Origin of the sequence: Corallococcus sp. EGB, from assembly GCF_019968905.1 — a bacterium.
GTDB lineage: Bacteria > Myxococcota > Myxococcia > Myxococcales > Myxococcaceae > Corallococcus.
This window is the reverse complement of the sequence record NZ_CP079946.1, coordinates 6,750,130-6,865,472: the sequence shown is the minus strand read 5'-3', so window position 1 is coordinate 6,865,472 and position 115,343 is coordinate 6,750,130. Positions and strand designations below refer to the sequence as shown.

Here is a 115,343-nt window from a genome sequence, read left to right as displayed (position 1 = left end):
CTCATGGACACGTGGCTGTCTGCTTCCGACCCGGGCATCTACCTCACGCACTTCAACGCGCGCGCCCTGCTGCCGCTGGCGGTGCTGGGCCTGCCCCGGACGTGGCGCGAGCGGCCCGTGTGGGCGGTGGCCGCCGTCGTGGGGCTGGTGTTCCTGCTGCTGTGGAACACCAAGTGGCCGCAGTACCTGCTGCTCGTCCTGCCCGCGCTGTGCGTCTGCGCGGGCGGGGGCGTGCGGACCGTGGCGGGTGGAGCCATGGGGCTGTTGCGCAGGGTCCAGGGCTCGCGCGTCAGCGCAGGTGCGTGAAGACGCACGGGGCGGCGGGCAGGTCCAGGTCGCACGTGGGCATCAGGCACGCGAGCCTCGCGCGCCGGGGCAGGGGCACCCAGCCCGAGCGCAACAGCAGACAGCCGGACAGGGCGGGCCCTCGCAGCATGCCCGCGCACGCCACGCCGCGGTGCTCCATGTCCTGCATCGCCACCTGGAGCAGCCGCTGCCGGTCCTCATCCGACACGGAGGCGTCGAAGGCCATCAGGTCCACGACCTCCGTGGTGAGCTCCCCCATGCCGGTCATCAACAGGCTGTGAGAGCTCACCAGGCCGCGCACCTCGCCGTCCTGTTCCAGCACGAAGGTCCGGGGCACGTCCCGGTACTGGAGCTGCGCGGCCAGCTGCTCCGCCGTGTATGTGTAGCCCAGCGTCACCGGGCGCAGCATGTCGTGGACCAGCGTCATGCAGCGGCCCAGGTCCGTGGGCTGATAGAGGCGGATGCCCTCCCGGTCCGCATCGCGGAAGCGGTGCCGCAGGAAGGGACGCGCCAGCGAGAACAGCCTCCGCTCGCTGTCCGTGAACGACCAGCGGGAGAGCGCGCGCGCGTCAAACGCATACATCCACAGCGCCAGGCCTCCGAAGAGGCGCGTGTTCCACGCCCGCCGCCAGAAGCCCTGGGGGCGGGGCGCCGCCGTGGTGAAGCCCAGCGCGAGCTGAGCGGCGCGGTCCTGGTGCCGCCGCAGCAGCTCCTGCGCGAGCTTCGCGCCAATGCCCTGCCCCCGGTGGGAGTTCGTGACGGTGGCCCGCGGTCCATAGCTGCCGTCCACTTCCACGCGTCCCAGGCGCAGCCTCGCGGGCTCCGCGAAGAGGGTGCCCACCAGCTGCCTTCCCGCATAGGCCGCCAGCAGGTAGTCGCGCGGCGCCTGGCCGTTCCGGAACAGCCGCCAGTCGCAGAGGCGCTTGTCCCAGACAGGGAGCGGGGCGGTCTTCCCGTACGTGGCCTGCCAGACGCGGTTGAGGAACCAGGACGCCTCGGAGGCGTCACCCTCGAAGGTGCGCACCTCGATCATGGCCTGCCCTCGGGGACGGGGTGCCGGAACGCTCGGGAATGGCGTGCCGCGGGCTTGCGCCATGAACGTGTCTTCATGGCGAGCAAGTTAGGGCGGGCGGCCAGGCCGGAAAGCCGTCGCCTGGGAAAGTCCCGACTTGTCTGTCATTGCCCTGTCAATGAAATCCTTTTCGCGTGGGGTGGTCCACAGGCAGCGGGCTGACAGGGCAGGAGAGTGTGCACGGCTCGCCGCCCCGGTGGCTCAGGGCGCGCCGAGCGCGAAGTCCGCGTACACCGCGCCGTGGTCGGAGCCGCCGTAGCCGGTGCCGTCGCGGACCACGCGGAAGGAGCCCGGCACATACGTGCCGCCACCGCCGGGCGCCATGTAGAGGTGGTCGATGGCCTGGCCCCTGCCGGAATAGAAATACGACCAGGTCTCGTTCTCCGGCCGGTCCCTGCTCACGCGCAGCAGGGCTTCGTCCAGGGCGTTGATGGGATCCGAGCCGGGGACATCGTTGAGGTCTCCGCCGAGCACCACCAGCGCGTCCGGGAACTCCTTCGCTGATTCGAGGACGATCCGCCTCGCGCCAGTGGCCTCCGCCATGCGGCGGTCCGGATCGTCGGACACCTTGGAGCGGAAGTGCGCCGCGAAGACGATGACCCGCGTGCCCTTCACGTCCAGGTGGACCTCGAGCAGGTCGCGCGCGAATCGGGTGTAGGAGCCATCCGGCTTGTAGAGGGTGTCGTTGCGGTGGCTGCGCACCGTGAGGATGGGGTGGAGCGAGAGGACGGCCACGTCCACCGATGCGTTGGCGTAGGTCTCCCCGAGATGTGACCGCTCCTTGGGGAACTGCGGGACCTTCTGCAACAGCCCATCCAGCGACTTCTGTGTTTCAACCTCTTCCAGCAGCACGATGTCCGCGTCGAGCGCGGTGATGGCCCGTCCGAGCCGGTCCACCTGCGCCTCGAACTCCGCCTCGGTGGGGAGCGCCTCGTAGTTGGAGCCGCCGCAGGAGCCCGAGTCGCAGACGGTGTCGAAGAGGCGGTGCACGTTGAACGCCGCGATGCGCACGCGGGTGCTGGACGGGTCCTCCGTTCCACTGTCGGGCTGCGGGCAGTTGCCCTGGACGCAGGGGCCGGCGTCCGGAACCGCCAGGGTTTGAGGAGACCGCCCGTCACAGCCCGCGAACGCGAGCACCAGGCCCCACAGGGCAAGGGTCGAGCGGGGACGGAAGCGGAGGGGGCGCCACGGCAGGAGTGACATCGGGGCGGCAACCTACCACCCGGCCTCCCTGCGTGCCGCTCGGACAGACCTGAAGCGTCCGCCGACGCGGTGCGACTCGTCCCTGCGTCCCATTCGCGGACTCCAGGTGGCGGTGATGCGGACGCGGCGTGGAGCCCGGGGCGCGCTCGGGGCGAAGGGGCGCGGACTCCGCGTCCGAGCGACCGCTGGAGCGTCTCGCGCGACCGCTCATCACGAGGCGCCGCTTCGGGCTCCAGCCGCGCCGACCGGCCACGCGAAGGGTGGCGCCGCTCAGCGCGGCTGTGCGACCGCTCGCACCCGAGGTCCGCAGCCGGGCCACCGGGCGTGTGCATCCTGGCGTCATCCCGGGTGCCGAAACGCCCGCGAGGTGACGACGCCATGAATCCGTCCGTTCCCATCTCCCCGCTGCCTCCTTCTTCCACTGCTCCCGTCGCGGCCCCCGCCCGGGCCTTGCTCCCATGGGTGCGCGCCCCGCGCCGGACGCTGGCGGCGTCGCTGGCCCTGGGGGTGATGGCGGAGGTCCTGCTCGAAAGGGCGCGGTGGGGCCTGGGCTTTCCCCTGGTGGTGGCGGCTCTGGTCGGCGCGCTCGCGTGGCTGGGCGGCCGTGAAGGCTGGCAGCGCGCGCGGCCCAATGCGTGGCTGCTGTTGCCCCTGGGGCTGATCAGCGCCTTCGTCGCGGTGCGGGACAGCGCTTGGCTCCTGATGCTCAACGTGCTGACGTCGGCCGTGCTCTTGATGCTGCTGTCGCACTTCTGGGCCGCGGGCCGCGTGGAGCGGCTGGGCTTCAAGGACTACGTCGCCGTCTTCTTCGGCTCCGCCGTGCAGACGCTGCTCTACCCTCCGGCCCTCGTCCGCGACAGCGTGGACATGCGCGGCATGAGGACGCACTCGCGCCTCATGGGGGCGCTGTCGCGGGGGCTGCTGCTGGCGCTGCCGGTGCTCTTCGTGTTCGGGGTGCTGCTCGAATCCGCGGACGGCGTCTTCTCCTCCACCATGCGGCGGCTGTTGTCGTTCGACCTGGACCTGGGGCGGCTGATGGTCCGCGGCGTGGGCGTGGCGTTCAGCGCGTGCGTCGCGGCGGGCGTGCTGGGCCACGCGCTGCGCCGCCGCGCCATCAAGGAGCGGGGCGACGCGGAGCTGGCCCCCGCCACGCCGCGCCTGGGCTTCGTCGAGGCGCTCACGCTCATCTTCGCCGTGAACGCGCTGTTCTTCGTCTTCGCGGCCTTCCAGGTGGCGTACCTCTTCATCAACGACGCGTCGTCGCCCGCGTCCGGATATTCCTTCGCGGAGTACGCGCGGCGCGGGTTCTTCGAACTGGTGGTCGTCTCCACGCTGACGCTGGTGCTGGTGCTGGCCCTGGAGCGCTGGACGCGGCGCGCGACGCGCGCGGCGCAGACCGTCTTCCGGGCGAGCACGTCGCTGATGGTGGTGCTGACGCTGGTCATCCTCGCGTCCGCGATGCGGCGCCTGTCGCTGTACGAGGACGCGTTCGGCTACACGCTGCTGCGCGTGCACACGCATGTCTTCATGGTGGCGCTGGCCGCGGCGCTGGCCTGGCGCGCGGTGACGCTGTGGTGGAAGCCGGAGCGCTTCGCGGTGGGCGCCTTCGCCACGGCGGTGGGCGCGGTCCTCGCGCTCAACTTCCTCAACCCGGAGGCCTTCATCGTCCGACAGAACCTGGACCGGTATGTGCGCACCGGTTCGTTGGACACCGAAATGTTCTACGACCTGTCCGCGGACGCGGCGTTCGGACTGTCCGTGGCGGACGGCACCGTCGAGGAGGAATACCGGGGGCGTCTGGCGCCCGTCCTGAAGGACCTCCGGGAGCGGCTGAAGCAGCAGGACTCGGTCCCGGAGTGGAATGTCTCCCGGTTCATCGCTCGCCGCGTGCTGCGGACCGGGGCCTCGAGTGCGCCCGTGAATCCGTGAGCCACCCTGGTTAGATTCCGGCGCCATGAGCGAAGTCGCCGGACGCCGTGTCGCAGCGCTGCCCCCCATTCCCGCGGTCCTCATCGCCGTGGTGAGCGTGCAGGGGGGCGCCGCGCTCGCGAAGGGGCTCTTCCCCGCGATAGGCGCGGCGGGGGCCGCGGGCCTGCGGCTGGTGCTGGCGTCGGCGATGCTGATGGCGTTCTTCCGTCCGCCGCTGTCGCGCTACACGCGGGCGCAGTGGACGGCCATCGTGCCGTATGGCGTGGCGCTGGGCGTGATGAACCTCACGTACTACCTGGCCATCGCGCGCATCCCGCTGGGGCTCGCGGTGACGCTGGAGTTCGTGGGGCCCTTCGTGCTCGCGGTGGTGGGCTCCCGCAAGGCGTTGGACTTCCTCTGGGTGCTCTTCGCGGCGACGGGCATCGTGTTGATCACGCCCTGGACGGCGAAGCCCGGCGGGTTGGATCCGCTGGGCGTGGTGCTGGCGCTGACGGCGGGCGGGTGCTGGGCCCTCTACATCCTGATGGGCGGAAGGCTGTCGCGCCGCGTGCCGGAAGGGCAGGGCGTGGCGGCGGGCATGGTGGTGGCCATGCTGACGGTGCTGCCCTTCATGCTTCGCGAGGGCCACCTGGAGCGGCTGACGCCGGGCCTCTTTGGCGCGGGCCTGGGCGTGGCGCTCCTGTCCAGCGCGCTGCCGTACACGCTGGAGATGATGGCGCTGGGCCAGCTCTCCAGCCGCACCTTCGGCATCCTGATGAGCCTGGAGCCCGGCGTGGCCACGGTGGCGGGCTGGGTGTTCCTGCGTGAGCAGCTCACGCCCCTGCAATGGCTGGCGGTCGCGTTGGTGAGCGTGGCGTCGGCGGGGGCGACGCTGACGGCGCAGCGGCCCCCTCCGCCCGTGGAGGCGTGAGGTGCGAGGGTTTCGCGGATGCGATCGCGCCCCCCGTGTTGAAACCAGGTCTCTCCTGGATGTTCGGCGCGGCCCGCGCGTTGAAGTCGACCCGCGGCGGGAGTCCGCGATGGACGATGACCCCCGACATCAGGGAAGCGAATCCAACGCCGCGAGCAGCCGCCCCACGTCCTCCGCGGTGTTGTAGTGCAGCAGCGAGGCGCGCACCGCGCCGTCGGGCATGAGCCCCAGCGCCTGGGCCGCCATCGTCGCGTAGTAGTGCCCCGCCGCGACGCCCACGCCCTGCTCCGCCAGGTGCTCGGCCACGGCGCGCGGTGCCAGGCCCGTGACGTTGAAGCAGAAGGTGGCCACGCGCCCGGCGGAGGTCCTGGGGCCGTAGAGTCGCACGCGCGGGTGCCGGGACAGCTGCTCCAGCGCGGTCTCCAGCAGCGGCTGCTCCAGCTGCGCGATGCGCTGGAAGGCCCGCGCCAATCCCTCGCGCCCCGGCTGGCCACCGCCCAGCACGTCACGCAGGTAGCGCAGCGAGCCCAGCCACCCGGCCCAGCCCTCGTGGTTCGCCGTGCCGGGTTCGAACTTCTGCGGACCGTCGTCCGGCATGAACCACAGCTTGTCCGCGGGGAGCCCCGCGAGCAGCTCGCGCCGCACGTACAGACAGCCCAGGTGCGGACCAAAGACCTTGTACGGAGAGAAGACCGCGAAGTCCGCGCCCCACGCCCGCACGTCCGGCAGGTGGTGCGGGCTGGAGTGCACCGCGTCCACGAACAGCCACGCGCCCACGCCGCGCGCCACCTCCGCCGCCGAGGCCAGGTCCGGCGTTGCGCCCACGGAGTTCGCCGCCGCGGACACCGCCACCAGCCGCGTGCGCGGCGTGACGAGCTTCCGCAGCTCCGCGATATCCAGCCGGCCCTCTGGCCAGCTCGCGCGCCAGGTCGTCACCTTCACGCCCTGCGCCTCCAGCGCGCGCCACGGGGCCGCGTTGGATTCGTGCTCCAATTCGGAGAGGACCACCTCGTCGCCTGCCTGGAAGAGGCGCGAGAACGCCCGGCCCACCTGGAAGGTGAGCGCGGTGGCGCTGGGCCCGAGCATCACCTCGTCGGGCCGGCAATGGAGGAACTCCGCCGTCTCTTCGCGCGCGCGGGCCTTGAGCGCGGTGGCCACGCGAGAGGCAGGATAGGGCTGGCCCACGTTGCAGCTTCCACCCGTGAGGAATTGATGGATGGCGTCGATGCAGTGCGTGGGCACCTGCGCCCCCGCGGCGTTGTCCAGGTAGCTGAAGCCGGACCGCAGCGCGGGGAAGTGCTCGGCGAAGGGGGAGGGCATGGTGCGTGAAGCATAGCCCTCCACCCCATGGCGGGGACTACGGCGTGCCGAAGTCCTGTGTCCAGTAGGCGCGGTACGTGCTGGACGGCGCGTTGTAATAGCCGATGCCCGTCTCTTTCAGCGCGCCGTTCATGATGTTGTTGCAGTGTCCCGTGCTGGCCATCCAGCCATCCACCACCGCCTGGGCGGAGCCATAGCCCGCGGCGATGTTCTCCGCCGCCGTCCGGTAGCTGTAGCCCGCGGACGTCATGCGCTGCCACGGCGTGGAGCCATTGGAGCCCGTGTGGTCGAAGAAGTTGTTCGTGCCCATGTCCTTGGAGTGCTTGCGCGCCGCGCAGCGAAGCTTGGCGTTGTTCGTGAGCGCGCCCACCGCCGGCTTCACCACCTCGCCACAGGTGGCGCCCGCGGCGCGGCGCTGGTTGATGAGCGTGAGCACGTCATCCTCGAACTTCACCCACGCCGGGTCCCACGTCGTCACGTCATCGCAATACGCGGCGCTCGCGCTCAACCCGTTGCCAGCGGACTCCGTCTGGACCGGCGGCACGACAACGCCTCCTCCCTCCTGCGTGAGCGCCTCCTCGCCTCCACAGCCGCCCAGCAGGGCGGCGGCGCTCAGCAACGTCAGACACAGCGAACGGGACGAGGGCTTCATGGACAGACCTTTCGCCGGCGGGGGCCAGCACGGAGGGGGTTTGGCGAGATGCATCTTTGTCCATGATTGCTGGTTTTGGCCAAGGACCCTCCGTGCATTGGGATTGACGCGTGAAACGGCAGGGTTGTGTCTGCGGTGTTGGTGACGGAAAGTTCCTTCATCGTGAAGATGCCTTCCGCTGTGCCTGCCATTCGTTCCGTGGTGCTGGACACCAATGTGGTGCTGGATGTGTTCGTCTTTGATGACGTCTTCACCCAGCCGCTGAAGCAGGCACTGCATTCGGGAGCGCTGACGGCATGGGCGGACCGGCACACGCTCAAGGAGCTGGCGCTGGTGCTCGCCTATCCGTCCTTCAAGCTGGCGTCGGAGGCGCAGCAGGCCGTGCGTGATGCATATGGCGCGCTCGTGCGGGTCGCTGAAGGGGAGGGCGCTCCGGTGGAGTTGCCGCCGTGCCGGGACCGGGATGATCAGAAGTTCCTGGAGCTGGCGGCTCGCGCCGGGGCTTCGTGGCTGGTGAGCAAGGACCAGCGCGTGCTGTCGATGGGCGGCGGGCGGCGGCTTCCTTTCGACGTGCTCTCGCCGCGCCGGGCCGCGCAGGTGCTGGAGGCGGAAGGCTTCACGCACAGCGCCTGAGGCAGGGGTGGAGCAGGCAGGCAGGGGTGCGTACGCGCAGTCAAAATCGCGCTCCGCGCTTGGTCGCGAGGGCTTCTCGGGTCATCCTCGCCCCCGGTGCGTTCCTCACTCCTGATCCTCTTGCTCTGCGCCGGCTGCGCCGCGCGTGTCGTCACCCCCGTCCCGGCCTCCACGCCGGCTCCGGTTCCGGCCCAGGCCGCCCCCGCGACGTCGCCGGAGGCCCCCGCCGCGCAGCCGGGAGACCAGGCTCCGGCGTCCGCGGAGGCGCAGGGCCCGGCAGCGGCGCAGGGCCCGGCTGCGGCGCAGGTCCCCGCGAACGTGGCCGCCGCTCCCGCCTCGATGCCGTCCCCCGCGGAAGTCGCCGCGGTCGTCACCGACGCCGCCGCGCGGGACAACCCCTGCCCCGTGGAAGCGGAGGAAGAGGACGACGAGGCCACCGCCGCCACCGACGACGAAGGCGTGAGCGAGGAGGGCGAGATGCAGGCGCCGCTCGCGCCCGCCGCGCCCGCGGGGCCGCTGTACACCGCAGACCTGTCCGACGAGGCGCTCACCGAGGCGTGGAAGAAGGACCCGGCCTCGCTGGGCTCCATGTCCATTGGCTTCGTGGAGAGCGGACGGCAGCTCAACAGCGTGCGTGTGCCGGATGACAAGGATTGGCTCGTGGTGTCGCCGGAGATCGCCTACGGCACCCAGGAGACGGTGGACTCCGTGGTCGCCGCCATCCACGCTGTGCGTGCGCAGTACCCGAACGTGCCCCCGCTGCGCGTCAACCGCCTGTCCACCAAGGACGGCGGCTACCTGCGCCCGCACAAGAGCCACCAGAACGGCCGCGACGTGGACCTGGGCTTCTACTACCCGACCGCGGAGCCGGTGCGCGAGCGCGAGCGGGAGCGCTACATCGACGTGGCCATGAACTGGGCGCTGATCCGCTCGCTGGTGGTGAACACCGACGTGCAGATGATCCTCGTGGACAAGCGTGTGCAGAAGGTCCTGTACGACTACGCGTTGTCCATTGGCGAGGACAAGGCGTGGCTGGATTCGCTGTTCAACGCGGGCTTCAACTCCCTCATCAAGCACGCGCGCCGCCACCGCGACCACTTCCACGTGCGCTTCTTCAACGGCCGCGCGCAGGAGCTGGGCCGCCGGGTGGCCCCGCTGCTGGCGCTGCAGCCGGACCAGAACCTCATGATGTACAAGGTGCGCAGCGGGGACACGCTGGGCGCCATCGCGATGCGCCACAACTCCAGCGTGGTGGCCATCAAGAAGGCCAACCGGATGCGCAACACGTTCCTGAGCATTGGCCAGCGGCTGGTGATTCCGCTGAAGGGCCCGTGCACGCACTGCCCCATCCCCCCGCCGGTGCAGCTGCCGCCGCGCCGGCTGCCGCCGGAGACGAAGACCCCCGCTTTGGTGAACACGGCGCCCGCGGCTTCGGGCAAGCTGCCCAACCCGTGCACTCCCGCCGCGCCGGCACCGACGCCGGTGGCCGTTCCCACGGGTGTTCCGTCCGGTCTGTCGACCGGCCGCTGAAAGGCTTCAGGTTCCATGGCAACTCCGCACATCTCCGCGTCCCCCGGTGACTTCGCTGAAGTGGTCCTCATGCCGGGAGACCCGCTCCGGGCGCGCTACATCTCCGAGCGCTTCCTGGAGAACGCGCGCGCCGTCACGTCGGTGCGCAACATGCTGGGCTACACCGGCACCTTCCGCGGCAAGCGGCTGTCCGTGATGGGACACGGCATGGGCGTGCCCTCCATCTCCATCTACGCGACGGAGCTGGTGCGCAACTACGGCGCGAAGGTGCTCATCCGCGTGGGCAGCTGCGGCGCGCTGCGCACGGACGTGAAGCTGCGCGACGTCATCGTGGCGATGGGCGCGGGCACGGACTCCAACGTGAACCGCATGCGCGTGATGGGGCACGACTTCCCGGCCGTGGCGGACTTCACGCTGGCCCGGCGCGCGGTGGATGCGGCGGAGAAGCGCGGCAAGCCCGTGCGCGTGGGCAACGTCTTCACCTCCGACCTCTTCTACCACCCGCAGGAGGCGCTCAACGCGACGCTGGAGCGGATGGGCATCCTGGCGGTGGAGATGGAGATCGCCGGCCTGTACGGCGTGGCCGCGGAGTTCGGCGCCCGGGCGCTGGCGCTGCTCACGGTGTCGGACCACATCCGCACCGGAGAGCACCTGTCGCCGGAGGACCGCCAGACGACGTTCGACGAGATGATCGAACTGGCGTTCGACGTGGCCGCCTCCGAGGCGTGAGGACCTGAGCGCATGGCCTTGCCTCCCCGCAGGGGCCCGGGTTCCCCGCTGGCGCGCAAGGCCGCGCAGCGCACGCCGGGCCACCACTACAACGCGAGCTTCCTGAACTCGGCGGACCGCGCGGAGATATTGGCGTGGCTGGGCACGCTGCACCCCCTGTGGGAGGAGCGCTATTCGAAGCACTTCCCCCCGCCGGAGGGGCAGCAGCAGCGCCGGTTGCTGCGGCCGGTGTACTGGCTGGGCAACTGGCAGTTCGCGTGTCTGGACTACTACCGCCCGCCCAAGGGCGTGAACAACCGCTGCGTGAAGGCGGAGCCGTTCCCGGCGGTGCTGGAGCGGCAGATTGAAAAGGTGGAGGCGCTGGCGCGGCGGATGTTCCGGGGGCCGGACATGCCGCAGGGCTGGCACCTCAACACGTGCCTGGTGAACTTCTACGGCAGCCGGTTGGAGGACGGGCGCTGGGTGGACACCGCGCGGGTGGGCGAGCACAAGGACTTCGAGCCCGGCCCGGTGGCGTCGCTGTCCCTGGGCGAGCGCGCGCTCATCCAGTTCGTCACGTCCACGCGGCCCGGCGAGCGGGACGCGGTGGTGCTGGAGCAGTGGCTGGACGACGGGGCGCTGCAGCTCTTCGGTGGGGCGCAGTGGAAGGAGCAGACGTTCCACCGGGTGCAGCGGGTGGACACGCGAGCAGGCCACGTGATGCCGCCGGAGCTGCCGGACTTCCGCACCCGGCGCATCAACCTGACGTTCCGCTACGTGCCGGACGTGCACGTGACGCCGTTCGCGAAGCTGAGCCCGGAGGCCCGCGAGGACGTGCGCCCGTACATGGAGACGCTCGCGAAGGGCAGCCGCTTCTTCCGTGACGAACTTGCGCGCGAGCAGCCGGTGAAGGCGGAGTAAAGCGCAGCGCACTCCCGGCCGGCGCGGTTCGAACCTGTCGGACAGTCGGACAGGTTTTGGCCACTCGACTTGAACGGGAGCCCCGCCCACGGTGGGGGGCGGGGGCCGGCGGCGGGCGGGCACGTCGCCCCGGGCAGCGCGGGTTTCAAACCTGTCCGACAGTCGGACAGGTTTTCGCCGGGCGCGTCCCGGACCGGGGCTCGGCACCCGGGCCGCGTAAGACCGCGGCCCTGTCCGGCGGCTCAGGAGGAGCCGGTCTCGCTGTTCGAGGACGGAGCAGAGGCTGGCCGGGCCACGTAGCTCACCTGGGGGGCGGGGCTCCGGGGCGGACGTCCCCCGCCGCGCTCCGAGCCTTGACGAGGCATCCGGGGGCCGTTGTTGGGCAGGTTGCCGCGCGCCTCGCGGGGACCCCGGTTGTTCTGGCGAGGCTCCGCGTTCTGCTGGGGACCGCCGTCCTGAACGGAGTCGTTGTTGCGCGGAGGCCGGCCGTTCATGCGTGCCTGCGACCCCGGGCCATCCTGGCGAGGGCCGCCGTTCTGCTGCGAACGCCCATTCGCGCGCCACTCGTTGCGCGGCGGCCGGCCGTTCTGCTGCGCCTGGCCATTCACTCCCGTTTCGCCACCGTGCGGTGGGCCGCTGGGGCCTTGCTCGCCGCCATACGGTCGACCGTTCTGGCGCGACTGCCCGTTCACGCCCGATTCGCCAGTGTATGGCTGGCCATTCTGGCGCGGCTGTCCGTTCTGACGCGGCGGCCGACCGTTCTGCTGCGGAGCCTGGCCATCGACACCGGATTGCTGCCCATTCTGGCGCGGCTGGCCGTTCATCCGCGGCGGCCGGTTGTTCTGCTGCGGGGCCTGGCCGTTGTCGCCGTGCGGCTGGCCGTTCAGGCTCGCTTCGCCATGGGGCTGACGCGGCGGGCGACCCTCTCGGCGCTGCTCGTTGCGTGGGCCCCCCTGCTGCGGACGGCCGCTCATGCGCGCATCGCCCTGCGCTGGAGCACCGTTGCGCGGGCCCCCCTGCTGCGGACGGCCGTTCATGCGCGCATCGCCCTGCGCGTTCGCACCCTGCGCTGGAGCACCGTTGCGCGGGCCGCCCTGCTGCGGACGGCCGTTGTTGCCGTTGGGCCGGTTGTTGCCACCGCCCTGCGGCGGACGCGCTCCCGCGTTCTGCTGCGGCCCCGCGTTCCCGGGCCGGGATGCATTGCCGTTGCGCGGCGGCGGCTTGCCTCCGAAGCCTCCGCGCCGACGCGGGTCCCTCGGGCTCGCAGTGACGATGGGCCGCCCGCGCTCGCCTCCGCCCTGGCGCAGCACCAGTGCCTCCAGCGCGCGCAGCTCCGCCTCCTCCGCGCTGATGCCTTCCTCCACCTCCACCGCCGCCACGGGCGCCGGAGCCGGACGGAACTCGTTGCGCCGGGCCTCCTCCTGCTGGAGGAACCGCTCCTGTCGGAACGCCTGCCGGCCCGCGCCTCCCTGCCGGCGCGGCGCCTCGCGGAACGTTCCCGACGGCACGTAGTCCGGCGTCAACTCGCGCCGCACGTACGCGTTCCAGATTTCACCCGTGTCGCCCGAACGGCCCGCCAGCCGGGTCGAGAAACCCGCCAGGTACTGACGCACGTTGTCCAGGTCGCGGCGGAAATAGAACTCCGCCTGGCTGTTGCGCGCCGCCGCCACCGTCTGCGGAAAGTCGATGATGGTCGGGCCGTTCCCGCTCATCAGGATGTTGTAGGGCGACAGGTCCCCGTGAATGAGGTCCGCGCACAGGGTGCGAATCACCTGCGAGCGCAGGTCCAGGTAGAGGGCCTCGGCCTCCTCGGGCGTCTGGGGCGGGGCCTCCACGAGCCGGGGCGCGGGCTGGCCTTCCGCGTCCAGCACCAGCTCCATCAGGAGGATGCCCTCGTAGAACATCACCGGCGTGGGCACACGTACGCCTTGCGCGTGCAGCTTGTAGAGCGAGTCCGCCTCCGCGTTCTTCCACGCCTCTTCCGCGGCGGCCTGCCCGAAGCGGCTGCCCTTCTCCATGGCGCGGCGGGTGCGCGAATTGCGGACCTCGCGGCCTTCCTTGTAGCCGGCGTTGTTGCGGAAGTTGCGCTCGTGGCGCTCCTTGTACAGCTTTGCTGCGACCACCTGGCCGGCGTGCTGGACGAGCCACACCTCCGCCTCCTTCCCCGTCTTCAGCTGGCCGATGACGGCGTCGATGATGCCGTCGGCGAGGAGGGTCTCGAGGGAGTCATTCATTCTTAGGCAAAAGGCCGGAACGGCACGGGGCGGGGAGCTTCACTGGTGGCGCGCACCGGCGGCCCCTGCTCGCCATGATGCACGGTGGAGATGAGAACACCGGGCCGCCCCGGGTTTCCATCGCCGTCACGCTGAACGTCATCCAGAAGGCCCACGGACCGCTTGCTAGCAGCTTGGGGAGCAGGGGGCCAGGGGTGCTCCCGTGCCGATATCCTGTTCTCCGCCCACCCCTGCCCGGGGACCGGATTGACGTCCGCCAGCGTCCAACCTGTTTTACCCCGAGGTGCATTCCGCCCATGAAGCTCCTGCTCGCCTGGGGTGTCCTGTTGGCCTCGCTGTGCGCGCACGCCGAGGACCGGGTCGCGGACGCCCGGAAGCGCCAGACGGCCGGCCTCGTCCGGACGTTCAAGGAGGCGGGGCTGACCTGGCCCCCGGAGGAGCTCTACCTGCGGGCCTTCAAGGTCGAGCGGGAGCTGGAGGTCTGGGCGGGCCGGCCGGGCCAGCCGCTGGTGAAGGTGCGCAGCTACCCCATCTGCGCGGCCTCGGGCGACGTGGGGCCCAAGCGGGCCGAGGGTGACTTCCAGGTCCCGGAGGGCTTCTACACGGTGGACCTCTTCAACCCGAGGAGCGCGTACCACCTGTCCCTGCGGGTGAGCTACCCGAACGCGCTCGACCGCAAGCTGGGCGCCGCGAGGCCCGGGGGCGACATCTACATCCACGGCGACTGCGTCAGCATCGGCTGCCTGGCCATCGGGGACGGCCCCATCGAGGCGCTGTACGTGATGGTGTCCGAGGCCCGCGCGCGCATGGGCCGGGACGTGCCGGTGCACCTCTTCCCGCGCCGGCTGGACGTGGCGGGGCTGGCGGCGCTGGAGTCCGCGTCCGGCGTCACCGCCGCGCAGAAGGCCTTCTGGCGCGGCCTGGAGCCGGGCTACCGGCTCTTCGAGGAGACCCGGCGCCCGCCCCGGGTGAAGGTGGATGCGGCCGCGGCGGCGTACGTGGTGACGCCGGCGCCCCAGGCCCGGGCGCGCTGAGGAGTTGGTAGAACCGTGGGGGCGGGGGCCGCGGCCATTGCCGGCCCCCGGATGAGGGCACGCACATGAAATCATCGGTCTCGCAACAGGGGGCCTCGGGCTCCGGGCGCGCGCGAGCGCTCGTGTCCCTCACGGCGACCGAGCTGGCCGCGGCCCTTCGCGAGCGTCAGGTCACCTCCGTGGAGGTGCTGGACGCCTTCCTCACGCGCGCGCGCCAGCACAACCCCGCGCTCAACGCGGTGGTGACGTGGGACGAGGCGCGGGCCCGGCAGAGGGCCGAGGCGGCGGACGCGGCGCTCGCGCGGGGGGAGTCGTGGGGCCCGCTGCACGGCGTGCCCTTCACGGTGAAGGACGCGTTCAGCACCGAGGGGCTGCGCACGACGTCCGCCCATCCGCTCTTCGCCGAGCACGTGCCCGCGCGCGACGCGGCGGCGGTGGCCCGGCTCAAGGCGGCGGGGGCCATCGTGTTCGGCAAGACGAACCTGCCGCCGTTCGCCGGGGACTTCCAGACGGCTGGGCCGCTCCTGGGCCGGGCGAACAACCCGCATGACCTGGCGCGCACGCCGGGCGGCTCCAGCGGTGGCGCGGCGGCGGCGGTGGCGGCGGGGCTCACCCCGTTCGAGCTGGGCAGCGACATCGGCGGCTCCATCCGGCAGCCCGCGCATTACTGCGGCGTCGTGGGCATCAAGCCCACTGAGAGCCGCGTCTCCACGCGGGGCCACATCCCGGACATGCCGGGCGGACCGCGCCACGTGCGCCACATGGCGTGCGCGGGGCCGCTGGCGCGCTCGGTGGCGGACGTGCGGCTCATCCTGTCCCTCATCGAGGGCGCGGATCCGCTCGCCCCGGAGGTGCCGCCCGTCGCGCCGCTGGGGGCCGCGAAGCCCCGGGCGCTGAAGGGGCTGCGGCTGGCGTGGACGGACGCGCTGGGGCCCTTCCAGTCCGACCGCGAGACGCGGGAGCTGTTCCAGCGCTTCATCGCTGCCGCGCGCGCGGAGGGCGTTGGGGTGGAGCAGGCCGTGCCGTCGGGGCAGGACTTCGCGGACCTCGTGGAGGTGTGGGGCCTGATGGAGGGCGCCGAGGTGGGCGCGCCCCTGCCTCCGCCCGCGCGCGAGGGCTACCAGCAGCAGTTCCTTCCCTACGAAAGCGACCGGCTGGCGAGGGCCATCCTCCAGGGCACGCGCCTGGACATGGCGGGCTACGGCGCGGCGCAGACCCGGCGGGACGCGCACATCGCGCTGCTGGAGGACTTCCTGTCCGGCTGGGACGCGTGGCTCGTGCCGGTGGCCATGACGGCCGCGCCGGTGCACCGGCCGTTCGGCGCGGCGGTGGAGGTGGATGGGACGCCTCGCGGCTATCTGGAGGCGCTGGGTGGGTTCACCTGCGTGTTCAACGCGACGGGGAGCCCCGTCGTGGTGTTCCCGCTGGGGCGCACGTCGTCGGGCCTGCCGGTGGGGGCCCAGCTCGTGGGGCGGCGATGGGCGGATGGGGCTTTGCTCGACGTGGCGGAGGCGCTGATGCCCCTGGGCGGCGGCGTGCGGTGGCCGGAGGCGTTCACGCCCTGAGTCAGTAGACGCGCAGGAGGTGCGAGCGGCATTCGAAGTGCGGGTTGCGCACGTCCACGACGTAGACCTCGCCGGTGGTCTCATCGAAGTTGCCGGCGAGGAGTCCCGCGGCGGCCAGGGCGGCGAGGTAGACGTTGTCCGTGCCCTTCTTCATGTCACTCATCTTGCGCACGTAGACGACGCGGCCCTCCACGGCCCACACGCTGCGGATGCCGTCGGTGTGCACGCCCATCGCGTCCGACGGCGGCGCGGGGACCTTCCCCAGCGCGGGCGGGACGGCCTGGAGCACGTAGTCGTCGTAGGCGCGGTTGCCGCTGCGGCTGATGAGCTTGACCTCGCGCAGGACGCCGTCCGGGCCCTGGGTCAGCTCCAGCGTGACCGTGAGCTTCATCGTGCTGACGCCGTGGGCGAAGTCCTGGAGCTCCTCGCCCGCCTGGGTCCGGCTGCGCAGGCGGTTGTAGGCGGGCTCGTCGCGGGCGCGCCGCGCGAGCATCTCGCCCGGCGTGGGGGCCTGGCGTCCGGGCATGCTGCCGGGGGAACCGGTGGCGCCGAACTGCCTGGCCTTCTCCGCGTACGCGTACATCAGCTGCTTGGGGAAGCTGGGCATGTCGAAGAGGGGCGGGGCGTCCATCTGCTTCTCCAACTGCGCGCGCAGCGTGCCGAAGTAGGGATGGATGCGGCCGGTGTCCACGCGGTCGCGCGCGCGGCGTTCGTCGACGATGCCCTGCACTCGCTCCGACACGCGCGCGTGCTCCTCGGCGGCGAGCGCTTCGGCGGACAGGCTGGGGTCACCGGGCCGCAGCGTGCGGCCCCCGCCGCGCGAGTTCTCCGGGGTCGTGATGATGACGCCGGAGCTCGAGCCGGGAGCGGGGAGCAGGTTCGGGGAGAGGACGCCCGGAGTCTGTGCGCGCGGAGCGTCCGCGGTGGGCCGGTCCCCATCCGGAACGCGCGTCGCGATGTCCAGACGTGGGACCTCCTCCCGCGCGCGCGGAGTGTCTTCGGAGGGAGCGGGCTCACGCGTCGCGGCGGGAGGCGAAGGCGGCTTCGAGGGTTCACGCGTCGCGGCGGGAGGCGGCTTCGACGGTTCGCGCGTCGCGATGGGCGGCGGTGGCGCGGGGCCGTTCTTCAGCGGCTCACGTGTCACGCCGCCAGACGGGGGCGGCTGGCCCACCGGTGTGGCCGGGGGGACGGAAGGGGAGGTGACGATCTCCACCTCCAACGCCTTCGCGCGCGGCGGCGCCTTGCGTCCGGTGGACGGCGTGGGACCCCACGCCCACAACAGCGCGAAGACGAGGGCGTGCAGCGCCAGGGAGAACAGCCCGGCCCATCCGAGACGTCGCAAGCGCCGCATGCTCGCACCCTACAGAATACCTCCCCTCTCTCAATACAGAGGGGCGCGTGCGTTCTCGAACCGACGTCCCACTTACCGAGCAGGCGACCCGTCAACGCTTGAAACGTCCCGGAGGTGACTCGACGCCCGACGTGACTCCTGCTGTGCTGTTGCCGCCTTCCGCGTGCCCCCATGCCCCTCGCCTGTCTGGACGAATCCACGTTCATGCACCTCCTGCTCGGGACGCTGCCTCCCGACAGGGCCGCGCTCGTCGACGAGCACCTGGACACGTGTCCCTCCTGCCGGCGCATGGTGTCCGAGGCGCTGAAGGTTCAGCCCCCGGTCTCCGACGCGCGCGTGCCGGAGGAGGAGGTGCTGGACAGCCAGCTGGCGACGCTGGCGGTGGACCCCTGGCGTGGGAAGAAGCCGCGCCTGCGCCTGCCCACGCCGCCCCTGGCGCGCGGCACGGCGGTGGGCCGCTACCTCATCCTGGAGATGCTGGGCGTGGGCGGGATGAGCGTGGTGTACGCCGCCTATGACCCGGAGCTGGACCGCCGCGTGGCGCTCAAGCTCCTCCAGGTGGAGGCGCTGGGGCTGGGCGCGGAGGCCGGCCGCACGCAGGTGCTGCGCGAGGCGCAGGCCATGGCCCGCGTCTCCCACCCGCACGTCGTCTCCGTCTTCGACGTGGGCACCTTCGGCCGGCAGGTCTTCCTGGCCATGGAGCTGGTGGACGCGCACACGCTGCGCAAGTGGGAGCACGACGGCCCGCACCCGTGGCGCCAGGTGGTGGAGGTGTTCCTCGCCGTGGCCCGGGGGCTCGCCGCCGCGCACGCGGTGGGCGTGGTGCACGGCGACGTGAAGCCGGAGAACATCCTCGTGGGCCAGGACGGCCGCGTGCGCGTCACGGACTTCGGCCTGTCGCGCATCATGTCCGGCGCCGTGGCCCCGCCGGTGCTGCCCGGAAGCCCCGCGCACCCGCGCGCCATGGAGGGCGGCACGCCCGCGTACATGGCCCCGGAGCAGTTCCCGCCCGAGGAGCGCACCGACGCGCGCAGCGACCAGTTCGGCTTCTGCGCCGCGCTCTACGAGGGCCTCTACGGCGAGCGCCCCTTCGCGGGCAACACGGTGGAGGAGCTGTCCCAGGCGGTGCACGCGGGGCGCGTGAAGAGCGTGCCCCGGCACTCCGGCGTGCCGCAGTGGCTGCGCAAGGTGGTGGTGAAGGGCCTGTCCGTGAAGCCCGAGGACCGCCACGCCTCCATGGAGGCGCTCATCGCCGCGCTGGAGTCGGACCCCGCGGCGCGCCGGACGCGGCGGCTGCGCGTGGCGGGCGCGTCCCTGTTGATGCTGTCCGCGGTGGGCCTCACGCACGTGCTCCACGGCCGGGACGCCACGGGCTGCGAGGGCGCCATGCGCGCCATGGACGGCGTGTGGGACGCGTCCCGTCAGCAGGCGGTGGAGGCGGCCTTCGTCGGCACCGGGCGCCGCTTCGCGCACGACGCCTTCCGGCACGTGCGCCGGGGCCTGGACGCGTACACCGCCGCGTGGGTGACGACGCGCACGGCGGCGTGCGAGGCCACCCGCGTGCGCCACGAGCAGAGCGAAGCGGTGATGGCGCTGCGCATGCGCTGCCTGGACGCGCGGCTCGCGGACGTGGCCGCGCTCACGCAGCTCTTCACCCAGGCGGATCCGGACCTGGTGGAGCGGGCGCCCCGCGCGGTGGAGGGGCTGTCCCCGCTGGCGGTCTGCTCGGACGTGGAGGCGCTGACGTCGCGAGGCCACTCCGCGCCGGATGACGCCGCCGTCCGGGAGCGCACCGTCGCGCTGCTCCAGGCGCTGGTGGACGCCCGGGCCCTGCGCGCCGCCGGCCGCTATTCGCAGGGCGTGGCGCGCGTGGAGCCGGTGGCCCAGGCCGCGCGCGCCGCGGGGGACTGGTCCGGCGCCGCGGACGCGCTGCTGCTGCTCGCGGAGCTGAAGGACGGCGCCGGGGACTACCGGGGCGCGGAGGCCGCGGTGCTCCAGGCCGCATGGGCCGCGGAGGCCGGCCGCAACGACGACGCCGCCGCGCGGGCGTGGACGCTGGCGGTGCGCGTGACGGGCGAGCGGCTGGACCACTACGCGCAAGGACAGCAGGCCGCGGAGCGCGCCAGCGCCGCGGTGGAGCGGCTGGGGAGCAGCAGGGAGCTGGCGGGCGCGCTCGCGATGAACCTGGGCCGGCTCTTGTCGCGCCAGGGCCGCTACCCGGAGGCCCACGAGCAGCTCACCCGCGCGCTGTCCATGATGGAGAAGCGCTTCGGCCCGGAGGCCCTGGAGGTCGCGGACGTGCGCGTGGAGCTGGGCACCGTGCGCCGCTCGCAGGGGCGCGCGGAGGAGGCCCTGGCCCTGTACGAGCGCGCCCTGGGCACCGTGCGCGGAGCGCTGGGGCCCGAGCACCCGGACGTGGCGCGCATCCGCCTGGAGCAGGCCAGCGTGCGCTGGCAGCAGGGGGACTTCGCGCAGTCGGAGCGGCTGGCCCGGGGCGCGCTGGCGCTCCTGGAGCGCTCGCTGGGCATGGACCACCCGCAGGTGGCGGACGCGCTCAACAGCCTGGCGCTGGCGCTGCAGTACCAGGGCAAGCGCGAGGAGGCGCTGCCCCTGTACGAACGCGCGCTGCACATCGCGGAGACGACGGAGGGGCGCGACAGCTCCACGGTGGCCATCATCGTCAACAACATCGGCACGCTGCTGGTGCACATGGGCCGGCTGGAGGAGGCCACCCAGCGCTTCGCCACGGCGCTCGAGCAGGTGGAGAAGAGCCTGGGCCCGGACCACCCCACGCTGGCGCTGGTGCTCCGGGGCATGGGCCAGACGCTCAGCTACCGCAACCAGCCGGACCAGGCGCTGCCGTACTTCCAGCGCGCCGCCGCGCTCCAGACGTCCCTGCCGGACGACGTGAACGGAGGCTGGACGGGGGCCCTGGTGGACCTGGGGCGCACGTACATGGTGCTCGGCCGTCCGCGCGAGGCGCTGGCCCCGCTGGAGAAGGCCGTCGCGGGCTGGGAGCGCGCCCGGCCCCGTCCCGCGGAGCGCCCCGCCGCGCGCTACATGCTGGCCCGCGCGCTGTGGGACGCGAAGCAGAACCCGTCCCGCGCCCTTCAACTCGCCGCCGAGGCCCGCCAGGAGGCCGCCGCGCTCCCGGACGAGGAGTCCTCCGTGCCGGAGCTGCGCCAGGCGATGGACCGCTGGATTGGCAAGCTGCCCCCCGCCGCGCGCAGGGACATCAAGGCCGCCATGGCCACGCCCAAGCCCGCGGACCCCGCGAGGGACGCGCTCGTCCGGTGAGCGCCCCCGGGCAGGCGCGAGGGGCCCGCGTTATACGGAGGCTGGAATGACGCTCCGCATGGACTCCCCTGTCGCCGCCCTCCCGCCCGAAGCGGGCGTGGACGCCCTGGCCTCGCTCTTGCGTGGACGCCGCGTCGTGGTGCTCACCGGCGCCGGATGCAGCACCGAGTCCGGCATCCCCGACTATCGCGGCCCGGAGACGCGCCACAAGGTGCGCAACCCCATCCAGCACCGCGAGTTCCTGCACCAGCCGGAGGTGCGGCAGCGCTACTGGGCGCGCAGCCTGCTGGGCTGGCCGCGCTTCACCTCCGCCCGCCCCAATGCCGCGCACTTCGCGCTGGCCGCGCTGGAGAAGGCGGGCGTGGTGCCGGGGCTCATCACCCAGAACGTGGACGGCCTGCACCCCGCGGCCGGCAGCGAGCGCGTGCTGGAGCTGCACGGCGCGCTGTCTCGCGTCCGGTGCCTCGCGTGCGGCGCGCAGGAGCCACGCGCGTCGCTCCAGGCGCGGATGCTGGGCCTCAACCCGGACTTCGCGCACACCGTCGTGGAGCTGCGTCCGGACGGCGACGCGGAGCTGTCGCAGGAGGCGGTGGAGGGCTTCCGCGTCCCCGCGTGCACGCGCTGTGGCGGGACGCTGAAGCCGGACGTGGTGTTCTTCGGGGACAACGTCGCGGCGCCGCTGGTGCAGGACGCGTTCGCGCTGGTGGAGGAGGGGGACGCGCTGCTCGTGGTGGGCTCGTCGCTGACGGTCTACTCGGGCTACCGCTTCGTCATCCGCGCCTCGGAGCGGCACATCCCCATCGGCATCCTCAACATCGGGGAGAGCCGGGGCGACGCGCTCGCGGATGTGCGAGTGGAGGCGCGGGCGGGAGACGTCCTGCCCCAGCTCGCCCATGCGCTGACCCGCACCTGACGTTCCTCCTCCCACACCCGCCGTGCAGCCGTGCGGCCGGGCCTCGGGGGGCGGCGCTGAATGGGCACGCCGGGAGAGGGGCCAAGTGTGCCATCATCCCCGGCTTCGCGAGGCACGCGCGCCAGGCCGTGCCCGGGACGGAGACACAGGGCCGATGGACACCGGGCGCCCGCTGGGCGGCAGGTACGCGCTGGAGCGCAGGATTGGCGGCGGTGGCATGGGCGCCATCTGGCGGGCCGTCGACCTGCAGCTGCAGCGGCACGTGGCCCTCAAGCTCATCGCGTCCGACGTGGTGGCCCGCACGCCGGAGGCCCACCGCCAGTTCGAACAGGAGGCGCAGGCCGTGGCCCGGCTGCGCCACCCGCACGTGGTGCAGGTGCACGACTCGGGCGTGGACGGCGGCGTGCCGTACATCGTCATGGAGCTCCTGGAGGGCGAGGACCTGGAGACGCGCTTCACCCAGCAGGGGCGCCTGTCCCCGGCCCGGGTGGCCGCGCTCGTCACGCCGGTGGCCCGCGCCCTGGCGGCGGCGCACGCGGCGGGGCTCGTCCACCGCGACCTGAAGCCCGCCAACCTCTTCCTCGCCCACGTGGACGGGGAGGAGGTGGTGAAGGTGCTCGACTTCGGGCTCGCGCGCTCGCTCATCCCCACGGGCGCGCCCGCGCAGGCGGAAGGCCTCACCGGCACGCTGCGCTACATGAGCCCGGAGCAGCTGCGCGCGGATCCGGACCTGGACGCGAGGGCGGACCTCTGGTCGCTCGCGGTGGTGCTCTACCGCGCCCTCACCGGCCAGTTCCCCTACGGCCCCGAGTCCGTGGGCGCGCTCCTGCGTGGCGCCTTCCATCCGCCCGCGGTGCCCGTGTCGCAGCTCGTGCCGGAGCTGGGCGCCGCCGGTGACGCCTTCTTCCAGCGCGCGCTGCACCCGAAGCTGGAGCAGCGCTTCACCTCCGCGCGCGAGCTGGCGGCCGCCTTCGTCGCGCTGGTGGAGGCGGGCCGCGCGGGTCAGGCCGCCACGGTGCTGGTGGTGGACGACGAGCCGGACGTGGAGCTGCTCATGCGCCAGCGCTTCCGCCGGCACGTGCGCGAGGGCGTCTACCGCTTCGTCTTCGCGCGCGACGGCGAGGAGGCCCTGGAGGCGCTGCGCCAGCACCCGGACACGCACGCCGTCCTGTGCGACCTGAACATGCCGCGCATGGACGGGCTCACCTTCCTGTCGCGCGTGGGGGAGGTGGATCCGCTGGTGAAGGTGGTCATCGTCTCCGCGTACGGCGACATGCCCAACCTGCGCACGGCGATGAACCGGGGCGCGTTCGACTTCCTCGTGAAGCCGGTGGACCTGGACGACCTGGAGTCCACGCTGGCCAAGACGGTGCGCCACGTGGCGGAGCTGCGCCGCGCGGTGCGCTCCACGGAGGAGAACGCGCTGCTGCGCATGTTCGTCAACGGCGGCATCGTGGACCGGGTGCTGCCGCTGGTGCGCGGCCCCGGCGGGCTCGCGGGCGAGCAGGTGGACGCCACGGTGGCCTTCCTCGACGTCGCGGGCTTCACCGCCGTCACCCGCCAGCACCCGCCGGAGTCCGCGCTGCGCCGGCTCAACGCCAACTTCGAGGTCATCCTCCCGGAGCTGGAGTCGCGCGGCGGCGTGGTGGACAAGTTCCTGGGCGACGCGGTGATGGCCGTCTTCCAGGGCGAGGGCCACGTGTCGAGGGCCCTGGACGCCTGCCTCGCGGTGAAGCAGCGGCTGCAGGGCCTGGCGTGGAGCGGCGGGGATGCGTCCCCCTACGCCCACGGCGTCTGCATGGGCGTGGACACCGGCCCGGTGCTGTCCGGCAACGTGGGCGCCGCCGGGCGAGGACGCCTGGACCACACGGTGCTGGGCGACGTGGTGAACACGGCGGCGCGGCTGGCCACCGTGGCCGCGCGCGACCAGGTGCTGGTGAGCGAGGCGCTGGCCGCCCGGCTCGAGAGCACCTTCGACTGCCGGCTCGCCGGCGAGCGGCACCTGCCGGGGCCCGGGGGGCAGACGCTCACCGTGCGCGAGGTGGTGGCCCGCCACGGCAGCCAGTCCATCTCCTCCGAGGACCGCACCTCCGAACAGGTGGCCCCCGCCGTCCTGGAGGCGCCCGCCTCTCCGCCCCGGCCCGGGGCCTTCACGGCCAAGGGGCCCACCTGAAGCCCGTCCTCCCCACGCGGTCCTGACGCATGCGCCTCATCCTCAACCCAGGCCAGGTGGATGAACGGGTGGTGATGCTGCCGGAGGGCACCACCACCATCGGCCGCACCGAGGAGAACGGCATCCGGGTGCCGCACCCCAGCCTGTCGCGGCGCCACGCGCGGCTGGAGCGCGCGGGCGGGCGCGTGGTGCTGGTGGACCTGGACAGCAAGAACGGCAGCTTCGTGGGGCCGCACCGCGTGTCGCGCCAGGAGCTGGGCCACGGCCAGTCCTTCCGCTGCGGCGAGGTGTGGTTCCAGCTGGTGTCCTCGGACACGCCGCTGCCGGATGGCTGGGGCCCGGTGCGCACGCAGCCCCTGGAGACGCGCTTCTCCAGCGGGCCCATGGAGGCGCTGCTCGACACGCGCTCGCCGGACCGCACCCGCGACAAGCTCCAGGTGCTCCTCAAGGTGGGGCAGATCCTGTCCTCGCCGGGCCCGGTGGACGGGCTCCTGGAGCGGGTGCTGCAGCTCGTCTTCCAGATCTGGGCGGTGGACCGGGCCGCGGTGCTGCTGGTGGACCGGGACACGGGCACGCTGGTGCCGCGCGTGGCCCGGGGCGCGCAGGGGGGGACGCTGCCGGAGCGCTTCTACAGCCAGCACATCGTGGACTACGTGCACTCGCGCGGCGTGGCGGCCCTCTTCACGGACGCGCAGGACGACGCGCGGCTGGTGGGCGCGGACTCCGTCTTCCGCCAGTCCATCCGCGCCTCCCTCTGCGTGCCGCTGCGCACGCGCGACTCGGTGCTGGGCGTGCTGTACCTGGACAGCCTCAAGCACGGCGGCCTCTTCACCGACGAGGACCTGGAGTTCCTCACCGCCTTCGCCAACCAGGCCGCCATCGCGCTGGACCACGCGCACCTGGCGCGGCGGCTGGAGGAGGAGGCGGTGCTGCGCAACGCCTACCAGCGCTTCTTCCCGCCGGACGTCGTGCGCCAGCTGAAGGCGCTCAGGGGCGTGCCGCTGGAGGTGCGCGAGGCGAACGTCACCATCCTCTTCTCCGACATCACCGGCTTCACCGCCATGTCCTCGCGCCTCAAGCCCCGGCAGGTGGTGGACATGCTCAACGCGTACTTCCCGGTGATGGCGGACGTCGTCTTCCGCCACGAGGGCACGCTGGAGAAGTACATCGGCGACGCGCTGATGGCCGTGTGGGGCGCCCCCTTCGCCCGGCCGGACGACGCGGACCGGGCCGTGCGCGCGGCCGTGGAGATGCAGCACGCCCTGGCGGCCCTCAACGCCCGCTGGAAGGCGGAGGGCGCGCCGGAGATTCAGGTCCACATCGGGCTCAACTCCGGCCCGGTGGCCGCGGGCAACATCGGCTCGGAGCGCTACCTCCAGTACGCCACCGTGGGGGACGCCACCAACGTGGCCTCCCGCGTGTGCGGCGTCGCGCGCCCGGGCGAGGTGCTGGTGACGGAGGCGACGCGCGCCCTCCTGGACGCGGACGCCTTCGCGCTGGAACCCCTGGAGCCAGTGAAGGTGAAGGGCCGCGACGAGCCCCTGCGCCTCTTCCGCGTGCGCGGCTGACGGCTACTCCGCGTCCTGGCCCAGCCGCTCCGGCTGGATGAGGACGATCTGCCCGCCCTCGAAGCTGAGCATCCCCTCGCGCACGTAGTAGCGCAGCCACTTGTTGACGCTCTCGCGGGTGACGCCGCACAGGTTGGCCAGCTCCGACTGCGTGAGCTTCGGGGTGATGACCAGCCCTTCGGAGGACGGCTTGCCCTGCGTCTTCGCCAGCTCCAGCAGCACCCGCACCAGCCGGCTTCGCGCGTCCAGGAAGGCCGAGTCGTACACGAGCTGCGTCGTGCGCCGCACCAGCCGGCTCATGTTCGCCAGCAGCGCCAGGCTCACCTGCGGCCGGGTCTCCAGGTAGCGCCGGAAGTCCTCGCGCTGGAGCGTCAGCAGGTGCGCCTCCTCGCGCGCCAGCGCGTCCGTGGAGCGCATCTCCCCGTCCAGCAGGGACAGCTCCCCGAAGGCGTCCCCCCGGTCCAGCAGCGCCAGGGTGATTTCCCGCCCCTCGCTGGAGGACAGCCGGATGGCCACCTGGCCCCGCCGGATGATGAACAGCGCCGTGCCCACGTCCCCCCGGTGGAAGATGACCTCCCCCCGGGCGAAGCGCCGGGGCTGGAGGAGCGACGACATGTTCTCCAGGTCCTCCCGGCCGAGGCTCTCGAACATGGGGATTTCGGCCAGCAGCTGCGCGTAGGACATGAGGGGACCGCCATTCTGCCCGCATTCCCCGCATACAGGTAGGGAACCCTCCCATCCAGGCCCGGTGGACAAGTCCGGCGGGTGTGAACGCCTTCACACCGCGCCTGTGGGCCGCTTCACAGATCGAAACAGAAGGTCCCAGTACTGTTCCTTCATCGCAGCACGGGAAGCAGGGGGGACCGCGCAGCAGCAACACGGTGCGTCACGGAGTCGGGGGACTTCTGGGCGCACCGGGACACGCGCGGGAAATGGGGGGACCGCAGGGGCTGGCACATAGAAGGGGGAAGCGTCGAGTTTCTGAGGGGGAACTCGACGCGAATACGAGTGCCGGCTCCCGCTGGAGCCTGAAAAGCAATGGACCCGGGCCTGGAGGCCCGTCGCTCCGGGGGGAGTGACGGCCTTCAAGTCCGGGTTGTTTTATTTGGCCAGGGCCACCGCGGGCGCGAGCGTCAGCGTGGCCTCGCGGTGCTTCTCAACGGCCTCGCGCGTGTGGAGCATGGGGTGGAACTCCACCTTCCGGTGGAGCTCCATCAGGTCGTCGCGGTGCTTGTGGAACAGGTGCTCCGACTGCCCCGGCGCGTGGATGGACACGGAGCGGGACAGGTCCGCCAGGTCCACGATCATCCGCAGCGCCGTGCCGTGGACCACCTTGAAGGGGCGGCTCCAGAGGAACGAGGCGCCGTCCACGGAGTAGTTGTCACCCCGGGCCGGCACCGCGCGGGTGTTGAAGACGCGCCGGATGGGTCCGGGGATGGCGGGCCCGCCCAGCATCTGGTGCGCGTAGGTGAGCTGGTGCACCTGGCCCCAGGCCCAACCCTCCGGCTTCGGGCCGTACGTCTTCACCAGCCACGCGGTGGCCACGCCCAGGGCCGCGCGGAGGATGTCGTCGCGCGTCTCCTTCTCCGGCGTCTTCGGGTCGTCCCACCAGGGGCTGTCCGGCTGGGACATCAGGCCGATGACGAAGGGCATGTGCAGGCTGCCGTGCCGTTCGTACTGGCCCATCAGGTATTCCGCCACCAGCGACGGCTCCAGCTTGTGCTGGAGCAGCTTGCGCAGCACCTCGATGTACCAGGCCTGGAACACCGTGGCGCCCACGGCCTCCGGCTCGAAGCGCAGGTCCCACGCCTTCAACGCCTCCACCGCCTGGCGCTGGACGTCGTCGGCCGGGAGGGCCGCCGCCAGGAAGTAGGGCCGCAGCGCCTCCGCGGGCAGCGAGTACGTCTCCGCCTGGATGTCCCGCAGGGTCTGCACGGTGTGCTGCGTGCCGGCCTCCAGGAGGTCGGTGATGCGCTTCGCGCGGTAGCCGGGGAACCAGTTGTGCGCGATGAGGTGCGGGTAGTCGTCGGAGGTAATCTTGTTGTTCGCCGAGGCGGCGTAGCCCGCGGGCGGGTTGAAGGACGCGGGCAGCTCCTCGAAGGGGATGAAGCCCGTCCACTCGCTGTCGCCCGTCCAGCCCGGCATGGGGATGAGGCCCTGGTGGCCCTGGCGGATGGGAATCTTCCCCGTGGCCTGGAAGCCCACGTTGCCGGCCGTGTCCGCGTACACGAAGTTCTGGCCCGGCCCCTCCCAGCACTTCATGGCGGCGCGGAAGGACTCCCAGTCCGCCGCCAGGTTGAGCTTCAGCACGGCGTTGATGAGCGGCTGGCATTCGCGGTGCGCCCACTTGAGCGACAGGGGCTCGCCGTCCTTGAGCTCCTCCGCCATGACGACGTTCATCAGCGGGCCGTGCCGCGTGCTCTTCACCTCCAGCACCACCGGGGCGCCGCCCTTGACGGGGATCTCCTCGCGGCGCACCTCCAGGTCGTGCCAGACGCCCTGGTAGAGGTACTGCTTGGGCGCCTTCGGGTCGTCCAGCTTCTCGATGTAGAAGTCCTGGGTGTCGGGCCCCAGGTTGGACATGCCCCAGGCCACCTTCCCGTTGTGCCCGACGATGAGCATGGGCACGCCGGGCAGGGAGAAGCCCACGTGCTGGAAGCGGCCGCCGTGCAGGCCGTTCTCGTACCAGGTGGACGGCATGCCCAGCGGGATGTGCACGTCGTTGGCGAGCAGCGGCTGGCCGCTCTTCGTGCGCTGGCCGTGCACCACCCAGTTGTTGCTGCCGGAGACGATGTTCGGGTCGCCCATCACGGCGTCCACGCTGTCCAGGCCGGACATCGCCTTCACGTCCTTCAGGCCCGGCAGGCGCGCCTCTTTCGGGACGATGAGCGGCGTCTCCGGCGCGTTCTGCGGCAGCAGCGCGTTGGCCACCTCTTCACCCACCGCCGCCACCAGCCGCGCGCGGAAGAGCTCCAGGCGGTGGTTTCCGCCCAGCATCATCGCCAGCAGGTTGCCGCGCGCGAGCGAGTCCACCGGCGTCCAGGGCGCGGGCGTGGTGTCGAAGACCGTGAACTCGTAGGGCAGCGGCTCCGCGGCGATGCGCGCGTTGATGCCCGCGCTGTAGGCCTCCAGGATGCCGCGCGCCTCCGGGTCCACCTGGGACCAGGACTGCTCGGCCATGTGGCGCAGGCCCATGGTGCGCAGGAATTGATCCGCGGACACGCCCATGGGGCCCAGCAGGGTCGCGAGCCGGCCGTCCACCAGCCGGCGGCCCATCTCCAGCTGCCACAGCCGGTCCTGGCCGTGCACGTAGCCCTGGGCGAAGAACAGGTCGTGCTCGTCACGGGCGAAGAGGTGCGGCACGCCCCACGTGTCGCGCAGCACCTCCACCGTGCCGTGCAGGCCGGGCAGGGTGAGGGTGCCTTCCTCGCGAGTCCAGCGGCGGCGGGCCAGCCACGGGCCCATGCCGGGGGTGGCCACGGCCATGGCGGACGGCAGCATGCGCAGCATGCGCAGGACCTGGGAGAAGGCACTCATGACGCGGAGGCTCCAGCGGTGGGGGCGTTGGGGGGGACGGTGTCCGCGGCGGCGGGCGGCGTGTCCGGGAGCGCGTCCGGCAGCTCCTTGTCCACGTGGCGCAGGCGCGGGTTGAGCCAGCCGGCCGTGACGTTCGCGAGCGTCACCAGGCCCAGGACGATGAAGATGACGGCGATGCCGCGCCCCGGACCCACGCCCAGCAGGCGGCCCATGCTGCTGGCGAGCGCGCCTCCCTGACGCATGGCCGGCTCGAAGAGGTCGTCCGCGAGCGGCCCCGCGAGGAGGCTGGCGAGCGGCGACACGCACAGGAGGATCATCCGCTTCACGGCGGCCGCGCGGCCCTGGAGGTCCGCGGGAATCTTGCGCTGCCAGATGGACTGGATGCCCGCCATCACCGGCGGCATGGTGAACAGGTAGAGCGCGGCGGCGGTGGCCACCAGCGGCACGCTGGGCCGCGGCGCGGCCAGGAAGAGCACCACGCCCGACAGCGCATGGAAGCCCAGGATGCTGTGGAGCTGATTCTTGGCGCCGCCCCAGATGCCCATGCCGACGGCGCCCAGCAGCGCGCCCACGCCCGCGATGGACGCGATGATGCCCAGCGTGGAGATGTCCGTGAAGGCGAGCACCAGCGGGGTGATGAGCAGCACCACCAGGTCCATGCACAGCACGGACACGGCGGTGAAGGCCATCAGGGCCAGCAGGCCCTTGCGCGAGCTGATGAAGGTCCAGCCCTGCTTCATCTCCGCCAGCAGCGACCCCTTGCCCTGCTGTCCCTCCTCGGAGACGGGGGGCCGCGGGAAGCGGACCATCAGCAGGGTGGTGACGGCGACGAGGAAGCTGCAGACGTCCACGGACAGCACGCCCACCAGGCCCACGCTGTCGATGAGCGCGCCCGCGATGATGGGGGAGAGGATCTGGCTGGCGCCGCTGGCCACCTCCGCCATGGCGTTGGCCCGGCCCAGGTGCTGCTTGGGCACGATGAGCGTCACCGTGGCGAAGAAGGCCGGCCAGCGGAACGCGCCGAAGCACGCGCCCAGGGAGACGGGCAGGTAGAAGTGCCAGGCCTTGAGCTCGAACAGGCCCTTGTTGCTGGCCAGCACCATGCCGAAGATGAGCAGCGTGGTGAAGCCGTTGCCCAGGTCCGCCAGCAGCATGGCGCGGCGGCGGTCCCACCGGTCGATGAGCGTCCCCGCGATGGGCGACAGCACCACCATGGGAGCGAACGCGAAGAAGGACAGCAGCGCGAACTGCGTGGTGGAGCGCGTGTCCAGGAAGATCTTCGCGCCCACGCCGAAGGCGGTGAGGCCCGAACCGAGGATCGAGATGAGCTGCCCGAACCAGGTGATCCAGAAGACCCGCATGGGCTGGGTGATGGTCAGGCGTTGCGCGAGGCTCATTCCACGTCTCTTTCTCCTGGGGGCAGGAGGGTCAGGGGCCCGCGCACGGTACTACGGGACTGCGCGCGGGCCCGGCGTTGCTGACGGATTTCAGCTCTGCTCCAGCTCCGCGAGCATGGCTTCCAGGGCTTCGGGGTCGAGCTGGCTGGCGCTCGCCTCCACGATGGCCACCGTCATCACCTCCACGGTGGGGGACTCGAAGAGGGCGCGCATGGACAGCTCGACCTGGAAGGCCTCGCGGATGCGTGACAGCAGCTGCACGCCCAGGAGCGAGTGGCCGCCCAGCTCGAAGAAGTTGTCGGTGATGCCCACCGACTCCACGCCCAGCAGGTCCTGCCAGAGCGCGGCGACCTTCTCCTCGGTCTCGTCGCGCGGGGCGACGAAGGCGTTGGCCAGCGGGGGGCGCGGGTGCTTGCCGCTGGTGCTTCCTCCCGCGCGGGGAGCGGAGGTGCCTTCGCGCGCCACCTGACGCCGCGCCTCCAGCGAGCCGAGGGACGCGAGGAAGCGTCCGCCGGTGGGCTGCGTGAGCAGCGCGCGCAGGAGGCGGAAGCCCTCGGCGGGCGGGATGACGGCGTCGGGCCTGAAGCCCTCGCCCACGCCCCACACGTCCCAGTCCACGGTGTACCAGCGGGTGCCGCCCAGCCGCGCCTGACGGGCCACCACCGCGTCCATGCCGGCGTGCGCCGCCGCCACCGCGCTGACCGCCATGCCGCCGAGCACCACGGTGAGGGAGGACTGCACCACGACGAAGTCCGGACGCCGCGACGCCAGCGCCTCCGCCAGCTGCGTGAGGCCTCCGAGGCGGCCGGCCAGCAGCGGGGCGGTGGCCTCGGGCGTGGCCTCGGCCACGGAGATGCGGGTGGCCATGCCGCCGTCGCCCGCCGTGTAGAAGACGCCGTCGATGCGGCCGAACTTCGCCTCGGCGCTCTGGAGCGCCTTGTCCAACTGCCCCGGCGCTCCCGCGTCCGCGCGCAGCGCCAGCACCTGCGCACCCGCGCGCTCCAGCGCACGCATCCGCTCGATGGCCCTGGACGTCGCGTCCTGCGCGTCATGGCCCGCGCGCCACGCGTCCCACTCGCCGGGGGCGGGCAGGGTGCGGCGCGACAGCAGCACGAGCTTCGGCTTCACCGCTTGCGTGAGCTGCTCCGCGAGCGCGAGCCCCACGCGGCCCAGGCCGCCGACGATGACGTAGACCCCGCCGTCCTTGAGCCCGCCCTGCGCCGAGGTGCCGGTCGCGGCCGTGGAGGCTGACGCACCCGGCGTGGACGTGGCCGCTCCGGGCGTGCCCAGCGTGGTGGTGCCGAGCACCGCCGCGGGGGCAACCCCCGTCGTCGCCGCAGGGGCGGTCGCGACGGTGGGGACGTCGAGGGGCTCGAACGCCTCGACGTGGCGGTACGGACCGCGCAGCGCGACCACGGCGTCCTTGCCGGTGGCCAGCTCCGTCACCAGCCGCTCCAGCCACGGACCCGACGCGGATTCCTCCGGCGCGGGCCAGGTGACATCGACCGTGCGCACGGTCAGGCCGGGGTACTCCTGCGGCAGCACGCGGCTCGTGCCCACCGCGGCGGACTGCCAGGGCAGCAGCGGCTCCTCGCCCGTGACGTCCTGGGCGCCAGTGGTCACCACGTCCAGCGCCACGGGCGTCTTCGCCGCGCCCGGGCCCACCGCCTTCGCCAGCGCGAGCAGCCCGTGGAACGACATCGCGAGCCCCGACTCCAGGTCGCGCGGCTCCTTCAGCAGCGGCCACAGGTACGCGATGTGCCCCGGCGTCCACTCCTCGCCGCGCAGGCGCTCCAGGTGCTCACCCAGCGCGTCCGGGGACGCTGGGTCCACGGCGAAGCGCTTCGTCACCGGATCCGACGCGCCCCGTCCCGCGACGAGCGACACCACGTCCGCGCCCGCCTGGCGCAGCCGCTCCGTCACCCGCGCGGCCACCGGCGTGTCCGCCTCCAGCACCAGCCAGCGCTGGCCGGCCAGCGATGGCACCTGCGGCGAGGCGCGCGTGCGCGGCCACGCGGGCACGGTCAGCTCCACTCCCTGCGCCGTGCCGGTCCGCACCGCGGTGGTGGCGGCGCGGGGCATCGCGGGCGGAGGGCCCTTGAGCAGGTCGTAGCGCTCGCGCTGGAAGGGGTAGGCGGGCAGGGGGATGCGGCGGCGGGCCTCGCCCTTGTAGGCGCGGCCGGCGGTCGTCTTCGCGCCCGCGAGCCACAGCTTCGCGAACGCGTCCATCGCGTGCGTGAGCGCGTCCTGCTGGGCGTCGCGCGGCGCGGGCAGCGTCGTGAGGATGGCCGGGAAGGTGCCCTCCTGCGCGTTGCGGCGCACCAGCGTGGCCAGCGCGTTGCCGGGACCGACCTCCAGGAACACGTGCTCGGGGTCGTTCAACAGCAGCGTCGCCGAGTCCTGGAAGCGCACGGCGTCGCGCAGGTGGCGGGCCCAGTACGCCGGGCTCACCGCGTCCTCGCGCGTCACCCAGGTGCCGGTGACGTTGGACAGGTAGAGGTCCTTCGGCTCCTTGCGCGAGACCTTCGCCACCGCCTGGCGGAACTCCTCCACGATGGGGTCCATCATCTGGGAGTGGAACGCGTGCGAGGTGTGCAACCGCGACACCTCCACCTTCTGCGCCTCCAGCTTCGCCTGGAGCGCATCCACCGCCTCCGAGGGCCCCGCCACGACGGTGAAGCCCGGCGCGTTGATGGCCGCCACGGAGATGCGCGCGTCCATCAGCGGCGCCAGCGCCTCCGGCGTCATCCGCACGGACAGCATGGAGCCCGCGGGCAGCGACTGCATCAGCCGGCCGCGCGTGGCCACCAGCGCCAGCGCGTCGTCCAGGCTGAACACGCCGGACAGGCACGCGGCCACGTACTCACCGATGCTGTGGCCCACCATCGCCTGCGGCGTCACGCCCCAGGACGCCCACAGCTTCGCCAGCGCATACTCGATGACGAACAGCGCGGGCTGCGTGAGGGAGGTCTGCTTGAGCTGCTCGGTGGCCTTCTCGCGCGCGTCCGCGGGCGGGTAGAGCACCGTGCGCAGGTCCAGCCCCAGGTGCGGCTTCAGCTTCTCCGCGCACGCGTCCACCTCCGCGCGGAAGGCGGGCTCCTGCTCGTAGAGGCCCCGGCCCATGTCCACGTACTGCGAGCCCTGACCGGAGAACAGGAACACCACCGGCCGGCGCGTGTTGGTGCCGGAGCCTCCCAACAGCCGCCGGGCGTCCCGCAGCGCCGCCTTCGCGTCCGCCACGTCCTTCACCACCACCGCGCGGCGGTGCTCATGCGCGTGGCGGCCCACCTGGAGCGTGTACGCCACGTCCGCCAGGGACACGTTCGGGTGCGCGTCCAGGTGCGCGGCCAGCCGCTCCGTCGCCGCGTCCAGCGCCGCGGGCGTGCGGGCGGACAGGGGCAGCACGTGCCACGCGCGGCGGGACGGCGCGGGGGCTCCGGCCTTGGGGGCCTCCTCCAGGATGACGTGCGTGTTGGTGCCTCCGATGCCGAAGGCGCTCACGCCCGCGCGGCGCGGCCCGTTCGGGGACGTCCACGGCCGGGGCTGCGAGGGCACGAAGAAGGGCCCCGCGTCAAAGTCGATGACGGGGTTGGGCTGCTGGAAGTGGGGGCTCGCGGGGATCTCGCCGTGCTCCATGGCGAGCACCGTCTTCACCACGCCCGCGATGCCGGCCGCCGCGTCCAGGTGGCCGATGGCCGCCTTGAGCGAGCCCAGCGCCACGCGCTTCGGGCCCGTCTCCTTCCCGCCGAAGGCCTGGTTGAGCGCGGCCACTTCAATCGGGTCGCCCAGCGGGGTGCCCGTCGCGTGGGCCTCCACGTACTGGATGTCGTCCGGCGTGACGCCGGAGATGGCGAGCGCCTCCGCGATGACCGCGGCCTGGCCCTCCACGCTGGGCGCGGTGAAGCCCACCTTGCCCGCGCCGTCGTTGTTCACCGCCGTGCCCAGGAGCACGCCGTGGATGGTGTCGCCGTCCTTCAGCGCGTCCGACAGGCGCTTGAGCACCACCACCGCCGCACCCGCGCCGCGCACGGTGCCGTTGGCCTTCGCGTCGAACGCGCGGCAGTAGCCGTCCGGCGAGAAGATCATCCCCTCCTGGTAGAGGTAGCCCGCCGTCTGCGGGAAGGACACGGACGAGCCGCCCGCGAGCGCCATGTCGCTCTCGCCGGACAAGAGGCTCTGGCACGCCAGGTGGAGCGCCACCAGCGAGCTGGAGCACGCCGTCTGCACCGTCGCGGCGGGACCGCGCAGGCCCAGCCGGTGGGACACGCGCGTGGCCACGTAGTCCTTGTCGTTGGCCAGCATCACGCCGAACGAGCCGGCCGCGTCCATCAGGTCCGGCTGCCGCATCAGCGCGCGCAACAGGTACGAGCTCAGGCTCACGCTCGCGTAGACGGCCACCGCGCCCTTGAAGCGGCCCGGATCATATCCGGCGTTGTCCAGCGACTCCCACGCGCACTCCATGAAGATGCGCTGCTGGGGGTCCATCAGCTCCGCCTCGCGCGGGCTGTAGCCGAAGAGGCCCGCGTCGAAGTCCGTCGCGCCCTCCAGCACGTAGCTGGAGCGCACCCACTGCGGGTGGGAGCGCAGGGCCTGCGGGACTCCCGCCTCGTCCAGCTCCGCGTCCGTGGGCACGCGCCGCGCGTCACCGCCGCGCCGGAGCATCTCCCAGAAGCCCTCCAGGGTCTGCGCCCCGGGGAAGCGGCCCGACAGGCCGACGATCGCGATGCGCTCCTCGCCACCACCCACTGCGTCACTCATCCGCGTCTCCATCCGTTTCCACCCGACCCCGCGAGGCCACCGCGCGGCGGTTGACCGTGCGTCGCGCCTCGGCGCGGGAGCGGCCCGCCTGCGCCGCGTCCTCCGAGGGCGTGTCCTCCCGGCGCGACAGCCGCGCCGCCAGCGCCCGCACGGTGGGGTACTGGAACAGGTCCGTGAGCGCCAGCGTCACGCCGAGCTCCGCCGTCAGCCGGCGGTGGAGCTGGAGCGCGAGCAGCGAGTTGCCACCCAATTCGAAGAAGGGGTCGTCCAGGCCCACCCGCTCCACGTGGAGCAGGTCCTTCCACGCCTGGGCGATCTGCTGCTCGATGGCCGTCCCCGGCGCCACGAAGGGCCGGGACGGATCCGCTCCGCCCAGCTCCGGCGCGGGCAGCGCCTTGCGGTCCGCCTTGCCGTTGGGGCTGAGCGGCATGCGCTCCAGCACCACGATGTTGGACGGGACCATGTACTCGGGCAGCCGCTCCAGCAGGTACGTGCGCAGCGCCGCGCCCTCGGGCTTTCCGTCCTTGCCGGTGACGTAGGCCACCAGCCGCTTCTGGCCCGGCCGGTCCTCGCGCGCGAGCACCACCGCCTGGCGCACCGTGGGGTGCTTCTCCAGCGAGGATTCAATCTCCCCCAGCTCGATGCGCAGGCCGCGGATCTTCACCTGGAAGTCCGCGCGGCCCAGGTACTCGATTTCGCCGTCCGGCAGCCACCGCGCCACGTCGCCCGTGCGGTACATGCGCGCGCCCGGCACCGTCGCGTACGGATCCGGGATGAAGCGCTCGGCCGTCAGCGAGGGCCGCGCCAGGTAGCCGCGCCCCACCTGCACGCCGCCGATGTAGAGCTCGCCCGCGGCGCCCTGGGGCACCGGCTGCAGCTCCGCGTCCAGGATGCGGATCTGCGTGTTGTCCACCGGCCGGCCAATGGGCACGGAGCGGCGGCCGTCGTTCGCCTTGCACGCGTGGAACGTCACGTCCACCGCGGCCTCGGTGGGGCCGTAGAGGTTGTGCAGCCCCGCGCCGGGCAGGGTGCGCAGGCACAGCTCCTTCAGCTCCAGCGGCAGCGCCTCACCGCTGCACACCACGCGCTTGAGCGACGTGCACCCGGCCACGCCCGGCTCGTCCAGGAAGGCCTGGAGCATGGAGGGCACGAAGTGCAGCGTGGTGACGGACGCGGAAGAAACCAGCGCCTTGAGGTAGCCCGGGTCCTGGTGTCCGCCGGGCTTCGCGACCACCAGCGTGGCGCCCGTCATCAGCGGCCAGAAGAACTCCCAGACGGACACGTCGAAGCTGAACGGCGTCTTCTGGAGCACCACGTCCTGGGACGTGAGCCCGTAGGCGGACTGCATCCACAAGAGGCGGTTCACCACCGGGCCGTGCGCGTTCATCGCGCCCTTGGGGCGGCCCGTGCTTCCGGAGGTGAAGATGATGTACGCCAGCGAGTCCGCCGTGGCGGTGGGAGAAGGCGCGGTGGTGGGCTCGCGGGCAATCTCCTCCCAGCCCGTGTCCAGCTTCACCACCTTCGCGTCCGACGACGGCAGCCGCGACAGGAGCCGCTCCTGCACCAGCAGCACCGGCGGACGCGCGTCCTCCAGCATCCAGCCCAGGCGCTCCTGCGGGTAGCCTGGATCCAGCGGCACGTAGGCGCCGCCCGCCTTCAGCGTGCCCAGCAGGCCCACCACCATCTCCAGCGAGCGCTCCACGCACAGCCCCACGCGGACCTCCGGCCCCACGCCGTGCTTGCGCAGCGCGTGCCCCAGCTGGTTCGCGCGGGCGTCCAGCTCGCGGTAGGTGAGGCGCTGGCCCTCGAAGTCCAGGGCGACGGCGTCCGGCGTGCGCGCCACCTGCGCCTCGATGAGCGACGTCAGCGTCGCGTCCTTCGGGTGCGTGACGGCGGTGTCGTTCCAGTCCCTCATCACGCGCTGGCGCTCGGCGTCCGGCAGGAGCGGCAGGCGGGAGATGGGCAGGTCCGGCTGCGCGACGATGCCCTCCAGCAGCGTCAGGTAGTGACCCAGGAGCCGCTCCGCCGTGGAGCGCTCGAAGAGGTCGGTGCTGTACTCGGCGGTGACGCGCAGGCCCTGCGGCAGGTCCACCAGCAGGAGCGACAGGTCGTACTTCGTCGTGCCGGTGTCCACCGGCTTCGCCTCCATCACCACGCCCGGGGCCTCCAGGGCCGGCATGGGCGCGTTCTGGAGGACGAACATCACCTGGAAGATGGGCGAGTGGCTGAGGTGCCGCTCCGGCTTGAGCGCGTCCACCAGCCGCTCGAAGGGGATGTCCTGGTGCGCGTACGCGTCCAGCGTGGACTCGTGCACCCGGTTCAGCAGCTCCTTGAACGTGGGCTTGCCGGACAGGTCCGAGCGCAGCGCCAGCATGTTCACGAACAGGCCGATGAGCCCCTCCACCTCCGCGCGCGGACGGCCCGCGATGGGCGTGCCCACCACGATGTCGTCCTGGCCCGTGTAGCGGGACAGGAGCACGTTGAACGCGGACAGCAGCGTCACGAAGAGCGTGCGGCCCTCGCGCTGGCCCAGCGCCTTGAGCGCCTGGGTGAGGGCGGGGGACAGGTGCATCACCTGCCGCTCGCCCTTGGAGCTCATCAGCGCCGGGCGCGGCTTGTCCTGCGGCAGCTCCAGGAGCGCGTTGGGGTTGAGGCGGTTCTTCCAGTAGGTGAGCTGCCGCTCCAGCTCCGCGCCCTGGAGCCACTCCTTCTGCCACGCCGCCCAGTCCGCGTACTGCAGGGGCAGGGGCTTGAGCGGCGAGGGCTGGCCCTCCAGGCACGCGCGGTACAGCACCGCCAGCTCGTGCACGAGCACGCCCATGGACCAGCCGTCGGAGACGATGTGGTGCTGATCCACCAGCAGCACCTGCTCGCCGTCGCCCAGGAGCATCAGCACCGCGCGCAGCAGCGGACCCTGCTCCAGGCTGAAGGGCTGCTGCGCGAGCATCACCACGCGCCGCTGGGCCTCCGCCTCACGCTCGGATTCCGGCAGGCCCTGGAGGTCCATCACCTCCAGCGGCACCTCGGCCGAGGAGGCGATGAGCTGCACGGCGCCGCCCTCGCGCTCCTGGAAGGTGGTGCGCAGCGTGTCGTGCCGCTCCACCAGCAGGGCCAGGGCGCGGCGCAGCGCGTCCGTGTCCACGGTGCCCGTCAGGCGCACCGCGGTGGGCATGTGGAAGGCCGCGCTGCCGGGGCTCCACTTGTCCAGGAACCACATCCGCTCCTGCGCGAAGGACAGGGGGGCCTGCTTCGCGGCGGGGCGCGACTTGTCCTTCAGCAGCGCCGCCAGGCGTGCTCGCTTCTCTTCGGGCGTCATGTTCAGGCCGCGTCCTCGCTGCTGCTGCTTCCACCGCCGTCGCCGCCGCCCGCGTCTTCCAGGATCGCGAGCAGCTCGGCCACCTGGTCGTCCGAAAGCTGGTCCATGTTCTCCAGCAGCTTCTCCGCCTCCGCCGCGGTCACCTTCTGCTTCGCGGTGGGCGTGGCCACCGGCGCGGCCATGGGGGCCTGCGCGGGCGTGGCGCCCTCCACGGAGTAGCCCAGCCGCTCGATCACCGCGTGGGTGGAGGCGTCGAAGGCGCGGGGCCATTTGATGCGCTTCCAGGACTCGCCCATCTTCTTCTCGATGCCCTGGTGCTGGAGGATGTTCGGGTCGCCCAGGCCGCCCATCATGCGGTCCTTCTTGCCGTCGTAGGGCTGGACCATGCGCTCGTCGAACTCGAGCCCCAGGAAGTGGGCCACGCCGGTCATCACCTTCGTGGGGTCCGCGACCAGGTCCTCGTAGCGCACCCAGTGGCAGCGCTCGCGGCCAATCCCGTCGAAGAAGTGGAGGAGGTTCCGGTTGGACAGCGCCCACACCGTCTCCGCCACCACGTAGGGGTCCACGTCCGCGTCGCCGAAGAGTCCGGCGGCGAAGAGGCGGTCGAAGCGCATGCGGAGGATGGACTCCATCACCGGGAGCGGATGGCGGTAGAGGTAGATGTACTTGTTGCCCTCGAACATCCGCTCCGCGCGCTCCAGCGTCTCCATGTCCATGGCGTACGTGGGCGTCTTGTCCACGAGCAGCCGGGGCGCGGACTTCTCCTGGAGGCGGCGGTAGACATCCTGCGCGGACACGTCATCCGCCACCAGCCGGTCCACCAGCGCGGCGCCGGCGGGCGAGTCCAGCTTCTCCAGCTCCATGAGCGCCCACTGCAAGCCGCCCGTGGTCCACTCCATCTCGCTGCCGAAGCCGATGTTCTGGCGCCACTCGCGCATGCTCTCGAAGAAGAGCAGGTTCACCTCGGGCGGGCAGAACAGGCGGGGGTGCCCGGCGAGCATCACGCGGAACAGCGTGGAGCCCGCGCGGGGGCTCGAGTGCACGAACACCATGGGCGGGTTCTTCTTCGCCGTCTGGGTGCGCTGCACGCCGGACGTCTGGGCGCGGTAGGGCTTGAGCGGGTACGCGGACAGCGGCTTGTTCTCCGCGAAGCGCTGCGGATCCTGCAGCCGGTCCATCTCCACCAGCAGGTACCTGGACAGCTCCGGGATGGACGGGTGCGCCTGCACCTCGTGCGGGTAGAGCTGGAACTTGAAGTCCTGCCGCAGGTCGTACTCCAGCTCCGCGCCCAGTGCGTGCAGGTCGTAGCCCTTGAGGCTGCCGTCGGCGGGCAGCTGGTCCACCGGGATTCGCAGGCCTTCGGAGATGTGGTGGCGCAGGTACTCGGTGAGCAGGGCGGGGCGCTCGGTGGGGAACGCGGTGCGCAGGCGCTCCGCGATGGGCTTCTCCGTGGAGGCCGCGCGCTTGCCCAGCTCCTGCTCCACGCGCCCGGCCACGCCGGCCACGGTGGGCGTCTCGAAGAGGCCGCGCAGCGACAGGTCCACCTTCAGCACCGCGTGGATGTGGTTGCGCAGCTGCGTGGCCAGCAGCGAGTGGCCCCCCAGCTCGAAGAAGTTGTCGTGGATGCCGATGCCGTCAATGCCCAGCACCTGCTCCCAGATGCCCGCGACGGTCTTCTCCAGCTCCGTGCGAGGCGCGGCGTAGGGCGTGAGGATGGAGGGCCGCGCGTGCTTGTTGCCCTTCGCCGCGTCCTTCTTGCCCTGCTCCGCCTTCACGGCGCGAGGCCCCTGCCGGCGACGCGCGGCCAGGTCTCCGGTGGAGACGGCCAGCCGGCCACCCTCGCCGTGAGATAGCGCGCGGCGCAGCGCCTCCAGGCCTTCGGCGGGCTGGATGGCGAACTGGGCCAGCGTGGGGGACAGCTCCGCCATGGCCTGCGCGTCCGCGAACTGCCACGCGTCCCAGTCCACGCTCAGCCACGGGTAGGCGAAGCCCTCCGTGTTCGCCTCCGCGAACGCGTCCATGAAGGCGCTGGCGGAGGCCTGCGCCACCTGGCCCAGACCGCCCAGCACGGACGACAGCGACGACACGAGGAGGCAGAACGCGGGGCCTTGCTTGGGCAGCACCTGCGCCAGCACCCGCACGCCGTGCACCTGCGGGCGGAAGTGCCAGGCGCACTCGTCCGGGCCCGTCTCCGCGATGGTGCCCAGCGTGGCGCCCTGCATGCCGCCGGCCGCGTGGATGACGCCGTCGATGCGGCCGAAGCGCGCCACCGCCGCGTCCACCACGCCGCGCATGGATTCCACGTCGGTGAGGGACGCGGGCAGCACCAGCATCTCCACGCCCGTGCGCTCCAGGGCGAGCGCGCGCTGGATGCGGCGGGACACCGCGTCCTGCACGCCGTGCTTCTCCACCCATGCCGTCCACTGGCCGCGGCTGGGGAAGTCCGCCGTCTCCACCAGGGTCAGCTTCGCGTGATGGGCAGTGGCCAGCTCGGACGCCAGCGCGTGGCCGATGCCGGTGAGGCCGTCCGTGATGAGGTACGCGCCGCCGTCGCGCAGCACCTCCGCGCCGCCGGCCTCCAGGCGCACGGGCTCGAAGGTCTGCACCCAGCGCTGGCGGCCACGCAGGGCCACCACCGCGTCACGCGCCTCCGCGCGCAGCTCCGCGGCCAGCCGGTCCGCCGCCGCGCCCGCGTCGCCGGGCGCCACGTCCACGAAGCGGCACGCGAGGTTCGGGTACTCCTGCGGCAGCACGCGCGAGGGACCCACCAGCAGCGCCTGCTCCGGCAGCTGCGCGTCCGCCTGCTCCACGCGGGCGGAGCGGCGGGTCACCACGGACCAGGTGAGCGGCTCCAGGTGGCCCGTTTCGCTCAGGGCGCGGGCGAGGAACAGCTGGCTGTGGAAGCCCAGGTCCAGCGACGCCGGCTCGCGCGACACGCTCCACAGGTGGACCACGTTCGAGAACGCGCGGCCCTGCTTCTTCAGCGCCTCCAGCACCGCGCAGTAGTCCTCGCGGCGGGTGGGGTCCACCGTGAACGTGCCGTCCGGGCGCTGCTCGAAGCGAGCACCCGGGATGACGCGGAAGACCTCCCCGCCCAGCTTCGGCGCCAGGGCCTCCGCCACGCCGGTGTCGTCCGCGAGCACGAGCCAGCCCGCGCCCGCCGCGTCCTTCGCCTTGGGCAGCGGGGACAGCTTCCACGACGGCGCGTAGAACCAGTCCGCCACGTCCGGGCGCTTCGCCAGCGGCGCGGGCGCGTCCGTGCGGGCTCCACCGCCCAGGGGCTTCGCGTCGATCCAGTAGCGCTCGCGCTGGAAGGGGTAGGTGGGCAGCGGCACGCGGCGGCGCTGCTCGTTCGCCGCGAAGCCCTTCCAGTCCACCGTCACGCCGTTCAGCCACAGCCGGCCCAGCGCGCCGAGGAGCACCTGGAGGTCCTGCGTCTGCTCGCGCGGGTGGCGCGTGGAGGACACGAGCACGCGTGCTTCCGCGCCCGGCTGCTGCTTCGCCAGCGTGGTGAGCACCGTGCCGGGGCCCACCTCCAGCAGGGCCGCCTGAGGCCACTTGCGCGACAGCTCCTGGAGGCCCGCGGAGAAGCGCACGGCCTGGCGCAGGTGCGTGGCCCAGTAGCCCGGGTCGGTCGCCTGCGCCGCTTCAATCCAGGTGCCCGTCACGTTGGACAGGAAGGGCAGGGTGGGCGCGTTGAGCTTCACCTGGCGCACGCGGTCGGTGAAGGGCGCGAGGATGGGGTCCATCATCGCGGAGTGGAACGCGTGCGACGTGTGCAGGCGCGACACCTCCACGCCCTGCGCCTCCAGCTTCGCCTGCAGCGCGTCCACCGCGTCGGTGGGGCCCGCCACGACGGTGAAGCCCGGCGCGTTCACCGCCGCCACGCTGACGCTCGCGGGGAGCAGCGGCGTGAGCGCGGACTCCTCCCGCTTCACGGACAGCATGGCGCCCGAGGGCAAGGACTGCATCAGCTTGCCGCGCGCGGCCACCAGCGCCAGCGCGTCGTCCAGGCTGAACACGCCCGCGAGGCACGCGGCCACGTACTCGCCAATGCTGTGACCCAGCATCGCGGAGGGCTTCACGCCCCAGGCCATCCACAGCTTCGCCAGCGCGTACTCCACGGCGAAGAGCGCGGGCTGCGTCAGCTCCGTGCGCGTCAGCGCCTGCGTCGCCGCTTCCGCCTTGGACGCTTCCGGGAAGAGGACCGTGCGCAGGTCCACGCCCAGGTGCGACGTCAGCTTGTCCGCGCACGCATCCAGGTGGCGCTTGAAGGTGGGCTCGGACGCGTACAGGTCGCGCGCCATGCCCACGTACTGCGAGCCCTGGCCTGGGAACAGGAAGGCCACCGGCCGCTCCTGCACGTCCGGCGCGTGCGTCCACAGGCGGGGGCCACCGTCGGCCTCCAGCGCGGCGAGCGCATCCTCGCGGTCGCGGCACACCAGCACGCGCCGCCTCGCCATGGCCTGACGGCCCGTCTGGAGCGTGAAGGCCACGTCCGCCAGCGCCTGCGCCGGGTGCGCCTTCAGGTGCGCGGCCAGGTTCTTCGTCGCCGCGTCCAGCGCCGCGTCGCTCTTCGCGGACAGCACCAGCAATTGCGCGGGCCGGGACGCGCCGGACGGCGGAAGGGCCGGGGCCTCCTCCAGCACGACGTGCGCGTTGGTGCCGCCCACGCCGAAGGAGCTCACGCCCGCGCGGCGCGGGTGCTTGGGGGTCGCCTGCCAGTCCGCGAGCTTCGTGTTGACGAAGAACGGGCCGCCCGCGAACGGAATCTCCGGGTTCACCTCCGTCACGTGGAGGCTGGGCGGAATCTGCCGGTGCTCCAGCGTCAGCACCGCCTTGATGAGGCTGGACACCCCGGCCGCGTTGGCCAGGTGGCCGATGTTGCTCTTGAGCGAGCCCACCGGGATCTTCGGAGGGGTCGCCTTCGCCGCCGCCGAGCGGAACTTGAACGCCTTGTTGAGCGCGCGCACCTCGATGGGGTCACCCATCTTCGTGCCGGTGCCGTGCGCCTCCACGTACCCGATGGTCTCCGGCGCCACGCCCGCCGCGCCCAGGGCCTCGGTGATGACGGTGGCCTGGCCCTCCACGCTGGGGGCGGTGAAGCCCACCTTCAGCGCGCCGTCGTTGTTGATGGCGCTGCCCTTGATGATGGCGTGGATGTGGTCGCCGTCCTGGATGGCATCCGCCAGCCGCTTGAGCACCACCACGCCCACGCCGCTGCCGAACACCGTGCCCTCCGCCTTCGCGTCGAACGCGCGGCAGTGGCCGTCCGGGGACACGATGCCGCCGGGCACGAAGGGGTAGCCCTCCGGGTGCTTCACGTGCACGGACACGCCGCCCGCGAGCGCCAGGTCGCACTCTTCATTCAAGAGGCTCTGGCAGGCCGCGTGCGTGGCGACGAGCGACGTGGAGCACGCGCTGGTGATGGAGTAGCTGGGGCCGCGCAGGTTGAGCTTGTACGCGACGCGGGTGGCGAGGAAGTCGCCGCCGTTGTTCACATCCACCTGCACCTGGTCCATGCCGCTCAGCTGGTCGAAGTTGGGGACCAGATGGAACACCAGGTACGTGTTGGTGGCCGCGCCCGCGAACACGCCGATGGAGCCGTCGAAGCCCTCCGGCGTGTGGCCCGCCTTCTCCAGCGCCTCCCACGCGCACTCCAGGAAGACGCGGTGCTGCGGATCCATCAGCTCCGCCTCGCGGGGCGTGAAGCCGAAGAAGCCCGCGTCGAACAGCTCCATGCCGGCCAGGGCGGCGCTGGCCTTCACGTGGCGCGGGTCCTTGCGCAGGACGGGGTCCACGCCCAGCTTCTCCAGCTCCGCGTCGGGCACCGGCTGGATGGACTCCACGCCGTCGCGGAGGTTCTTCCAGAAGGAGTCCAGGTCGGGAGCGCCGGGGAAACGTCCGGCCATGCCAACGATGGCAATGGCCTGCGCGTCGATGTTCGTGTCAGCGGACATGGGGTGTGCTCGGGCTTCGAAAGGTGGGGGGGAGGGGACGGCTACTCCTCATCGGAGGCGCCGTCGCCCCGGCGGTTCGCGCGGCGCGCGCGGCGGCGCTCCCCGCGACTGAGCGCCTCGGTCTCCTCGGGCGCGAGTTCCGTGTCCTCGCTGCCGCTGGCGGCCTTGAGCAGCTTCGCCAGCGCCCCCACGGTGGGGCCTTCGTAGAGGGTGACGGCCGGCAGGGCGACGCCGAACTGCTCGCGCACGCGGGCAATCAGCTTCACGCCGACGAGCGAGTTGCCACCCAGCTCGAAGAAGTTGTCGTGCACGCCGACCTGGTCGATGCCCAGCGTCGTCTGCCAGAGGCGGGCGATCTTCTCCTCCAGCTCGTCGCGAGGCGGCACGTAGGCGTTCTGGAGCGCCGGACGGGGCGTGGTGCCCAGGGACGAGCCCGCCTCCTGCTTCGCCTCCGCCTGCTCCTGCGCGGCGGCCGGCTGGGCCCACTTGCGCGCGCGGGCGCGCAGGTTGCTGGTGGACACGGCCACGTGGGACACGGCGCCCAGCTGGAAGAGCTGCTCGAAGGCGTCCTCGCCCTCGGCCGCGGTGATGGCCAGCGCGCCGAACGGGCTCTGCGCGCCGCCCGCGCGGGACTCGTACTGCCACGCGTCCCAGCCCACGCTCATCCACGGCACCGGCGACGTCTGCGCCTGCTTCGTGGCGAACGCGTCCATGAAGGACGTGGCCGCCGAGTACGACGCCAGGCCCAGTCCGCCCAGCACCGCCGCCAGCGAAGAGGACAGCACGCAGAAGTCCAGCGCGCGGCCCCGCAGCGCCTCCTCCAGCGCGTACAGCCCGCGCACGCGGCCGTGGAAGGTGTCGCGCACGTCCTCGGGGCGCGTGTCCGGGATGGCGCGGAAGAGCGCCTGTCCCACGTCACCCGCCGCGAACACCACGCCGTGCAGCGCGCCGAAGTGCGACAGCGCCGCGTCCACCGCCTCCTTCACCTGGACCTTGTTGCCCGCGTCCACGGAGGCCGTGTGCACCCGGGCGCCCAGCGCCTCCAGCTCCCGCACCTGACGGATGCGGCGGGAGGCGGCGTCGTCCTCGCCATGGGCCGCGAGGTGCGCGTCCCACTGCGAGCGCTCCGGCAGCGCCGTGCGCCCCGCGAGCACCAGCCTCGCCTTCGCGCGCTTCGCCAGCGACTTCGCGTGGGAGAAGCCCAGCGTGCCGAAGCCGCCGATGATCAGGTACACGCCCCCGTCGCGCAGCGGCAGCTGGGCGGCGCGCGGCGCGTCCGCGGGCACGTGCTCGAAGTGCTGGACCCAGCGGGCCCCGCCCCGGTACGCGATGACGTTCTCCAGCTTGGACGGCGTGGCGGCCTCGGACAGCAGCGCCTCCACCAGCGCCGTCTCCTGCCAGCTGCCGGACGGCGGCAGGCGGACGTCCACGGCCTTCGCGGACAGGTGGCCGTACTCCTGCGGGATGACGCGCACCGGGCCCAGCACCGTGGCCAGCTCCGGGTTCGGCGCCTCGTCGCCCAGCGCCTGCATGCGGTTCGTCACCGCGACCAGCGACACGGGACGCGTGCCGGGCTGACGGCCCAGGGCCTGCGCCAGGGACAACAACCCCAGGAACCCCTTGCCCAGCGCGGCCTCGAAGTCCGCCTCGCCGTGCGCGTCGCCCAGGCCCAGCGTGCCCAGGTGCAGCACGTGGTCCGGAGCGCGGCCCTGCGCGGTGAGCGCCTCCAGCACCGTGGCCTCGCCGCCCAGCGCGAGCGACCAGCGGTGCTCGTCGTGCTTCGCGGTGACGGCGGCCGGGGTGATGCGCACCACGTCCTGGCCGGCCTCGCCCAGCTTCAGCGCGAGCCGCGCGCCCAGGCCCTCGTTGGAGTCGTCCGGGAGCAGCAGCCACCAGGTGGCCTTCTTCTGGCTCCAGGTGCCCTGCGGCGACGGCAGCGCGCGCTGCCACGACGGCAGGTAGAACCAGCGGGCCACGGGCTGCTTCTGGTCCGCGGAGGCCCACTCGGAGCGCTCGCCGTCGGCGGCGGTCTCCTTGCGCGGCTCCACCCAGTGGCGCAGACGCTCGAAGGGCGACGTGGGCAGCGCGATGCGGCGGCGCTTCTCCTCGCCCCGGAAGGCGCTCCAGTCCGCCTCCACGCCCTCCAGCCACAGCCGGCCCAGCGTGGCCAGCACGTGGTCCAGGTCCGCGACCTGCTCCTTCGGGTGGCGCAGCGAGTTGAGCAGCGCGTGCTTCGCGCCCTTGTCCGGGTGCTGCCGCGCCAGGGTGACGAGCGTGTTGCCCGGGCCCACCTCCAGCAGGATGGCGTCGGACTCCTTGAGCAGCTCCGCCACGCCGTCCGCGAAGCGCACCGCGCCGCGCAGGTGCTTCGCCCAGTAGTCGGGGCTCGTGGCCTGCTCGGCCGTCACCCAGGTGCCGGTGACGTTGGACAGGTAGGGCTTCGCCGGCGCCTTCCGGGCCACCTTGCGCACCGCCTCGCGGAACGCCTCCAGGATGGGGTCCATCATCGCGGAGTGGAACGCGTGCGACGTGTGCAGCCGCGACGACGCCAGGCCCTGGAGCTTCAGCGTCTCCACGAACGCGTCGATGAGCGGCGTGGGGCCCGCGACCACGCACGTGGCCGGGCTGTTCACCGCCGCCACGGACAGGCCCTCGGGCAGCATGGGCGTGACGTGCTCTTCCGGCAGCGACACCGCGAGCATGGAGCCCGCGGGCAGGGACTGCATCAGCCGCCCGCGCGCGGCCACCAGCGCCAGCGCGTCGTCCAGGGTGAACACGCCCGCGAGGCACGCGGCCACGTACTCACCGATGCTGTGGCCCACCATCGCGTGCGGCGTCACGCCCCACGACTCCCAGAGCTTCGCCAGCGCGTACTCGATGACGAACAGCGCGGGCTGGGTGAGGCCCGTCTGCTTGAGGCGCTCGGATGCCAGCTCGCGCGACTCCGCGGCCGGGTACAGCACCGTGCGCAGGTCCAGGCCCAGGTGTGGCTTGAGCTTCTCCGCGCAGGTGTCCAGCTGGGCGCGGAAGACGCTCTCCGTCTCGTACAGCTCGCGGCCCATGTCCACGTACTGCGAGCCCTGCCCGGAGAACATGAACATCACCGGACGGCCGCTGTTCTCCGCGCTGCCGGAGAACACGCGGCCCGGGGTGCGCTCCGCCAGCGCGGAGGCCAGCTCCGCCGTGGTGCGCGCCACCACCGCCCGGCGCTTGCCGAAGCGCTTGCGGCCCACCTGGAGCGTGTACGCCACGTCCGCCAGGTCCACGCCCGGGTTCTCGCGCAGGTGCGCGGCCAGCCGGTCCGTGGCGACCTCCAGCGAGTTCTCCGTGCGCGCGGACAGCAGCACCACCTGCGCGGGCAGGCGGGCCTTGTCGGTGGCGGGCAGCTCCGGCGCCTCCTCCAGGATGGCGTGCGCGTTGGTGCCGCCCATGCCCAGCGACGTGACGCCCGCGCGGCGCGGCGTCCCACCGCGAGGGAAGTCGCGCAGCTCCGTGTTCACGTAGAACGGGCTGTTGGGGAAGTCGCACGCCGGGTTGGGCGTCTTGAAGTTGAGGCTGGGGGGAATCACCTTGTGGTGCAGCGTGAGGGCCGCCTTGATGAAGCCCACCGCGCCCGCCGCCGAGTCCAGGTGGCCGATGTTGCTCTTCACCGAACCCAGCGCGCAGAAGTTCTTCTTGTCCGTGCCCTGGCGGAAGGCCTGCGTGAGCGCCGCGACTTCAATCGGATCTCCGACCTTGGTCGCGGTGCCGTGCGCCTCCACGTAGCCGATGGAGTCCGGCTCCACACCCGCGACGGCCTGCGCCAGCGCGATGACCTCCGCCTGGCCCGCGACGGCCGGGGCCATGTAGCTGACCTTCTGCGAGCCGTCGTTGTTCACCGCCGAGCCACGCACCACCGCGTAGACGGTGTCGCCGTCCTTGAGCGCGTCCGACAGGCGCTTGAGCGCGACCACCGCCGCGCCGTGGCCCGCGACGAAGCCCGCGGCCTCCGCGTCGAAGGTGTGGCAGTGGCCGTCCGGCGCCGTGGTGCCACCCTCGTGGTACAGGTAGCCCGCCTTCTCCGGGAAGTGGATGGACACGCCGCCGGCCAGGGCCATGTCGCACTCGAACGACAGGAGGCTCTGGCAGGCGTAGTGGATGCACGTGAGCGACGTGGAGGACGAGGACTGGACCGTGACGGCCGGCCCCTTCAGGTCCATGCGGTACGCCACTTCCGTGGTGAGGCTGTCCTTGTCGTTGCCGATGGACGCCTGGAGGCTCTCCACGGACGCGACGTGCGCCAGGTGCGAGTAGAGGTTGGAGAGCAGGTACGTGTTCATGCTCATGCCGCCGAACACGCCCACGCGGCCGGGCTGGCGCTCCGGGCTGTAGCCGGCGCTCTCCATGGCCTCCCACGCGCACTCCAGGAAGACGCGGTGCTGCGGATCCATCAGCGCGGCCTCGCGGGGGTTCATCCCGAAGAAGGCCGCGTCGAACATGTCCGTGTCGCCCAGCGTGCCGCGGGCCTTCACGTAGTTGGGCGCGCGGACCATGGCCGGGTCCGCGCCCTCCGCGATGAGCTCCTCGTCGGTGAAGAAGGTGATGCTCTCCACTCCGCCGGTGAGGTTCTTCCAGAACTCGGCGATGGTCTTCGCGCCGGGCAGTCGCCCACCCAGGCCGATGACCGCGATGCCATCCACTTCGGGAGTGTCAGTGCTCATGGAGACGTCCTTCGAAACCTGGGGGGATGCCTGAGAGTCGTTGGTTACTTGCCACGGCCGCGCGCCTGCTGACGCCGCGCCTGGGCGGCCCGGCGGCGCTCCGCCTCGTCCTTGATCTTCTGGGAGGCCGCGCCGGAGTCCTCGCCCTTGTTCGCCAGGTGCTGGGCGAGCGCGCTCACCGTGGTGAACTTGAACATGTCCACCAGCGCGAGGTCCGCGCCCAGCTCCTCGCGAAGCCGCCGGTGGGCCTGCGCGATGAGCAGCGAGTTGCCACCCAGCTCGAAGAAGTTGTCGTTGAGGCCGACGCGCTCCACCTTGAGCACCGACTGCCAGATGGCCGCCACGCTGCGCTCCACCGCGCTCTGGGGCTGGGCGTAGGCGACGCCAGACGCAAGGCGCGCCCCTTCCGGCGCGGGCAGCGCCTTCGCGTCCACCTTGCCGTTGGGCGACAGGGGCAGCGCGGACAGCGGCACGTACGCGGACGGCAGCATGTACGGCGGCAGCGCTTCCGCGAGGAACGTGTTCAGGTCCGAGTGCGTGGGCGCGGGCTCGCCCAGCACCACGTAGGCCACCAGGCGCTTGTCGCCGGGCGAGTCCTCGCGCGCCATCAGGAACGCGTCCTTCACCGCCGGGTGGCGGCGCACGGCGGCCTCCACCTCACCCAGCTCGATGCGGAAGCCGCGGATCTTCACCTGATCATCCGCGCGGGACAGGAACGTGAGCACGCCGTCCGGCAGCCAGCGCGCGCGGTCGCCGGTGCGATACAGGCGCTCGCCGGCATGGAACGGATCCGCGATGAAGCGCTCGGACGTCAGCTCCGGCCGCTTCCAGTAGCCGCGCGCCACGCCCAGGCCGCCCACGTACAGCTCGCCGGGGATGCCCACGGGCAGGAGGTTGCGCTCCGCGTCCAGCACGTACACGTCCGTGTTGATGACGGGCCGGCCGATGGGCACCCACGCGTGGCCCTGCAGGTCCTCCACCGCCATGCGGTGGTAGGTGGAGCACACGGTGGTCTCCGTGAGACCGTAGCCGTTCACCACCGGCACGGTGGCGAGCAGCTTCTCCACGTCGCTGGCCACCAGCGCCTCGCCGCCGGACAGCACCAGCTTGAGCGGCGGCAGCTGCTCCAGCCGCGCGTTGAGCCCCGCGATGACCGCGGGCACGGTGCTCACGATGGTGACGGCGTGGCGGGTGATGAGCTGGAAGAGCTTCTCCTGATCGAGGATCTCCTCCTCGGTGGGCAGCACCAGCGCGCCGCCCGTGCACAGCAGCGGGAGGATTTCGCCCACGAAGCTGGCCGAGGCCACCGACGTGAGCGGCAGCATCCGGTCCGCGGCCGTAGGCGCGTAGGACTCCACGAACGAGCGCACCAGGTTCGCGAGGCCCCCGTGCTCCAGCATCACGCCCTTGGGCTGGCCGGTGGAGCCGGACGTGTAGACGAGGCACGCCAGCTCCCCGGCCTTCACGGTCGCGGCGGGCGCGGAGGACAGCGCGCCGTCCAGCGGCTGATCCACGAACAGCGTGCGCGCGGACACACCGGCGGGCAGCGTGCGCTGGAGCCAGGACTGGGTGAGCAGCACCGGCGCCTGCGTGTCGCCCAGGATGAAGGCCACGCGCTCGGAAGGGTAGGCCGGGTCGATGGGCACGTACGCCGCGCCCGTGGCCATCACGGCCAGCACGGACACCAGCGTCTCCACCGAGCGCTCCAGGCAGATGCCCACGATGTCGCCCGGCTTCACGCCCGCGCCGCGCAGCCACGCAGCCAGCTGACCCGCGCGCGCCTCCAGCTCACGGTAGGTGAGCCGGGTGTCCTTGAAGAGGACCGCGACGTGGTCCGGCGTGCGAGCCACCTGCGCCGCGAAGAGCGCGGGCAGCATGTCCGCCTGCGTGAGCGGCACGCGCGGACCCTTCCAGGTCTCCAGGAGCTGCTGCTGTTCGGCCTGCGTGAGCAGCGGCAGCCCCGCGAGCGCGCGGCCCGGCTGCGCGGCGATGCCGGACAGCAGCGTGGCCAGGTGCCCGGCCATGCGCTCGATGGTGTCGGCCTCGAAGAGGTCGGTGTTGTACTCGAAGGAGGCCACCAGCTCGCCGTCCGCCTCGCCCATGGTGAGCGTGAGGTCGAACTGCGCGCCGCCGTGCGACAGCACCAGCGATTCAATCGGCAGTCCCGCCACGGTGGACTTCGCGCCCGGGATGTCCAGCGCGAAGGGCGTGAGGCCGCGCTCATCCAGCTTGGAGGCGCGCTGGTAGACGAACATCACCTGGAACAGCGGCGAGCGGCTCTGGTCCCGCACCGGCTGCAGCCGGTCCACGAGCGCGCTGAAGGGGTAGTCCTGGTGCTCCAGCGCGCCCAGCATCGTCTGGCGCGTCTGGGCCAGGTAGTCCGTGAAGGACAGGGTGGGGGACGGGCGCGTGCGCACCACCAGCGGGTTGACGAAGTAGCCCGTGATGCCCGCCAGCTCCGCGCGGCCGCGGCCCGCGCTCACCACGCCCAGCGTGAAGTCCTGCTGGCCGGTGTAGCGGTGCAAGAGCACCTGGAACGCCGTCTGGAGCACCATGTTCGGCGTGGCGCCGTGGTCGCGCGCCAGCGCCTTCACCGCGCTCGCGACGCTCGCGTCCAGGCGGGTGGTGTGGACGCGGCCGTTGAAGGTCTGCGCCGGGGGACGCGGGTGGTCCGTGGGCAGGTCCAACACCGGCAGCGTGCCGGACAGCTGCTCGCGCCAGTACTTCTCCAGCGCCTGGCCACGAACACCCGCGAGCATCTCCGCCTGCCACCGCGCGTAGTCCGCGTAGGTGCGCGCGGGCTGCGCGAGCGAAGGGCGCTTGCCCAGCTTGAGCGCGGGATAGAGCGCGTCCAGCTCCTCCGCCATCACCGCCAGCGACCAGAAGTCGGTGACGATGTGGTGCATCGCGATGAGCAGCGCGTGGTCCTCCGCGGACCGCGACACCAGCCGCACGCGCAAGAGCGGCCCCTTCTCCAGGTCGAACGGGCGGCGGGCCTCGGCGGACAGGTGCTCCGCCACCTGCGCGTCGCTCCAGCCCTTCGCGTCGGTGACGACGAAGTCCAGCGGCAGCTCCGCGTGCACGCGCTGCACGGGGCCGGTGGCCGCCATGACGAACGTGGTGCGCAGGGCGGGGTGGCGGGCCACCAGCGCCTCGAACGCGCCCTTCAGCGCGTTGGCATCCAGCCCCGCGCGCACGCGCACCGCGACGGGCACGTGGTAGGCCGCGCTGTCCGGCGCGAGCTGGTGCATGAACCACAGCGCCTGCTGCCCGCCGGACAGGGGCGCGTCACCGGTGGCGGACGTGGCGGCCACCGCGTTCGAGGCCTGCTGGGATGGCGGCGCCGACATCAGCGTCACCACGGCCTCCGCCAGCTTCGACAGCGACACGCCCTGGAGCACGTCCGACAGCGGCAGGTCGATGCCCAGCCCCGCGTCCACCGCGCTCTTGAAGTCCACCGCCATCAGCGAGTCCACGCCGTAGGCATGCAGCGGCTTCTGCGCATCCACCTGCGCGGTGGGCAGCCGCAGCACCTGCGCGGCCTGCTCCTGGAGGAACACCGTCACCATGGCCCGGCGCGCGGTGGGGTCCTGCACCACCGCCAGCATCTTCTGGAGCATGCTCGTGTCCGGGCCCACGGGCGCGGGCGCGGCGGCCTCCACGGAGGACTCGGGAGCCTTCACGGCCTCCGGCGCCGGGGCGGGCGCCGCGGCGATGACGCTCTTGTGCAGCGCCTCCAGCGTGTCCGCGAGGTACTCCGCGCGGGTGGCGAAGCGCTGGATCTTGCCGCTGGACGTCTTCGGGATGGCGCCAGGGCCCAGCAGCACCACGCCCAGGGCCTGCAGGTCGTGCCCGGCCGCGACGGCCTGCCGGATGCCCTGCGCCAGCGCGTCCAGGTCCACGCCGTCGCGCTCCACCGCGCGGCGGTCCACCTCCGTCACGACGACAAGGCGCTCCTCGTCATCCTGCTCGATGGAGAACGCCGCCGTGCAGCCGGGCCGGATGGCGGGGTGGGCGGACTCCACCGTGCGCTCGATGTCCTGCGGGTAGTGGTTGCGCCCGCGGATGATGATCAGGTCCTTGAGGCGGCCCGTCACGAACAGCTCGCCGTCCGCGAGGAAGCCCAGGTCCCCCGTGCGCAGGAACGGCGTCGGGTCGCCCGTGCCGGCCAGCGGCTGCTGGAAGGTGGTCCGCGTCTGCTCCTCGCGGCCCCAGTAGCCCTGCGCGATGCTGGGCCCGGCGACGCGGATCTCGCCCACCTGGCCCGGCGGCAGCGGCGCGCCCGTCTCCGGATGCGCGATGACCAGGCGCTGATCCATGAGGTTGCGGCCGGAGCCCACCAGCGTCTGGGCGCCGGGCGTGGACGCCTCCTTCGCCACCACGCGGTTTTCCTTCAGCGCGCCCCCATCCACCGTGCGCTGCACGGGCAGCTCGCGCTTGTCACCGCCAGAGGCGATGAGCGTGCCCTCCGCCAGGCCGTAGCAGGGATAGATGGCCTCCGAGCGGAAGCCCTGCGGTCCGAACGCCTCCGCGAAGCGCCGGAGCGTGTCCGGCATGATGGGCTCCGCGCCGTTGAAGGCCAGGTCCCAGTGGCTCAGGTCCAGCTTCGCGCGCTCCTCCGGCGTGGACTTGCGCACGCACAGGTCGAACGCGAAGTTGGGGCCGCCGCTGGTGGTGGCCTTGTAGCGGGAGATGGCCTCCAGCCAGCGCATGGGGCGCTTGAGGAAGTCCACCGGCGAGAACAGCGTCACCGGGAAGCCGCCATACAAGGGCTGCAGGATGCCGCCGATGAGCCCCATGTCGTGGTACGGCGGCAGCCAGATGACGCCCTGGCTCTGGGGCGAGTGCCCGAAGCAGGAGTGGATCAGCTTCGAGTTGTGCAGCAGGTTGCCGTGCGTCAGCACCACGCCCTTGGGCGACGACGTGGAGCCGGACGTGTACTGGAGGAACACCCGCGTGTCCGTGGCCACGCCCGGGTCCTTCCACCCTTCGGCGACCTCCGCGTCCAGCGTGTCCGTGGCGATCCAGTGCAGCTCCCGCAGCTCCGGCGCCTGCTCGAAGAGCATCTCCCCCATGCCGTAGATGAAGTCGGTGGTGAGGGCGATGGTGGCCTGCGCGTCCTGGCTGATGGCCAGGAGCCGCGGCAGCGTGCGCGCCAGACGCATGGGGTCCGGCGGGTAGATGGGAACGGCGATGACGCCCGCGTACAGACAGCCGAAGAACCCGGCGATGTAGTCCAGCCCGGGCGGATACAGCAGCAGCGCCCGCTGGCCCTGCGCGCCGCGCGCCTGGAGCGCCGCCGCGATGGCGCGCGCCTTCTGATCCAGCTCCGCGTACGTCAGGTGCGCTTCGTCCGTTTCGCCGTCCAGGAGGAACGTGAAGCCACGGCGATCTCCCTGGGTGCTTGCGCGGACGCGCAGCAATTCAACCAGAGTGGAAAACGTAAAGTCGGAGGCCGGGAAAGAACCGGGCGTGGTTCGAGTGGACATCGACGCGACTCCTGGGAGGCGGGGGTGTTCCGTGCACGGGGCGCACGGAGGCGCGGATTCAGGGGCCGGGGGGAGGCCGTCTCCCGGCAAGACAAGGTTCAAAAGGTCAGTCGCAAGCAGCACCCGCCGTGAAGGGGCGTTGTCTCGCGCATGTATCGTCTGGCGCGCGCACTATCAATCCCCCCCACCCACATTGGAGCCCTCCCGGGCCTCGGGCGCGGCGGGAGGCTCGTGAATCAGGCGAGGAGCAGGGGGCGAGTTTCATGATGACGGAATTCGGAGAGCGTCTGAGCCGCCAGCCACTTCATCGCGAATAGGGGAACATTCAAATGACCCCCAAGGTCGGAAACCCGGGGACCTCCCCTGTTCGCGGGAAACGGTGCGCGGAAGCCGTGTAAACGTGACACATCGGATCATGCGACGGGAACACGCGGAGTGTATGGGTCCGCCTCCCTGACACCCTCCCGAGCGACCACGACAGTCCGTGAAAGCTGTCTGTGTCTGTGAATTGCCGGTGAAAATAGAATTCCTTGGATTTGTCTGACGAGTGTTTGAGGAAGATACGGGGTGGGTCCGACATGGCCCTGCGCGCATATGCCGCACGGGGGGCTTCTGACGCGCGTGGTAGACGCCGCCCGGGAGGGAGCAGGAGCGCCATGCCGGGATCAGGTCGTGACGTGAGGCGGTGGACGTGGAAGGCGCTGCTGTTGTGCGGCGCGTTGGGCTGTTCCGCGGAGCCGGCCATGGCGGTGGTGGTGGACGCGGGCGTGGTGGATCCCGGCCCCGACAGCCTGCCCTGTGACGTTCAGTCCGTGGTCGCCGGGCGTTGCGCGTCCTGCCACACCACGCCCGCGAAGGCGTACGCGCCCATGGCGCTGCTGGCGCGCTCCGACTTCCAGCGGGCCTCGATGGTGGACCCGGCGAGCAGCATGGGGCAGCGCAGTCTGGTCCGGCTGAAGGACGCGGCGTCTCCGATGCCGCCGGCCTCCGAGCCGCCGATGCCGGAAGCGGATCGGGCGCTGCTCACGGGATGGTTGGAGGCGGGGATGCCCGCGGGGACCTGCGGCAGTCTGCCGTTCGGGCCCGCGCCGACGACGTGCGCGAGCGGGAGCATCTGGTCCGACGCGAGCGGCACCGGAGCCTCCATGGCGCCCGGTATCGCCTGCCGGAGCTGTCACCTGGATCAGGCGCCCTACGCGGCCTACTTCTTCATGGGCACGGTGTTCCCGACGCTGCACGAGGCGGACGGGTGTGATCCCCGGCTGCAGGAGCCGTCGAAGGTGAAGGTGGAGATCCTGGACATGGAAGACCGGGTGCGGCTCACGCTGGTGCCGAACTCCGCGGGCAACTTCATGTCCACGACGCTCCAGCCCTCCTTCCCGCTGCCGTACCGGGCGCGGGTGGTGGGGCCGGATGGCGCGTCGCGGATGATGAGCCGGCCGCAGACCAACGGGGACTGCAACACCTGCCACACCGAGCAGGGCGCCCAGAATGCTCCGGGGCGCATCCAGCTGCCGTGAGGGTGTCCGGGGCGGACGCTGCGACAATTGACCGCAGCGGTCGCTCCCCGGGGGGCTGATATCCGGGGTGCTCCTTCCTTCCTGGAGTCACCCGATGAAGTCCTCCCTGGGGCCGCTGTGCGTCGTCGCGGGTTCGCTGCTGTCCTCCACCGTCTTCGCGCACGCCGCGGTGGCGGGGGCCACGCCTCCCTTCGCCGGAGCGACCTTCGAGGCGGACTTCACGGTGAGCCACGGCTGTAATGGCGCGGACACGTACAAGATGCGCGTCCAGATTCCCGAGGGCGTGACAGGCGTGCGCCCGGTGGACTCGGTGTTCGGCAAGGCCGAGGTGGAGAAGGACGCCTCCGGCAACGTGACGGCGGTGACGTGGACGCGGCCCGCGTCCGAGGTCCGCGCGGAGGACACGCACTTCTTCCACCTGGGGCTGCGCATGAAGCTGCCCTCGAAGCCGTTCACCACCGTGTTCTTCCCCACGACGCAGACGTGCCGCATGCTTGGGGGCACGGAGACGGTGGTGGAGTGGACCAGCACCGCGGGCGGCGAGCACAACCATGACGGGGACGCGGGCACGGCGCCGTCGGAGAACCCCGCGCCGTCGCTCTATCTGTTGCCTTCGCGGCTGCCGGGCTGGAACCAGTACACGGTGGACGAGCACGTGCACGACCTGACCGTGTTCAAGGACGCGCTCATCGTGTGGTCCGGTTCGCAGGCGTACAGCTTCAATTCCGTCACGCAGGCGCTCATCGAGAAGGAGCCCGGCGTCACCGCGCTCACGCAGATCCACCCGGGCACGGTCATCTGGGTGAAGTACTAGGCCCGCACGGGAGACCGCGACCATGCGCCACTGGCTCTTCGTGTTGTGCGTCGGCATTCTCGCCGGCTGTTCGGACAAGCCCTCGCCGCCGCCCACGGGGCAGACCGACGCGGGCACCATCGTGGAGGACGCGGGCACGGCGTCCGGTGTCGAGCGGCCGGGGGCATTGGAGCGCCCGCCGTTGGAGCGGCTGCCGGACGACCTCAAACCGCCCTCGCGGTAGGGCGGAGCCTCGGCGGGCGTGGCGCTGCGCGACGCGGTAGAGATTGAATCGCAGGGCAGAAGAACGGCCCGTCATGGACGCGTGTGGCGGGGACTCACGTCCCCTGGCCCGTCCGATGCCTCCCCGGTCATTGAGTCATCCCGGTGTCTGCCCATTCACGGCGTCGTGGCCGGGTCCGCGAAGCGCGGGTCGGTCAGGAACGCCGTATCCGTGAGCGACTCCAGGAACGCGATGACGTCCGCCTTCTCCTCGGGCGTCAGCTCGAAGCCGCGCACGAAGGGGCTCTGCTGGGGGCCTGGCTGTCCGCCGTTCGCCGCCCGGGCCCGGCCTCCCGCCGCGTAGTGGTCCAGTACGTCGGAGAGCGTCGCCACGCTGCCGTCGTGCATGTACGGCGCGGTGACGGCCACGTTGCGCAGCGACGGCGCCTTGAAGCGGCCCATGTCCTCCGGACGGCCCGTGATTTCGATGAGGCCTGGATCCCCAATGGGATAGGCGCCCTTGCCGTCCTCGTTGTAGAGGCCGGTGTTGTGGTACGGCAGCACCGGCTCCGGCGTCTGCTCGTGCACGGTCGCGTCCTGGAAGTTGAAGCCGGAGTGGCAGTGGTCGCACTCCAGGCGCTCGGACAGGAACAGCTGCAGGCCCCGCTTCGCCGCGGGGCTCAGCGCGTCCACCTCCTTGCCGTACAGGTAGCGGTCATACGCGGACGTGCCCGACAGCAGGGACCGCTCGAACGCCGCCAGGGCCCGCGTCAGCGTGGCCAGCGACACCGGCGTGGACTCGCCCGGGAACGCCTCCGCGAACCGGGCCGACAGGTCCGGATCCGCGCGCAGCCGCTCCAGCAACACCTCCTGTTGATCCCCGAACCCCAGCTCCACCGGATCCCGGCCGAACAGCGGCACCAGCGCCTGGGCCTCCAGCGTGGTGAGCGACGAGTTGGCCCAGGTGAGGCTGGTCGCGTACGCCACGTTCGCCAGCCCCTGCCCGTTGCGGCGGTGCGCCTGGCCGGTGCTGCCCACCGCGTGCACGCGCCCATCCGTGAAGGCCTTCGCCTGTTCGTGGCAGGAGGCGCAGGACTGCGTGCCGTTCAGCGACAGGCGCTTGTCGTAGAAGAGGCGCCGGCCCAGCTGGACCTTCGCCTCCGACATGGGGTTGTCCGCCGGCACGCGCGGCGTGGGGAAGCCCGCCGGCAGCTTCCAGTCGTAGGGCGCGGGATCCTCGGAGGGGCCCGAGGGAGCCGCGCAGCCCGCGGCCAGCAGCGACACCGTCGCCAGGGCCTTCCACGCTCGTGCTCGTCGCCGTGCCACGGACACCTCCTATTCGACCCGGATGAAGGTCTGCGCCGCCGGCTCCGCCGCCTTGCCGCCGAAGGCGAGGCCCAGACGCTGGAAGAGGGGGCCGCAGTCCGCGTCGGTGGGGGACGACATGCAGCCCGCGGCCGTGTCGGGGGCGTTCGCGTCCAGGTCGGAGCCCGCGAAGAGCGTGCCCAGGTCCATCACCACGCGGCTCTTCGTCACGTCGAAGCCGTCCAGGTGGAACTCCGGACGGTTGTTGTTCGCGCAGCCGGCGGTGCCCTGCGTCTGGCCCTCGGGCGGCGGCGCGCAGGACGTGCTGCCCAGGTGCATGACGTGCTGGGGCAGGCCCTTCGTGCGGCCCTCGATGCGCGTGAAGAGGAAGCCACTCTGCCAGCTCCAGTGCAGGCTCATGTCCCCCAGCGGCGCGCCCAGCGTCGTCGGGTCGCCGTGGTTCAGGTCCTCCGGCACGCCGAGCGTGAAGCGCAGGCCCGTGTAGTCGCCCTGGGGCGCCGTGCCCTTGATGGACGCGTTCATGCCCGCCGTGCCCTGCGTGCACAGGCCGTCCTTGTTCGCGAAGTCCAGGAGCACCACGCCCGAGTGCTGCCACGTGCCGTCGTCGGTCAGCGTGACGGGCACCTCCTGACCGCTCCGCGTCACCAGCCGCACGTCGTGCACGTACACGCGGAAGTCCATGGGCTCGTAGGTCGTCCCCGTCGTCCCGACGTTCGTGTACGTCCGGCCGCACGCGAAGGGCTCGGCGCCCACGCGAGCGACGACGGGGAGGTCCACTGTCAGCACCTCGGGCTTCTGGGGTTCGTCGTCCCCACAGCCGAGCGCGCCCACGAGGGCCAGCGGAAGGAGGAGGCGGGAGCGGGGCACGGAGCGCATGGATTTCATCCTTGGAAGGTGCCCCCGTCTAACGCACTGGCCCTCCGGGCGTGCCGTGGCATGTTGCCGCACCCGGGGGCCAGCTCACGCGACCTCGCGCGTTTCGCTGGGAACCGGAAGCCCCGCCCCCCGCGCCTTGCGCTTCTGGATGGTCAGGAAGAGGGCCTCGTGGGTCGCGGGCGAGGGCAGCTCCACGTCGCCGCCCGGCGCTCCGAAGGCGGCCACCGCGTCGCGCAGCGCCTCGCGCACGGACAGGGCCAGCATCAGCGGCGGCTCGCCCACGGCCTTGCTGCCGTGGATGGTGCCCTTCTGCCCGGCCCGCTCCATCAAGGTCACGCGCAGGTCGATGGGCGCGTCGCTGAACGCGGGCACCGCGTAGGTGCTGGCGGAGTGCGTGAGCAGCCGCCCGTTCGCGTCCCACTTCAGCTCCTCGCCGGTGAGCCACCCCATGCCCTGCACGAAGGCGCCCTCCACCTGGCCCCGGTCCAGGCCGGGGTTGAGCGAATCACCCACGTCCTCCAGCAGGTCCGAGCGCAGCACGCGCTTCACGCCCGTGTCGCCGTCCACCTCCACCTCGCTCACCGCCGCGCCGTAGGCGAAGTAGAGGAACGGCTTGCCCCGGCCCAGCGTCCGGTCGTAGCCGATGCCCGGCGTGCGGTAGTAGCCCGTGACGGACAGGCCCACGCGGTCGCGGTAGGCCTCCTCCACCACGTTCGCGAAGTCCAGCCCCTGGTCCGGCCGCGACGCCGCCGCGATGCGCCCGTCCGCGAACACCAGCGCGTCCGGCGACACCGCCTGCCCATGCAGCTGCACCAGCATGCGCGCGGCCACCGGGGCCAGCCGCTCGCGCACCTGGATGCAGGCCTCGCGCACCGCCGCGCCGTTGAGGTCCGAGCCGCTGGAGGCCGCCGTCGCGGACGTGTTGGGCACCTTGTCCGTGGCCGTATGCGCCACACGGACGCGCTCCGCGGGCAGGCCCAGCTCGCGCATGGCCACGCCCTGGATCTTGGTGTGCAGCCCCTGGCCCATCTCCGTGCCGCCATGCGACAGCAGCACGGAGCCGTCGCGGTACACGTGCACCAGCGCGCCCGCCTGGTTGAGGAAGGTGGCGGTGAAGGAGATGCCGAACTTCATGGGCGTGATGGCCAGGCCCCGCTTGATGCGGGGGCTGGACGCGTTGAAGGCATCCACCTGGGCGCGGCGCTTCGCGAAGTCGGAGGACTCCAAGAGGTCGTTCCACAGCTTCGGCAGCCGGTTGTCCTCCAGCTCCTGGCCGTAGTGCGTGGTGTTGGTCTCGCCCACGCCGTCGTAGAGGTTGCGCTGGCGCACGGCCTCGGGCGCCAGGCCCAGGGTGCTCGCGACGCGCGCCAGGATGTCCTCCATCACCAGCATGCCCTGCGGCCCGCCGAAGCCCCGGAACGCCGTGTTGGAGGCCAGGTGCGTCTTCGCCACGCGGCCGGAGTAGCGCACCGCCGGCACGTAGTAGCCGTTGTCCAGGTGGAAGAGGGCGCGGTCGGAGATGGACTCGGAGAGGTCCAGGGACCAGCCGCCGTTGGCCGTGAGGTCCGCCTTGAGCGCGAGCAGCCTCCCCGTGGCGTCGAAGCCCACCTCCCACGCCGCGTGGAACGGGTGGCGCTTGCCCGTGACGACCATGTCCACGTCGCGGTCCAGCATCCACTTCACCGGCCGGCCCGTGTGCACCGCCGCCAGCGCCACCAGCGCCGCGGGCGCGTTGCCTTGCGTCTCCTTGCCGCCGAAGCCGCCGCCCATGCGCGGCGCCTTCACCACCACGCGGCTTCGGGGCACGTGCAGCACGTGGGAGATGATGGCCTGCACCTCCGAAGGGTGCTGCGTGGAGGACGTCACCGTGACGTCGCCGTCCTCGCCCACCTCCGCGAAGGCCGCGTGCGTCTCCAGGTAGAAGTGCTCCTGGCCGCCCATGGTGATTTCGCCGGACAGCCGGTTCGGGCTGGAGGCGAGCGCGCTGTCCACGTCACCCCGGCGGATGACGTGCGGGTCGGTGTGGAAGCTCTCCTGCTGGAGCGCCTGGGCCAGCGTGAGCACCGCGGGCAGGGGCTCGTAGTCCACCGCCACCTGGCGGGCGCCCTCGCGGCAGGCCTCGGGCGTCTCGCCGACGACGAGCGCCACCACCTGCGAGTGGAAGAGCACCTCGTCCTTCGCGAGCAGCGGCTCGTCGTGGCGGATGGGGCCCGTGTCGTTCATGCCCGGGATGTCCTCCGCGAGGAGCACCTTCACCACGCCGGGCACCTTCAGCGCGGCGCTGGCGTCGCGGCGGAGGATGCGCGCGTGCGCGTGCGGCGACAGCACCGGCCACACCGTCAGCATGGGGCGGCGCTGCGCGAGGTCGTCCACGTACTGCGCGCTGCCCGTCACGTGTCCCAGCGCGCTCTCGTGGCGCAGCTCGCGGCCCGCGTCCGCCGTGGCGGAGGGCGCGCCCGGGGCGAAGTGCGGACGTCCGTCCAGGACGGGGCTGCGCTCGCCGGACGCGAACTTCTCCAGCAGCGACACCACCAGCCCGCGCCGGTAGTCCGCGCTGCCGCGCAGGTCCGTGAGGGGCGTGAACTCGCGCTCCAGGGTGGTGCGCACGCGGGCCACTGCCTCCGCGTTCCACGGCTGGCCCACGAGCAGGGTTTCGGTCCGCCGCGCCCGCGCCGGAGTGGCCGCGACGCCGCCGTAGCCCAGCCGCGCGGTGCGCACGAGGCCCTGCGCGTCCGTCTCGATGCAGAAGCCCGCGGAGACGATGCTGATGTCCAGCTCGCGGCGCTTGGACACCTTGAAGCTGTCCGAGTGCCGCGTGAGCCCGCTGTCCTTCGACGGCGCGTGGGGGATGACGATGAAGCGAACCACTTCGTCCGGCTGGAGCGCCGTCTTGCGGTAGGCGAGGAAGAAGTCCGACAGCGCGACGGTCCGCTCGCCTCTCACGGAGGCCAGCACCAGCCGCGCGTCCAGCGCCAGCAGCACCGGCGCCGTGTCGCCGATGGGCGAGGCCGTCACCAGGTTGCCCGCGAGCGTGGCGCGGTGGCGGATCTGCCGCGAGGCGAAGACGTTGAGCATCTTCGCCAGCTCCGGCACCTCATGGCCCAGCGCGTCCTCCACGTCCACCAGCGACGCGGCGCCGCCCACGTACCAGCCGTCCTCCTCGCGGCGGACGGCGCGCAGGGCCTCCACGCCCTCGGTGGAGATGAGGAACGGATAGCGGCGCGACTTCTTGGTGATGTCCACGCCCAGCTCGGTGGCGCCGGCCACGAGCATCGCCTCCGGATGCAGGGCGCGCAGCGCGAGCAGGTCCTCCCACGCGGTGGGACGCAGGAACAGGCCGTCGCGCGCCTCATGGCGCAGGGGCGGGGTGGGGGAGGGCGGCCCCTCCAGCGAGACGGTGGAGAGTCCCGGGCCCAGGCCCTCCGCGTCGCGGAGGGCGAGCGCGTCCACCATCGCGTCGCGGATGGGGCGGTAGCCCGTGCAACGGCAGATGTTGCCGCAGAGCTGATCCGCGATGGCCTCCGGCGAGCCCGCGTCCTTGCGGCAGTACGCCTCCACCATGGAGACGACGAAGCCCGGCGTGCAGAAGCCACACTGCGACCCGTAGTGCTTCACCATCGCCTGCTGCACGGGATGGGGCGCGGCGCGGCTGCCCACGCCCTCCACGGTGAGGAGCTCGCGCCCGGCCACCATGGGCACCAGCGCGATGCAGCTGTTGAACGCGCGCAGGGTCTTCTGGCCGTTCACGTCCCGGTCCACCATCGCCACGGTGCATGCGCCGCAGTCGCCCTCGGCGCAGCCCTGCTTCGTGCCCGTCAGCCCGCGCGCGCGCAGGAACTCCAGCAGGGGGGTGTTGGACGACGCGTCGTCGACGCGGACCAGCTGTCCGTTGAGCCGGAACTCGAAAGGGGTGCTCATTTCCCGGAGGATAGCAGGGGCGCGGGGAGCGGCGGCTCGTCCGCTTCCGGCTCCGCTGCCGCGGCCACCCCATGGTGGCGCTGGAGCAGCCCGGCCGCGATGCTCACGGCCACCTCCTGTGGCGACTTTCCCCCGATGGGGAGCCCCATGGGACACTCGACGCGGGCCACCTGCCAGGCGGGCACCCCCTTCGCATCCAACCGCTGACGGAAGCGGGCCCACTTCGTGTCACTGCCGATGAGGCCGATGTAGCGGGCCGGCTTCTGGATGGCGAAGGCGATGATGTCCTGGTCCACGTCGTGGCGGTGCGTCATCACCGCCACGTAGGTGCGCTGGTCGTCCCAGACCGCGCGCGCCGCGAAGTCGTCCCACGCTTCTTCATGACGCACCACGCCCGCGGGCACGAGCGGGGACTGGACCCACTCGGCGCGCTCGTCCACCAGGTGCACGCGGAACGGGGTGCCCTCCAGGATGCGGCACAGCGCCTGCCCCACGTGGCCCGCGCCGAAGAGATACAGCTGAGGCCCGTGATTGACGGGTTCGACGAAGACGTCCACGACCCCTCCACAGCACTGGCCCAGCCTCGCGCCCAACGGATAGCGGAACGTGCGCGCCTCGCCCCGGGCGAGACAGGCGCGGGCGTCCTGGAGCACCCGCTGCTCCAGGTGGCCGCCGCCGATGGTGCCGTGAAAGGTGCCGTCCGCGCGCACCAGCAGCTTCGCGCCCGGAGACGCGGGCGTGCTGCCCTTGCACTCCGTCACCGTCACGACGGCGAACGGCGCGTCCCCTCGTGCCCACTCCGCGAGCTGGTGAACCCAATTCCACATGCGCCGGGGAGTCTGCCACGACTGCTCGCCCCGGGGCGCTCTCCTGGATGCCCGCTGCGGGGACGGGGAGGCCAGCGCTCGTTGCCGGGCCGCCGCGGCACACCACCTTTGCGCCAGTCGATCGCATTCACCGGAAACCAAGGAGATGACGTCATGGCCAACACCGACATCGAGACGCTGAACTCCTTCCTGCGCGGTGAGCTGTCCGCCGTGGAGACCTACCGGCAGGCGAGCAAACACCTGAAGAGCGACATCGCCCGTACGGAGGTGGATGCCTGCCTCCATGACCATGAGGCCCGCGTCGAGGCGCTCAAGGAGCGCATCCAGAAGCTGGGCGGCAGTCCGGCGGAGGGCTCCGGTGTCTGGGGGACCTTCGCGAAGATCGTCCAGGGCGGGGCCGACCTGCTGGGAGAGAAGGCCGCCATCGACGCGCTGGAGCAGGGCGAGGACCATGGCCTGGCGGACTACAACCGCGACGTGGCCAAGCTCCACGGCGAGGCCCGCAGCTTCGCGCGTCAGCAGCTCCTTCCCGCCCAGAAGCAGACGCATGACCGGCTCAGCCGCCTGAAGCACAATCCCAACCTGCACTGAATGGAGGGGTTGCGCAGTGCCGGACATCGCGAGGTGCCCATCCCCGATGAGAGGATGGGCAACTTGTGATGCATCGCACATCCGGGCCTGGAGGCCCCGGGAGGCATGCGATATTCGGGAGGGAGGGGCTTCCTCCGGCGAACGAAGGTGAAGTGGCGAATGGGGCGTGAGCACACGGTGCCGAGGCCGCGCGAGCCCGGGGCCGTCTCCGACAGCGAGGACGCGGGACCACCGGCTTCCCGCCCGCAGGACGGGTGCGCTGAAGACGCAGGGCCCGCGTCCGTGCCCTCCCCGACGACCGCCGACACCAGCTACGCCGCGGGCGCCCTGGGCACCGGCGTGGAGGTGCTCTTCACCACCTCCGAGCGCGCCCTGCAGTGGGCCTGGCGCGTGCTCCAGCTCGCGCGCGGCGTGGTGGAGCACACCCCCCGGGGCGATGCCTTCATCCGCGAAGCCCGCGCGAGCGTGGTGGACTTCCTGGACCACATCCCGCCGCACGTGCGCCGCAGCGTCGACGAGGTGTTCGTCTACTGCAACCTGTGGCAGGCCGTGGGCGTGCGCCTGCGCCGCCGGGGGGGCTTCCCCGCGGGGGATGACGTGGCCTTCCGTCAGCTCTGCGATGACGTGGAGCTGCTCCAGCGCGCCGCCCAGGCCCGCCTGGGCACCGCCGCGGCGCTGGAGCAGGGGCTGCTCAAGGACCTGGGCCACCTGCGCGCCCTGGCCCTGTCCTGCGGCGACACCGCCAACGAGGTGACGGTGGGCATGGAGGTGTTCACCCGCTGCATCTCGGAGCTGATGGCCGTGGCCAGCGCCATGCGCCGCGCGTGGGAGGCCGCCGCCCATGAGCTGGCCGAGTCCGCCGCGTGGCTGCGCGCGGGCGACCCGGCCTTCAGCGCGTGGCTGGCGGAGCACCTGGTCGCCGCCGAGCCCGCGTGGGAGCGCACCCAGAAGATCGCCCGCTGGCTGCGCGACGTGGGCGCCTTCGCGGGCCAGCCCTGAGTCCGCGACCGGCGACGGCGCTCACGGCTCGATGAGGATGCGGTGCCGGTACAGCTCCAGGAGGATGTCCGGATCCAGGTCCGCCTGCTTGTGGTCGCGCAGGTGCTGGCGCACGGCGTCCACGGGCTTCTGGCCGGTGAACTCCACCAGCAGCGGGTAGGCCTCGCCCGGCAGGGCCACCGCGTCGTATTCGCTGTACGAGCCCAGGGCCACGCTGCCATCCGGCAACCACTTCACCGTCGCGTCCGGGTTGAAGCGCAGGACGCGCGGCAGCGAGGGCGCGGTGGCGTTCGTGTGCAGCTTCTCCAGCACCTTCAATTCGATGGTGCCGTCCAGGCCCAGCATCCGCTCCAGCTCGTCCCGGGACACGGCGCGCACGGCGTCGTAGCAGGCGCGGTAGAAGTCCTTCTCCAGCCCGGCGTACCCCTTCCAGAGCGCCGCGTATGCCTTCGCCGGGGGCGCCGCGTCGTCCAGGTCCTCCACGGACAGCGGCGCGGTGGCCACCTCCGCCTTGTCCTTGCCGTCCAGCAGGAACTCCGGCATCAGCTGGAGCAGCGCGTGGCGCGACAGCTGGAACTCCGCCAGCGTCAGGTACGTCTTGAGGGACATCCAGAAGCGCTGGCCGTCCCGGCCCGCCACGTACTTGCAGAAGAACGTCGAGCAGACGGATTCGCGGTACGCCCAGATGGTGCAGCCGCCGGTCTCCAGCGCGTAGTACGGGCAGCGCAGCGACGACGCGCGGCCGAAGAACTGGTGCGCGTTCTTGTACAGGTGGTTGAACTTCGCCGGCGGCTTCACCCACTGCGGGCTCACGCCGATGCGGCTGTCGATCTTCGCCTCGATGCGCCGGCGCCCCTCCGCCATCTGCGGCGAGTCATCCGACAGCAGCGCGCCCACGAGGTAGTTGGGCAGCCGGGGCTGGTACGTGCAGCACTTGGTGTCCGGCCGGAACAGGTGCTCCGCCCCGTCCACCGACTCCACGGTGGCCGGCGCGGAGGCGCGGCTCATGGCGCAGTTCGAACAGGTGGCCTTGGTCTCCGTGGGCGCGTCCTTGCGGAAGAAGGCCGGCAGGAGGTCCTGGTAGAGGGCGGGCAGCGTCGAAAGGATGGAGGACATGAAGGGAAGGGGTCAGGAAGCCCGGGCGGCCCACTCCAGGTGGTAGGTGGCGGATTCGGGCGAGTGGCGGGTGCGGTGCAGGGTGAGCCCCTGGACTCCCACGCGCAACATCCCTTCCTCCAGCACGCCGTCCACGAAGCCCTCCAGCGCCTCCGGCTCATTGAACCAGAGGTCCGCCTGGGTGGGGCCCAGCATGGTGAGCCGCGTCTCCGTGTAGTTGTTGCCGCTGCGGAAGTTGTGCTGCATCCGCTCGAGCGAGCGCATGGGGCCCACCACGCGCGCCAGCGTGAGGACGGCGCCGCCCACCAGCGTCTGCGCGTAGCCCTCCACCATGCGCCGGCCCATCAGGCGCCGGCCCTCCTCCACCGGCCGGTCCGGGTGGAGCGTGCGGGCCGTGTCCGCCAGGCAGTCCACCCAGACGGCCAGCGGGTAGGCGGCGAGCAGCGGCGCGTGGAGGTTCATCCCCCGCGCGCGCAGCCGGTCCACCAGTTCGGGCGTCAGGGAGGGGGCCAGCACCTTGCGGTACAGGCTGTCCACGCTGCTGCTGAAGATGACGCGCTCGTCCCTCATGCCCCTCTGACCTCGCCCGAGGCCCGAAGCGGCCCCGGGCGCGCATTCTTCGCCCAGGGCCCGCGAGGAGGCCAGCCCCCAGGTGCCCACCCTCACCGCGGGTATGCGGCGGGGGCGAGCGCCGGGTGCGTCAGTAGTGCACGGTCAGGCTCACGCCGCTGTAGGCCGTGTAGCCCCGGAGCATGATCCACTGGCGGCCCGCGTTGGGCCGCGCCGCCAGGTTGCAGGTCTCGTTGTTTCCCGTCAGGTACGGACGGCAGTCGTAGAGCTGCGTCGTGGGCGACCGGTCGAAGCGCGTGTAGAGGTCCACGTCCCCGGTGCCGCCGGAGATGGTCACCGTGGAGGGCGTGTTCGCGGGCACGTCGAAGCAGTAGCTCCTCGCAGACCCGGCGCTGCCGTAGATCATGGACACCGTGGTGTTGTTGGGCAGCGGCACGCAGCCGGGCGGCGGCGGGGGGAGGCCCACTCCCACCGCGTTCCACGCTGCCTCCAACGCGTCCTGGACGGCGGTGCTGTAGCCCAGGTTCTGCGCCGCCGTCCGCGTCCCCAGCCTGGCGCCGTCGAGGGTGGTGTTGGAGGGGAAGACGTAGGTGTTGGCGTAATAGAAGATGTGGGCCGCCGCCTCCACGCCGATGGCCGGCACGTTCACCTGCGACTTGCCTCGCGGGTGCACGCCACCGGTGGCCAGCAGCTTGAACGCCAGGTTGGGCACGCCGGAGCCGTAGTGCACGTCCGTGCCGGCGACCAGGTCCGGGGCGTAGTCCACGGAGTCGCCGTCCAGCATGGGGTCGTCCATGTAGCGCAGGGCGTCCGTGGGGTCGCTCGGCGTGAAAGCCTGCTCGGCAATGCGCCACACGTCCGGCCCGGTGCTCCAGGTGCCCGTCGCCCAGCTCGTGCACGTCGCGGCGAAGATGTCGGACATGGACTCGCTGAGCATGCCGGACTGGCCGCTGTAGACGAGGTTGGACGTGAGCTCCGTCACGGCGTGCATGTACTCGTGCACGACGATGTCCGGGTCGGTGCACGGTGGCGCGAGGTAGGTACTGTCGCCGTCGCCGCACACCAGCGTGGTTCCGTCCCAGTACGCGTTCGCATAGTGGTTGCCGTAGTGCACCTTCGCCGTCAGCGACCCGCCCGCGTTGTCAAAGGAGTCGCGGGCGAAGTTCTGCTGGAAGCAGTCGTAGAACAGGCCCAGGTGGTCGTACGTCCTGTCGATGACCGGGTCCCCCTTGGGCTGGATGCCTTCAGGCCGACACAGGCCCGGGTTGGTCCCCCCCACCGAGCACACGTTGCGGAAGCGCGCGGCATGGATTTCCGGCGCGCGCAGCACCTCGCGGCCATCCGCCGCGCTGACGTAGACGCGGTCGCGCAGCGGCAGGCCGTCCGCGTCCTGGCCGGACACCACCACCTCGAAGGCCCGGACCAGGGCCGCCTCCGGGGCCGGCCGGAGGAAGACCTCCCGGGGCGCTCCCGCGCTGCTGCCCGCCGGGGACGTCGCCAGCGCCGCCTCGCGCGCGGCCTCCGCGCGGAGGCGGGCCCGGGCCGGCAGGGGTTCACCGTCGCGCGCGGTGCCGTTCACCGCGTACACCTGCCCCTGCGCGTCCAGGTGGACGATGAGCTCCTCGTTCACCACCGGGAGTCCTCCCTTGGTCTGCGCGTAGCGCACGTGCGTGTGGCCCAGCGAGTCCCGCTGGATGCGCTGCGGCACCACGTCCTTCTCCGTCAGCCGGAAGGCGGGCAGCACGCGCCGCAGGGTGGGCTCCAGCAGCGCGTGCGCCTGCCAGGCGCTGGCACCCGGGATGGGACGGCCCGTCGTGCCCAGCTCCCCCTGGATGAACTGGGGCACGCCGTCCGAGTGCACCCCTCTCACCTCCGCGCCAGGAAGCGCTCCCAGCGCCGACCGCAGGTCCCCCAGGCGGGCCTCGGAAGGAGGGGAAGGCGCCTCGGCTTCAGGTCCTCCCACACCACATGCGGACAGCGTGAACGTCAGGCCGGCGAGGAGCCAGCGGTTCTTTCGCGTCATGACATGCCCCCAGTGTGACGAAACGACTGTTCGTGAAGCTTGGGAAGCAAAGCATGAATGTCTGACTGTCAGGTGAATCCATGGATGGCCGGGACTCTGGGGCATGACCCAGGGGACGGAGGAGGGCCCACGTCGGCGGTGGTTCACCCACCTGGGTGCTGTGCGGGCGTCCTGGCACGAACTCCGGACGTTGTGACGCGGGGCGCAGTGATAAGGACGGCCCCGCTGTTACCTCCCGTCACCCGTTCGCAAGGACCTTCATGCTCACGCTGCGCGGGGCTCCGGCCCTCTCCGAATTCAGGCTCGCCAAGCTGCTCGTCCGTTGCCGGGAGCGGGTGCCTACGGTGGCCACCCTCTACTCGGAGTTCGTGCACTTCGTGGACGCGTCCGCGCCGCTGACGCAGGACGAGTCCGCGAGGCTGGAGCGCCTGCTGGAGTACGGCCCCCACGCGGCGAAGCGCGAGCGCACCGGCACGCTGCTGCTGGTGGTGCCGCGTCCGGGCACGGTGTCGCCGTGGGCCTCCAAGGCGACGGACATCGCGCACCACTGCGGCCTCCCGCGGGTGCGCCGCATGGAGCGCGGCATCGCGTTCTTCCTCACCGGCCCCGGCGGCCGGCCGCTGGACGCGAACGAGGCGGAGGGTGTGGAGGCGGTGCTCCACGACCGGATGACGCAGGCGGTGCTGCCCCGGCTGGAGGACGCGGAGGTGTTGTTCCGCACGGACTCGCCCCGGCCGCTCACGCGGGTGGACGTGCTGGGCGGAGGCCGCGCGGCGCTGGCGAAGGCCAACGGTGAACTGGGCCTGGCGCTGGCGGAGGACGAGATCGACTACCTGGTGGCGCGCTTCACGGAGCTGAAGCGCAACCCCACCGACGTGGAGTTGATGATGTTCGCGCAGGCGAACAGCGAGCACTGCCGCCACAAGATCTTCAACGCGTCGTGGACGGTGGATGGCCAGCCGCGCGAGCGCTCGCTGTTCCAGGCCATCAAGAACACCTACGCCCAGAGCCCGGGCGGCGTGCTGTCCGCGTACAAGGACAACGCCGCCGTCATCGAGGGCTTCGAGGTGGAGCGCTTCTTCCCGCAGGGCGAGGCGCGCGAGTGGAGCACCGTGCGCGAGCCGGCCCACATCATGATGAAGGTGGAGACGCACAACCACCCCACCGCCATCTCGCCGTACCCGGGCGCGGCCACGGGCGCGGGCGGTGAAATCCGCGACGAGGGCGCCACCGGACGCGGCGCGAAGCCCAAGGCGGGGCTCACCGGCTTCTCCGTCAGCCACCTGCGCCTGCCGGACTTCGCGCGGCCGTGGGAGGTGCCCTACGGCAAGCCGGACCGCATCGTGTCCGCGCTGGACATCATGGTGGACGGGCCGCTGGGCGGCGCCGCGTTCAACAACGAGTTCGGCCGGCCCAACCTCACCGGCTACTTCCGCAGCTTCGAGCAGCACGTGCCCACGCCCGAGGGCGTGGAGGTGCGCGGCTACCACAAGCCCATCATGCTGGCGGGCGGCCTGGGCAACATCCGCGCGGACCACGTGAAGAAGGCCCCGCTGCGCGCGGGCGACAAGCTCATCGTGCTGGGCGGCCCGGCGATGCTCATCGGCCTGGGCGGCGGCGCGGCGTCCTCCATGGCGCAGGGCGCGAGCGCGGCGGACCTGGACTTCGCCTCCGTGCAGCGGGACAACGCGGAGATGGAGCGCCGCTGCCAGGAGGTCATCGACCAGTGCTGGATGCTGGGCGAGAAGAACCCCGTGCGCTCCATCCACGACGTGGGCGCGGGCGGCCTGTCCAACGCGCTGCCGGAGCTGGCGCACGACAACGGGCTGGGCGGCCGGCTGGAATTGCGCGAGGTGCCCAACGACGAGCCGGGCATGTCCCCGGTCGAAATCTGGTGCAACGAGGCGCAGGAGCGCTACGTGCTGGGCGTGGCGCCGGAGGACCTGCCGCGCTTCGCCGCGCTGTGCGAGCGCGAGCGCGCCCCCTTCGCCGTGCTGGGCGAGGCCACCCAGGAGCAGGTGCTCACGCTGACGGACCGCGAGTTGGGGGACACGCCCATCGCGCTGCCCATGGACGTCCTCTTCGGCAAGGCGCCGCGCATGCACCGCGACTTCGCGTCGCGCCCGCTGAGGCACGCGCCGCTGAGCATCCCGACAGACCTGAAGGCCGTGGCGCACGCGGTGCTGTCGCACCCGACGGTGGCGGACAAGTCGTTCCTCATCACCATTGGCGACCGCTCCGTGGGCGGCCACACGGCGCGCGACCAGATGGTGGGCCCGTGGCAGGTGCCGGTGGCGGACTGCGCGGTGACGCTGTCCTCGCTGATGTCGGACACGGGCGAGGCCATGGCGCTGGGGGAGCGCACCCCGGTGGCGCTGGTGGACGCGGCCGCCTCCGCGCGCATGGCGGTGGGCGAGGCGCTCACCAACATCGCCTCGGCGCGGATCGCGAAGCTGTCGGACGTGAAGCTGTCCGCCAACTGGATGGCGGCGGCGGGCAGCCCCGGCGAGGACGCGAACCTCTACGCGGCGGTGCACGCGGTGGGCATGGAGCTGTGCCCTGCGCTGGGCATCGCCATCCCGGTGGGCAAGGACTCCATGTCCATGCGCACGCAGTGGCAGGAGGACGGCCAGAAGAAGGCGGTGACGGCGCCCCTGTCGCTCATCATCACCGCGTTCGCGCCGGTGCTCGACGCGCGCGTCACGCTGACGCCGCAGCCGGTGGACGTGGCGGGGGACACGCGCCTGCTGTTCCTGGACATCGCGAAGGGCCGCCAGCGGCTGGGCGCGTCCGTGCTGGCGCAGGTGCACCAGCAGGTGGGGCCCGAGTGCCCGGACGTGGATGATGCGGCGGCGCTGAAGGGCTTCTTCCTGGCGGTGCAGGAGCTCCAGGCGGCGCGAGTGCTGCTCGCGTACCACGACCGCTCCGACGGTGGCCTCTGGTCCACGCTCACGGAGATGGCCTTCGCGGGCCACTGCGGCCTGGACGTGGACCTGTCCGCGCTGGGCAACGACGCGGTGGCGGCCCTCTTCAACGAGGAGCTGGGCGCGGTGGTGCAGGTGCGCGCGTCCGGCGTGGCGCGCGTGCGGGAGGTGCTCGCCCGCCACGGCCTGGGCTCTCACGTCCACGAGCTGGGACGGCCCACGCCCGAGCAGGTGGTGCGCGTGCGGCACGGCGGCCGGGAGCTCCTCGCGGAGGAGACAATGGCGCTCAAGCGCACCTGGTCCCGCGTGAGCTACGAGATCCAGAAGCTGCGCGACAACCCCTCCTGCGCGGAGGAGGAGTACGCCGCCAGGTGCGACGCGCAGGACCCGGGCCTGTCGCCGAAGCTCACGTTCGACCCGGCGGTGGACGTGGCGGCGCCGTACATCGCGAAGGGGGCGCGGCCCCGCGTGGCGGTGCTGCGCGAGCAGGGCGTCAACAGCCAGCAGGAGATGGCGGCGGCGTTCACGCGCGCGGGCTTCACCGCGGTGGACGTGCACATGAGCGACCTGCTGTCGGGCCGCGCGTCGCTGAAGGACTTCCACGGCGTGATGGCGTGCGGCGGCTTCAGCTACGGCGACGTGCTGGGCGCGGGCGGCGGGTGGGCCAAATCCATCCTCTTCAACCCACGCACGCGCGACGCGTTCTCGGAGTTCTTCGCGCGGCCGGACAGCTTCGGCCTGGGCGCGTGCAACGGCTGCCAGATGTTCGCGCAGCTGCGCGAGCTCATCCCCGGCGCGGAGGGCTGGCCCCGCTTCGTGCGCAACGCGTCCGAGCAGTTCGAGGCCCGCCTGGGCACCGTCGAGATCGCGCCGTCGCCTTCGCTCTTCTACAAGGGCATGGAGGGCAGCCGGATGCTCATCGTCGTGTCGCACGGCGAGGGGCGGGCGGAGTTCGCCAACGCGGAGGCCGCCGCGCGCTTCAACGCCTCCGGGCTGGTGTCGACGCGCTGGGTGGACAACCGGGGCCAGGTGGCCACGAAGTACCCGGCCAACCCCAACGGCTCGCCGCACGCCATCGCCGGGGTCACCACGAAGGACGGGCGCTTCACCATCACCATGCCGCACCCGGAGCGCGTGCACCGCACCGTGCAGCACTCCTGGCACCCGGCGGAGTGGGGCGAGGACGGCCCCTGGATGCGCATGTTCCGCAACGCCCGCGTCGCCCTGGGCTGAGGTGACGCGGGCGTCGCGTCACTCCAGGAAGGCCTTCCGCACGGCGTCCAACAGCGGGTTGGCGCCCGTCGCGGGATTGGTGCACCCCTGGTTGACGGTCCAGATGATGGTGCCCCCGTAGCCCTGCTGCTTCGCGAACGCGCCCTTCGCGGCGATGGCCCGGGGGCCGTCATAGGAGATCCATCGCACCGTGCCGTCCTCGATGGGCGTGTTCGGCGGGAAGGTGATGTAGTCAGCCTGGGCCACGCTGTCCCACTGGAGGGTCCCCCACGGCGAGTAGTCGAGGATCTTCTTGTAGGTGAACGAGTTGTCGCCGCCCACGTAGTCGGACCAGTCCGTGAAGGGCTGGTAGGGCCCGGTGATGTGGCGCCACGCGAGCCCGTAGAACGGGATGCCCATGCCCAGCTTCGCCTTGGGGATGCCCGCCTGCACCCACAGCGCCAGGCTGGAGGAGACGGACGAGGGGTGCAGCCCCTGTTCGCCGCGCAGCGCGGACGTGTACCAGGACTGCCAGCCGTCCCAGGGACCGACCATCTCGTAGGTCATGACGTTCACCTGGTTCAGGTACGGGGCGAGCTGCGCGTACCAGGGGTCCGCGTCCTCTGGGAAGTTGGTGTTGATCCAATGGATGGGGAAGGTGAGGAGCATCGCCGGGCGTGCGCTGCGCAGGGCCTGGACCAGGGCCAGCAGCTTGGGCCGGTCCTGCACCTCCACGGGCTCCCAGTCCAGGTCCAGCCCGTCGTAGCCGAAGTCATCCAGGGCCTTGAGCAGCGCCTGGACGAACTTCGCGCGGTTCGCGTCGGACGCGGCGCCCACCCAGCCGTCATGCTCGCCGGAGCCGCCCACCATGATGAGCGCCTTGCGGCCCGCGGCGTGCGCGCGCTGCGAGAGCGTGCGGGCGATCTGCGGCCCCTGGTCGTTGTCGAACTGCGTGCTCAACGTTCCATCCGGTCTCGGCGTGGCGCGGCCGACCAACAGGTGGGTGATGGCGCTGAAGTCCACCTTTTCCGGAGGGTAGAGGTCCGCGTTCCAGCCCGTGTAGTAGCCCGACACCCACTTGCCCGTCCCTGGGTTCGTGTCGGGCACGACCTGGATGGCGGCCCTCGCCACCTGGCTCGGATCCGCGTGGCTCCGCGCGGCCACGCGGTAGGTCCCCGGCGCCGAGGGCGCGGTGTAGACGCCCGTGGCCGTGATGGTGCCACCGGTCCCGGGCGGCTCGACGCTCCACTCCACCGCGGTGTCGTTCGTACCGGTCACGGTGGCGGTGAACGTCCGTGAGGCACCAGGCGTCAGCACGGCGCTCTCCGGGCTCACGGTGATGCGCACCGGGGGCACTTCCCGGTGCGTCACGCCGATGTCGTCGAAGAAGAGCATCGGCAGCGCGCGCCCCCGGCTCTCCTGGAGCCAGAGGCCCGTGATCCGCGTCCTGCCCCCGGACAGGAGCTGCTCGAGCGGCACCCGGCACGTGGTCCAGCGCCCGGCGCGGATGGCGCCGCCATCGCAGGTGGGGCCCAGGAGAACGCCAATGGGCTGCTCGGTGCCGATGACGGCGCGCACGCGCACCGGCGCGTCCTCACCCTCGGTCCCTCCGTGCACCTTCAGCACCAGCATGTCCCCGGGCACCACGTCCAAGCCCGGGTGCGCGAAGTACAGCGCATCCCAGGGGCCCATCTTCACGGAGATGGAGTAGGTGCCGGAGGCCACGGGGTTGGTGGCGCGCAGTGAGTGCTGACCCCAGGAATAATCCAGCCAGGGTGACTCCATCTGGTCGCGGTAGATCCACGTCGTGGAGCCGATCTCGAAGCCCTCGAGTCCAGGGGACTCGGGCGTTGGTGGTGCGCTGGGAGCAGCCGCCAGCGCCAGCCTCGCGAACAGCGCGAAGGCCAGCATGACGGGCGACCACTGTCTGAACGAACTTCGCATGGCACTCCCTCGGAACGTAAGCGCTCGCGCTCACACGCCGCGCCGGGATGGCGGGTGCCAAGGAGATTCGGGACGGGGGCATCGCCAGTCACCCCACCCGGAAGGAGGGGCGGGATGGCCCGTGATGACAGCCTACGGGAGGAAGGCAGCCCTCACCGCGTCCAGCAGTGGATTGGCGCCGGACTCAGGGTCGATGCACCCCTGGTTGAGCGTCCAGATGATGGTGCCGCCGTAGCCTTCCTGCTTCACGAAGGCGCCCTTCGCGGCGATGGCCTGCGGACTGTCGTAGGAGATCCACGTCACCGTGCCGTCCTCCACGGCCTTGTCCTTCGCGAACGTCACGTAGCTGGCCTGGGCCTTCTCATCCCACTGGTACGTCCCCTGCTTCGCGAAGCGGAGAATTTTCTTGTAGGTGAACGAGTTGTCGCCGCCCACGTAGTCGGACCAGTCCGTGAAGGGCTGGTAGGGCCCGGTGATGTGGCGCCACGCGAGCCCGTAGAAGGGGATGCCGATGCCCAGCTTCGCCTTGGGGATGCCTGCCTTCACCCACAGCGCCAGGCTGGAGGAGATGGACGTGGGGTGCAGCCCCTGTTCGCCGCGCAACGCGGACGTGTGCCAGGACTTCCAGCCGTCCCACGCGCCAATCATCTCGTAGGACATCAGGTTCATCTGATCAAAGGACGTCGCCAGCTCCGCGAACCAGGGATCCGCGTCCGCGGGGAAGTTGGTGTTGATCCAATGCAGGGGGAAGGTGAGGAGCATCTTCGGCCGCGCCTCGCGCAGGGCCTTCGCCAGGGCCAGCAGCTTGGGCCGGTCCTGCACCTCCACGGGCTCCCAGTCCAGGTCCAGCCCGTCGTAGCCGAAGTCGTCCATTGCCTTGAGCAGCGCCTGGACGAACTTCGCGCGGTTCGCGTCGGACGCGGCGCCCACCCAGCCGTCGTGCTCACCGGAGCCGCCCACCATGATGAGTGCCTTGCGGCCCGCCGCATGCGCACGCCTGGACAGCGTGCGGGCAATCTCCGGCCCCCGGTCGTTGTCGAATTTCGTGCTCAGCGTGCCATCGGCCCTGGGCGTGACGCGGCCCACGAGGATGTGCGTGAGCGCGCTGAAGTCCACCTTCTCCGGCGGATAGTCGTCCGCGTTCCAGCCCGTGTAATAGCCCGACACCCACTTGCCACCCTGGCCCGGGGCGCTCTTCACGGCCGGCGCCGCGCTCACCGCCACGCTGGCCACGGCCACCTGGCTCGGGGCCGGCTTGGGGCCCTTCGAGCGCTCGATGCCGATGTCGTCGAAGAAGAGGGGCGGCAGCGTCTTGCCGCTGTCCTCCTGGAGCCACAGCCCGGTGATCCGCGAGCGGCCTTCAGGCAGCAGCTTCGCGAGCGACACGCGGCACGTGACCCACTTCCGGGCCGGGATGGCGCCGCCCTCGCAGGTGGGGCCCAGGGGGACGCCGACGGGCTGCTCGGAGCCGATGACGACGCGCGCACGCACCGCCGCGTTCGCGCCGCCCCTTCCGCCGTTCACCTTCAGCACCAGCGTGTCGTCCGGTGACACATCGAAGCCCGGGTGGCCGAAATACAGCGCCTCCCAGGGCCCCAGCGTCGCGGAGATGGCGTGGCTGCCCGAGGCCCCCGCCACGCTGGCGTTCAGCGCGTGCGTGCCCGCCCAGGTCAGGTCCTCCCAGGGCGGGGCCAGCCGGTCCTGATAGAGCCACGTCACCTGGGGCGCCGCGGGAGGTGCGGCCTTCGGGGGCGGGGCCGCCTGGGAAACACCTCCCAGCAGAAGCGCGGTGAGCAGGGCGGGAAGTCGTCGCATGGCCTCCCATCCTCGCAGAGGAGGGGAGACGCGTCTTCAGGCCTGGACCAGCTCGATGGGGCTGCCTTCGGGGACGTGCTTCATCGCCACGGAGTTCATGCAGTAGCGCAGCCCCGTGGGCGGCGGACCGTCCGGGAACACGTGGCCCAGGTGGCCGTCGCAGCGCGCGCAGCGGACCTCGGTGCGAATCATGCCGTGCGACACGTCGCGGATCTCCGTGACGGAGTCCTTCGACAGCGTCTGCGTGAAGGACGGCCAGCCGGTGCCGGACTCGAACTTCGTGCCGGCCTTGAACAGCGGGTTGTGGCACCCCGCGCACACGTAGGTGCCCGGCGTCTTCGTGCCGAGGAAACAGCCCGTCCCCGGGTACTCGGTGCCGTGCTGGCGCAGCACCTGGAACTCCTCGGGGGTGAGGCGCTTGCGCCACTCGTCGTTGGAAAGAATGAGCTTGTCCGCCATGGGTCCTCCTCCACGTTTCGGGCCAGGGGCCCGGAGCACGGCCTTGGATGCACCGCGAGCCTTCGCGTCGCACCCTATACCAGGGAGGCAGGCATGGGGCCGGCCCCCCAACCGTCCTCCGCGCGACACGACGACCCTTGTGGACGATGGGTTGGATGGCCGTGCGCCGGTTGTACTTCACCGAGACGCGGTGCACGCGTCACCAGGAGGCCTGCCCATGCGGATTTCCGAGCTGATGCAGAGGGACGTGAAGACCATCGACGCGGATGAGTGCCTGCGCTCCGCCGCCGAGCGGCTGGACACCGCCAGCCTGGGCGCGCTGCCCGTCACCGAGCACGGCCGGGTGGTGGGCCTGCTCACCGACTCCGAGCTCTTCCTGTGCTCCACGGTCCACGGACACGACCCCGACAGCACCCCGGTGCGCGAGGCGATGACGGCTCCGCTCGTCACCTGTCCGGAGGACGCGCCGCTGGAGACTGGCGAGCGCCTGATGGAGGAGCACCACCTCAACCGCCTGGTCGTCGTGGACGCCGAGCACCACGCGGTGGGGCTGCTCCGCCTGGACGACGTCGCCTCGGAGCCCCTCACGCTCTTGCGGCCCGGCGAGCCGCTGGAGCACCTGAGCCTCTACTCCTGATGGACCGCTGGCGCACTCACACGTAGGCGCTTCCTCGGGCCGCGGCGCTGGCCGCGGTGAAGCCGCGCTCGAGCAGCTCGAGGAACGGCTCGGGGGAGATGGCGGCACGGGCTGACCGCTGGCGGCGCAGGGCCTCACGAAAGGCCACGCGCCAGGTACCGACCAGCAGCGCGGCGACCAGACGCGCGAGCGGGTCGCCTTCCGGGGCGCTGGCGCTCGCGGCGAGCATCCGGCCGAGATCCCGCTCCACCTCGTCGGACAGCTCGCGCGCGCGGGCCCGGAGGGCGGGGCTGTCGGCCACGACCTTCCAGAAGCCGGCGATGCCGGGAGTCATCTTCACGAACCCGTGGCGCTGCTCGACCAACGTGTGCGCCAGCGCCCGCAGCGCCGCCACCGGTGCGCGGCGCCCCCGGCTGTCCAGTGCGTCGCGCAAGAGCTTCTGCACATCGTCGCTCCGGTCGAAGAAGAGGTCCTCCTTCCGGGGGAAGTAGTTGAACACCGTCACCTTCGAGACGTCGGCCGCGGCGGCCACGTCGTCGACGGTGACGTGCTCGAAGCCGCGTTCTTTGAACAGCTCCGTGGCGATATTCGAGATGAGCTGGCGCGTCTCCCTCTTCTTGCGCTCACGCAGTCCATCGGGATGGGGGCTCGGCGCACGCGGCCGGCGTTCGCGCTGGCGGTCATTCTGGGGCATGTCTGAATCATATACTGGGTTCAAATTTGTACTTGGTAAAAGTTTGTGCCAGGTTCATCGACATGGAACAGCGTGGAGTCGATGTGGTGGTGGGGGCGGGGCCCACGGGCCTGCTGCTGGCGAGCGAGCTGGCACTCAATGGAGTGCGAGCGGTGGTGCTCGAGCGGCGCAGCGAGCCCGATCCGGTCCTCAAGGCAGGCGGCATCGGGGCCGTGGCCAGCGAGGCGCTCCAGCGGCGGGGGCTGGGCCCGGCGCTCGACGCGGAGGAGGCCGCGGCGCTCGAGGTGATGAAGGCCTTGTCGCGGTCATTGGGAGGGCAGGAGAGTCCACAGGCCGTGGGGGCACGTCGCGGCGGTGGCCACTTCGCCGGGCTGTCGCTGATCGACCAGGCCTTGCAACGCGAGCCCGGCCGGAGGTTGCGTGGGGTCCCGCAGGCTGGAGTCGAGCGCATCCTGGCCGGGCACGCGCATGCGCTCGGGGTCGAGGTGTGGCGTGGCCATGCCGTCGAATCGTTCGAGGACACCGGCGCTCGAGTGCGGGTCGAGGCACGGGGCCCTGACGGTCGGCGGTTGCTCGAGGCGGCATTCCTGGTGGGCTGCGACGGAGGCCGGAGCACGGTGCGCAAGCAGGCCGGCTTCGACTTCCCCGGCACGGAGCCGACCCTCACCGGCCACCAGGCCCTCGTGGAGATCGATTACCCCGAGCGGCTCCTTCCACTCGGCTGGCGGCGCACGGCCGGGGGGATGATGTCCTATGGTCCGATCCCCGGGCGCGTGGCCGTGTTGGAGTTCGACGGACCGCCGGCCCATCGCGATGCGCCCGTGACGGCGGCGGAGGTCGAGCGGAGCCTGCGGCGCGTCAGCGGGGCGGACGTGCGCATCACGGCCCTGCACTCGGCGACGCGCTTCAGCGACCACGCGCGGCTCGTGTCGACCTACCAGCGGGGGCGCGTGCTGCTGGCGGGGGATGCCGCCCACGTCCACTCTCCCTTCGGAGGGCAGGGGCTGAACCTCGGCCTGCTCGACGCGGTCAACCTCGGCTGGAAGCTGGCGGCCACGGTGCGGGGGCGCGCCCCCGACAGCCTCCTCGCCACGTACACCTCCGAGCGCCACCCGGTGGCGGCGCGCGTGCTCGACAACACCCGCGCGCAGCTCGCGCTCATGCGCCCCGACCCCCAGACGACCGCGATGCGTCAGCTCATGGCCGAGTTGCTGACCACCTACGCGGACGTCAATCGCCACTTCGGCGAGATGATCAGTGGCATCGCGACGCGCTACGACCTCGGTGATGAGGATCCGCTCGTCGGGCGCCTCATCGCCGATACCGAGCTGACGGTCGATGGAGAGCGCACGCGCCTGTACTCGCTGATGCGCGATGGCCGCGGGCTCATCGTCGATGGCGACGGCGTGGCATCCGGGCAAGGCGCCGCGTGGCCACCCCAGCTTCGAGTGGTGAAGGCTCCCGGAGCGCGCTCGATGCTGGTCCGCCCCGATGGCTGCATCGCATGGGCCGGGCGCGAAGGCGGGCTGCGCCCCGCGCTCGAGCGCTGGTTCCCGGCCCCCTGACGGTTCATCCCCGCGCTCCACCACGAGGCCGGGGTGCGAGCAGCGGCCCACACCCCGGCCCCTTTGGTCATCCCACCACGGCCGGCTGGCACGCGGCGGACAGCCACGCCACCGCGTCATCCCAGGGCAGGTCACGCTGCGAGCCATCGCGCATGCGCAGGCGCACGCCCTTGGACTCCACCTCGCGACCCCCCACCACCGCGAGGAACGCCACGCCGTCCTCGTGCGAGCCCAGGACCTTCTTCGACAGCGACTCATCGCGCACGTCCGCTCGCGCGCGGCAGCCCGCCAGCCGCAGCCGCGCCGCCAGCGCTTCCGCGTACGCGGCGGCCCCCGCGCCCACGGAGGCCACCACCACCTGCTCGGGCGCGAGCCACGCCGGTAGCGCGCCCCCGTGGTGCTCCAGCAGCATGCCGATGAAGCGCTCCAGGCTGCCGAACAGCGCGCGGTGAAGCATCACCGGGCGCAGGCGCTCTCCGGACGCCCCGGCGTAGTGCAGGTCGAAGCGCTCGGGCAGCACCAGGTCCAATTGGATCGTGCCGCACTGCCACGCACGGCCCAGCCGGTCCTTCAGCACGAACTCCAGCTTGGGCCCGTAGAAGGCGCCCTGGCCGGGCTGGTCCTCGTACTGGAGGCCCGCCTGCTTCGCCGCGGATTGCAGCCACGCCTCCGCCTGGTCCCACAGCGCGTCACTGCCGGCGCGCATCGCCGGACGGCTGGAGAAGGCCACCTGCACGTCGTCGAAGCCGAAGCCCGCGTAGAACGCCTTGAGCGAGCGCACGAAGCGGATCACCTCCGCCTCCACCTGCTCCGCCGCGCAGAAGATGTGGCCGTCGTCCTGCGTGAACTGGCGCAGGCGGAACAGCCCGTGCAGCGCGCCGCTGGGCTCGCTGCGGTGCACCAGCCCGAACTCCCCCAGGCGCAGGGGCAGGTCGCGGTGGCTGGGATTCATGCGCTGCACGAGCTGGATGTGGCCCGGGCAGCTCACCGGCTTGAGCGCCAGGTTCCGCTCGCCGTCAGGCAGGCAGAACATGTTCTCGCGGAAGTTCTCCCAGTGGCCGCTCTGCTCCCAGAGCGGTTGGGAGCACAGCTGCGGCGTACGGACTTCGCGGTAGCCCTCCTCGCGCATGCGCTGGCGGACGTGGTCCTCCAGCAGCCGGTACAGCATCAGCCCGCGCGGGTGCCAGAACACCATGCCCGGGGCCTCCTCCTGCAGGTGGAAGAGGTCCAGGCGCTGGCCCAGCGCGCGGTGGTCGTGTTCGTCGAGCATCGTCGTCTCCGTGTGTCGGTCGGGATGAAGCAGCCGGGGCCGGACACGGGGCGTGTGAGGTGCACGGTCGCCCCGGCCGGAACTCGGCGGGGCGGGAAACCGTGCGCTCGTCAGGCCACCGACACGCGCACCGAACCCACACCCGCCGAAGCGGTGGTGGTCTGGGTCGCGGTGGTGGTGATGACGAGGTTCACGCGACAACAAGTGCGCCTGAAGGCACGGAAAGTCAAGCCGTGCTCCGGGACAGGGCGCCTCAGCCCAACAGGGACAGCAGGCCGGCGAGCCCCACGAAGAGGTAGAAGAGCGACTCGCCCGCGATGAGGCCGCCGCCCACCAGCGACATGGTGCTCATGTCCTCCGGCAGCACCGTCTCCCCGGGCGCGGGCTCCTTCCGGAAGCGCTTGGACACGGTGTTGAAGGCGGACGTGAGGATGCCGCCGACGCCGAACCAGACGGCCGCGGGCAGCGCGATGAAGCCGCCGAACGCGTACGCGTAGGGACTGGCCAGCACCAGCGAGTCCATGGCCCAGCCCACGCCGAACCCCGTGCGCGAACCCTGCACGTAGCGCAGGTAGGCGGGGTGGCGGCGCACCACCTTGCGGATGACCTCCAGCGTGAAGCCGATGCCCAGGCCCACGAGCAGCGCCGTCACCTTGTGCGCGGACAGCGTGCCCAGGTCGCGGATGGCGCCCACGAACTTGTACGTCATCGCGGAGCTCCACTGGGCCACCTTCACCTCCGGGTGGTCCAGCTGGTTGACGGACAGCACCGGGTAGGCGCCCATGAACACGCGCGCCAGCACCACGCACAGCACCGCGCCCATGAAGATGCCCAGCACCTGGTAGCGGAACTGCACCACGCGGTTGGTGCCCAGGCGCCACCCGGTGGAGCGGTCCTGCTGCATGTCGCAGCCCACCGACGTGGAGATGAGCAGGATGGAGGACGCCATCAGGCCCACCAGCGGATCCTTCAGGCCCAGCAGCGACATCAGCAGCACCGACATCACGAAGGCGCTGGAGATGGGGTTGTTGTCGCTGATGCCGTATGCGATGCCGTTGATCAGCACGAACAACAGCGACAGCGCGAGCCCGAAGATGATGAAGCCCGCGGGCTGGTGCAGCACCTGCGTGGCCACCACGACGACGGCCGCGCCCCAGCCGACCACCCAGGCGATGAGCCGGGGCACGTTGACCTTCTTCCACGCGGGCTCGTCGTCCGCAGGGGCCTGCGCGCGGCCCCGGATGCGGTCCACCGCCTGCACCGCGAGCAGCGCCAGGTCCACCAGCGCCGCGCCGCAGATCATCGCCAGCGAGACGAGGAAGCCGATCTTCCGGTAGGGATCCTGGGGCCCCAGCCAACCCATGCGCTGCAGCGCGGGCGTGATGGCGAAGCCGATGACGCCCATGAGCATGGCGGGCACGGTGATGCGGCTGCCCACGACCATGCCGGCGCCCACCGTGGAGCTGCTGATGCCCAGCGCGGCGATGGCCGCCACCTTCTCCGTGAGCCACGCGGCCAGGATGCCCAGGCCGGTGCCGCCGCCCAGCTTCGCGATGGAGGCCTTGAGCAGGCGCTTGTCCGTGAGCGCGCGCAGGATGTTGGCCACCGCGTAGCCGGACGGGTAGTCCAACTGGAGCTTGTCCACCAGGAGCGGCGTGTAGAGCATGCCCACGCCCACGCCGAACATGCCCACGCAGCCCACGAAGAGCATCAGCTGCCATGCGGGCGGCTGGGGCATGCCCAGCCACACCATGGACTGGATGAGCACGGACATGGCGCACAGCGAGGCGACGGACGCGGCCATCGTCTGCATGTAGTTGGCGCCGTGCTTGCCCTCCGCGCCGTAGCCGTAGGTGACGACGCTGCCGAGGATGCCGGACAGCACCTGGCTGGCGACGAAGAAGCCCAGGCTGAAGTTCATGTACGACGCGGCCACGCCGCCCAGCGGGCCCAGGAAGAAGATGGCCACCGACGCGAGCAGCGCGTGATACTTCCACGTGCCCACGGCGGGCAGGAAGCGGAAGCGCGGCGCGACGGCGTCGGGCGCGGAGGAGCGGGGGACGGAAGGCTCCGGCAGGAGCGGCTCGGCGGGGTGGGCCATGAGTGTGGGAGGGTATCGGCCCCGCTGGAGGGCCACAACCCGTCCGGGCGCGAGCGGCCCGGCGGCCGGTCGCAAGCGCAAGCCCTTGCGAAGCCCCGGGCCGCCATGCGAGTCCGCACGCATGCGATTCACCCTGCACCGAGGCGTGAGCCTGGCCGTCCTCGCCTCCGCCCGCACGGAGGCCGACCACCACGAGGACCTGGGGTGCAGCATCCAGGGCCCCACCGCGCGGCCGGTGCGCCGCGCGCAGGTGCCGCTGAAGCGCCACATCGCCGCGCTCGGCCGCGAGGGGGCGTTGCGCGAGGCGGACGCGCTCATCCGCTGGCTGGAGGACACGCCGCGCTACGCCGCGCTCTGCCAGGGCACGAAGCGGCGCATGGGCCGGCGCGTGCTGCGCGAGGACGTCCTCTTCCCGGATCCGCTGCGCCACCGGCCGCGCGTGCTGCACCTGCGCCAGGGCTCGCTGGGGCTGGACGTGCCGGTGCGCGCGAAGGACTGGCCGGTGGTGGCGGACCTGTTCGCGTCGCTCGCCCGGGGCGCGACGCGCGAGGAGTTGGGCGCGCTGGCCGCCGCGCCCGTCGTGGACGGGCTGCTCGGGGAGCTGTCGCAGGCGGGCTGGCTCGCGCGCCATGCGGGGCCGGTGGCCGTGCCGGGGCCGGGCGCGCTCTTCGTGGGACACAACACGGTGCTGGTGTCGGGCAGGGAGGGGCGCGTGCTGGTGGACCCGTACTTCCGCCCCATGGGCGAGGTGGACCTGCCCGGTTATGGGCCGGTGCAGGCCGGAGACCTGGGCCGCGTGGACGCGGTGGTCATCACCCACTCGCATGGGGACCACTTCCACCTGGGCTCGCTGCTGCCGCTGCCTCGCGACACGCGCATCTTCGTGCCGGCGGTGGCGCGCGAGAGCCTCTTCTCCACGGACTGCGCGCTGCGGCTGACGCAGCTGGGCTTCACGCGCGTGGAGCCCCTGCGCTGGGGCGAGACGCGGCAGGTGGGCGACGTGACGGTGCACGCGCTGCCCTTCCATGGCGAGCAGCCCACCGACGGCGAGGGGCCCCATCCGGACCTCTTCAACGAGGGCAACACGTGGCTGGTGCGCTCCAAGGACTTCTCCGCCGCCTTCTTCGCGGACGCGGGCCATGATGTGCGCGGGGACATGGCCGCGGTGTGCCGCCGCGTGCGCAAGCAGCAGGGGCCGGTGGACGTGCTCTTCTGCGGCGTGCGCGGCTTCCGGCTGCCGCCCATCTTCTTCGGCTTCACCACGCTGGATGCGTTCCTGGTCAACGTGCCGCGCGGTGCGCTCACCACGCCGCAGCGCCTGATGGCGGGGCCGGAGGAGGCGCTGCGCTACGGCGCGCTCCTGGGCGCGCGCTACGTGGTGCCCTGCGCGGACGGCGGCGCCCCCTGGTACTGGCGCGAAGGCATGGGCCCCCGCTACGAGGGCTATCCGGGCGAGCCTGTCGCGGGCGCGAGCCAGATGGACGAGAACCCGGACGCGGATCCGTATCCGGAGCGGCTGGCCCAGGTGCGCAAGGAGCAGGGCAGTGGGCCGCGAGCGCTCCTCCTGCGGCCCGGCGAGTCCCTGCGCTGGCGGGGCGCGCGCAACCCGGAGGTGCTGAGCACGCCGGGCTTCGAGTGGCCCTTCGGCCACTGGCGCGAGGCCGGACCTCGGCCGCGCAGTGCGTCGCGGGCACGCCAGCGCGAGAAGACGTAGAGCGGCGGCTCCATGTGCGACACGAACGTGGGACACGGGTTGTGACCCGCCGGGTTGCGGCCCACGCCCGGCGATGAGCTCCCGCGCTCCGCTCCGCCGCGGCGCGGGCTTGACGTCCCCGGCCCGGAGCGCCCATGTCGTCCCATGGCCGCCGAGCTGGATGCCCACACCCGAGGTCGGACCGCGCGCGGGCGTCTGCGCGCACTCGACGCATACCTTTGCCACTTCGAGGCCCCGCTCCTCACGCGTGGGGACGGCCCCTGGGCCCGGGCGGTCTTCGTGGACGTGGGCTTCGGCGAGCACCCGTGGACCACGCTGGAGAGCGCCACCGCCTTCCGCGCGCTGAACCCGGAGCTGTCCGTGGTGGGCGTGGAGCTGGACCCCGAGCGCGCCGCGGCCGCCGCGCGCCATCACCCGGAGGCGCGCACGCACTTTCGCGAGGGCGGCTTCGCGCTCCCGCTGTCACCGGACGAGCCCGCCCGGCTGGTGCGCGCCATGAACCTGCTGCGCCAGGGCCCGCCGGAGCGCATCCCAGAGGCCCACCGCGCGATGTCGCGGCACCTGCTGCCCGGCGGGCTGCTCGTGGAGGGCTCGTCCGACACGGATGGCGCGGTGCTGGTGGCCCACCTGCTGCGCCGGACCTCCGGGGCGGAGGTCCCCGCGCGCGAGGGGCTCCTCTTCCACACCGACTTCTCCCGCGGCTTCGCTCCGTGGCTGCTGCGCGACTGGCTGCCCCGGGACCTGCGCCGCCGCGTCCGCCCTGTCGACCCCATGCACGCCTTCTTCCAGGCGTGGGAGGCGGCGTGGAAGGCCGCGCGCGAGGCGGGCCACACCGCGCCGCCGGAGGCCTTCGCGGAGTCCGTCGTGCGGCTCGCGCGGATGACCCCAGGGGTCGCCACGGACGCGGGGCTGCTGACCCGGGGCTGCCTGCGCTGGAGCCCGCCCGGCGGCACTCCGGCCTGAGCCCGGTCACTCCCGGGGGCTGTAATCGTCACGGGGGCTGATCCCAAGTGCGGCAGGAAAAAGGTATTCTCCCGGGAATCGGGCTTCCGGCGCCCCCCGAACCGCTGGAAGCAGACGGCTCGACATGAACAGGCACCTTCTGACGCTTCTCGCCGCGGCGCTGATGGCCAGCACCGCTGTCGCCGGCCCGTCGACCCCTGACCTCGGGGGCGGTCGTCTCGCGCAGCGCCCCCCTCGCCAATCCCGTCGTTCGTCGGCGCGCCCGCGCCGCGAGTCCGACACCGCGAAACTGGAGCATGAGATGGAAGAGGCCGTTTACTCCGATGATGCCCCCGCGGCCGTCATCGCTGCCCGGCCCCCCGCGTTGCTGTTCTCCGCCAACTTCTACGGCACCCTGGCCGCCGCCCGCTGTCTGGGCCGCCATGGCGTGGACGTGACGGTGGCGGACACGGGCCGGTTGGGGCCCGCCAGCTACTCGCGCTTCGTCAGCCGCCGCGTGCAGTGCCCGCCGGAGTCCCAGCCGGAGGCCTTCCTCCAGTGGCTGGTGGACTTCGGCCTGCGCGAGCCCGTCAAGCACGTGCTCTACCCGACGAGCGACGAGCTGGCGTGGCTCATCTCCGCGCACCGCTCCAAGCTGGAGGACCTCTTCCACCTCTACGACCCGGGCGTGGACGCGGTGTACGGCCTGCTCAACAAGCGCCGCCTCTATGAAGTGGGCACGGAGGTGGGCCTGCACCTGCCGCGCACCTGGTTCCCCCAGTCCGAGGAGGACCTGGAGCAGGTGCGCCGCGAGGCGAACTTCCCGGTGCTGCTCAAGCCCACCACGCAGATCCTCCACGCCACGCACCGCAAGGGCCAGCCGGTGTCGTCGCCGGACGACCTGGCGCGCGAGTACCGCGAGTTCGCGCGCGACACCTACGCGCCCATGCTCGTGAAGTTCGATCCGGCCGTGGTGAACCCCATGGTGCAGGAGTTCCACCCGGAGGCGGCGGAGGGCATCTACAGCCTCTCCGGCTTCGTGGACGAATCCGGTGAGCTCTTCGAGGCCCGCGCGGCGATGAAGGTCCTCCAGCGTCCGCGCCGCCTGGGCGTGGGCGTGTGCTTCGAGTCAGCGCCGCTGCGCCCGGACCTCGTCGCGGGCCTCACCCGGCTGTGCAAGAGGCTGGGCTACCACGGCGTCTTCGAGGTGGAGTTCATCCAGACGAAGGACTCCTACCTGCTCATCGACTTCAACCCGCGCTTCTACGGGCAGATGGGCTTCGACATCGCGCGGGGGCTGCCCCTGCCGCTGCTCGCGTACCACGCGGCCACCGGGGACCGGGACGCGCTCACGCGAGCGGTGGAGGACGCGCGCGACGCCTGCGCGGCGCACGAGGACGCGGTGTTCTGCAACCGCATCGCGCTGGAGATGCTGCTCAACCTCCAGCGGCTGTCCGGCGCGCTGCCCGCGGACGAGGCCCGGCAGTGGCGCCAGTGGTTCAACACCCACAAGGAGACGGCGGTGGATCCGCTCATCGACCGGGACGACATGATGCCCGCGGCGGTGGAGCTGGCCACCATCTCCTACGGCGCCGCGCGCCACCCCCGTGCCTTCCTTCGGATGATGGTGCTCAACCGCTGAAGGGCCGTCAGCCCGCGGCGCGAGGGGCCAGAGGCACCGGCTCATCGAAGGTGATCAGGTCCTCGTGCGTCTCCGCCCGGCGCAGGCGCCGCACCTTCCCGCCGTCCACGGCCACGATGGCCGGCTGCGGGAAGGAGAAGGACGTGCCGAAGGGCACGAAGTACGCGCCCGCGTCCATGATGGCCAGCGTGTCGCCCACCTTCAGCTCCGGCAGCCGCACCGCGTGGTACAGCGTGTCGGCCGGCGTGCAGATGGGACCCACCACCGTGTACGCGCGATGCGACGGCGCGGACGGCTGCTCCACGTGGAAGAGCTGGTGGTACTCGTTGCGCACGCATTCGGCGTGGTTGATGCCCATGTCGAGCACCGCCCACGTCCGCTCGCCGCCCTCCTTGAGCGCGTGCACGCGGCCCAGCAGCAGCTGCGTGTTGCCCGTCATCGCGCGGCCGGGCTCCAGGAAGATGCGCGGGCGCTTGCGGCCCTGCTTCGCGTAGTGCGCCTCCACCCGGGCCACCACCTTCGCCACGTACCGCTCGATGGAGAGCGCCGCCGCGAAGTCCGGCGCGGGCAGGTCGCGCTGGAACGTGAGGTTGAGCCGCCAGTCCCGCTGCTCGATGTGCTCCACCGTCGGCGTGCAGAGGCTGCCGCCCAGGTCCAGCACCTCCAGGTCCAGCCCCAGCTCGCGGTGCAGCGCGTCCGCGAAGTCCAGCACCGCGCCGACGAACGCCTCCAGCTCCGCCTCCGTGCGGATCAGCTCGCCCCGGTGCGCGTGCAGGCCCACCACGTCCAGGTTGCCCAGGGCCAGCGCCTGCCGGTACGCCGCCAGCGCCTGGCCCCCCGCGATGGGCGTGCCGAACTGCGACGTCCAGCCCGCCATCGTCGTCACCCGCACGGCCACGCGCGGGCGCTTGCCCAGCTCCGCCGCGTGGCGGGAGAAGACGTCCAGCTCCTCGCGGTGGTTCGCTGCCAGCAGGCCGATGCCCCGGGTGATGGACTCGCGGATGGACGCGTCCGACTTCACCGGGCCGTTGTAGACGATGCGCTCCGGCGCCACGCCCAGCTTGAGCGCGAGCCACAGCTCATAGGCGGAGATGACCTCCGCGCCCACGCCCCGCGCGTGCAGCGCGGACAGGACGCCCGGCACGGGGTTGGTCTTGTATGAGTAATACACCTCGCAGCCGCCCGCCGCGCCCGGAGGCACCGCCTGGAACGCGTCCGCGTTGCGGTGCAGCGCCGCCAGGTGCACCACGTGCAGCGGCGAGCCGTACTCCCGGGCCAGCTGGGCCAGCGACACGCCCTCCAGGAAGAGGCCCTGGCCGGCGCGCGACTCCAGGCTCCACGTCTCCGGGGGGAGGAAGGCTCTCGCGGGGGCCATCGCGCGCTGCACGACGGGGCCCAGGGTCTGCTTCAACTGGCGCTTGGCGGTTCCAACGAGACGACGACGCAGGCTCACGGGGAGAGGCCCTTTCAGGAATCGCTCAAGGCAGCTTGAGGGGGAGGTAGCGCGTGAGGCCGAAGCGGCCCTTCAGCGCGCGCGTGGCCACCTGCAGGAGCCGGTACTCCAGCTCGCCGTGCTCGCGCCGGTACTTGTTGTGGATGATGGCGTTGGACTCCGCCACGGACTTCTCCACCTTCGCTCCCGTCTTGCCCAGGTCGTTCATCAGCGACGGCTTGCCCACCCGGTAGTTGAGGATGGGCCGGTCCACGTAGACGTGGCCGTAGCGGCGGATGCCGCGCATGTAGAAGTCCACGTCCTCGTAGACGGGGATGTTGGGGTCGAACCCGCCCAGCGGCTGGAAGTACTCGCGGCGCACCATGCACGCGGAGTTCACGTACAGCGTGCCCAGGAACAGGATGTGCGCCACCGTCCACGCGCTGCTGGGCGTGGTGGCTCCCACCTTCGCCACGCGCTCGAAGTAGCTGCTCTTGTCCTCCAGCCACTCGGGGTCCTCGCTGAAGGGCACCACCCAGCCCACCGCGACGCCCGCCTCCGGCCGCGCGTCCAGCGCGGACACCATCGCGTGCAGCGCCCCTTCCGCGAGCGTGTCGTCGTCATCCAGGAAGTGCAGGTAGCGGCCCTTCGCCAGCGTGGCGCCGTGGTTGCGCACCAGCGCGGGGCGCCCCTTCGACGGCACCTCCTGCTTGAAGTAGCGCACGCGCGGATCGCCAATGCCCTGCACCGCGTCGCGGGCCGTGCCCTCCGGCGAGTCATCCAGGACGATCACCTCCACCTGGACGCCTTCTTGACGCAGCGCGGAGTGGATGGCCTCCACCACTTCCTTCTCGCGCTTGTACGTGGGCATCACCACCGAGACGTCGACTGGGGACATATGCCCCGGTTTATACCGGTGGCGCCCCACGACTGAGAAGCCAGCCAGGCCCCCCGCGCCCGGGGCATTCCGCCTCCGAGGGGCATTCCGCCCCGGTGCCCCCCTGTGTCCTCAGCTACCCGCCCGCTGTCCGGGGAAGCGAACGCGAACGGCGGGCTCACGGTGGTTCGGAACTTTCTACGTGCCCGTCATGAAGTGGACCGGAAGAAATCACGGTCGGAGCGCGACAGGGCTGCCACACCGTGGCTGCCGGGCCACGGGGTTTTCAGTAGCTGGCGATGGCGAAGTCGTACGCGTCCACGTCGTCCCGGCCATCCGCTCCGGCGGAGTACGGCGAGGCTTCGTCCTCCTCGGAAGGGGCGTCCTCCAGAGGGGCGCCGTCGGCCTCCTCCGGTTCCTGCGGCAGCCATCCGGGATGCAGTTCCTCGCGAGCCATGTGCGTGACTCCTCTTCCGCAAACGGTACGGCTTCACCCCCAGTCCTGCAGCCGTTGTGCCATTTCTGGTGACGAAGCGGCCCTCGTGCACGGGTCGCTTCCGACGGAGGGTGGGTCGCCGGACGGCCAGGCATGGCTTGACGCCGGAGCCCGGGGCCGACAGGAAGGGAACACCCCATGGCGGTCCTTCTGGCACATGAAATCGAAGACCCGCGCCCGTGCAGCTACCTGCCGGAGCGGGAGGCGTCCCTGGAGACGCTGGTGATGCGCAACGTCACGGCGCAGGAGTACGAGCACCTGCTGGTGCGCGGGTGGCGCCGCTTCGGGCCGCAGTACTTCCGGCCCGCGTGCGCGGCGTGCCACGAGTGCGTGTCCCTGCGCGTGCCGGTGGCGGGCTTCACGCCCAACCGCAGCCAGCGCCGGGCCCGCGCCGCGTGCGCGCACCTGCGCGTGGAGGTGGGCCCGCCGCGCGTGGACGAGGAGCGCCTGGCGCTGTACCGCGCGTGGCACGCGGAGCGGGAGTCGTCGCGCGAGTGGGCTCCATCCGAGCTGGGCCCGCGCGAGTACTCGCTCCAGTTCGCCTTCCCGCACCCGTCCGCGCGCGAGGTGGCCTGGTACGACGACACCGACCCGGCGGGCCCGAAGCTGGTGGGCCTGGGCATCTGCGACGAGACGCCGCACGCGTGGAGCGCGGTGTACTTCTTCTACGACCCGGCCTACGCGCGGCTGTCGCTGGGAAAGGCGAGCGTGCTGTTCCAGGTGGAGCTGGCGCGCGAGCGGGGCATCCCCTACGTGTACCTGGGCTACCGGGTGCTCGCGTGCGACTCGCTCCGCTACAAGGCCGGCTTCCGTCCGCACGAGCTGCTGGAGGGCCGCCCCGCGCTGGATGCGCCGCCCGTGTGGCGCGCCGCGGTTGACGCGCCAGAAGCCGCGGCTGACGCGCCAGAGCAGGAGCCGGCCCCCGCGCCGTTGGCGGCCGTCAGGAGCCGCTGAGCAGCGCCGCGTCGAAGAAGCTGCGCAGGTGGTGCGCGTACGCCTCCGGGGCCTTCTTCGCGTACTCGCCGTGGTGCGCGCCGGGCACCACCCAGTAGGACTTGGGTTCGCACGCGGCCTGGAAGAGTGCGTCCTGGAGGAACGCGGGCGCGTACTCGTCGACGTCGCCGTTGATCAGCAGGAGCGGCCGGCCCTTCAAGTCGCACAGGCGCTTCATGGGGTCCACCGCCTCCACGTCCACGCCGGACAGGCGCAGCGTCCAGAGCACCGGCTCGGCGCTCAGGGGCCCCCACTTGCCGTAGCTGTAGCGCGTGTCCGCCACCAGCGACGGGTACGCGCCCGCGGCGGCCACCGCCTTGAGCCGTGGATCCTCCAGCGCCCCGAGCATCGCGGTGGTGCCCCCCATGGAGAAGCCCAGGACGCCCAGACGGGACGGGTCCACGTCGTCGCGGTGGGAGACGAAATCCACCGCCGCGCGCAGGTCCTCGCGCTCGCGGTCGCCCCACGTCACCAGGTCGCCCTCGCTCTCGCCGTGGCCGCGCGAGTCGAAGAGCAGCACGCCGTAGCCCGCGCGTGAGAGCACCTCCGCCTCGAAGAGCATCTGCGTGCGGTTCTCCGCGAAGCCGTGCATCACCACCACCGCCGCGCGGTTGCGCGACGGCAGGTACCAGCCGCGCAGCGTCAGGCCGTCCCGCGTGCGCAGCGACACGTCCGCGCGCTCCGCGAGCGCCCCCGGCCCGACCGGCTTCAGCGGCTGGCGCGCGGGGTGCATTACGGCGCGCGCGGTGCGGACGTTGCGGGACGCGATGACGGCCGCCACCGCGAGCACGCCCACGAGGGCGAGCGCGATGAGACGGGCGGGACGGGGATGGATGGGTTTCTTCACGAGGATGGAATGTGAGCCTATACCCGGAATCCGGTCCCTGGCAGGAGGCCCCGGGCTCGTTGCGCTTCCAAGCAATGAGGCCCGAGCCCTGCCTCGCCTGGCGCACGTGGGGGTGCCCGGGCTGGAGGTGCTGACAATGACGCCCGATGTGTCGGTGGTGGTGCCCACCTTTCGCCGTCCCGCGCTGGTGGTGGAGGCCGTGCGAAGCGCGCTGTCCCAGGGGGACGACGGGGTGCGCGTGGAGGTGCGCGTGCTGGACGACAGCCCGGAGGGCTCCGCGCGCGAGCCCGTCCTGGCGCTGGGCGACGCGCGCGTGCATTACGTGAAGCGGGACGTGCCCACCGGCGGCAACCCCGCCACGGTGCGCAACGAGGGCTGGCCGCTCACCACCGGCCGCTACCTGCACTTCCTGGACGACGACGACCGCGTGGCCCCCGGCGCGTACCGGGCGCTCATGGTGGCGCTCGATGGGCACCCCGGCAGGGGCGTGGCCTTTGGCCGGGTGGCGCCCTTCGGTGACGACGCCGCGGTGCTGGCCCAACAGACGGCCTACTTCGAGGACGCGGCGCGCCGGGCCCGCGTGGCCGCGCGGCTCGGTTCGCGGCGCTGGATGGTGGCGAACATGCTGTTCCGCCCCACGGTGCTGGTGAACTCCGCGTGCCTCGTCCGCCGGGAGCTGTTGCCCGCGCTGGGCGGCTACGACACGCGGCTGCCCCTGGTGGAGGACGTGGACTTCTACCTGCGGGCCATCCGCCGCGGGGGCGCGGTGTTCCTGGACCGGGTGGTGCTGGAGTACCGCACGGGCGCGCCGTCGCTGATGCACAACGAGCGCGACGCGAGCAAGGCGGTCAGCGCGTACCGGCTCATCCATGAACGCTACCGGCGCGAGTGGGGCGCGGCGGAACACACCGCGCTCCGGCTGGCCGCGCGCACCTTCCTGCGGTGGCTCTGATGCGCCTGACCGTCGAACAGGTGGACACGGTGGAGGGGCTGCGCGCGCTGGGGCCGGAGTGGCGCGCGCTGGCCGCCCGGGTGGGGCAGGGGCTGCCCTTCGCCACCTGGGAGTGGAACGTCACCTGGTGGCGCCACTTCCGGGAGCAGCGCCGCAGCGTGACGGATCACCTCTTCGTGCTCGCGCTGCGGAGCGCGGAGGGAGCGCTGCGCGCCGTGGCGCCGCTCATGCGCACGGAGCGCCCGAGCTCGGGGCCGGTGCGCGTGCGGGTGCTCCAGTTCCTGGGGGCGGACCCCAACGTCACGGAGCTTCGCGGGCTCATCTGCGCGCCGGAGCTGGAGGCCCCCGCCTACGCGGCCGTCACGCGCCATCTGCGCGAGCACGCGTCCGAATGGGATTGGATCCTCTGGAACGGAGTGGACCTGCAGGGGCCGGCGGCGGCCGAGCTCTCCCGCATGTCGCCGCTCACGCCGGTGCATGAAGTGCCCGCGTACGTGCTGGAGCTTGCGCCCACGTGGGAGGTGTTCAAGGCGGGCCGCTCGCGCAACATCAAGGAGTCGCTGCGCAAGTGCTACAACTCACTCAAGCGCGACGGCCTGTCCTTCACCTTCCAGGTCGCGCGCACGCCGGAGGAGGTCGCCCCGGCGCTCGCCACGTTCTTCCAACTGCACCAGGCCCGCGCGGAGGCGCAGGACGCGGCGGTGCGTCACCGCGACGTGTTCGGCTCGGAGCAGGCCCGCGGGTTCCTCATGGACCTGTGTCAGGACTTCGCCCGGCAGGACGCGGTCCGGGTGTTTCAACTGTGTATTGGCGGGGCCGTGGTCGCCACCCGCGTGGGCTTTGTCCTGGGCGAGACCTTGTATCTCTACTATTCCGGTTATCTCCCCCGCTGGGGTGACTACAGCGTGATGACCACCACCGTGGCGGAGGCCCTGCAATACGGCATCTCGCACGGATTGAAAGTGGCACATCTGTCCTCGGGGAGGGATGTTTCGAAGCTGCGCTGGGGGCCCCGGGAGATCCTCAAGCACGACGCTGTTCAACTGTCTCCAGAGTGGCGGGGCCGCCTGGCCTTCGCTACCTATCGCAAGGTGCGTGAGCTATTGAGCAACGAGCAGCTCCAGGGGTGGGCCCGCCGGACGCTCGGACGCAGGGCGGGAGAATAAAAATCGTTTCTTACCGGGAATCCCAGACATTGGAATTGCAGGCGCGAGAGATGGCGGTCCCTGCCACCGGGCGGCGGCGCGTGTTGTTCACGCTCGTCTTCATGGGGACGGGCGGCATCGAGCGCTCCGTGTGCAACGTGCTGGCGGGCCTGGACCGGGAGCGGTTCAATCCCTCGCTGTTCTTCCACCACGGGCCTCCGCCGCCGGACACGCGCGGGCGCATCCCCGCGGACGTGCCCATCTCCTGGGGCGTGGGCGTGGAGGCGTACCGGCGGTGGGAGCTGCCGCGGATGTTCTGGCGGCTGTTCCACGAGGCGCGCAAGGCGGACATCATCGTCTCCGGACAGGAGGGGAGGGCGGCCCTGCTGGCGCGGATGGCGGGGGCTCTCCTGGGCAAGCCGGTGTTGGGGATGGTGCACTTCGACTGGGGGGCCTTCCACCGCGAGCAGCCCCGGCGTCAGCTGTGGGGCCTGAAGGTCCTGTACCCGGGCATGGACCGCATCGTGGCGTGCGGCTACGACTCCGCGAAGGCGTTCGCGGAGCTGGTGAACGTGGACCGCGAGCGGCTGGAGGTCATCCCCAACTTCGTGGACGCGAACCGCATTCGCGCCGCGGCGGACGCGCCCCTGCCCGCCTGGGCGGTGCCGGTGTTCCAGAAGCCGGTGGTCATCGCGGTGGGCCGGCTGGAGCCCCAGAAGTCGTTCGACGTGCTCATCCGCGCGCACGCCCGGATGCGGGCGGCGGGGACGGACACCCACCTGCTCATCCTGGGAGTGGGCTCGCTGGAGGCGGAGCTGAAGGCGCTGACGGCGGAACTCGGGGTGGGGTCTTCCGTGTTCATGCCGGGCTACGCGGACAATCCGCACGCGTTGATGCGGCGGGCCACGGCGTTCGCCCTGTCCTCGCGCTTCGAGGGTCTGCCCATGGTGATGCTGGAGGCGCTGGCCCTGGGCTGTCCCATCGTCAGCACGGACTGTCCCTCCGGCCCGGCGGAGGCGCTGGCCGGGGGGCGGGCAGGCGTGCTGGTCCCCATGGGGGATGACAGGGCCCTGGCCCAGGCGCTGACGCGGGTGGTGACGGACGAGGGCTGGCGCGACAGCCTGCGCCAGCGGGCCCTGGACCGGGCGGACGAGCTGTCCGCGGAACGGGCGCTCAAGGCCTGGGAGTCGCTGCTGGCGCAGGTTTGAAGCCGGTTCGCGCTCACTCCAGGGAGGGGCCCTGGGGGGACAGGCCAGGAAAACCTTGCCCCCCTGGTCCCGCTTCACGAGGATTCACACCCATCATGACGACGACGAACGAGACGCAGGGCCTGAACTTCCTCCAGGAGGTCATTGAGGAAGACCGGCGGACGGGCAAGCACGGTGGACGCGTGCACACCCGCTTCCCGCCCGAGCCCAACGGCTACCTCCACATCGGCCACGCCAAGTCCATCGTGCTGAACTTCGGGCTGGCGCAGCAGTATGGCGGCAAGTGCAACCTGCGCCTCGACGACACCAACCCGCTCACCGAGGACACCGACTACGTGGAGTCCATCCAGCGCGACGTGCGCTGGCTCGGGTTCGACTGGGACGACCGGCGCTTCTTCGCGTCCGACTACTTCGACCGGCTCTACGCCTTCGCGGAGCAGCTGATCTCGCAGGGCCAGGCCTACGTGTGCAGCCTGTCGCCGGAGGAGATTTCCCAGTACCGCGGGGACTTCACCACGCCGGGCAGGGACAGCCCGTACCGCACGCGCACGGTGGAGGAGAACCTGGACCTGTTCCGCCGGATGAAGGCGGGCGAGTTCCCGGACGGCAAGCACACGCTGCGCGCGAAGATCGACATGACGTCGTCGAACCCCGTGCTGCGCGACCCGCCCATCTACCGCATCCGGCACGCGCACCACCACCGCACGGGCGACACGTGGTGCATCTACCCGCTCTACGACTTCGCGCACTGCCTGTCGGACGCCATCGAGGGCATCACGCACTCCGTCTGCACGCTGGAGTTCGAGAACCGCCGCGTGCTGTACGACTGGATCGTCAACGCGCTCATCAAGGGCGACCGGCCCTACCAGTACGAGTTCGCGCGGCTGAACCTCACCTACACGGTGATGAGCAAGCGCAAGCTGCTCCAACTGGTGCAGGAGAAGCGCGTCTCCGGCTGGGATGATCCGCGCATGCTGACCATCAGCGGCCTGCGCCGCCGGGGCTACACGCCCGCGTCGCTGCGCGACTTCGCCAGGCGCATCGGCGTGAGCAAGTCCGACAGCCTCATCGACATGGGCGTGCTGGAGCTGAGCATCCGGGACGACCTCAACGAGACGGCGCCGCGCGCCATGGCCGTCCTGCGCCCGCTGAAGGTGGTGCTGGAGAACTACCCGGAGGGCCAGGTGGAGGAGCTGGAGACGGCGAACCACCCGAAGCGCGAGGACATGGGCACGCGCAAGGTGCCGTTCATGCGCGAGCTCTACATCGAGGCGGACGACTTCCAGGAGGTGCCGGAGAAGGGCTTCTTCCGCCTGGCGCCGGGCAAGGAGGTGCGCCTGCGCTCCGCGTACTTCATCAAGTGCGAGAAGGTCATCAAGGACGCGGCGGGCAACATCACGGAGCTGCGCTGCACCTACGACCCCGCGACGCGCGGGGGTGATTCGCCGGATGGCCGCAAGGTGAAGGGCACGCTGCACTGGGTGCCGGGCAACGCGCCCGTGGCCCAGGTGCGGCTGTACGACCGGCTCTTCTCCGTGGAGCAGCCGGACCGGGACAAGGAGAAGGACTTCAAGGAGTTCCTCAACCCGAACAGCCTGGAGACCCTCTCCCACGCGCGCGTGGAGCCGATGCTCGCGGACGCGAAGCCGGGCGACCGCTTCCAGTTCGAGCGCCTGGGCTACTTCTGCGCGGACTCGGTGGACTCCAAGCCGGGCGCGCCCGTCTTCAACCGCACGGTGACGCTGAAGGACTCGTGGGTGAAGGAGCAGAAGAAGTAGGCGGCTGCTGTCCGCGGTCACGTCTCGCGGAGCCTCGGGTGGCAGCGCCCGGGGCTTCTTCGTTTCCGCCCCTCCCCCGGGGGCGATGGTGGGCCTCGGCCCGCGGGGCCCATGCTGGAGCGGGCACTGCCGCCCTGTCTCCCGGAGCTCGTCCCTCCATGGCGCCCCACCCGCTGCCGCCGCCGACGTACGCCGAGGTGGATGCGATTGTCCGCATGGAGGACGCGCCCCTGCGCAACCTCCACATCACCCACACGTACTACGTGCTGAGGGTGTGCTTCGCGGGCGTGCTGGGGGAGGTGGATCAATCCTGGTGCGTCTTCGCCACCTGGGCGTCGAAGACGGCGGGGGCGTTCATCCGCAAGGAGATGGTGGCCTCGCTGGAGCGCGACATGCTGTCCCGCGCGGACGCGGTGATGCGCGGGCTGGGCGTGACGCAGGCCCGGCTCCTGGGGTCGTGGGGCCTGCCGTCGGGCGTGGCCACCGTGGTGACGAGCATCATGGATCCGGTGATGAGCGCGGTGGCGGAGCACGTCGCGCGGGGCAACCTGTGGGTGTTCCAGGAGCTGGGCCCGCTCTACACGGCGATGCTGGACCACTTCACCGGCCCCGGCGCGACGAGCCCCGCCGCGCTGGAGCGCGTGCTGGCGCGGCTGAAGCCGGGGCCGCTGGAGTCCGGGGGCCAGGACCTGCTCATCCGCGCGGTGCGCGCGTACCACGAGGCCTTGAGCCTCCCGCGCGCCAAGGACCGGGCGGAGCGCGTGTTCCTGGCCAACGCGCTGGTGGGCTACCACGAGCAGACGCGGCTCCAGGAGCCCATCATCGGGGCGCTGCGGGCGCCGCTGAAGGCGCTGTTCCTGGACCACCTGCGGGAGCTGCTGCGGGGCAGCAGGATGCCGGAGACGTGGCTGCTCGCGGCCTTCACGCCCGTGGCGGACCAGCTGGAGCGCTGCTGGCGCGAGCTGATGACGCGCGAGCTGATGACCCTGGAGCTGCCGGACCGCGCGCTGCGGTTGGGCGAGGACATCCCGGCGCTGACGCCCTCGGCGGACTTCCCGGCGGACCTCATGAGGCTGGAGCACCCGGAGCTGCGCGCCCTGATGAAGCAGCTGGACCGGACGCCGGACGACACGGCGGGCAGCGCGGCGCGGGACTGGGGCTCGTTGAAGGACCGGATGAACCTCGTCGTGGACCTGTTCCGCTCCCGCCAGCAGGACCGCGTCCTCTCCCAGCCGCCCTTCACGCCCGCGCAGGTGGAGGCCTTCCAGCAGGGCCGGATGCCCGCCGGGAGGTTGTGAGCCGGGCTAGGAGCCGCGCGGCGCCTCGCGGGTCATCTCCACCATGGTGGGGCGCCAGCCCAGGCGCGCGAACAGCCGTTGCGCGGCTTCGTTCTTCGCGGCGGTGTGGAGCACGACGCGCGGCGCCCCCAGCTCCGCGAGCCGCTCCACCATGGCCTCCGCGAGCAGCCGGCCGGTGCCGGTGCCGCGCGCCTTCTCGTCCACCCAGATGTCGTGCAGCGCGCCGTGCCGGTCGAGGAGCATGTTCCAGTCCACGCCCTCCAGCCGGCCGTAGCAGTAGCCCACGACCTCGCCGTCCAGCTCCGCCACGAGCACCACGGCCTCCTGCGGACGGCGCGCCTCCTTGCCCAGCCACCAGCGGTAGCCGGACTCCACGTCGTCCGGGACCATGAAGCGTCGGGGGTCGAAGCCGTGGTGTTGACGTGCGAGCGCCGCGCCCATGCGGCCAAGGGCGGGCGCGTCCGGGTCCTTGGCGGGGCGGATGGTGACGGGCATGCGTTCTCCAGGAGGCAGGTCTTCCGCCCCAACTTGCGCACCGCGGGCCGCGTCTGTCGAAGGCTTCTGGAGGAAAATGCCCGCCCGGCGTTGCCTAGCGGGCCTTCGCGCGCATCTGGGGCACGGTGCTCTTGCCGTCTCGCGCGCTGGTGCGGGCCATCTCCAGGAGGCCCCAGCCGGCCACGAGGGCGAACACCGCGCCGACCGCCGTCACGATGTAGTTCACGAAGCCCGTGTCGCCGCACTGGAGGCACGCCACGGACGGGTCCCCCGGCTCGTAGTGCAGCGTCACCGGAGCGCCGGCCACGTAGTGGCGCGACACAGCCTGCGCCTCCGCGAGCCCGCCGGAGCCGTGGCCGTCGAAGGCCACCGTGTCGGAGGTGTAGGGCACGCCGTTCACCTCGTAGCGGTAGCTCACGTCCGGGCGGAAGCTCACCGCGCGCTTGCTGCGCAGCGTCTCCACGCGGGAGCTGACCACGGTGCCCTGCACGGTGGGCCAGTCCTTGCTCGCCTTCGAGCGGTACACCATCCGCCCGCCCGCGAACGCCAGCGCCACGCCGAAGCCCAGCAGTGCCAGTCCCATCAGCCACTTCATCATCGTTCGAGTCCTTGCTTGCCGACCGCGCGGTCCGGGCGCGGAAGACGAAACCCCCAGGGATTGCAGCCACCGGGCCAGGGCCTTGCGCCTGGAGGCACGGGGCCGCGAGGCGGGGCAGATTTCCCCACGAGGGGCAATTCGCCCCAGTAGACTCCGGAGCCTCCATGCCCGCACTCGCCCCAGAGCTCGAAGTGGCCCGGCGCATCGCGCGCCAGGCTGGTGACATCCTCCTGCAGGTCTACGCCACGGACTTCTCCGTCACGGACAAGGCCGGAGGCGCGGGGCCCGTCACGTTGGCGGACGAGCGGGCCAACGCCTTCATCGTGGGCGAGCTGCGCAAGGCCTTCCCCTCGGACGGCGTGGTGGCGGAGGAGAGCGAGGACGCCTCCGACGCGAAGCGCTTCAATCGCTGCTGGTTCGTGGATCCGCTCGACGGGACGCAGGAGTTCGTCAACCGCAACGGCGAGTTCGCCATCCACATCGGCCTGGCGGTGGAGGGCCGGGCCGCGCTGGGCGTCGTCTACCGCGCGGTGGGGGACGTGCTGTACTCGGGCGTGGTGGGCGAGCAGGGCCATGTCGAGGACCCGCGGGGGCGCCGCGCGCTGCGCGTGTCGGACGTGGCGGACCCCGCGGCGCTGCGGCTCGTGGTGTCGCGCTCGCACCGCTCGAAGACGACGGACGCGGTGGTGCAGCGGCTGGGCATCACGAAGGAGACGGAGTCCGGTTCGGTGGGCCTCAAGTGCGGCCTCCTGGCGGAGGCGCGCTGCGACCTCTACGTGCACGTGAGCGACAAGAGCTACCGCTGGGACAACTGCGCGCCGGAGGCCGTCATCCGCTCCGCGGGCGGCGTGCTCACGGACCTGGCGGGCGACGCGTACCTGTACGACGGCTCCGAGCTCCAGAACCGCCGCGGCCTGCTCGCGTGCAACGCCGCCGCCTTCGACAAGGTGCTGCCCGTCGCCTCGCAGGTGGCCCGCGAGGCCGGCCTGCTCAAGTAGTCAGGGCGCTTCGGCCGCGCGGCGCAGCTCGCCGTACAGCCGCGCCAGGTCCGGCAGCTGGTAGCTGGCGTTGAGCCCGCTGGGATTGGGCAGCACCCACAGCCGCGTGCCACCCAGCGTCTGCTCCTGCGGTCCGAACCTCGCCTTCGGCCGCGCGAAGGCGGTGCGGTACGCGCCCAGCCCCAGCACCGCGAGGTACCTGGGGCGGTAGCGCTTCACCTTGCGCTCCAGTGACTTCGCGCCCCCCGCGTACTCCTCCGGGGCCAGCATGTCCGCGCTCGCGGTGGCCCGGTCCACCACGTTGGTGATGCCCAGGCCCAGGGCCAGCAGCTCCTCCTGTTCGGACGGGTCCAGGCGGCGCGGCGTGAAGCCCGACGCATGCAGCGAGGGCCAGAAGCGGTTGCCCGGCCGCGCGAAGTGCACGCCCACCACCGCGGAGTAGAGGCTGGGGTTGATGCCGCAGAAGAGCACGCGCAGGCCCGGGGCCAGCAGGTCCTTCATGGTGCGGCCGGTGGCGGCGAACAGCTCGTCCTTCGTGGGGCGGTGGAGCTTCATGGCGCGGGACATCCCGGCCGGAACCTAGCGGGTCGGGTCGCACATCGCACGGTGATGCGCCCGGACGCGCACCGGGCAGGGGAGGGGACGGACGCCTTTCCCCGGCGACAGCGCCCGGCCCACCCGGGCAGAGTCCCGCTTCGTGTCCGCTTCGACTCCGTCCGCTTCGCACCGGCTCATGCCCAGGCACTGGGTCGCGCTCGCCGTGAGCGTGGTGCCGCTCGTGCTCTACGCGGCCTTCTCCAGCCGCGAAGGCGACCTGCCGCTGTACTTCCAGACGTCCCGCGCGTTCCTGGACGGCGCGGTGCCCAACCGCGACTTCCGCTTCGAGTACCCGCCCTACGCGATGCTGTGGTTCGTTCCCGCGGCGTGGTTGGGCGGCGACGTGCGCGGCTTCGTCGTCGCGTTCGGCCTGGAGCTCACGCTCTTCGACGCGTTCATCAAGTGGCTGCTGCTGTCGGAAGGCGTGCGCCGCTGGGGCACGGCCCGGCGCGCGTGGGCGCCGTTCGCGGCGTACTTCGTCGTCGGGTGGATCCAGAGTGTTCACGCCCTCAAGCGCTATGACCTGATTCCGGCCGCGCTCGCGCTGGGCGCGCTGGTGGCCCTGATGCGCCGGCGCGAAGGCTGGGCGGGCGCGGCGCTCGCGGTGGGCACCGTCACCAAGCTGTTCCCGGCCGTGCTCGTGCCGCTGGCCCTGGCCGTGAGCTGGCGCCGGGGCGCGAAGCCCACGCGGGCCCTGGTCACCGGCCTGGTCGCGGGCGTGCTGCCGCTCCTGCCGCTGAGCCTCGTGTGGCCGTGGTGGCGGTTCGCGTCCTTCCACGTCGAGCGGGGCCTGCAGGTGGAGGCCTTCTCCGCGGGCCTGCTCTGGGCCGCGCACCTGCTGGGCTTCGCCGACGTCCAGTGGGTCCATGCCCCCGCCGCCTACGAGCTGCACGGCGCGGCCGCGGAGGCCGTGCGCGACATCACCCGGAAGCTGTGGGTCGTGGGCTCGCTGCTGGCCGCGGCGGTGTCGGTGCGCGCCGCGTGGCGCAGGCCCCCGGTGCTCATCGAGGACGTGGCCCGGCTGGCGCTGGTGCCGCTCGTGGCCTTCGTCATCCTCAACCCGGTGCTGAGCCCGCAGTACCTCATCTGGCTCACCGGGGCCGCCGCGCTCGCGCTGCTGTCCGGCGCCGTGGGGCCGTCCGCCGTGCTGCTCGTGGCCGCCGCCATCACCCGGGGCCTCTTCGCGGGCAGCACCTACCGCACGGGCTTCCAGCCGTCCTTCACGGTGCTGCTCCTGGCGCGCAACGCGATGGTGCTGGGCGTGGGGCTCGTCTGGGCCCGCGAGGCCTGGCGGCGGGGACGCCCCGCGCCGGTGAGCGGGGCGTCCGCGGACGTGGTCCCTCATTCCGGGCCTTGAGGCTCCGGGAGGGCGGGCTCACTGCTCCTTGAACTCGCGGCCCAGCACGCGCTGCTTGCGCATGCGGCTGAGCGCGCTCAAGGTGATGGACGGGATGAGCCGGGGCCCGATGCGCGCCAGCATGGACCAGGTCCACCACCAGTAGTTGGTGGCGATGGCGTCCTCCACGGTGAGCACGCGGTGCCACCAGCCGTACGGCAGGAAGAGGATCTCCCCGGCCTCCAGCACGAAGTCGTAGTCGGGCCGCTGGCCCCCGGGCAGCTGCTCCGGGAATCCGCCGTCGGGCGCCAGGTCGTGCTCGCTCATCACCGACCAGACGTGGCCCAGCTTCGTGGGCCTCAGGTCCTTGTCGCGCCGGGGCGAGTACAACTGCCACTGCTTGCGGCCCACCATCACCGCGTGCAGGTTGTGGGCGCGGTCCAGGTGCAGCTGGGTGAAGCAGCCCTTGGGGCCCATGAAGAAGAGCTGCTCGGTGAGCCGGTGCGGGACGTCGTAGTCCTGGAAGCGCACGTCGCCGCGCAGCTGGGGGAGGATGCGGAACATGTCGTTGCCGATGAGGTAGCCCGCGTCCTTCGCGCCCGGGCCCTTCACCGTCTGGACGTACTCGCGCAGCGTCTGCTCGCGCACCCGGCCCACGCGCTCCACGCCGCCCCCGTCCTTGCGGCTGTAGCGCAGCCACTCCACGGGGACGCGCGTCTCGCCCAGCTCCCGGGCGAACCAGTCGAAGGTCCACTGCTTCTCCGCGGGCCAGCCCTTCATGCCGTCGGTGAGGATGACGGGCAGGTCGTCGGCTTCCAGCGCGTCGAAGAAGGCCCGCCGGTTGTCGGCCGGCAGCGCCCTGCGCGCCGGCGAGCGCGCGGCGTCGCCGGTGAGGGGCGTCGCGGTGCTCATGACGCCTCCGCGGCCGGAGCGCCCTTCGTGGCGTCGCGCTGCATCCGGTCGAAGTTGTCGTCGATGCCGTGGCGCACGTCCGCCAGCATGTGGATCTCGAACTCCTGGTACGCGAACGACGGCCACGCGCGCAGCAGCGACAGCAGGGCCTCGTGCGAGTCCGCGTTGATGATGCACAGCCCCATCTTGGGCAGGACGTAGTAGGCGCAGTCCATGGTGCGGTCCATGAGCCGCGCCTCCACCCACGCGCGCACGGCGCGGTTGAGCGCGACGGGGTCCGGGGGCTGGACGCCGGAGGGACGGTCCTTGACGTAGACGAGGTACTTCATCGGTGTGGCTCCTGGGCTTGCGGATGAGGGGATGCGGGACGTTTCACGAGGCTCCGGCGCAGGTTCTGGATGAGCCCGCGCGGGGTGTTTCGCAGGAAGAAGTGGTCGCCCAGGAAGGTCTGGGTGGCGAAGCGGCCGGTGCTCAGCTCGCGCCACGCCTCCGTGGCGTCCTCGGGGACGTAGTCGTCGATGCCCCGGAAGGCGGACACGGGACACGTCAGCGGCGGCCCCGGCTGGAAGCGGTAGGACTCGCACAGGGCGGTGTCCGCCAGCAGGGTGCCGCGCATCAGCGCAAGCATCTCCTCCGCCATCTCCCCGGACAGCGACAGCGCCGCGCCCAGGCGCCGGGCCTCGGCCACGTCGATGTCGTGGGTGGACGGCGTGGCCGGCGCCGTCGCGAGCGTCTGGGGCGCGCGGTAGCTGGCGACGAAGAGGTGCAGCGGCGCGGGTAGCCCCCGCTCGCGCAGCGCGCGCGCCAGCTCATAGGCGAGCAGGGCGCCCATGCTGTGCCCGAAGAGGGCGAAGGGCTTGTCCGGGAGCGCGGAGACGACGTCCACCAGCAAGTCCATCATCCGGGGCAGCTCGCGCAGCGGCGGCTCGCGCAGCCGGTTCTCCCGGCCGGGCAGCTGCACGGGACAGACCTCGATGTCCGGTCCCAGCTCCTTCTGCCAGGCGCGGAAGAGCGAGGCGCTGCCGCCCGCGTGTGGCAGGCAGAACAGCCGCGCCCACGCGGACGGCGGGGGCTCGTGGAAGGCCAGGCCCCGGGAGGGCGCCGTCGTGCTCATGACCGGGCCTCGTGCGCGACGGCGTGGGGCGCGGGCCTCGCGGGGGCGCGCAGCACCTGGTGATACACGGCGAGGTTCGCGGCGACCATGCGCGGAAGGTTGAACACCTCCACGACGCGGCGCTGTCCCGTCTCCCCCATGCGGCGGGCCCGGGCGGGGTCCGCCAGCAGCTCCAGCAGCGCGTCCGCGAACGCGTCCACGTCCACCTCGCGGGGGCCGCCCGGCGCGCCCGGCTTCACGGGGACGATGAGGCCCGTCTCTCCGGGCACGACGATCTCCGCGGGGCCTCCGGAGTCCGTGACGACGAGCGGCAGGCCCGAGGCCATGGCCTCGATGACGGTGTAGCCGAAGGGCTCGTACAGCGAGGGCACCACCGCGATGTCCGCGATGCGGTGGAGCAGGCCCAGGTGCTCGCGCGGCAGCTTGCCCAAGAGCTTGATGCGGTGGAGCAGCGGCGCGTAGCGCTGGGACAGCTCCTGCACCATCTTCGTGGACTCGCGCGAGTCGGTGCCGCCCGTGAGCAGGAACCGCACCTGCGGCCGCTTCGCCAGCACCCGCTCCGCCGCGCCGAAGATGGCGCTGATGCCCTTCATCTGATGGAGCCGGCCCGTGTAGAGGACGATGGGGTCCTGGGGCGTGGCCACGGTGGCGCGCAGCCGCGCGTAGTCGTCCGGCGAGTGGGATGGCTTGCGGAAGGGCTCGGCGTCCATGGCGCAGTGGATGGTGTGCAGCAGCGCCGGGGACAGGCCGTACGTCTCCTGGATGAGCCGGCTCATGGACGCGCTCACGGAGATGATGGGGTTGGAGCCGTCGTAGAGGCTCCGCTCCTCCTCCAGGATTTCGGGGTCGGGCGTCTGGCCCCACCAGCGCTCGGCGGGCTCGGAGATGTAGTGGCTGGTGCCCAGCACGGGCACGCCGGCCTCCTGGCCCAGCGCCCGCGCGGCGCGGTGCGTGTGCCACTGGTGGAAGTGGATGATGTCCGGCTTCGCCTCGCGCAGGCGCTCGCGCGCGGCGCGCAGCAGGTCCTCGTTGAAGAGGCGGAGGCCGCCCACGAGCGACAGCTTCGCCGCCTGGGACAGGCTCTCGCGGCTGGGCGGCACCAGGTGCACCGTGAGCCGGGGCTCGCGCAGCACCGCGGGCTCGCCCGGCGTGTACGCGACGACCTCGACCTCGCAGCCTTCCTGCACCAGGCCGCGCGCCAGCTCGTACACGTACGTGCCCACGCCGCCGGCGATGTTGGGCGTGTACTCCATGGCCAGGATGAGCGCCCGGATGGGCGGGGAGTTGGGAGGAGCCATGTGTGTCGTCTCTCGCTCTCTACGGCGTGCGGGGCGCCGCTTCCTTCCGGGTGGTCAGCTCCTCCAGCACTCGCAGCAGCGCGGCCACCTCCGGGTCGCTGTGCCCGGGGTGGACCCGCTGCCGTTCGACGAGGGCCGCGAGCCGGTGGATGGTGGGGGCCTCGAACAGCGCTTGCAGCGGCAGGGCCGCGCCGAAGGTGTCCCGCAGCCGGCCCACCAGCGTGGTGGCCAGCAGCGAGTGCCCGCCCAGCGCGAAGAAGTCGTCGTGGACGCCCACCGGCCGCACGCCCAGCACCTCCTCCCAGACGCGCGCCAGGGCCCGCTCGTCCTCGGTGGAGGGCGCCACGAACTCCGTGCGCAGCGCGGGGCGCGTGTGGCCCGGGTCCGGGGCGGCCTCGGGGGCCTCGGACGCCCGCGCCTCCTCGGGCGCGTGCGCGGCCGCGTGCGTGCGCGGGCCGTCCGGCGACACCCAGTAGCGCTTTCGCTCGAAGGGGTAGGTGGGCAGGGACACGCGCTGGCGGGGCGCGCCCGCGTGCACGGCGGCCCAGTCCACGTCCACGCCCGCCATCCACAGCCGCCCCAGCGCGGCGCGCGCGACGAGCGCGTCCGGCGTCTTCTCCTCCGGGTGGGGCAGGGACGTCACGGTGGTGGCGGGGACGCGCAGGCCGGTGTGCCGCGACGCGAAGGTGGCGAGCGTCCGGCCGGGGCCGACCTCCAGCAGCACGGGGCTCGCGCCCAGCGTCTGGAGCCCCGCCGCGAAGCGCACCGGCTGGCGCAGGTGGTTCGCCCACGCGGTGGGGTTCGTCGCCTCCTGGGCCGTGACCCAGGTGCCGGTGACGTTGGACAGGTACGGGATGCGCGGCGCCGACAGCCTCACCCGGCGCACCCGCTCGGTGAAGGGCGCGAGGATGGGGTCCATCAGCTGCGAGTGGAACGCGTGGGAGGTGTGCAGCGGCCGGTGCGCGACGCCGCGCGCCTGGAGCCGGCCCTTCAGCCCCTCCACCGCGTCCACCGGCCCCGCGACCACCGTCAGGCCCGGCGCGTTCACCGCCGCTACCGACAGCCGCGCGTCCAGCAGGGGGGCCAGCTCCTCCTCGGCCAGCGCGACGGAGAGCATGGCGCCCGGCGGCAGCTCCTGCATGAGCTGACCGCGCGCGGCCACCAGGGCCAGCGCGTCGTCCAGGCTGAACACGCCCGCGAGGCACGCGGCCACGTACTCGCCAATGCTGTGGCCCACCATCGCCTCCGGCTGGATGCCCCAGGACATCCACAGCTTCGCCAGCGCGTACTCGATGGTGAACAGCGCGGGCTGGGCCAGGCGCGTCTGCCGCAGCTGGGCGGCGGCGGCCTCCTCATCCCTGGCGGCCGGGTAGAGGACCGTGCGCAGGTCCAGGCCCAGGTGGGGCGCCAGCTTCGTCGCGCAGGCGTCCACCTCCGCGCGGAAGGCGCGCTCGCCGCCGTACAGGCCCCGGCCCATGCCCACGTGCTGCGAGCCCTGGCCGGGGAACATGAAGACCACGCCGCGCCGCGAGCGCTCCTCGAACTCCGTGAGCAGGCGCGACGGGTCGCCCAGCGCGGCCAGCGCGTCCTCGCGGCCCTGACACACCACCGTCCGGCGGTGGGCGTGGCGGCGCCGGCCCACCTGGAGCGTGTGGGCCACGTCCGCCAGCGCGAGGTGGGGGTGGGCGCGCAGGTGCTCCGAGAGCCGCTCCGTCTGCGCCGCGAGCGCGGTGGCCGTGCGCGCCGACAGCACCAGCACCTCCGGCGCCTCCGCCGCCGCGGGCCGGGGGGCGCGCGCGGGGGGCTCCTCCAGGATGACATGGGCGTTGGTGCCGCCCATGCCGAAGCTGCTCACGCCCGCGCGGCGGGGGCCGTGGGGGGAGGCCTTCCACTCGCGCAGCGCGGTGTTGACGTAGAAGGGGCTCTTCTCCCAGGGGATGTTGGGGTTGGGCGTGTCGCAGTTCAGGCTGGGCGGCAGCTTGCGGTGCTTGAGCGCGAGCGCCGCCTTGATGAGCCCCGCGATGCCCGCGGCCGCGTCCAGGTGGCCCACGTTCGCCTTGAGCGAGCCCAGCGCGCAGGTGCGCGGCCCCACGGCCTCGTCACCGAAGGCGCGCGTGAGCGCCTGGACCTCGATGGGGTCGCCCAGCGGCGTGCCCGTGCCGTGCGCCTCCACATAGCCGATGCTGCCCGCGGACACGCCCGCGTTGCCCAGGGCCTCGGAGATGACGGACGCCTGGCCCTCCACGCCCGGGGCGGTGTAGCCCACGCGCGCGCCGCCGTCGTTGTTCACCGCGGAGCCGCGGATGATGGCGTGGATGGGGCTGCCGCTCGCCAGCGCGTCCTCCAGCCGCTGCAACGCCACCACGCCCGCGCCGCTGCCGAAGACGATGCCGCGCGCGTGCGCGTCGAAGGGCCGGCAGTGCCCGTCCGGGGAGAGGATGCCGCCCTCGACGTAGCGGTAGCCGCCCTGGATGCCCAGGTTGATGGACACGCCGCCCGCCAGCGCCACGTCGCATTCGTGGTTGAGCAGGCTCTGACACGCGACGTGCACCGCGACGAGCGAGGTGGAACAGGCGCTCTCCACGTTGAAGCTGGGGCCCTTCAGGTCCAGCTTGTAGGAGGCGCGCGTGGTGAGGAAGCTGCCCGCGTTGCCCAGGTTGAGCTGGAGCGGATCCGCCGTGCGCATCAGCTCCGAGTTGCCCAGCAGGTTCAGCACCAGGTAGGTGCTCAGGGCCTGGCCGCCGAAGACGCCCACCAGCAGGTCCTCCGGCGGGGACGCGTGACCGGAGTCCTCCAGGGCCTCCAGCGCGCACTCCAGGAAGAGGCGGTGCTGCGGGTCCATCAGCTCCGCCTCGCGCGGCGTGTAGCCGAAGAAGGCCGCGTCGAAGCCGGCGACGTCCTCCAGCCGGGAGGCCACCTTGATGAACCGGGGGTCCGCCAGCGCCGCGGGGGCCACCCCCGCCTTGAGCGCCTCCTCGTCCGTGAGGGGCTCGATGGACTCCACGCCGTCGCACACGTTGCGCCAGAACTCCTCCAGGGAGCGGGCTCCCGGGAAGCGTCCGGCCATGCCGACGATTGCGATCTCCGTACCTGCTGGGGTCTGGGACACGGGATGTCGTTCCTTGGATGGGGTTCAGCGGCCCGTGGGGCGGCGCTGCTGCAGCTGTTCGCGGCGGCGAGCACCGCGCCCGCGCCGGTCCTGGGCCGCGGGCGCGGCCGACGCCTGCGGCGTGAGCAGCCGGGCCATGGCCCCCAGGGTGGGATTCTCGAAGAGGGCCACGACGGGCAGGTCCCGGTCGAAGCGCCGCTTCACCTCATGGAGGACCTTCAGGCCGATGAGCGAGTTGCCCCCCAGCTCGAAGAAGTTCTCGTGCAGGCCCACCTCCTCCACGCCCAGCAGGCGCTGCCAGATCTCCATCAGCGCGCGCTCGGCGTCGTCCAGGTGGACGGGGGCCTCGCCGGGGACCGCGTCGGAGGGGGCCCCGCCCATCAGCGTGTCCAGCAGGGCCGCGCTGCTGGCGATGGCCGCGCCCAGCTCCCGCGTGGAGACGATGATGCTGGGGCTGGGGTGGGCGAGGACGCGCTCGAAGACGTCCACGCCCTCCGCGGACGTGAGCGCGTGCGCGAGCGTGGCGTCGCGGAGGCCCCGGGCCGCGTCGGGCAGGGCGGTGGAGACGGCCTGGCCCACCTCGCGCCAGGTGTCCCAGCCCAGCGACAGCACCTTCGTGTCCCCCTGGAGGGCGGCGTGGTGGGCGAAGGCGTCCTGGAAGCCGCACGCGGCGCAGTGGTCGATCTGCCCGGGCTCGGCCGTGTACGCGGTGCGCGAGGAGCACAGCAGGAAGAAGTCGAGCGGCACGCCGCGCAGCAGCTCATGCAGCACCCACGTGCCCAGCACCTTGGGCCTGAGCACGGCGTCCACCGCGTCACGGGTGCGCAGCTGGGCCAGTCCTCCGGCGGGCACGCCCGCGGCGTGGATGACGCCATGCAGGGGGCCGAACGCCTCGCGAGCGTGGTGGAGCACGCGCGCCATCTGCTCCGAGGAGCCCACGTCCGCTTGGAGCACGAGCACCTCCGCGCCCAGCGCCTCCAGCGCCAGCACCTGGCGGATCCGCTGCGCCGTGGCGTCGTTCGCGGCCGAGGACGCGAGCCAGCCCTCCCAGGTGGCGCGCTCCGGCAGGGCGCCGCGGCCCACCAGCACCAGCCGCGCCTGCACCTGGCGGGCGAGGTGCTCCGCCAGCACCAGGCCGATGCCGCCCAGGCCGCCGGTGATGAGGTACGTGCCGCGCGGGCGCAGGCGGGAGGCGTTGGGGGCGGGGGCCTCCATCCGCACCGGCTCGAAGGTCTGCTCCCACCGGTAGGCCCCGCGCAGCGCCGTGATGCCGTTGGCGGGCGCGGCGGACACCTCCACGGCCAGGCGCGCGGCCAGGGCCTGGAGCGCGTCGGGGCTGACGGCGGGCTCCACGTCGATGGCCTGACACGTCAGGCCCCGCACCTCGTTGGGCAGCACGCGACACGCGCCCAGCACGGTGGCCTTGGCCGGCGTGAGCGCCTCGTGGCCGGTGACGGCCTGCACGCCCGTGGACACCACCGTGAGGTGCACCGGCCCGCGCGAGCCCTGCCCCTCCAGCGCCTGCGCCAGGAACAGCAGGCTGTGCAGGCCCAGGCGCTGGGCATGCTCCACGCCGGCCGTGTCCGGTCCGGCCGCGTCCACACCCCACAGGTGGATGATGCGCGAGGGGCGCGCGCCGTCCCCGGCCAGCGCGGCCACCAGCGCCGCGTACGTCTCCGCCTGCTCCGGAGCCACCTCGAAGGTGCCGTCCTCGTGGCGGAGGAACCCGGTGCCCGGCCGCACGCGCAGGACGTGGCCGCCCTCCTGCGTGAGCCGCGCCGCCAGGGCATCCCCCAGCCCGCCCGCGTCGATGAAGACGAGCCAGCCCGGCGGGCTCGCGGCGGCGTCCCGGGGCGGGGCCACCGTGCGCTTCCAGGACGGCAGGTAGAACCACTGCGCCCGGTCCTCGCGGCGGGCGAGCGGTCCCGGCGCGCTGACGGACGCGCCCTCCGCGCGCGGCTCCAGCCAGTGCCGCTTGCGCTCGAAGGGGTAGGTGGGCAACACCACGCGCCGCCGCTCCTCGCCCTGGGAGAGCTTGCGCCAGTCCACGGGCACGCCCGCGACCCACAGGCGGCCGAGGGTGGTCAGCGCGAAGCGCAGGTCGGAGCCGGGCTCGCGAGGGGCCCGCATCGACGTGAGGACCACGGTGGGCTGGCCGCGCTCCACCTGGAGCCGTGCGAGCGACCCCAGCGTGCGGCCCGGGCCCACCTCCAGGAGGACGCGCGACGGGTCCTCCAGCAGCGTGCGCACGCCCTGGCCGAAGCGCACGGGCTGCCGCAGGTGCTTCACCCAGTACGCGGGGCTCGTGGCCTCCTCCGCCGTCAGCCAGGTGCCCGTCACGCCGGACACGATGGGCAGCTTCGGGGGACTCAGCTTCAGCCGCCCCACGCAGGACGCGAACGCCGGGAGGATGGAGTCGATGAGGTGCGAGTGCGCGGCCACGTCGATGTGGATGCGCCGGTGCTCCACGCCCCGGGCCGCGAGGTCCGCGACCAGGGCCTCCACCGCCGCGCTGTCGCCGGCCACCACGCACTGCGACGGCGCGTTCACCGCGGCCAGCGACAGGTGCGCGCCCAGCAGGGGGCGGACGTCCTGCTCCGGCAGCGCCACGCTCACCATGCCGCCCGGGGGCAGCTTCTCGAACAGACGTCCGCGCTCCGTCACCAGCGCCAGCGCGTCCTCCAGGCTGAAGACGCCCGCGAGGCACGCGGCCACGTACTCGCCCATGCTGTGGCCAATCAGGGACTCCGGCTGGATTCCCCACGCCTCCCACAGCCGGCCCAGCGCGTACTCCACGCTGAAGAGCGCGGGCAGCCCCACGGACGGGCGCGGCAGGGGCGCCCCGCCGTCCGCGTCGCCCGCGGGGTAGAGGACGGCGCGCAGCGACGGGCCGCCGAGCCGGCTGAGGATGGCGGCGCAGGCATCGAAGGCCTCGCGGAAGGCGGACTCCGTTTCGTACAGCTCCTGCCCCATGCGCAGGTGCTGGGCGCCGCCGCCCGGGAAGAGGAACGTGACGGCGCGGCCGCCGTCCTTCGCCTCGCCGGTGTGCACGAACTCCGGATCCACGTCCTCGAGCAGCCGGACCGCGTCCTCGGAGGCCGCGCAGACCAGCACCCGGCGCCGGGGGAAGGCCTTGCGGCCTACCTGGAGCGTGTACGCCACGTCCGCCAGGTCCAGGCCGGGGTTCGCGTCCAGGTGCGCGCCCAGGTTGCGGGTGAGCGCGTCCAGCGCGCCCGGCGTCCGCGCGGAGAGCGCCAGCAGCTTCCACGGCCGCGACGGACCGGACGGCGGGCGCGCTGGCGCCTGCTCCAGCAGGGCATGCGCGTTGGTGCCGCCGATGCCGAACGAGCTGACGCCCGCGCGGCGCGGGGCCCCCGCGGTGTCCCACGCCTTCAGCTCCGCGTTGACGTAGAAGGGGTTGTCCTCCCAGGCGATGTTGGGATTGGGCGTGCGGAAGTGCAGCGTGGGCGGGATGCGCCCGTGCTCCACCACCAGGGCGGTCTTGATGAGGCCCGCCACGCCCGCCGCCGCGTCCAGGTGGCCGATGTTGGACTTCACCGACCCCAGCGCGCAGAAGCCATGGGCCTCCGTCCCCGCGCGGAAGGCGGTGGTCAGCGCGGAGACCTCCACCGGGTCGCCCAGCAGCGTGCCGGTGCCGTGCGTCTCCACGTAGCCCACGGTATCGGGCGTCACGTCCGCCAGCGCATGCGTCCGGGCGATGACCTCCGCCTGGCCCTCCGCGCTGGGGGCGGTGAAGCCCAGCTTCGCCGCGCCGTCGTTGTTGATGGCGGAGGCGCGGATGACGGCGTGGATGGGGCTGCCGTCCGCGAGCGCATCCGACAGCCGCTTGAGCACCACCACGCCCACGCCGCTGCCGAACAGCGTGCCCTGGCCCTGCGCGTCGAAGGGGCGGCAGTGCCCGTCCGGCGACGCGATGCCGCCGGCCTGGTGCACGTAGCCGGTGCGCTGCGGGACGTCGACGGACACGCCGCCCGCGATGGCCACGTCGCACTGGAAGCCGAGCAGGGCCTGACACGCCAGGTGGGTGGCGACGAGCGAGGTGGAACAGCCCGTCTGTACATCCAGCGCCGGCCCCTTCAGGTCCAGGTGGTATGCCAGCCGGGTGGCGAGGAAGTCCTTGTCGTTGCCAATCATCACCTGGAAGGTCTCCTCCGAGGTGAGCAGCTCCGGGTGCGTGCGCAGGTTGAAGAGCAGGTAGGTGCTCAGGCTGGTGCCCGCGAAGACGCCCACCGAGCGCGAGTCCCCGTCCAGCCCGTGCGCGGCCCGCTCCAGCGCCTCCCAGGCGCACTCCAGGAACAGGCGGTGCTGCGGGTCCATCAACATGGCCTCGCGCGGCGAGTAGCCGAAGAAGGCCGCGTCGAACTGATCCACGCCGTCCAGCACCGCGCCCGCGCGCACGAAGCCCGGCTCCTTCAGGCGCTCCGGTGGCACGCCCCGGGCCAGCAGCTCCTCGTCGGTGAAGTGGCGGATGCCCTCCACGCCCGCGCAGAGGTTGCGCCAGAAGGCGTCCACGTCCGGGGAGCCCGGAAAGCGTCCGGCCATTCCGACAATGGCGATGAGCAGGTCGTTGCCCTCATCCAGGGTGGTTTCGTTCATGGCGTTGGCGGGCGCCCCCTTGGAAGGCGGGCGCGGGGAGGCGGGGGGACGGAAGCAACGAGGTCTTGAAGGGGGCTTCCGCTCTGGATGAGAGCAGAGCCCCCTGACGCGGAAGGCGGCTAACGCCGGTCCCGCTGGCGCTGGCGGCGCAGGCTCTCCATCTGACGCCGTGCGCGGTCCTGCGCCGCCTCCACCGGTTGGTTCTTCGCGGTGGAGGGCTGGCGCAGGTAGCGCGACAGCGTGTGGATGGTCGGGTGCTCCAGCAGCTTCAGCAGGGGCAGGTCCTGGTCCAGCGCGACCTTGAGCCGCGCGTGCACCTGCACCATGAGCAGCGAGTGGCCGCCCAGGTCGAAGAAGTTGTCGTGCACGCCCACCTGGTCTACCCGGAGGACCTCGCGCCACACCTGGGCGACCTGCTCCTCCACCTGTCCCTGCGGGGCCACGTACGCGGCCTTCGCCACGCGCGTCTGCGTGGGGGCGGGCAGCGCCTGGCGGTCCACCTTGCCGTTGGGCGTCAGCGGCAGCACGGGCAGCGCCACCACCAGCGACGGCACCATGTGCTCGGGCAGCCGCCGCGCCACGAAGTCCCGCAGCGCGGCGGGATCCACCTCCTGTCCGGCGTGGGCGGCGACGTAGGCGACCAGGCGTACGTCACCGGGCACGTCCTCGCGCGCTACGGCCACGGCCTCGCGCACGGTGGGGTGGGCGGTGAGGGCCGCTTCCACCTCGCCGGCTTCGATGCGGAAGCCGCGCACCTTGAGCTGGAAGTCCACCCGGCCCAGGAACTCCACCGTGCCGTCGGTGCGCCAGCGCACCCGGTCCCCCGTACGGTACATGCGGGCGCCGGGCTCCTCGCTGAACGGATCCGGCACGAAGCGCTCCGCGGTGAGGTCCGGCCGGCGCAGGTAGCCGCGCACCACGCCCGCGCCGCCGATGTAGAGCTCACCGGGCACGCCCACCGGCACCGGCCCCCGTCGCGCGTCGAGCACGTAGAAGCGCGTGCGCGTGAGCGGCGCGCCGATGGAGGCCACCGCTCCCGCCTCCTCGGCCGACACGCGGTGGGTGGA

General features: G+C 72.1%; 73 protein-coding genes (2 of these 73 only partly in view). 32 read left to right on the top strand and 41 right to left on the bottom strand.

Annotated elements, in window-relative coordinates:
• On the top strand, window positions 1-306 hold the final stretch of the coding sequence (locus tag KYK13_RS27960) for a hypothetical protein (RefSeq protein WP_223635621.1). The gene continues 819 nt to the left of window position 1, outside the view; only the last 306 of its 1,125 coding nucleotides appear in the window; its start codon lies off the left edge, out of view; it ends in the stop codon at window positions 304-306.
• Here the strand turns inward: KYK13_RS27960 and KYK13_RS27955 are convergent.
• Both KYK13_RS27955 and KYK13_RS27950 read right to left on the bottom strand, forming a co-directional pair.
• Window positions 290-1,339: a GNAT family N-acetyltransferase gene (locus KYK13_RS27955; protein WP_223635618.1), complete on the bottom strand. Its 1,050-nt coding sequence runs from the start codon at window positions 1,337-1,339 to the stop codon at window positions 290-292. The two genes, KYK13_RS27960 and KYK13_RS27955, sit on opposite strands and share 17 nt — an antisense overlap.
• 240 nt (window positions 1,340-1,579) lie before the next feature.
• Complete coding sequence (locus KYK13_RS27950; protein WP_223635615.1) at window positions 1,580-2,581, bottom strand: endonuclease/exonuclease/phosphatase family protein; 1,002 nt, start codon at window positions 2,579-2,581, stop codon at window positions 1,580-1,582.
• A 378-nt stretch (window positions 2,582-2,959) separates the two neighbouring features.
• Here KYK13_RS27950 and KYK13_RS27945 point away from each other — a divergent pair, with 378 nt between their 5' ends.
• Both KYK13_RS27945 and KYK13_RS27940 read left to right on the top strand, forming a co-directional pair.
• The gene (locus KYK13_RS27945) at window positions 2,960-4,510 is read left to right on the top strand and encodes a DUF4153 domain-containing protein (protein WP_223635612.1); all 1,551 of its coding nucleotides are present in this window, start codon (window positions 2,960-2,962) and stop codon (window positions 4,508-4,510) included.
• A gap of 25 nt (window positions 4,511-4,535) precedes the next feature.
• Window positions 4,536-5,420 carry a DMT family transporter gene (locus tag KYK13_RS27940; protein ID WP_223635609.1) on the top strand — a complete coding sequence of 295 codons (885 nt, stop codon included), beginning with the start codon at window positions 4,536-4,538 and terminating at the stop codon, window positions 5,418-5,420.
• 129 nt (window positions 5,421-5,549) lie between these two features.
• On the opposite strand, the gene KYK13_RS27935 is transcribed toward KYK13_RS27940, so the two are convergent.
• On the bottom strand, window positions 5,550-6,740 hold the full coding sequence (locus KYK13_RS27935; RefSeq protein ID WP_223635607.1) for a cysteine desulfurase-like protein: 1,191 nt from the start codon (window positions 6,738-6,740) through the stop codon (window positions 5,550-5,552).
• 37 nt (window positions 6,741-6,777) lie between these two features.
• A complete protein-coding gene (locus tag KYK13_RS27930; protein ID WP_223635605.1) occupies window positions 6,778-7,392 on the bottom strand; it encodes a CAP domain-containing protein in 615 nt (204 codons plus the stop codon).
• Between the two features lie 180 nt (window positions 7,393-7,572).
• On the opposite strand from KYK13_RS27930, the gene KYK13_RS27925 reads away from it, so the two are divergent.
• From KYK13_RS27925 to KYK13_RS27910, 4 genes are all read left to right on the top strand, one after another.
• Window positions 7,573-8,025, top strand: coding sequence for a putative toxin-antitoxin system toxin component, PIN family (locus KYK13_RS27925; RefSeq protein ID WP_223635603.1), 453 nt, complete (start codon window positions 7,573-7,575; stop codon window positions 8,023-8,025).
• Window positions 8,026-8,121: 96 nt separating this feature from the next.
• Window positions 8,122-9,555, top strand: a complete 1,434-nt coding sequence (locus tag KYK13_RS27920) for a LysM peptidoglycan-binding domain-containing protein (RefSeq protein WP_223635601.1) — start codon at window positions 8,122-8,124, stop codon at window positions 9,553-9,555.
• Window positions 9,556-9,570: 15 nt separating this feature from the next.
• Window positions 9,571-10,284, top strand: coding sequence for a purine-nucleoside phosphorylase (gene deoD / locus KYK13_RS27915; protein ID WP_223635599.1), 714 nt, complete (start codon window positions 9,571-9,573; stop codon window positions 10,282-10,284).
• A gap of 12 nt (window positions 10,285-10,296) precedes the next feature.
• On the top strand, window positions 10,297-11,184 hold the full coding sequence (locus tag KYK13_RS27910; RefSeq protein ID WP_223635597.1) for an alpha-ketoglutarate-dependent dioxygenase AlkB: 888 nt from the start codon (window positions 10,297-10,299) through the stop codon (window positions 11,182-11,184).
• A gap of 242 nt (window positions 11,185-11,426) precedes the next feature.
• On the opposite strand, the gene KYK13_RS27905 is transcribed toward KYK13_RS27910, so the two are convergent.
• Window positions 11,427-13,418 carry an RIO1 family regulatory kinase/ATPase gene (locus KYK13_RS27905; RefSeq protein WP_223635595.1) on the bottom strand — a complete coding sequence of 664 codons (1,992 nt, stop codon included), beginning with the start codon at window positions 13,416-13,418 and terminating at the stop codon, window positions 11,427-11,429.
• A gap of 296 nt (window positions 13,419-13,714) precedes the next feature.
• Here KYK13_RS27905 and KYK13_RS27900 point away from each other — a divergent pair, with 296 nt between their 5' ends.
• On the top strand, window positions 13,715-14,452 hold the full coding sequence (locus KYK13_RS27900; protein WP_223635592.1) for a murein L,D-transpeptidase family protein: 738 nt from the start codon (window positions 13,715-13,717) through the stop codon (window positions 14,450-14,452).
• A 65-nt stretch (window positions 14,453-14,517) separates the two neighbouring features.
• On the top strand, window positions 14,518-16,017 hold the full coding sequence (locus tag KYK13_RS27895; protein WP_223635591.1) for an amidase: 1,500 nt from the start codon (window positions 14,518-14,520) through the stop codon (window positions 16,015-16,017).
• A 1-nt stretch (window position 16,018) separates the two neighbouring features.
• Here KYK13_RS27895 and KYK13_RS27890 read toward each other — a convergent pair whose 3' ends face one another.
• Complete coding sequence (locus KYK13_RS27890) at window positions 16,019-17,359, bottom strand: TonB C-terminal domain-containing protein (RefSeq protein WP_370645178.1); 1,341 nt, start codon at window positions 17,357-17,359, stop codon at window positions 16,019-16,021.
• 213 nt (window positions 17,360-17,572) lie between these two features.
• On the opposite strand from KYK13_RS27890, the gene KYK13_RS27885 reads away from it, so the two are divergent.
• The 4 genes from KYK13_RS27885 (at window position 17,573) to KYK13_RS27870 (ending at window position 25,319) form a co-directional block, all read left to right on the top strand.
• Window positions 17,573-20,665: a serine/threonine-protein kinase gene (locus KYK13_RS27885; protein WP_223635585.1), complete on the top strand. Its 3,093-nt coding sequence runs from the start codon at window positions 17,573-17,575 to the stop codon at window positions 20,663-20,665.
• Between the two features lie 46 nt (window positions 20,666-20,711).
• Complete coding sequence (locus KYK13_RS27880) at window positions 20,712-21,578, top strand: NAD-dependent protein deacetylase (protein WP_223635582.1); 867 nt, start codon at window positions 20,712-20,714, stop codon at window positions 21,576-21,578.
• Between the two features lie 154 nt (window positions 21,579-21,732).
• Window positions 21,733-23,751, top strand: a complete 2,019-nt coding sequence (locus tag KYK13_RS27875) for a protein kinase (RefSeq protein ID WP_223635579.1) — start codon at window positions 21,733-21,735, stop codon at window positions 23,749-23,751.
• 29 nt (window positions 23,752-23,780) lie between these two features.
• The gene (locus KYK13_RS27870) at window positions 23,781-25,319 is read left to right on the top strand and encodes an adenylate/guanylate cyclase domain-containing protein (protein WP_223635576.1); all 1,539 of its coding nucleotides are present in this window, start codon (window positions 23,781-23,783) and stop codon (window positions 25,317-25,319) included.
• Window positions 25,320-25,322: 3 nt separating this feature from the next.
• Here KYK13_RS27870 and KYK13_RS27865 read toward each other — a convergent pair whose 3' ends face one another.
• The 8 genes from KYK13_RS27865 to KYK13_RS27830 all read right to left on the bottom strand — a co-directional run bounded on the left by KYK13_RS27865 (window position 25,323) and on the right by KYK13_RS27830 (window position 54,410).
• Window positions 25,323-26,003, bottom strand: coding sequence for a Crp/Fnr family transcriptional regulator (locus tag KYK13_RS27865; protein ID WP_223635575.1), 681 nt, complete (start codon window positions 26,001-26,003; stop codon window positions 25,323-25,325).
• Window positions 26,004-26,420: 417 nt separating this feature from the next.
• Window positions 26,421-28,856: a penicillin acylase family protein gene (locus KYK13_RS27860; RefSeq protein WP_223635573.1), complete on the bottom strand. Its 2,436-nt coding sequence runs from the start codon at window positions 28,854-28,856 to the stop codon at window positions 26,421-26,423.
• Window positions 28,853-30,253, bottom strand: coding sequence for an MFS transporter (locus KYK13_RS27855; protein ID WP_223635570.1), 1,401 nt, complete (start codon window positions 30,251-30,253; stop codon window positions 28,853-28,855). Before KYK13_RS27855 ends, KYK13_RS27860 begins: the two co-directional genes overlap by 4 nt.
• A 90-nt stretch (window positions 30,254-30,343) precedes the next feature.
• Window positions 30,344-35,011 carry a type I polyketide synthase gene (locus tag KYK13_RS27850; RefSeq protein WP_223635567.1) on the bottom strand — a complete coding sequence of 1,556 codons (4,668 nt, stop codon included), beginning with the start codon at window positions 35,009-35,011 and terminating at the stop codon, window positions 30,344-30,346.
• A complete protein-coding gene (locus KYK13_RS27845) occupies window positions 35,004-38,327 on the bottom strand; it encodes a non-ribosomal peptide synthetase (protein ID WP_223635564.1) in 3,324 nt (1,107 codons plus the stop codon). The genes KYK13_RS27850 and KYK13_RS27845 overlap by 8 nt, the downstream gene beginning before the upstream one ends.
• Before the next feature lie 2 nt (window positions 38,328-38,329).
• Window positions 38,330-44,287 (bottom strand): type I polyketide synthase, encoded by a 5,958-nt coding sequence (locus tag KYK13_RS27840; protein ID WP_223635562.1) that lies wholly within the window; start codon window positions 44,285-44,287, stop codon window positions 38,330-38,332.
• Window positions 44,288-44,328: 41 nt separating this feature from the next.
• Window positions 44,329-48,987: a type I polyketide synthase gene (locus KYK13_RS27835; RefSeq protein ID WP_223635559.1), complete on the bottom strand. Its 4,659-nt coding sequence runs from the start codon at window positions 48,985-48,987 to the stop codon at window positions 44,329-44,331.
• 44 nt (window positions 48,988-49,031) lie between these two features.
• Window positions 49,032-54,410 (bottom strand): non-ribosomal peptide synthetase, encoded by a 5,379-nt coding sequence (locus KYK13_RS27830; RefSeq protein WP_223635556.1) that lies wholly within the window; start codon window positions 54,408-54,410, stop codon window positions 49,032-49,034.
• A gap of 743 nt (window positions 54,411-55,153) precedes the next feature.
• Here KYK13_RS27830 and KYK13_RS27825 point away from each other — a divergent pair.
• The 3 genes from KYK13_RS27825 (at window position 55,154) to KYK13_RS27815 (ending at window position 57,033) form a co-directional block, all read left to right on the top strand.
• The gene (locus KYK13_RS27825; RefSeq protein WP_223635554.1) at window positions 55,154-55,996 is read left to right on the top strand and encodes a hypothetical protein; all 843 of its coding nucleotides are present in this window, start codon (window positions 55,154-55,156) and stop codon (window positions 55,994-55,996) included.
• Window positions 55,997-56,090: 94 nt separating this feature from the next.
• Entirely contained in the window at window positions 56,091-56,810 is a 720-nt protein-coding gene (locus KYK13_RS27820; protein WP_223635552.1) for a YcnI family protein, read from the top strand.
• A 22-nt stretch (window positions 56,811-56,832) separates the two neighbouring features.
• Window positions 56,833-57,033, top strand: coding sequence for a hypothetical protein (locus KYK13_RS27815; RefSeq protein ID WP_223635550.1), 201 nt, complete (start codon window positions 56,833-56,835; stop codon window positions 57,031-57,033).
• A gap of 155 nt (window positions 57,034-57,188) precedes the next feature.
• On the opposite strand, the gene KYK13_RS27810 is transcribed toward KYK13_RS27815, so the two are convergent.
• The 4 genes from KYK13_RS27810 to xdhC all read right to left on the bottom strand — a co-directional run bounded on the left by KYK13_RS27810 (window position 57,189) and on the right by xdhC (window position 63,958).
• Window positions 57,189-58,337 carry an MbnH family di-heme enzyme gene (locus KYK13_RS27810; protein WP_370645177.1) on the bottom strand — a complete coding sequence of 383 codons (1,149 nt, stop codon included), beginning with the start codon at window positions 58,335-58,337 and terminating at the stop codon, window positions 57,189-57,191.
• Window positions 58,338-58,346: 9 nt separating this feature from the next.
• Window positions 58,347-59,213, bottom strand: coding sequence for an MbnP family copper-binding protein (locus KYK13_RS27805; protein ID WP_223635548.1), 867 nt, complete (start codon window positions 59,211-59,213; stop codon window positions 58,347-58,349).
• A gap of 84 nt (window positions 59,214-59,297) precedes the next feature.
• On the bottom strand, window positions 59,298-63,131 hold the full coding sequence (gene xdhB, locus KYK13_RS27800) for a xanthine dehydrogenase molybdopterin binding subunit (RefSeq protein WP_223635546.1): 3,834 nt from the start codon (window positions 63,129-63,131) through the stop codon (window positions 59,298-59,300).
• Window positions 63,128-63,958 carry a xanthine dehydrogenase accessory protein XdhC gene (gene xdhC, locus KYK13_RS27795; RefSeq protein WP_223635544.1) on the bottom strand — a complete coding sequence of 277 codons (831 nt, stop codon included), beginning with the start codon at window positions 63,956-63,958 and terminating at the stop codon, window positions 63,128-63,130. The genes xdhB and xdhC overlap by 4 nt, the downstream gene beginning before the upstream one ends.
• A 153-nt stretch (window positions 63,959-64,111) precedes the next feature.
• Here xdhC and KYK13_RS27790 point away from each other — a divergent pair, with 153 nt between their 5' ends.
• Together KYK13_RS27790 and KYK13_RS27785 are read left to right on the top strand one after the other, a co-directional pair.
• Window positions 64,112-64,549, top strand: coding sequence for a DUF2383 domain-containing protein (locus KYK13_RS27790; RefSeq protein WP_223635542.1), 438 nt, complete (start codon window positions 64,112-64,114; stop codon window positions 64,547-64,549).
• Between the two features lie 282 nt (window positions 64,550-64,831).
• Window positions 64,832-65,548: a hypothetical protein gene (locus KYK13_RS27785; protein WP_223635540.1), complete on the top strand. Its 717-nt coding sequence runs from the start codon at window positions 64,832-64,834 to the stop codon at window positions 65,546-65,548.
• Window positions 65,549-65,569: 21 nt separating this feature from the next.
• Here KYK13_RS27785 and KYK13_RS27780 read toward each other — a convergent pair whose 3' ends face one another.
• From KYK13_RS27780 to KYK13_RS27770, 3 genes are all read right to left on the bottom strand, one after another.
• Window positions 65,570-66,664 carry a hypothetical protein gene (locus tag KYK13_RS27780; RefSeq protein WP_223635537.1) on the bottom strand — a complete coding sequence of 365 codons (1,095 nt, stop codon included), beginning with the start codon at window positions 66,662-66,664 and terminating at the stop codon, window positions 65,570-65,572.
• Window positions 66,665-66,676: 12 nt separating this feature from the next.
• Window positions 66,677-67,234 (bottom strand): DUF2378 family protein, encoded by a 558-nt coding sequence (locus tag KYK13_RS27775; RefSeq protein ID WP_223635534.1) that lies wholly within the window; start codon window positions 67,232-67,234, stop codon window positions 66,677-66,679.
• 130 nt (window positions 67,235-67,364) lie between these two features.
• Window positions 67,365-69,257, bottom strand: a complete 1,893-nt coding sequence (locus tag KYK13_RS27770) for a M4 family metallopeptidase (protein WP_223635532.1) — start codon at window positions 69,255-69,257, stop codon at window positions 67,365-67,367.
• A 260-nt stretch (window positions 69,258-69,517) separates the two neighbouring features.
• Here KYK13_RS27770 and purL point away from each other — a divergent pair, with 260 nt between their 5' ends.
• Entirely contained in the window at window positions 69,518-73,414 is a 3,897-nt protein-coding gene (purL, locus tag KYK13_RS27765; RefSeq protein WP_223635529.1) for a phosphoribosylformylglycinamidine synthase, read from the top strand.
• Window positions 73,415-73,432: 18 nt separating this feature from the next.
• Here purL and KYK13_RS27760 read toward each other — a convergent pair whose 3' ends face one another.
• The 3 genes from KYK13_RS27760 to msrB all read right to left on the bottom strand — a co-directional run bounded on the left by KYK13_RS27760 (window position 73,433) and on the right by msrB (window position 77,611).
• Window positions 73,433-75,337, bottom strand: a complete 1,905-nt coding sequence (locus tag KYK13_RS27760; protein WP_223635526.1) for a glycoside hydrolase family 18 protein — start codon at window positions 75,335-75,337, stop codon at window positions 73,433-73,435.
• A gap of 132 nt (window positions 75,338-75,469) precedes the next feature.
• Window positions 75,470-77,152: a glycoside hydrolase family 18 protein gene (locus KYK13_RS27755; protein ID WP_223635523.1), complete on the bottom strand. Its 1,683-nt coding sequence runs from the start codon at window positions 77,150-77,152 to the stop codon at window positions 75,470-75,472.
• Window positions 77,153-77,188: 36 nt separating this feature from the next.
• Window positions 77,189-77,611 (bottom strand): peptide-methionine (R)-S-oxide reductase MsrB, encoded by a 423-nt coding sequence (msrB, locus tag KYK13_RS27750; RefSeq protein WP_223635520.1) that lies wholly within the window; start codon window positions 77,609-77,611, stop codon window positions 77,189-77,191.
• 217 nt (window positions 77,612-77,828) lie between these two features.
• Between msrB and KYK13_RS27745 the strand changes: the two genes are divergently transcribed.
• Window positions 77,829-78,248, top strand: coding sequence for a CBS domain-containing protein (locus KYK13_RS27745; RefSeq protein WP_223635518.1), 420 nt, complete (start codon window positions 77,829-77,831; stop codon window positions 78,246-78,248).
• Window positions 78,249-78,264: 16 nt separating this feature from the next.
• On the opposite strand, the gene KYK13_RS27740 is transcribed toward KYK13_RS27745, so the two are convergent.
• Window positions 78,265-78,942, bottom strand: a complete 678-nt coding sequence (locus KYK13_RS27740; protein WP_223635516.1) for a TetR/AcrR family transcriptional regulator — start codon at window positions 78,940-78,942, stop codon at window positions 78,265-78,267.
• A 62-nt stretch (window positions 78,943-79,004) separates the two neighbouring features.
• On the opposite strand from KYK13_RS27740, the gene KYK13_RS27735 reads away from it, so the two are divergent.
• Window positions 79,005-80,507, top strand: coding sequence for an FAD-dependent monooxygenase (locus KYK13_RS27735; RefSeq protein WP_223635515.1), 1,503 nt, complete (start codon window positions 79,005-79,007; stop codon window positions 80,505-80,507).
• Between the two features lie 67 nt (window positions 80,508-80,574).
• Here KYK13_RS27735 and thrS read toward each other — a convergent pair whose 3' ends face one another.
• The gene (thrS, locus tag KYK13_RS27730; protein WP_223635513.1) at window positions 80,575-81,777 is read right to left on the bottom strand and encodes a threonine--tRNA ligase; all 1,203 of its coding nucleotides are present in this window, start codon (window positions 81,775-81,777) and stop codon (window positions 80,575-80,577) included.
• Window positions 81,778-82,030: 253 nt separating this feature from the next.
• Window positions 82,031-83,878 (bottom strand): OPT/YSL family transporter, encoded by a 1,848-nt coding sequence (locus tag KYK13_RS27725; RefSeq protein ID WP_223635511.1) that lies wholly within the window; start codon window positions 83,876-83,878, stop codon window positions 82,031-82,033.
• 121 nt (window positions 83,879-83,999) lie between these two features.
• On the opposite strand from KYK13_RS27725, the gene KYK13_RS27720 reads away from it, so the two are divergent.
• From KYK13_RS27720 to KYK13_RS27710, 3 genes are all read left to right on the top strand, one after another.
• Window positions 84,000-85,592 (top strand): MBL fold metallo-hydrolase, encoded by a 1,593-nt coding sequence (locus KYK13_RS27720; RefSeq protein ID WP_223635509.1) that lies wholly within the window; start codon window positions 84,000-84,002, stop codon window positions 85,590-85,592.
• Window positions 85,593-85,736: 144 nt separating this feature from the next.
• On the top strand, window positions 85,737-86,555 hold the full coding sequence (locus KYK13_RS27715; RefSeq protein ID WP_223635507.1) for a methylase: 819 nt from the start codon (window positions 85,737-85,739) through the stop codon (window positions 86,553-86,555).
• A 301-nt stretch (window positions 86,556-86,856) separates the two neighbouring features.
• Window positions 86,857-88,176, top strand: a complete 1,320-nt coding sequence (locus tag KYK13_RS27710; RefSeq protein WP_223635505.1) for a carbamoyl-phosphate synthase — start codon at window positions 86,857-86,859, stop codon at window positions 88,174-88,176.
• A 7-nt stretch (window positions 88,177-88,183) separates the two neighbouring features.
• Here KYK13_RS27710 and KYK13_RS27705 read toward each other — a convergent pair whose 3' ends face one another.
• The 3 genes from KYK13_RS27705 to KYK13_RS27695 all read right to left on the bottom strand — a co-directional run bounded on the left by KYK13_RS27705 (window position 88,184) and on the right by KYK13_RS27695 (window position 90,942).
• On the bottom strand, window positions 88,184-89,629 hold the full coding sequence (locus KYK13_RS27705; protein ID WP_223635502.1) for a pyridoxal-dependent decarboxylase: 1,446 nt from the start codon (window positions 89,627-89,629) through the stop codon (window positions 88,184-88,186).
• Window positions 89,630-89,654: 25 nt separating this feature from the next.
• Window positions 89,655-90,506 (bottom strand): glycosyltransferase family 2 protein, encoded by an 852-nt coding sequence (locus KYK13_RS27700; protein ID WP_223635499.1) that lies wholly within the window; start codon window positions 90,504-90,506, stop codon window positions 89,655-89,657.
• Window positions 90,507-90,771: 265 nt separating this feature from the next.
• Window positions 90,772-90,942: a hypothetical protein gene (locus KYK13_RS27695; RefSeq protein WP_223635496.1), complete on the bottom strand. Its 171-nt coding sequence runs from the start codon at window positions 90,940-90,942 to the stop codon at window positions 90,772-90,774.
• A 177-nt stretch (window positions 90,943-91,119) separates the two neighbouring features.
• Between KYK13_RS27695 and KYK13_RS27690 the strand changes: the two genes are divergently transcribed.
• Window positions 91,120-91,935 carry an arginyltransferase gene (locus tag KYK13_RS27690; protein WP_223635493.1) on the top strand — a complete coding sequence of 272 codons (816 nt, stop codon included), beginning with the start codon at window positions 91,120-91,122 and terminating at the stop codon, window positions 91,933-91,935.
• On the opposite strand, the gene KYK13_RS27685 is transcribed toward KYK13_RS27690, so the two are convergent.
• On the bottom strand, window positions 91,922-92,821 hold the full coding sequence (locus KYK13_RS27685) for an alpha/beta hydrolase (protein ID WP_223635489.1): 900 nt from the start codon (window positions 92,819-92,821) through the stop codon (window positions 91,922-91,924). The two genes, KYK13_RS27690 and KYK13_RS27685, sit on opposite strands and share 14 nt — an antisense overlap.
• 136 nt (window positions 92,822-92,957) lie before the next feature.
• Between KYK13_RS27685 and KYK13_RS27680 the strand changes: the two genes are divergently transcribed.
• From KYK13_RS27680 to KYK13_RS27660, 5 genes are all read left to right on the top strand, one after another.
• Window positions 92,958-93,773 carry a glycosyltransferase family 2 protein gene (locus tag KYK13_RS27680; RefSeq protein ID WP_223635486.1) on the top strand — a complete coding sequence of 272 codons (816 nt, stop codon included), beginning with the start codon at window positions 92,958-92,960 and terminating at the stop codon, window positions 93,771-93,773.
• Entirely contained in the window at window positions 93,773-94,939 is a 1,167-nt protein-coding gene (locus tag KYK13_RS27675; protein ID WP_223635483.1) for a GNAT family N-acetyltransferase, read from the top strand. The genes KYK13_RS27680 and KYK13_RS27675 overlap by 1 nt, the downstream gene beginning before the upstream one ends.
• Window positions 94,940-94,989: 50 nt before the next feature.
• Complete coding sequence (locus tag KYK13_RS27670) at window positions 94,990-96,126, top strand: glycosyltransferase (protein ID WP_223635480.1); 1,137 nt, start codon at window positions 94,990-94,992, stop codon at window positions 96,124-96,126.
• Between the two features lie 95 nt (window positions 96,127-96,221).
• A complete protein-coding gene (locus KYK13_RS27665; RefSeq protein WP_223635477.1) occupies window positions 96,222-97,904 on the top strand; it encodes a glutamine--tRNA ligase/YqeY domain fusion protein in 1,683 nt (560 codons plus the stop codon).
• Window positions 97,905-98,062: 158 nt separating this feature from the next.
• Window positions 98,063-99,202, top strand: a complete 1,140-nt coding sequence (locus KYK13_RS27660) for a hypothetical protein (RefSeq protein ID WP_223635475.1) — start codon at window positions 98,063-98,065, stop codon at window positions 99,200-99,202.
• 6 nt (window positions 99,203-99,208) lie between these two features.
• Here KYK13_RS27660 and KYK13_RS27655 read toward each other — a convergent pair whose 3' ends face one another.
• Window positions 99,209-99,697, bottom strand: a complete 489-nt coding sequence (locus tag KYK13_RS27655) for a GNAT family N-acetyltransferase (RefSeq protein WP_223635473.1) — start codon at window positions 99,695-99,697, stop codon at window positions 99,209-99,211.
• A 94-nt stretch (window positions 99,698-99,791) separates the two neighbouring features.
• Window positions 99,792-100,295: a DUF3592 domain-containing protein gene (locus KYK13_RS27650; RefSeq protein WP_223635471.1), complete on the bottom strand. Its 504-nt coding sequence runs from the start codon at window positions 100,293-100,295 to the stop codon at window positions 99,792-99,794.
• 164 nt (window positions 100,296-100,459) lie between these two features.
• Between KYK13_RS27650 and KYK13_RS27645 the strand changes: the two genes are divergently transcribed.
• Complete coding sequence (locus KYK13_RS27645; protein ID WP_223635469.1) at window positions 100,460-101,293, top strand: 3'(2'),5'-bisphosphate nucleotidase CysQ; 834 nt, start codon at window positions 100,460-100,462, stop codon at window positions 101,291-101,293.
• Here the strand turns inward: KYK13_RS27645 and mug are convergent, their stop codons facing one another.
• Window positions 101,294-101,794 (bottom strand): G/U mismatch-specific DNA glycosylase, encoded by a 501-nt coding sequence (gene mug, locus KYK13_RS27640; RefSeq protein WP_223646800.1) that lies wholly within the window; start codon window positions 101,792-101,794, stop codon window positions 101,294-101,296.
• Between the two features lie 196 nt (window positions 101,795-101,990).
• Between mug and KYK13_RS27635 the strand changes: the two genes are divergently transcribed.
• Window positions 101,991-103,247 carry a glycosyltransferase 87 family protein gene (locus KYK13_RS27635; RefSeq protein ID WP_223635466.1) on the top strand — a complete coding sequence of 419 codons (1,257 nt, stop codon included), beginning with the start codon at window positions 101,991-101,993 and terminating at the stop codon, window positions 103,245-103,247.
• Window positions 103,248-103,265: 18 nt separating this feature from the next.
• Here KYK13_RS27635 and KYK13_RS27630 read toward each other — a convergent pair whose 3' ends face one another.
• The 7 genes from KYK13_RS27630 to KYK13_RS27600 all read right to left on the bottom strand — a co-directional run.
• Window positions 103,266-104,138: a cupin-like domain-containing protein gene (locus KYK13_RS27630; protein WP_223635463.1), complete on the bottom strand. Its 873-nt coding sequence runs from the start codon at window positions 104,136-104,138 to the stop codon at window positions 103,266-103,268.
• Window positions 104,135-104,467: a hypothetical protein gene (locus KYK13_RS27625; protein ID WP_223635460.1), complete on the bottom strand. Its 333-nt coding sequence runs from the start codon at window positions 104,465-104,467 to the stop codon at window positions 104,135-104,137. The genes KYK13_RS27630 and KYK13_RS27625 overlap by 4 nt, the downstream gene beginning before the upstream one ends.
• The gene (locus KYK13_RS27620) at window positions 104,464-105,252 is read right to left on the bottom strand and encodes a thioesterase II family protein (RefSeq protein WP_223635457.1); all 789 of its coding nucleotides are present in this window, start codon (window positions 105,250-105,252) and stop codon (window positions 104,464-104,466) included. The genes KYK13_RS27625 and KYK13_RS27620 overlap by 4 nt, the downstream gene beginning before the upstream one ends.
• Complete coding sequence (locus KYK13_RS27615; protein ID WP_223635454.1) at window positions 105,249-106,550, bottom strand: glycosyltransferase family 4 protein; 1,302 nt, start codon at window positions 106,548-106,550, stop codon at window positions 105,249-105,251. Before KYK13_RS27615 ends, KYK13_RS27620 begins: the two co-directional genes overlap by 4 nt.
• A 19-nt stretch (window positions 106,551-106,569) precedes the next feature.
• Entirely contained in the window at window positions 106,570-109,659 is a 3,090-nt protein-coding gene (locus KYK13_RS27610) for a type I polyketide synthase (RefSeq protein ID WP_223635451.1), read from the bottom strand.
• Window positions 109,660-109,683: 24 nt separating this feature from the next.
• Window positions 109,684-114,276, bottom strand: coding sequence for a type I polyketide synthase (locus KYK13_RS27605; protein ID WP_223635448.1), 4,593 nt, complete (start codon window positions 114,274-114,276; stop codon window positions 109,684-109,686).
• 119 nt (window positions 114,277-114,395) lie between these two features.
• Window positions 114,396-115,343: the final stretch of a MupA/Atu3671 family FMN-dependent luciferase-like monooxygenase gene (locus tag KYK13_RS27600; protein WP_223635446.1), read on the bottom strand. Its footprint extends 5,499 nt past the window's final position; only the last 948 of its 6,447 coding nucleotides appear in the window; its start codon lies beyond the right edge, outside the window; its stop codon occupies window positions 114,396-114,398.

Coding starts and splice junctions, on each gene's coding strand:
- KYK13_RS27655 (WP_223635473.1), bottom strand. CDS start 99,697: ATGCCCGTCACCATCCGCCCCGCCAAGGACCCGGACGCGCCCGCCCTT.
- KYK13_RS27625 (WP_223635460.1), bottom strand. CDS start 104,467: ATGAAGTACCTCGTCTACGTCAAGGACCGTCCCTCCGGCGTCCAGCCC.
- KYK13_RS27735 (WP_223635515.1), top strand. CDS start 79,005: ATGGAACAGCGTGGAGTCGATGTGGTGGTGGGGGCGGGGCCCACGGGC.
- KYK13_RS27900 (WP_223635592.1), top strand. CDS start 13,715: ATGAAGCTCCTGCTCGCCTGGGGTGTCCTGTTGGCCTCGCTGTGCGCG.
- KYK13_RS27805 (WP_223635548.1), bottom strand. CDS start 59,213: ATGCGCTCCGTGCCCCGCTCCCGCCTCCTCCTTCCGCTGGCCCTCGTG.
- KYK13_RS27955 (WP_223635618.1), bottom strand. CDS start 1,339: ATGATCGAGGTGCGCACCTTCGAGGGTGACGCCTCCGAGGCGTCCTGG.
- KYK13_RS27695 (WP_223635496.1), bottom strand. CDS start 90,942: ATGGCTCGCGAGGAACTGCATCCCGGATGGCTGCCGCAGGAACCGGAG.
- KYK13_RS27680 (WP_223635486.1), top strand. CDS start 92,958: ATGACGCCCGATGTGTCGGTGGTGGTGCCCACCTTTCGCCGTCCCGCG.
- KYK13_RS27910 (WP_223635597.1), top strand. CDS start 10,297: ATGGCCTTGCCTCCCCGCAGGGGCCCGGGTTCCCCGCTGGCGCGCAAG.
- KYK13_RS27670 (WP_223635480.1), top strand. CDS start 94,990: ATGGCGGTCCCTGCCACCGGGCGGCGGCGCGTGTTGTTCACGCTCGTC.
- KYK13_RS27875 (WP_223635579.1), top strand. CDS start 21,733: ATGGACACCGGGCGCCCGCTGGGCGGCAGGTACGCGCTGGAGCGCAGG.
- KYK13_RS27930 (WP_223635605.1), bottom strand. CDS start 7,392: ATGAAGCCCTCGTCCCGTTCGCTGTGTCTGACGTTGCTGAGCGCCGCC.
- KYK13_RS27850 (WP_223635567.1), bottom strand. CDS start 35,011: ATGAGTGACGCAGTGGGTGGTGGCGAGGAGCGCATCGCGATCGTCGGC.
- thrS (WP_223635513.1), bottom strand. CDS start 81,777: ATGCTCGACGAACACGACCACCGCGCGCTGGGCCAGCGCCTGGACCTC.
- KYK13_RS27880 (WP_223635582.1), top strand. CDS start 20,712: ATGACGCTCCGCATGGACTCCCCTGTCGCCGCCCTCCCGCCCGAAGCG.
- KYK13_RS27720 (WP_223635509.1), top strand. CDS start 84,000: ATGCGATTCACCCTGCACCGAGGCGTGAGCCTGGCCGTCCTCGCCTCC.
- KYK13_RS27790 (WP_223635542.1), top strand. CDS start 64,112: ATGGCCAACACCGACATCGAGACGCTGAACTCCTTCCTGCGCGGTGAG.
- KYK13_RS27675 (WP_223635483.1), top strand. CDS start 93,773: ATGCGCCTGACCGTCGAACAGGTGGACACGGTGGAGGGGCTGCGCGCG.
- KYK13_RS27690 (WP_223635493.1), top strand. CDS start 91,120: ATGGCGGTCCTTCTGGCACATGAAATCGAAGACCCGCGCCCGTGCAGC.
- KYK13_RS27935 (WP_223635607.1), bottom strand. CDS start 6,740: ATGCCCTCCCCCTTCGCCGAGCACTTCCCCGCGCTGCGGTCCGGCTTC.
- KYK13_RS27665 (WP_223635477.1), top strand. CDS start 96,222: ATGACGACGACGAACGAGACGCAGGGCCTGAACTTCCTCCAGGAGGTC.
- KYK13_RS27905 (WP_223635595.1), bottom strand. CDS start 13,418: ATGAATGACTCCCTCGAGACCCTCCTCGCCGACGGCATCATCGACGCC.
- KYK13_RS27840 (WP_223635562.1), bottom strand. CDS start 44,287: ATGTCCGCTGACACGAACATCGACGCGCAGGCCATTGCCATCGTTGGC.
- KYK13_RS27775 (WP_223635534.1), bottom strand. CDS start 67,234: ATGAGGGACGAGCGCGTCATCTTCAGCAGCAGCGTGGACAGCCTGTAC.
- KYK13_RS27755 (WP_223635523.1), bottom strand. CDS start 77,152: ATGCGACGACTTCCCGCCCTGCTCACCGCGCTTCTGCTGGGAGGTGTT.
- KYK13_RS27770 (WP_223635532.1), bottom strand. CDS start 69,257: ATGACGCGAAAGAACCGCTGGCTCCTCGCCGGCCTGACGTTCACGCTG.
- KYK13_RS27780 (WP_223635537.1), bottom strand. CDS start 66,664: ATGTCCTCCATCCTTTCGACGCTGCCCGCCCTCTACCAGGACCTCCTG.
- KYK13_RS27715 (WP_223635507.1), top strand. CDS start 85,737: ATGGCCGCCGAGCTGGATGCCCACACCCGAGGTCGGACCGCGCGCGGG.
- deoD (WP_223635599.1), top strand. CDS start 9,571: ATGGCAACTCCGCACATCTCCGCGTCCCCCGGTGACTTCGCTGAAGTG.
- mug (WP_223646800.1), bottom strand. CDS start 101,794: ATGAAGGACCTGCTGGCCCCGGGCCTGCGCGTGCTCTTCTGCGGCATC.
- purL (WP_223635529.1), top strand. CDS start 69,518: ATGCTCACGCTGCGCGGGGCTCCGGCCCTCTCCGAATTCAGGCTCGCC.
- xdhC (WP_223635544.1), bottom strand. CDS start 63,958: ATGTGGAATTGGGTTCACCAGCTCGCGGAGTGGGCACGAGGGGACGCG.
- KYK13_RS27650 (WP_223635471.1), bottom strand. CDS start 100,295: ATGATGAAGTGGCTGATGGGACTGGCACTGCTGGGCTTCGGCGTGGCG.
- KYK13_RS27660 (WP_223635475.1), top strand. CDS start 98,063: ATGGCGCCCCACCCGCTGCCGCCGCCGACGTACGCCGAGGTGGATGCG.
- KYK13_RS27940 (WP_223635609.1), top strand. CDS start 4,536: ATGAGCGAAGTCGCCGGACGCCGTGTCGCAGCGCTGCCCCCCATTCCC.
- KYK13_RS27860 (WP_223635573.1), bottom strand. CDS start 28,856: ATGAGTGCCTTCTCCCAGGTCCTGCGCATGCTGCGCATGCTGCCGTCC.
- KYK13_RS27815 (WP_223635550.1), top strand. CDS start 56,833: ATGCGCCACTGGCTCTTCGTGTTGTGCGTCGGCATTCTCGCCGGCTGT.
- msrB (WP_223635520.1), bottom strand. CDS start 77,611: ATGGCGGACAAGCTCATTCTTTCCAACGACGAGTGGCGCAAGCGCCTC.
- KYK13_RS27645 (WP_223635469.1), top strand. CDS start 100,460: ATGCCCGCACTCGCCCCAGAGCTCGAAGTGGCCCGGCGCATCGCGCGC.
- KYK13_RS27605 (WP_223635448.1), bottom strand. CDS start 114,276: ATGAACGAAACCACCCTGGATGAGGGCAACGACCTGCTCATCGCCATT.
- KYK13_RS27865 (WP_223635575.1), bottom strand. CDS start 26,003: ATGTCCTACGCGCAGCTGCTGGCCGAAATCCCCATGTTCGAGAGCCTC.
- KYK13_RS27740 (WP_223635516.1), bottom strand. CDS start 78,942: ATGCCCCAGAATGACCGCCAGCGCGAACGCCGGCCGCGTGCGCCGAGC.
- KYK13_RS27710 (WP_223635505.1), top strand. CDS start 86,857: ATGGAAGAGGCCGTTTACTCCGATGATGCCCCCGCGGCCGTCATCGCT.
- KYK13_RS27725 (WP_223635511.1), bottom strand. CDS start 83,878: ATGGCCCACCCCGCCGAGCCGCTCCTGCCGGAGCCTTCCGTCCCCCGC.
- KYK13_RS27820 (WP_223635552.1), top strand. CDS start 56,091: ATGAAGTCCTCCCTGGGGCCGCTGTGCGTCGTCGCGGGTTCGCTGCTG.
- KYK13_RS27895 (WP_223635591.1), top strand. CDS start 14,518: ATGAAATCATCGGTCTCGCAACAGGGGGCCTCGGGCTCCGGGCGCGCG.
- KYK13_RS27835 (WP_223635559.1), bottom strand. CDS start 48,987: ATGAGCACTGACACTCCCGAAGTGGATGGCATCGCGGTCATCGGCCTG.
- KYK13_RS27870 (WP_223635576.1), top strand. CDS start 23,781: ATGCGCCTCATCCTCAACCCAGGCCAGGTGGATGAACGGGTGGTGATG.
- KYK13_RS27620 (WP_223635457.1), bottom strand. CDS start 105,252: ATGAGCACGACGGCGCCCTCCCGGGGCCTGGCCTTCCACGAGCCCCCG.
- KYK13_RS27885 (WP_223635585.1), top strand. CDS start 17,573: ATGCACCTCCTGCTCGGGACGCTGCCTCCCGACAGGGCCGCGCTCGTC.
- KYK13_RS27615 (WP_223635454.1), bottom strand. CDS start 106,550: ATGGCTCCTCCCAACTCCCCGCCCATCCGGGCGCTCATCCTGGCCATG.
- KYK13_RS27630 (WP_223635463.1), bottom strand. CDS start 104,138: ATGAGCACCGCGACGCCCCTCACCGGCGACGCCGCGCGCTCGCCGGCG.
- xdhB (WP_223635546.1), bottom strand. CDS start 63,131: ATGAGCACCCCTTTCGAGTTCCGGCTCAACGGACAGCTGGTCCGCGTC.
- KYK13_RS27845 (WP_223635564.1), bottom strand. CDS start 38,327: ATGACGCCCGAAGAGAAGCGAGCACGCCTGGCGGCGCTGCTGAAGGAC.
- KYK13_RS27745 (WP_223635518.1), top strand. CDS start 77,829: ATGCGGATTTCCGAGCTGATGCAGAGGGACGTGAAGACCATCGACGCG.
- KYK13_RS27950 (WP_223635615.1), bottom strand. CDS start 2,581: ATGTCACTCCTGCCGTGGCGCCCCCTCCGCTTCCGTCCCCGCTCGACC.
- KYK13_RS27855 (WP_223635570.1), bottom strand. CDS start 30,253: ATGAGCCTCGCGCAACGCCTGACCATCACCCAGCCCATGCGGGTCTTC.
- KYK13_RS27700 (WP_223635499.1), bottom strand. CDS start 90,506: ATGTCCCCAGTCGACGTCTCGGTGGTGATGCCCACGTACAAGCGCGAG.
- KYK13_RS27945 (WP_223635612.1), top strand. CDS start 2,960: ATGAATCCGTCCGTTCCCATCTCCCCGCTGCCTCCTTCTTCCACTGCT.
- KYK13_RS27760 (WP_223635526.1), bottom strand. CDS start 75,337: ATGCGAAGTTCGTTCAGACAGTGGTCGCCCGTCATGCTGGCCTTCGCG.